Here is a 115,343-nt window from a genome sequence, read left to right as displayed (position 1 = left end):
CTCGATTCAACTTATCCGTAAATCAAAACTCGGCGACAAAAAGGGGAATGCAGCCCTATATGAATTACCTTGGTACATGGTGATTGGTAACCCAGCAGCGGGTAAAAGTTCAGCGATTTATAATTCTGGTCTTAGATTTCCATTTGAAGAAACTCATCAGAAAATGGTGTCGGCAGGTCTAAGTGGTACTCGTAACTGCGATTGGTTTTTCTCTACAGATGGTGTGTTACTCGATACCGCAGGTCGATATTCAGTTTATGCCGAAGACCATTCAGAATGGTTAGGCTTTTTAAATATTCTAAAGAAAAACCGTTCTAAAGCACCAATTAACGGTTTAATCGTGATTGTTTCTGTGGCGGAGCTTGTTAGTCAAAGTCCTGAAAAATCAATCAAATTAGCCAAAAACTTACGCGCACGTATACAGGATTTGACGGAACGTTTAGAAATTTTTGCGCCAGTGTATATCGTTTTTTCAAAAATGGATTTGATTGCTGGCTTTACAGAATTTTTTGATTGTTATGATAAGGATGAATTTGATCAAGTTTGGGGTGCAACGCTACCTTATGATCCAGACTCATCCGAACATGCTGTTGAGATGTTCGAAAAGCATTATTCAATTTTATACGATGGTTTGAAGAGCGTCAGTACTACGCACTTGAGTCGTCGTCATTCGCAAAATATTTCTCCAAGTGTAATGACATTTCCACTTGAGTTTAAAAGTTTAAAGCCAGTGTTAAAAACTTTTATTGGTACGTTGTTTCAAGACAACCCTTATCAGTTTAAACCAGTTTTCCGTGGGTTCTATTTCACCAGTGCGTTACAAGAAGGTGTGATTGAAAGTCCAATGACCGAGCAAATCGCTGAAGACTTTCATTTGGTGAAAAGTACGGATAGTGAGTTTGGCATTCCTACGAATTCTGTTTCGCAAGACCATGGTTATTTCTTAAAAGGACTCTTTTCAACCGTCATTTTAAAAGATAAAAATCTAGTTAAACAACATATCAATCCTGCACGTAAACGTCAGCGCTTTATGGCATTTATTGGTGCATTGTTATTGGTTGCTGTGGTGCTTGGGTTATGGGTTTGGTCGTATCGTAATAACCAACAACTCGTGGCGGAAGTTCAAGCTGACTTAGACAAAGTTGTGCAAATGGAAAGCCGTAGCGGAAGTGAGCTTTCGACTCAATTGGATGCATTGCTGATATTACAAGGGCATTTACAGCAGCTCGATCACTTTGATGAAGATCGTCCTTTGAAATATAGCTTTGGTTTATACCAAGGGAATAAAATTCGTGAAAAACTCAAAGTTGAGTATTTACGTGGTATTCAACAAATTGTATTAGCACCATCTCAGCAAAATATGGCGCAGTACTTACAACGCGTTAAAGCCAATGAAGCGACGTTGAAAGAAAATCACGTCAATGTGCAAATCACTCAAGCTGTGAAATCAAATCAGCCCTATTTAGAACCATCGGATACTAACCCTCAGGATGCATACAATGCACTGAAGGCGTATTTGATGATGAGCAATCATAAATATATGGAATCGAGCCATTTGAGTGACCAAGTTACTCGTTTCTGGCGTTCATGGTTAGATTCAAATCGTGGTCAAATGCCACGTGGTGAAATGATTCAAAAAGCCGAACAAGTTTTATCTTATGCGATGACTTTAGCTGCTGATCCTGCGTTCCCGCAAATGGAATCTGATCCTTTATTGGTTGATCAAACACGTCAATTATTGACGGCTGTTACTATGGGTATTCCTGCACGTGACCGCGTTTATAATGAAATTAAAATGCGTGGTTCGGTACGTTTCCCTGCAGTAACTGTGAAGCAAATTTTAGGTGAAACAGGCCAAAATAGCATGTTGGGTAGTTATGCCTTGCCGGGTATCTTTACTTACCAAGCATGGAATGATTATGTAAAAGATGCGATTAACCAAGCAGCGAATAATCCGACGGATACTCAAGATTGGGTACTCAATACCAATCGTTCTGATGACCTGACATTTAGTGGCAGTCCAGATCAGATCAGTAAACAGTTAACCGAACTTTATAAGCAGGAATATATCGCTGAATGGCGTAAATTCTTAAATGCTGTGCATTATGGCAAAGGCGCAGATGTCGCTCAGCAGTCACGTTTTATCGATATTTTAGGTGAACCTGAAAATTCGCCAATTCGTAAAGTGGTTGACCGTATTGCGAAAGAAACCAGTTGGGATAATCCAATTGTTCAAGCAGAACTGGCTGCACCTCAGAAAGGCTTTATTGCGTGGTTTAAACGTAAAGTCCTTAGCCGTGATGATGCGCAGCAGGCACAGCAAGTGGCTTCAAAAGCCGGTCAAGGTGTTATTGCAAAAGAATTTGATGTGTTCTATCAATTGGTTCGTAAGCGTGATGATCAGCAAAACAAATCTATTTTAGATGAATACATGCTGTCTTTGAGTCAAGTACGTAGTAAGTTCAATGACTTAAAGAGTGGTGGTGATATGGGCCCTGCAAGCATGACATTGGTGAAACAAACCATCAATGATCAAAGCTCTGTCTTTAATAGCACGCAAAAATTTGTGGATGAAAAAATGTCTGTGGGTCTAAATGAATTAGATCAACAGTTGATTCAAAAACTCTTTATGCAGCCGGTGACTCAGTCATTTGAAGTTCTTTTGATCCCAGCTCAAAACGAAATTAATAAGTTGTGGGCAATGCAGGCGTATCAACCATTTACAACTAATCTTGCGCCTAAATATCCATTTAATAGCAATGCAACTTTACAAGCAACCAGTAATGAAATTAGCCAAATTTTTGGTGAAAACGGAAGTATCGCTCGCTTTGTAAAAGAATATTTAGATCCATTGGTGATTCGTCGTGGCTATACCTTAACCACGAAAACATGGAAAGATTTGGGCATTGGTTTAAATCCACAATTTGTAGCGAACTTCCAACGCTATGTTGCGCCAAGTAATGGCGTTGCTACAGGGGAATTGAGTCAAGCAGCACCTGCGGCAACCAATCAATCGAACTTCCAGTTCTTCCCATTAGAAAATACACAGTTGCTTTCATATACCATTGATATTGATGGTCAGCGTATGGTGTATGAAAACGGTGTTCAGCAATGGGTGAACTTTGTTTGGCCAAATAAAGGGGCAATTCCGGGTGCACGTATTACTGCAATTGACTTGGAAGGTCAAACGCATACGATTTTTGATGAGCCGGGTGAATATGGTATTAACCGATTGGTTGAAGGCGCTCAGCGTACACAAAATGGTAATTCATTTGAAATGGTGTGGCGTAGCAAACAAAATCCAAAAGTGTTTGTAAAAGTGAACTTCCGTTTAATTAGTGGTAACGCATCTGGCCCAACTACAGGTTCAGGCTATTCAGGTATGACTCTTGTTGATCAAGTGGTGACGAATAAAGGTGTTCGTGTCGTCGCAGCGCAAACGATGCCTGCAGGACAAGCGCCTGTAGCGCCAGCGACTTCACCGATGAGTGTTGTACAAGGAACAGCAACACCATGATGATGAATTTAAAAATGAGAGCGGTGGCATTCGTGCAAAAGAACAAGGAGTGTGACGATGTATGAAGTGAGAACGACACCGCTGTATTATGGAAAATGTCCAGCTCGTGGTGACTTCTTAAAGAGCCGTGAACAATATTCACTGATTCAGTTAATTGATCAGTGGATCACGGAGGCGCTTGAGTTCGCTATGCGTTCAGACAATTTTAATGCAGCGTATAACTCACTGCCTTCATTAGATTTCTTTATTGCCAGTCCAAAAGATAAGCGTTTTTTGGTTGCCAATTTGATTAGCAGTGAAGACAGTTCAAAGCGTCAATTTCCAATGGTGCTCGCTCATCTGCTAGAAATCGATGATCCTTTCGATAATATTTTGTATGCACCTTATCGTTATAAACAAACCTTAATTGACTTATATCAGCGTAACCGAGTGATGCGTTCTATTCGCGATCCCGATATTTTGCTCGATAAATTAGGCAAACTGAATAACGAAATTCAAGTGTTCGGGACAGAAGAAACCTCTTCTTTTTATGAGCATCATACGTTGCATTCATTTGCACGTTTATTGAATTTTACGCCTTATCAGTTGGCGCAAAGCATGATTGGTCTCGGTTTGCTGTTACAACCGATTATTCATCAGGGCACGTCTCGGTTGAATAAAGTGTTGATTTTACCAATTAATAATATTAGTTACTGCTATGAAATCGCGGCTTTTTGGGTCAATTTAATTAGTCGTTTTGTCGAAAACCAAGATGCTGAGTTACTCATTGGCATCCTACACAGTGATTCACCTGTTTTACTATTTGGTTTTCAAGGTGCTGATATTACTGCACTCAATGATGTTTTTACCCAAAATATGCAAAGTGATCATTGGGTTTCCTTGATTGATGCCAGTTGGATTGATCCTTATCTTGAACAAAATGCAGGCTTAGCCGTATTGGAACAGTCTTTGAGTGAGCGTCAGATCAGCCTTATTCATGGCATTAAACTTTTTAGACAGACTTTTATAGAAGAATAATGATGCAAAGAATCTTACCAATGTTGCCCAAATTTCTTGCGAGTGTGTGCATTTTAGGTTGTTCGACTTTGCTTTGGGCAGAGCCTATTGTGATTGAAGGCGCTGTACCGAATGAAGCAACCAAGCAAGAAATATTAAATAAAGCCTATTTGACCTATGGCCAGGCAAATGTGGTTGATAAAATTCAGGTTCGAGCGGTTACTGCACCCAATGGTTGGGGCAATAGCGTAAGCCAAATGATTAATGATGACTTAAAAAAAGTAAAACAGGGAAAACTCTCTGTTCGCGGAACGCAAGTCGATTTAAGTGGCAAGATGTCGAATCAAAACGATATCCAACCCACGACCACCAAGTTTCAGTCTTTGGTCACAGCACCTTTTCGTTTCAATGCACAGCTTTCTGTCAATCAGGCTGAACAGGCAATTATTAATGCGGCTTTACGTAATCGTATTATTGAATTTGAATCGGGCAGTGCTATTTTAGCGCCATCTGGGGTACAGATCTTAGATGAAATGGTTGTCGCACTGAACCGCGTCGGTGGGAAAAAAGTACGAATTATTGGTCACACAGACAGCTCGGGGAATCCTGAGAAAAACATAAGTTTAAGCCAAGATCGTGCTAATGCAGTTAAAAACTACCTGATTTCAAAAAATATTGCAGCGGCGAACTTAAGTACTGAAGGGATGGGCTCAAATAAGCCTGTAGCAGACAATGCTACGCCTGAAGGTCGTAAGAAAAACCGTCGTATTGAGTTTGAAGTACTATAAATATTGTAACTACAAAGGCAAATGCGACGAATGAACCCAGTGTATCTAGACTGGGTTTTTTTATACCAATTGACTCAGTCGATTATTTGATAACTGAAAACGATATTTTTAAAGCAGCAGAGTGAAAATAAAATAAGAACATATTTTGAATTGGACTCAAGCATTAATTTTTTGCATTTTATACCACTAAAGCATTCATATTTTGAGCAATAAAACAGTGGATTCTAAAATCAATTAAGGTTAAAACATAAGAATCAGTTTTGGATATGCGTTTCATATCTACTGCTTTAACCTTGTCGATGAAGAATAATCACTTTTGACATGGTGCAAAGTTTTAAAAAATCTGCAGGACAGTGCGGAAAAACAACAACTCAATATGGATGAATGTGGGAGCAAAGAATGCTTGGTAATATGATGTTTAAACCGCTTTTGATTAGTAGCATGATTGAACATGCGGGTCGCTATCATGCGGATAGTTTAGTCATTTCAAAAAATACAGACTCGACGATTACGAAAACCACTTGGGGTGAAGTCCATAAAAATTCAAAACGATTTGCCAATGTTCTTGCATCACTCGGTTTAAATTTAGGGGATCGTGTTGCGACCATCGCTTGGAATAACCACCGTCATTTAGAGTCTTGGTACGCTATTTCAGGTAGCGGCTATGTTTGTCACACCATTAATCCGCGTTTATTTCCAGAACAATTAATTTTTATCATCAATGATGCCGCAGACCGCGTCATGTTATTTGATAAAACCTTTTTGCCTTTAATCAAAGCAGTAAAACCACTATTAAAATCTGTTGAACATTTTATTTGTTTAGATGCACCGGATGCAGCAATTGTCGAAGCGGTGCCAGATGTTAAATTTTATGATGAACTTATCGCGGGACAATCTGCAGACTATACATGGCCAGAATTAGATGAATTATCGGCTAGTTCTTTATGTTATACCTCGGGTACCACAGGCAATCCAAAAGGCGTGTTGTATAGCCATCGTTCAACAGTCTTACACAGTTATGCGATTTGTATGCCGGATTCATTAAATATCTCAGCGCGAGATATTATGATGCCTGTTGTGCCGATGTTCCATGTCAATGCATGGGGTACGCCATACGCTGCGGCAATGGTGGGATGTACTTTAGTGCTGCCAGGCCCAGGTTTAGATGGTGCGAGCCTAACGCAAATGATTGATGACTATAAAGTATCTGTTGCATTGGGCGTTCCAACGATTTGGCAAGGTTTAATTAATGCTGCGCAGCAAGCGGGTAGTCAGCTCCAGAGTTTAGTGCGTAATGTAGTTGGTGGATCTGCTTGCCCGCCTGCGATGTTAAAAGTATTTAAAGAACAATTTAACTGTGAAACGATTCATGCTTGGGGAATGACCGAAACCAGTCCATTAGGTTCTTCAAACCAATTTAAAGCCAAACATTTGTTATTATCTGAAGAAGAACAATTACAAGTACGATTATCACAAGGTCGTCCGCCATTTGGAGTTGATTTACGTATTACCGATGAAGAAAACGGTACACACGAAGTTGCACGTGATGGAAAAACGACGGGTAATTTACAGATCCAAGGGCATTGGATTATTGGCAATTACTTTGGCAAAACAGAGTCTGCATTAACCTCAGATGGTTGGTTTGATACCGGGGATATTGCAACCCTGAATGAAGATGGTTTCTTAAAAATTAGTGACCGTTCAAAAGATTTGATCAAATCGGGTGGTGAATGGATTTCTTCTGTTGATTTAGAAAACTTGGCTATGGGCCATCCTAAAATTGCAATGGCAGCAGTGATTGCAGCGACCCATCCGAAATGGGATGAGCGTCCTGTATTGATTGCGATTAAAAAGCCAGATGTCGATTTATCTGATACAGAAATTTTGGATTACTATGCAGATAAAGTCGCTAAATGGCAGGTGCCAGATAAAGTGATTTTCGTGGATGCTATTCCTTTGAGTGGAACAGGTAAAATGCTGAAAAAAGATCTACGTGAGCAATTTGGTGCTGTACTACTTGAAAGCTAACTTAACGTAAGTCGCTAACTAAATGTTGGTAAAGTGCAAAATGCAAAGGTGATATGCCTTTGCATTTTTTTATAAAAACTTACCTTTCGATACATACCAAGTTCTTAATATCAGGTTTTTAAATAAATTTTTTTCAACGAATCTATAACCAAGTTCAATGAATAATCTAGCCGTGTTGGGTCGCATTCAATTCAATAAAAGCGTAAATTGATGAGGCATCCACCGTTAAACCACCTTTCTTATGTTTCCAGTTTGGATCTTATTCACTTTAATGGCTGCTTTTATGCAGTCATGGCGCAATGCATTTCAAAAGCAACTCAGTACCACTGTTGATGTGTATGGTGTCACCCTTGCACGGTTTATTTTTGGGCTCCCATTTGCCTGTATTTATTTGTTCGTGTTGTACCAGCAACAGCCTGTGACTCAGGTGACCACATTTACACCTATGTTTTGGGTTTATGTGGTGATTGCAGGGCTAAGTCAAATTTTAGCGACGATTTTAATGGTGTTGCTTTTTAAACAAAAGAATTATGCCATCGGCGTCGGTTTAGCGAAAAGTGAAGCCATCTTTGCGGCCATAGTGGGGGTGATTTTCTTAAGTGAACATTTAACTTTATTTGGTTGGATTGGTGTTTTGGTTGGTGGCATAGCCGTTTTTCTTTTAAGCAAAGGTTCTCAACGACAAAAATTATCTCTGCCAACGTTATGCATCGGTGTAGGAAGTGGATTAAGTTTTGCTATTACCTCTTTATTGGTTCGTGAAGCCAGTTTAGAGCTAAGTGATTTACCGACTTTGCATCGTGCGGCGTGGGTACTGTTGAGTGTAATTGGCTTTCAATGTGTGATTATGCTGCTGTACCTCAGTTTATTTAGCCGCAAAACGCTCATTGCCATGTGGGAGAGAGTCGGTCTGACCTTTCGTGTTAGTGTCTGTAGCTTTCTAGCGTCCTTGGGTTGGTTTACTGCCATGAGCATGCAAACGGTTGCGATTGTCAAAACCTTAGGTCAAATCGAAATATTATTTAGCCTCTTAATCTCTGCCTATTTCTTTAAGGAAAAACTCGCAAGAACTGATCATTGGGGCTTAGCCTTAGTGGTGATTGCGGCCATTATGGTGATTTGGGCTTAATGTGTGCTTTAAACAGACATGAAGGTAAAAAAAGTCCGAATTTAAGTCAGATTTTCGAATATTTTTTTAATTAAAAGATGAGAAATATTTGATGTCCACTAGGATATTTATCATGGAATTGTTTATGATTTAAAGGATGACTAAACTTGGAACATGATTGAAAATGCTCAAGTTGTTCAATCTATATATTTATTTTTCAAATTTTAGCGTTAAATTTTTTTATTATTTTTTATTTATATTGCCAAAATAAACAATGTATTGATGGGAGGGCTTAAATTTGGAAATACTCATACAAACATTATCCTTCCCAGCATTGTTAACGATTTTAGCTTCGGCTTTAGGCTGTGGATTGCTCATCGGTTTGGAGCGTCAACGTAACAACAATTTGGACAGTGAACAGAGCTTTGCCGGTTTACGCTCATTTACCATTTGTGCGCTGTTTGGAGCATTGTGTTTTTTAATCCATTTAGCTGTTGGTGTGATCGGTGCAATTGTCGTCAGTATGTTTAGCTATTATGGATTAAGTCAACAAAAACAAGATATTGGAACAACCACAGAACTTGCTTTTGTCATGACTTATTTGATCGGTGCCGCTTGTGTATTTAATATTCCATTGGCTGCGTGTTTGGCTGTGGTGTTGACCCTCATATTAGTTGGAAAAAAAGGCTTACATCATTTTGCAGCACATTGGATCAAAGACTATGAGTTAAGAGATGGTGTATTTTTACTGGCATTGATCCTAATTGCCTTACCTTTAACGCCGAATCAGGCCTATTGGGGTTCTGTATTAAATCCCTATGTGATTTTAAAATTACTGATATTGATCTTGGTGGTGCAGTCATTAGCACACATTACCAAGCGGCTATTATCCTCTGATAAAGCCATTATTTTATCGGCCTTGGCATCAGGTTTTGTGTCGAGCACAGCAACAATCGCAAGCTTAGGTATGGAAGTACGAGCAGGAAAAGCCAGTGCCAAAAGTAATGCAGGGGCAGGACTTTTTTCATGTGTTGCGACATTGGTTCAACTTTTGATCATTGTCCTTGGGGTGAGTTTTGCTTGGTTTAAAATATTAGTTATACCAAGTATCGTCGGCATCTTGATATTGGTCCTTGCTGCGCTATATCTGATTTATGGCTCATCCCAAGTTCAGCATAATAAAGAGTCAGAACCCGAAATGCTTCGTGTAGAGGCGAATGAAACAGTGCCGTTAGAAAATACTGATAGTCGAATGTTTAGCTTAAAACAGGCGGCAATCATTGCCATCACGCTAACTTTGATCCAAGCACTTGTTTATGGATTAAATCTCGCTTTAGGTGATAAAGGTTTAATTTTAGGGACATTATTAGCATCACTATTTGAAGTCCATGCCGCTATGGCAACCGTGGTGATGCAAGGTAATATCGACAATTTAACATTGGTTTATGCTGTGGTGATTGGATTATCAGCCCATGCGATTTCAAAATGTGTGAATGCATTTCTCACAGGTGGCTGGAAATATTTTCTATATTTTGCACCAACACAGTTACTTCATATGCTGTGCCTAATCGCGGTTTTGTTATTCAGTTTAAGATAAATGAGCCAAGTGACTGCTTCATATTATTCATGGCGCAATTGCATTAATTTGGCTTTTATTTGTGGCCAACTGGTTGAAATCCAACATACCAGCGAACCGAATGTCACTAAAATGGCACCATGCCAAAAACTTAAACTCAGTGGTGTCTGTAAAATAAACATTGAAATTAATGAAGAAAAAATCGGACTAAAATAAGATAAGGTCACCAATATCGTAATATTGCCTTTTATAATACCTACATTCCACGCTGCATAACCCAAAGCGGTCACGATGGACACGATTAACATATACTTACCGGTATGTAAGTCTACGGCAGGCATTCGCGGGATACCGTGAAATATCAACATTTTTAGCCATAGCACAATGGTGATCACGACGAAAAAGAATGAAATAGGGTTATGCCCATGACTGTATTTACGTGTAATCACACAATAGAGTGACCATAAACTCGCGCCCATAAAAGCAAGAAAATAGCTAAAGGGATTGGACTGAATGTTGGTAAAGACTGTAGACCAGTTAAAACTTCCGTTACCAGTTTGGATTAAAATAATGCCGCCCAAACTAATGGCTAAACCAATGATTACGAAAAAGTTAAATTTTAATTCTTTAAATAATATTAACGCGGCAATTGTCAGACTCGGCCATAAATAATTGACCAAACTGATTTCAATCGCTTGTTGAGCTGTTTGAGCCAAAGCAATGGCATACGAAAAACACAACTCATAAATCACAAATAAAAGGGTGGCGTATATCAAAAATTGGCGCGGAACCAGTTTAAGGTTTGGAATTTTAAATAAGAGCAATAGAATAATTGCGCTCAAGGTATACATAAAGAGCACAGCAAGATCAGGGCCAATACTGAAACTAATTTTCTTAAGTAAACCAACAATAGAAGACCATTGTAAGATTGCACTGAATCCAATCAGCGTTGCAAGATTTTTGGACATGATTGCTCGAAGATTTCGCAAATGGCGAATGAATTTTTAATTTTTATTATAGTCTTTATTCAGTCGTTTAGTATAAGCGTGAAATTATCAAACTCTATTTAATTAAAAAGATTTAGAGCTCGTCGTACGTCAAGAGCAGCATGGCGATGAACTAGGTTTAGATTCTGGCTTATTAACGCACGATTTAAAACTTGGACAATGTATTCATGCCTATATTCGTGCGAATCCAAATTTTCACTTAGCAGAGGGCGTTAAGTCGGCAATTATGATTGGCAATGGCTCAGGAATGGCGGGTTTGCTTTCACATCTTAAGCAACGTGTCGCAAAAGAGCACTGTCAAAACTGGTTAATTTATGGTGAGCGTCAACAAGCTTTCGATGCAATTTTTGCTGATGAACTGCATGAATTACAAAACCAAGGTAAAATTGCAGAAATCGATCGGGTATTTTCTCGTGATGGATTTGCTGAAAAGTATGTGCAAGATGTCCTAGTTGTAAAAAAAGCTGAATTGATTGATTGGCTAGAGCAAGGGGCTTGTCTCTATATCTGCGGCAGTTTGAATATGGCCAAAGCGGTAGATGCCACTTTGCAAGAGATACTGGGCATTGAACAACTGCATACACTGCGTAAAGCAGGTCATTACCGCCGCAATGTGTATTAAATAATTGATGTCTACTGAAGAAGTAAATAATGATGCAGTTCGTAATGAGATGGATCGATAGTTTAAAAAGGAACAATAATGGATAAATTTGTAATTAGAGTTTATCACGATTGTAAAAGGCTAATTATAGCTATTTTTTTTATTATTGAGTTTTTGATTTTTTTAATAAAGTATTACTTTTTTGGGATAGGTTTCTGGAGTTTTATTGGTGCAGTAGTTTTTTTTATTATCTTTGTTGATCTAATTTATAATGGGAGTTATTTGTTGATCGGAAAGATAAAAAAAGAAACTGAAGTTTATGAATATTATATTAGGTTTATCTATATTTTTGTAATTTATTTATTTTCAATATATTGCATTGTTGAGTGAAGAGTAAAATTTAAAAATTATGAGTAAATATTTTTTTTAATATTTTGTAGAGTTTTGCTCGTTTATGGCTCTATTGCATAAAGATTCTTAAGGCAGACCACCATAAGTCACTAAAAATTAAGTAACTTACTTGGATATGAGGTGGGCCTAATCAAAATCTTTTGTTTTCTCCAAAGCATGGATTAATCAATTGCTAGCCAATCTTATTGTTTGAATCTTTTATTTGGAACTGAGTAAAAGTGACTTATGAATATAAATTAATTTTCAGAGTTAGGTGTGTTGATTTTACAAAGAATATTTGATCATGACGCTTTAAATTTATCAATAATTAAGTATAGTTATACCATTAAAAAATTACTAGATTAAACAAACAATGAGAATGCATATTTTTTTAAATTCCTTACTTACGATGTATTGTTCAATTTCAATATTTATGGTCATTTTTATATATTTTTTATCTAATTGGCAAATATGGGAAAAACATTTTACATTCATTAGTTTAATGTCATTCTTAATACTGGCAATTTGTTTTTACTTTAAATATAACGAAAAATTGAATGATGGTAATATTTTATTCAAGCAGTTGCCAATGAAAGTACAACTACCAATAAGAACTTCAACTATATTATTTTTAAACCTAAATTTGGGTTTTATCTTATTTATATTGGCAGTGCTTACGATAGTAATTACAGCTAATATATGGTTTTTTACACTTTGTATTTTTATTATTTGGAATGCAATAATTTGTCATCCTCATATTTGGTTTGTAGATTCAATTGATTTAAAACAAGATATAAAAAATAAAACAAACGAATTTGAAATTCTAAGACAGGATAAAGGTGATTTTGAATATTTTAATGATGGTTTCACATACACTATAACTGGGCCTGAAATAAGCACTAAAACTATATTATGGAAAGATATTCAAAGTATAGATGTCGTACGCCAAGATCTTGGAACCATTGATGAGATTCAGCTCTATATATTGTGTTCAAATACAATCATTTATATTGCCGAAAATACACCGGGTTATTACTATTTCATTGATCAACTGCATCAGAATTTTCCAGAAATAGATGAAATTTGGCAAATTTCAATCATTGCAGATGATTCAGGGCAACCATTCAATATTTTAAAAAAAGGCAATGGTCATTGATATGAAAAGCTATTTAGCCATCTATGACATTGGCGCATAATTTGCTTGCTTCTACCTAATTTTTTTACTGTTTGATATAACAAATTAGGAAGTTGAAGTGACTACAGGCTACTTACGTGGACAAGACTTGATTGACCAGATCCAACAACAGGATTATTCCAGAGACCTAATTGGATATCATGGCGATGTACCTCAAGTCGTATGGCCTAATCAGGCACGTATCGCAGTGCAGTTTGTGTTGAACTATGAAGAGGGTGGAGAAAACCATATCGAACATGGGGATGCAGGATCAGAACAATTCTTATCCGATATTATTGGAGCGGCCAGTTTTCCTGCCAAACATATGTCGATGGACTCGATGTATGAATATGGCTCCAGAGCCGGTTTTTGGCGGATTCATGAAGAATTTAAAAAACGTGATTTACCCATGACGGTCTTTGGCGTTGGTATGGCTTTAGCGCGCAATCCTTATATTGTCGAAGCGATCAAACAAGCCAACTATGATGTCGTTTCACATGGTCAACGCTGGTTACATTATCAAGATATGCCGATAGAGCTAGAACGTCAGCACATGGATCAAGCTTTTAGTGTGCTTGAAGCTTTATTTGGAAAGACGCCTATTGGCTGGTACACAGGGCGTGACAGTCCCAATACACGTCAGCTATTGGCTGAATTTCCGCAAATCAAATATGACTGCGATCACTATGGTGATGATTTACCTTTTTGGAGTCATTTGAAGAATGAAAGTGGTCAAACCCGTCCACATTTAATTATTCCTTATACACTCGAAAGCAATGATATGAAGTTTTGTTCACCGGGTGGTTTTAACAGTGGTGAACAGTTTTATCAATATCTTAAAGATGCTTTTGATGTGCTATATGAAGAAGGTGAAAGCGCGCCAAAAATGTTATCGATTGGGATGCATTGTCGTATTTTAGGGCGACCAGGCCGTTTTAAAGCACTACAACGATTCTTAGATTATGTGCAATCACATGAAAAAGTGTGGATCTGTCGCCGTGGTGATATCGCGGAACATTGGTATACACATCATGCAGTCTAATAAAAAAATATTCGGATAAAGAGGAGCTTAGCTCCTCTTTTTTTAGGCCTGTACTTAGGTAACTGACATCATAGACCTAGGTTGGCACTGATATTGCAAAACTAAATTTGAACAATCATTCAATAATTTTAGGCGATTTTATAGTGCAACTTGTTGAATTTAATAAAGCATCCGAAGCAGATGTAAAAACTTTTTTAAAGCACTGTGTGCAAATTGAAGGCTGGGCAGAACACATTGTAGCGCAGCGTCCTTATACCTCTATCACGCAAATCACAGAGCAAGCAGTAAAAGCTGCAAATGCTTGGACTTGGGATGAAATCAAAAATGCTCTAGATAACCATCCACGGATTGGTGAAAAAAAGGCACAGGCTGAATTAAGTAGTTTGGAACAACAATTTTCTAATCGAGAACAGTCTGAAATTTCAGCAGATGAAGAAACTCAATTTGCATTGCTGAAAGGCAATATCGCGTATGAGAAAAAGTACGGTTATCTCTTTTTAATCAAAGCTTCTGGCCTTAGTAGTGAAGATGTACTACAGGCGCTGCAATATCGATTATTGAATGATCCTGAAACCGAAAAACGAATTGTTCATCATCAACTGGCTGAAATTGCCTTATTAAGATTAAAACAGGAGCTTAGCGCATGATTAGCTCACATATTTTAGATACGAATCTGGGTAAACCCGCAGCAAACGTCAGCATTCAATTATTTAATGCACACGGAGAGTTACTAGGTTCAGCCCTAACCAATGCTGATGGTCGCGTTAACGATTTTGCGCTGAAGGACTTTACAGCAGGAGCTTATAGCCTTGAATTTGCGACCGCTGAATATTTTCAGACTTTAAATACCGAAACCTTTTTTCCAAAAGCTGTGATTCATTTTTATGTAAAAGATGCCTCGCAGCATTTTCATATTCCTTTACTCATCAGCCCATTTGCATATTCAACGTATCGCGGCAGCTAAGAGCAAAGTTTAAAAATTGGGGATATAAAAATGACAGAACTAGATAAAACAGTTTCACCAGAACATGAATATTTAGGCGCAGGGAAAAGCCTTGCCTATGGTCTACAGCATGTATTAACCATGTATGGCGGTATTATCGCTCCGCCATTGATTATTGGTACAGCCGCGGGACTTGAACCTGCGCAAATCGGTTTATTGATTGCGGCAGCGCTTTTTGTGGGTGGCTTGGCGACCATACTACAAACCGTAGGTGTGAAATATATCGGTGCAAAATTACCCTTAGTACAAGGGGTTTCATTTGCAGGTGTGGCGACGATGATTGCCATTGTAACCGCAGGCGGGGGGCTTTCTGCTGTTTATGGTGCGGTGATTGTTGCATCCCTAATTGGCTTTTTCCTAGCACCTTATTTTTCAAAAATTATTCGTTTTTTCCCACCGATTGTGACTGGTTGTGTGATCACAGTGATTGGTCTTTCATTGCTGCCTGTAGCGGTACGCTGGATGATGGGGGGGAACAATAAAGCACCAGACTGGGGAAGTGCTGAGAACATCAGTTTGGCATTTTTAACTTTGGGTATCGTGATTGCGTTGAATTTAACCCGTAATGCAACCATCCGACGTTTATCTATTTTGTTAGCCATCGTCTTCGGTACAGTGCTTGCTTATGCCTTTGGCTTTGGAGATTTTTCTAAAGTTGCAAATGGTAACTGGATTCAATTTCCAAGCTTCTTTGCTTTCGGTATGCCAACTTTTGAGTTAAGTGCCATTATTGCCATGCTGATCGTAACGTTAGTGATTATGACTGAAACGACGGCAGACATTATTGCCGTTGGGGAAATTGTTGGTACTAAAGTAGATGCTGAGCGTATTACCAATGGCTTACGTGCAGATATGCTATCTAGTGCAGCAGCGCCAATTTTCGGTTCATTCATGCAAAGTGCTTTTGCACAAAATGTCGGTTTAGTCGCGATTACAGGCGTGAAAAGTCGCTTTGTTGTCGTTGCGGGTGGAATGATTTTAGTCGTATTAGGCGTTCTACCAATTATGGGGCGACTGATTGCAGCGATTCCAGTCCCTGTATTAGGTGGTGCTGGTTTAGTTTTGTTTGGAACGGTTGCGGCAAGTGGTATTCGTACCTTGGCGAAAATTGACTATAACGAGCAAAAGAACCTCATCATTGTTGCGACTGCGATTGCAGCAGGGATGATTCCAATTATCGATCATTCTTTCTATGCAAACTTCCCGAAATGGGTGCAAACACTCTTTCATTCAGGCATTAGTTCAACTTGTTTGATGGCGATTATTTTAAATATTGTGTTCAATCATCTGAATTTATTTAAAAATAAAGAAGTGACTATGAGCAAAGATCAGGTGAAAAAACCAAGCATGGCAATAGATGTGCAACATTAATCATTGGCAATCTTGAGTCTTGAACCTCACGATAATTCATAAAATAAAAACTTTATAGTTTAAAAAAGCCCTCGAAGTAGAGGGCTTTTATATTGCGATATTTTTTAATTAAACTATATCAAGAGGTGAAATAAAGAATGTATTAACAATTGGTTAAGTGATTTTAGTCTATTTAACTCTAAGTTTTTAAGCTAAAAATACATTAATTTGAAATGTGAATAGGCGTAGGGAACTGGAACACATCACAATTATGTCCAGTCCCAATACGATCGATGACGGCAAAGCTACTGGGTGCTTCGAGTGTCAGTAGTGGATGATGCCATGTTCCTGCACGATAGTTGACTCCTTGGCTACCATCAGTGATGAAAGCACGAAGCTGTGTAAGATCAGGGCTGAGATCATCTAACGCAGGTGCAACTACCACTAAAAAAGCCTGCGCTTGCATTGGAATAAAAGCTTGTGAGCCGTTGGGATGACGCTCCAACATTGAAATCGTAAATGGCAATTCAGTGGTTTTGATATTTCTAAAGAGGCTAATTCCAGCAACCGCATCACCTGAAATTTCTGTTTCTACGAGGGCATGATATCGCTCTGTATGTGCATCATTGATGTGGAAAAAATCATGTCCAGTTGTGCAAATGACCTCTCCAAAAGGCGCAAAGCCTTCAATACTGAGAGCTTGTATTTTTATGCTGTGTGTCATGTTTAGATATCTTATAGGGCATTTAATTAAAAAAATTGAAACCAAACACATAGGAAGCACGAAGGCTTCCTATGTGATTAACACTGCAATTAAGGATGTATTTTTCCCCATAACCGTATGCGACTAATCCCCCCGTCAGGAATCATATTGATGCGGATATGCGATATTTTTTCATGCTTTAAAATCTCACTGACGAAGCTATGAATGTGATCCATCTGCATGTCTTGTGAATCTAGCAAAAACGGCCAGAACATACTTTGCGGAATCAGTTGAGGGTCAGTGGCATCTTCCACATAAATAGCTTGTATGGACACTTGCGCAGGGAAGTTGCCTTTAAAATGGGCAGTATCAATATCAATTTTCTCTATTGCACCAGATTGACCCAAAGCCAAAATACACCAGTCAAAACCTGGTGCACGGCGACGTTTCGTTTCCCAACCATCTCCCATATTGATGCCGCGACCAGGGTTAATTAAGTTTCGTGGATGTCCAAAATGAGCATCACTATAAGCAATAACACGTCCACCATTTTCTAGTGCAACGAGGTCTAATGTGCTCGTACTGTCTTGAATTTGCACCTGAACTTCACCATAGACTTTAAATCGCGCAATACCGCCGTCTGGATATATATTTAAACGTACATGGGTAAAAACCTGATCATTTGAGACGTCCAATATATGGTGTTGGCTCGGGCCCAATAGGGTATTGCCTAAGATATTGACCCATGCTGCCTGTGCTAGTTCACCACTCGGTGCAAAACAGGCTTCAACTGATGCGGAAGCTGGATAATTCCCTGTAAAGAATGTTGTATCAATATCTAAGGCTTGAATTCGACCAGCAACACCGAGTTGGATGATTGCCCAATCATAACCTGCATGGCGTTTACGACGCGTTTCCCAACCATCCATCCATTTGCCATGATCATCAAATTTATCTTCGACAAAGATTGGTGCATTAAATTGCAGCATGCGTTTTGCTTCTGCAAAAAAATCATCTGAACAATCAAGTATTTTTGCACCAATACGGTCATCAGCTAAATTTGTAAGTGCCTGTAATTGTGCAGGAATATCAAAACTTGGTGCGAGTAAAGTCGCCATATATAAAATCCATTCACTATTTTCATTTAAAACATATGCATTTAGTTTTCAGTGTTAAAAATTTAACATTTGATAAAAACAAGCATTTACACGTGTTTAGAAGCACAGCGTGTGCCAACTTTAGAATTTTTTATTGCTTGTTTGAAAAAATGGCATGCTTTTCGCTTTTTAGGAGAAAGATATTTAAAAAAACACAGGGGAGTTATAGATGGACATTACAATTATTGGTGCAGGTATGGCGGGCCTAACGACTGGGATCGCTTTGAAAAAATTTGGACACCAAGTAACCATCTATGAACAGGCAGAACAAATTTTACCTGTTGGAGCCGCTATTTCTTTATGGTCTAACGGTGTCAAATGTTTGAACTATTTGGGGCTAACCGAACAAGTCGAAAAGCTCGGTGGCAAGATGGATCACTTAGCCTATATCGATGGTTTAACGGGCGATGTTATGACACAGTTTAGTCTGTTTCCTTTAATCGAAGAAGTTGGTCAGCGACCTTATCCAGTTTCACGCGCAGACTTACAAAATATGCTCATGGATGAATTTGGTCGTGAGAATATTCATCTAGGCAAAAAAATGGTGAGCTTCTCAGAACAAGATGATCAAGTGATCACCCGTTTTGCTGACGGAAGTGAGGTTCTGGCTGATTTATTGGTTGGCGCCGATGGTACACATTCATTGACACGGGCGTATGTATTGGGGGAACAAGTTGAGCGCCGCTATGCAGGTTATGTCAATTGGAACGGTTTAGTCGATATTTCAGAAGAATTTGCTGCGGCAGATCAATGGACGACATTTGTAGGAGAAGGTAAGCGCGTTTCGCTGATGCCCGTTGCCGACAACCGATTCTATTTCTTCTTTGATGTACCTTTGGCAGCAGGCTTAGAAAATGACCGCACACAATATAAGGCCTTATTTAAAGAATACTTTAAAGGTTGGTGTGAACCGGTTCAAAAGCTAATTGATGCTGTAGATGCCAAAAAAACCAATCGGGTAGAAATTCATGATATTGAACCTTTTGCAGATTTCTACAAAGGTCGTGTGGTGATCGTGGGTGATGCAGCACACAGCACAACGCCTGATATTGGACAAGGTGGTTGCCAAGCAATGGAAGATGCAATTTATCTAGCTCGTGCTTTGCAAATCAATACTTTGGGCTTGCATGATTCATTGCGACGTTATCAAAATAAACGTAATGAACGTGCCAATGAATTGGTTTTGCGTGCGCGTAAGCGTTGTGATGTGACCCATATGAAGGATGAAAGTGTGACGCGCGAATGGTATGCAGAACTGCGTAAAGAACAAGGCAATCATATTATGAAAGGCATCATTAGTAATATTGTAGGCAATCCATTGGATTAAAAAAATAAACTAATAAAACTTTAGCTTTCAGCAGCCAGTACGGGTTATTCGCACTGGCTTTTTTTTAAATAATTATTTGCTATTACAACGCCAAAATATTGGTTTTAGGGGGTCATGGATTTTAAATTGATTTTAATTTCTTCCATTTTTTCCACCAAATGATTAATCATGATCTGAGAAATTCGAGAAGTTTGGCGCTTCGATGCGACACATAAAGCAATGGTCAAACTGTGCAAACCTTTTTCACGGATCGGTTTAAAAATAATCTTATTATTCTCAAGCAATGGCAAAGCATCCATATATGACATCAAACTGATGCCTAATTGTTGTTGAATCAATGACAGTATCATTCTAATGTCATTACATTCGATCTTTTGAATAGGACTAAACTTATGATGTTTATATAAAGTCTGTACATATTCACTAATAATGAGTGGATCACTCGGCAAAATATGCCGTTCATTTAACGTATCTGAAAGATAAATTTTATCCATTCCACCCAGGGTATGATGCGGCGACATCACAAAGCCCAACGGAATTTCTATAAAGGATAAAACCTCTAATTGGCTATGGCTTTTAGGATTTAAAATAATGCCAAAATCTAATTCTGCATCAACGATTTTTCTGGAAATATCTTCACTGCTATTCATGCTGATGTTGAGGTTGATCCACGGATAAGTTTCAGCCATCTTTTGAATACAGTCGACGACAAAGCTATCATTCAAAGCCGCAATAAAGCCCATTTCAATGTTTCCACGGTTTAAGCCTTGGATTTCATCAAATCGAGTTCGCGTCAGTTGATACTCTTTTTGCCATTTTAATAAATCGGCATACAGTAATTCACCTGCAAGCGTCAGTTTTAAGCCCTGAGGTAGTCGTTCAAATAGGGCAACCCCGAGTTCTTCCTCTGCCAAAACGATTTGTCGATGTACTGCCGAGACTGAAATAAAGAGTTGTTCAGCAGCTTTGCGCAGACTCCCAGTCCGTGCAACCGCCATAAAATATTCAGAAAATCTAGAAAAGGTAATCGACATACAGGCTTCAATCTCTATCGCGTGATCAGCGAATCATAATGTTATGCATTTTAAGCGATATTCATGCCAGCTTTATCAAATCAAGCAGTAATCAACGCTTAATGTTCTAAAAAACAGAACAATCTATGCAAATCATTCTAATAGACAGAAATGTGTTTAGATTTTAATTTCGACTTAGAAAATAAGGATTTAGCAAAATTTAAATAGCGCTAAATGCTGAAGAAATATTGAAAATGTCGAGATGAACTATGAATGCCATTCCAGTACTCAATTTATTTACCCAACCTCAGTGCAGTACATTTGATGCTAACGACTGGAATATTTTGGCGCAGCATTGGTATCCCGTTGCACGTGTAGAAGATGTTTCGACTGAACCGCAACAAGTGCAATTACTCGATGTAAAAATGGCGTTATATCAAACTGAAAGTGGAAAAATTCATTTGGTTCGTGACATTTGTCCACATAGAGGGGTGCCATTAACTAAAGGCTGGGTCAAGGGTGAAGACATTATTTGTCCATATCATGGTTTACATTATAACGGCGCAGGAAGGTGTGTAAAAATTCCCGCACAGCCAGAGCTGACTCAAATTTCAGAGCGTTTTTCATTAACTAAATTTCCAGTTGTATTGAAATATGGATTGGTGTGGACCAGTTTATTTAATCGCGATGAATCTACGGCCAATTTTCCAGATTTAGACACGTGGGATAACGAGCAGCACCAATCTATATTGCCACCTTATGTAGATATTGGTGGTTCAAGTGGACGTCAGCTCGAAGGCTTTATTGATGTTGCACATTTCGCATGGGTGCATCATGAGAGCTTTGCAGACCGTGAAAACCCCAAAGTGAAAAAATATTCGACAGTGCGTACAGACTATGGACTACATACAGAATATCTTAGTGATGTGAGTAATTATCCGCATGGCTTACAACATTTAGCGCCAGAAGATTTTTTATGGAAAAGAACGTTTGATGTCTATCCGCCATTTTCTGCAATTTTAACCATCGATTTTCCTGAAAATGGAGTGTTAAAAATATTAAATGCCTGTTGTCCTGTATCGCATAATAAAACCCGTTTATTTGTGCCTTTAACTCGTAATTTTGATACCACAGGCGATTTACAAGCGGTCTATGATTTTAATGCACAAATTTTTGCTGAAGATCAGGACATGGTGGAAAGTCAAAAACCTGAGGAATTGCCACTGGATATCAGTATGGAGGCGCATTTCGAAGCAGATCGCTCATCGACAACCTATCGTCGAATATTAGCCGAATGGGGGCTAAGCAAACGTTATACCGTTTAATTTTTATTTTCGAATAATTTCATTCTTGGTTTTCATACAAAAAAAGCGACTCAATCGAGCCGCTTTTGACTTTGTACATAAAGGATTAGTTTACACGTATCCATGTTTGGCTGCGTCCAAGCGCAGATACACCAATATAGCCACGACCATTCAAGGTCTTGCCGTCATTCGACATTTTGGCATTGAAACTATAGGTTTTACCATTTTTCGGGTCAGTAATTTTACCGCCGTCATAGGTATTTTTACCGGTATTTTTCAAACCATTCACGATTTGCACACCGAGTAGTGGTTTATTGTGGAATTTACCTACACATTTTTGGCAGTTTTCTGCTTCACCCGGGGTGAGTACATCAACGATTTTTGCAGATAAAACGCCCTTTGATGTTTCATTAAATTGAACTACAGATAAAGGTTTTTTGGTTTGGTCATCGATGGTTTTCCATTTAGTACCATGCAATGGATCAGCAGCCAAAGCTAAGCTAGACACCAGTGACAAACCGATTAGGCTAAGAGTTGTTTTTATCATTTTAGAACCTCTATTGAACATAGTAAGAGATGTGCATCCCTGATCTTCCAAAGGGTGGATACACAAGACTTGGAAAATTACAAAGCATCAGCCTTGTTGTCTTCAAGGGCTATATTCACAAAAAAATAAGTATATATTGTGGATTTTATATACTGATTTTGAATATGTAGAATCTGGATCGTGTAGAAAAATAGAATAAATGTTGAGCTTTGTTTATAACATTTGGGATTTGTATCACTTTTATAAATATCAAACGCTGTTTGAGCTGAAAAATTTAGAGCTACAATCCCAAAAAAAGCCGGAGCTAAAAGGCTCATTTAAGTTTTCAATTTTTGCTCTAATCATGTTGAATTACATTAATTTGATTTGAAGCAATAACGCTAAAGAGCTATGTATAGCATTCATATTTTACAATTAAATAAAATCATTTCATTCATAGATCAGTTCTCGTTAAGCTTGTGTTATGAATAATATGAAAATGCAGCTTGTTCACTGAACGAGATTAAGTGTGTATAGGAATAACGATGAAAAATTTTAACAACAAAGTCGCAGCCATTACTGGAGCAGGTTCAGGTATTGGGCAGCAGTTAGCCATTCAACTGGCTCAATCAGGTGCGCATCTAGCATTAAGTGATCGCAACCTTGACGGTCTTGCACAAACGGCTGAAATGATTAAGCACACCGGTGTGAAAATAATTCAGACCCAATTAGATGTGTCTGATCGTGCCGCTGTAGAGCAATGGGCGGCTGCAACCCAAGCTGAATTTGGCCAGGTCAATTTGATCTTTAATAATGCAGGTGTCGCGTTAGCCAGTACTGTAGAAGGTATGCATTATGATGAAATTGAGTGGATTATGAATATTAATTTCTGGGGCGTGGTATATGGGACAAAAGCATTTTTACCGTATTTAAAACAAAGTGGCGATGGACATATAGTTAATATTTCCAGCTTATTTGGTTTGACGGCTCAACCGACTCAAAGTGCCTATAATGCAACGAAGTTTGCGGTACGAGGTTTTACTGAATCTTTACGCCAAGAATTAGACTTGGAAAATGCTGGAGTCAGCGCAACTTGCGTGCATCCGGGTGGGATTCGAACCAATATTGCAAATAGCGCGCGTATGAGTGACAGTATTCGTGCGTTAGGGATGAACCCAGATAGGGCAACCAAAGCATTTAATAAAGTGCTAAAAACACCGCCTGAAGTCGCAGCAAAAGTCATTTTAGATGCGGTAAAGCAGAATAAACGTCGAGTTTTAATTGGTAATGATGCCAAAATTATTGATTTAATTCAGCGAATTGCACCTACACGTTATGCCCAAGCCATAGATCTACTTAGTGGTAAGAAAAAACGTAAATAATTCAAAGATAAGTAAAAAAGGGATGATGCAACATGATCCCTTTTTTATCCTATAGAGCTCTTAATTTCGAATATTGAATTTTTAAGTTTAAATGACAAGAAAATCAAAAAATTGAGTTTTCGATTAAACAAAGAAGATGTAGTGTTCCATCTTCTTTGTATTGGCAATGCGTTTGGACATTATGAACTTTTAGAATCTTGAGTCGTTGTTATCGGTGCTTGTGTGGCTACTCGTTTGGTCAAAATGACATGTGCAGCGACACCGATACAAATCCCCCAAAATACTGAGCTTAGCCCTAAAAAATGCATACCTGAGGCTGTCGCTAAAAAAGTGATTAGCGCCGCATCACGGTTGGCCTCATTTTTCATCGCAACGGACATGTTTGTTCCAATCGCACCTAATAACGCTAAACCTGCAAGTGCGGCGACTAACTCTTTAGGTAATAGGCTAAATAACATGACAATACTGCCTGCAAATAAGCCGCCTAAAATATAAAAAATACCATTGGCAATACCGGCTATATAACGTTTTTCTTTTAGTTCATGTGCATCTTTGCCCATACACATGGCTGCGGTAATAGACGCTAAAACAATGGTAATGCCTCCGACACATGCTACAGCGAGCGAGGCAATACTGGTCGCAGTGATAATGGGCTTAGCTGGCGTGTCATATCCACTTAGTTTCATGATCGCCATCCCCGGAAGGAATTGACCACTCAGACTGACTAAAATTAAGGGAATCGCCAAATTTAAAGTCGAGTTCCAAGTCCAAACTGGAGCAATAAACTGCGGTATAGCGAGTTGAAAATTCACATCAACAGGATTAATTTTTCCTAATGTAAAACTCAGGATGACACCAGTCAGTAAGACCCAAATCATCGCGTAGCGTGGCGAAAGTCTTTTCGATATGAGAAAGACCAATAACATGCCAAAGACAATGATCGGCATACTATCTGTCGCAGTGAACAGTCCAAGTCCAAACTGAAATAAAATACCTGCCATCATTCCCGCAGCGACATCTTGAGGAATCCATTTTAAGAGTTTGTCAAAATAGCCAGTGATGCCAATCAAGAAAATAACAATAGCGGACGTGATATAAGCTGCTATGGCTTCATTCAGTGAAATATTCGGAAATAGGGTGACTAAAAGGGCTGTACCGGGCGCTGACCACGCGGTAATCACCGGGGTTTTATATTTAATAGAGAGATAAATACCCGCCAGCGCAGCACCAATAGAAATCCCCCAAATCCATGAAATCATCATGGCTGGGGAAACTTGAGCTTTTTGTGCGGCTTGGAAAAAAATAATCAGTGGGCCTGAATATGAAATCAGCACGGCTAAAAATCCTGCAACCGTCGCTGAGATCGACCAATCTTCTTTTAATGTTTTTAACAGGGGTGCCATCGCTTTTGCCTCCATGCGACTATGTCAATGAGCCTGTTGAATAAAACCAATGACGGTATAGCGTTTAACCTTGATCTCCACCACCAACAGGGACGACTGTTCCTGTCATATAAGATGAATCATCGGATGCCAAAAATAAGATGGCATTCACTTGTTCCTGAATTGTGCCATAGCGTCCTAAGAATGTACGGTCAATGGTTTGATCGACCACGTCTTGCATCCATTGTTTTTCATGATCTGACAATGGATTGGTATTTCTTGGTACTTTTCGTGGTGGGGCTTCTGTGCCACCTGTGGCTACGGCATTGACTCGAATACCATCTTTGGCATGTTCAAAAGCGAGAGCAGCGGTTAAGCCATTAACCCCACCTTTTGACGCTGAATATGGCACTCGGTGAATTCCTCGGGTTGCAATAGAAGATACATTTACAATTGTCCCTTGCTGATTTTGAATCATTTCAGGTAACACGGCTCGGCAGCACCAGAGGGTTGGAAATAATGAACGATTAACTTCCTTAATGATTTCTTCTTCTGAAAATTCTTGGAAGGGCTTCATCCAAATCGCACCGCCAACGTTATTGATTAAAATATCAATTCGGCCATATTTTTCAATGGCTTGAGCAGCAACTGATTGAGCGCCTGCAAATGTTTCAAGATTGGCTTTAACAATAATGGCATCGCCATTGTGGGCTTGAATATCGTTCAGCGTCTCTTCAACAAAATCTGAGAGATCTGCCAATACCACTTGAGCGCCTTCTCGAGCCACTTGTAGTGCTACTCCACGACCAATACCTTGAGCGGCACCGGTAACGATGACAACTTTATTGTTAAATCTGGCTTGTTCTGACATTAAACTATTCTCCCTTAATTCGCTGAGAATTTTTCAAACAAAAAGTTTGCAGGTTTAACGCCTTCGGTATCTAACCAGCCACGTACCGCTTCGACCATCGGTACAGGACCACAGAGGTAAATATCCACATCGCCATTGTTTAACCAATCTTTTTCAACATGACTGGTCACATAGCCTTTACGTTCATGCTGTGACTCAGGGTGAGCGACCACAGTACGGTATTCGAACCACGGGAGTTTGCTTTGTAATTCATCGAGCTTGTCTTTTGCTACGATGTCAAAGTCATTGGTTACGCCAAATACAAGACGAACAGGTTGTTCAGAACCTTTTTCTTCAAGCACTTGTAACATGGACATAAACGGCGCAATACCTGTACCACCTGCAAGCATGACCACAGGGCGGACAACATTACGCAGATAAAAACTACCAAAAGGTCCTTTGAAGGTCATTTTGTCGCCGGCTTTCGCATCGGCACTCAGGAAAGTACTCATTTTGCCTTCAGGGACATTACGAACCACGAAGCCTGTTAAACGATTGCCCGGCTTTGAACTAAACGAATACGAACGAGTTTCTTCAGTCCCCGGAATGCCGACATTGACGTATTGACCTGCCAAGAAGTTAATGTCAGGTTGACCTTCATCCAGTTGAATATCAAAGGTAATCGTAGAATCCGACATATTTTCAACACGAGACAATGTGCCTTGAAACTCATGAATTTCAGTTTTACACACGTCAGATGATGCACTGATTTGGAAAACCGCATCTGAACTAGGACGACATTGGCAAGCTAAAATATAACCTTGCTCTGCTTCTTCGGGGGTTAAAGCGTCTTCGATATAAGATTCTTCAGGCATGTCGTAAGTACCCGACTCACAAAATGCACGGCATGTCCCGCATGCGCCATCACGGCAATCTAGAGGGATATTGATTTTTTGACGATAGGCTGCGTCGGATAGGGTTTCACCTTGAGCAACACTAATAAAACGAGTAACGCCATCTTCAAATTGAAGTGCAACATTATGGTTTGACATGGCTGAATATCCTTTTGAAAATCTGGTATAACGTGTCCTTTCAGCCAAATATCCTTCTGGCTGAAAGTTAAACCTTGCTTAGTGAAATAAGCTTTTATAGGTAATAAATATCAATAACTTGGTTGATATAATCGTTTTTAAGAACAACATATTTACTGAGGATTTTTGGCTGCTCGCCTGAAAAATCAATTTCATAACGTGACATGCCAAAGTAGCTATAGTTGGTTTTGTAGCGGAAACTTAAGGTGTTCCAGTTAAAACGCACCGTGACTTTGTCGCCATCACGTTCAACAATCTCTACGTTATTAATGTTGTGGCTAGTTCGTGTATCCGGCATCGTGGCAGATGAACGCTCAGTTTTAATGCGGAAGACACGGTCTTCTAAACCTTGACGGTCTGGATAATAAATCAAAGAAATCTCAGACTGTGGATCTTCCGTTAGGCGGTCGTCGTCATCCCAAGCTGGCATCCAAAATGATGCAGTTGGGGCATAGCACGCTAGCCATTCATCCCACTGTTCATCATCTAAAAAACGCGCTTCACGGTAGAGGAACTGAGATACAGCTTCAATGCTTACGCTGTCTAAATATGCAGTTGCATTCATGCGACATCTCCTTGTTCATTTGCGACTTGTTCAGCTAGTTCTTTTTCTTCAGCGATGGCATGTTTCATGGTTTTTAACCAATATTGATGCTGAGCAAGGTAAAGACCTTCATCTTCGGTTTTGATGCCACTTAATAGTGGTTTTAATCCAATTTCATTGGCTGCATCATCCGGTCCATGAATCCAGTGTTTTGAACCACGGCACATGTCGTTCCATTCCAGCTCAATCCCTGCATATCCAGCTTGGCAGGCACGGAATTCTTCTAAATCATCAGGTGTTGCCATACCTGAAGCATTAAAGAAGTCTTCATATTGACGAATACGACGTGTACGTGCTTCTGGCTCTTCACCAACAGGGGCGATACAGTAAATGGTGACTTCAGTTTTATTGACAGAAATCGGGCGTAAAACTCGAATTTGTGAACCGAATTGATCCATCAAATAGACGTTTGGATAAAGACAAAGGTTGCGTGAACGCTCGATCATCCATTTCGACATCGGTGCGCCGAATTTTTCGGTATATTCATCGGCTTTGCTAAAGTTTGGACGGTCTTCTGGGTTAGCCCATTGCGTCCATAACAACATGTGACCACTGTCAAAACCATAAGAACCACCGCCTTGCTTGCCCCAAGAACCCGCACTCATAGCACGAATATTATCCGCTGCTTGTGCTTCTTTACGGTGCTGTGTGGTGGCTGCATAGTTCCAATGCACGGCTGAAACGTGATAGCCATCTGCGCCATTTTCAGCTGTCAGTTTCCAGTTACCTTCATAGGTATAGGTAGATGAACCACGTAAAACTTCTAAACCATTTTCCGACTGACCTTCGATCATGTCGATAATTTTGGTGGTTTCACCTAAGAATTTTTCAAGGCTTGGCACATCAGGATTTAAGCTACCAAATAAAAAGCCTTTATAACTTTCAAAGCGCGCGACTTTTTTCAAGTCATGTGAACCATCTTGGTTAAAGCAATCTGAATAACCCGCTTCGGCAGGGTCTTTAACTTTGAGTAATTTACCTGAGTTATTAAAGGTCCAACCATGGAATGGACAGGTATAGGTCGCTTTGTTGCCTTTTTTATAACGACATAACTGTGCACCACGGTGTGAGCAGGCATTGATCATGGCATTCAGTTCACCATTACGGTTACGTGCAATGATGATCGGCTGGCGACCAATATGAGTCGTGTAATAATCATTGTTATTTGGAATTTGGCTTTCATGTGCCAAATACACCCAGTTACCTTCAAAAATGTATTTCATTTCAAGATCAAATAACGCTTGATCGGTAAATACTGAGCGGTGCAGTTTAAATTCACCAGTGTCAAAATTATCGACAAGAAGTTCATCAATACGATCTAGATGGCTGGTGTTAATTACAGGAATACGTGGCATGTCCATTCTCCGACTGTCCAATGAGGGGATAGTCGCCGAGTTGTCAAACTTGGATGAGACAGCTCGGCTTCCTTAGATTGAGTAATTAAGCGCTAGCGCGTCGACGATCAACTTCAGTATTTGGTGCTGCAGCTTGTTCTTTAACTAACTCAACATTAAAGCTAATGTGTTTAAACGGCTGGTTTAGACCACGACGTGCAATTTCAGCTTCGTCTGTGATATCAACAGCAGTTGCCACCAGACCATCACGAGTTGCAAAGGCAAAGTCGTCCCAAAGGTATTTATCACCTTCGATGTTGAATTGAGTGGTTAACTTGCGGTAACCCGGTGCAGAGATAAAATAATGTACATGTGATGGACGGTTACCATGACGGCCTAATTTGTCTAAAACAAATTGGGTTGTGCCTTCTGGAGGACAGCCATAACCAACGGGCATCGTAGTTTGTGCAACATATTTACCGTCTTGGTCAGAAAGAATGGTACGGCGAAGGTTGAAGTCAGATTGAGACTTATCAAAGAAAGAATAGTTACCTAGGCTGTTGGCATGCCAAATTTCAACTTTAGCGCCTTCAATGATGTTGCCTTCGGTATCTGTTACTGTACCTTCAATAAACAGAGTTGGAATTTTATCGGTTTCCGTACCATCATCCATACGAGCAAAGCCCACTGATTCAGGTGCGCCAGCCACATATAAAGGGCCTTCAATGGTACGTGGTGTACCACCTGTAATACCTGCTTTCGCATCAGCTTCATCGGCACGTAAATCTAGATAGTGCTCTAAACCTAAACCAGCGGCTAAAAGACCTAATTCGTTCGCTTGACCCGCATCTGTAAAATACTCTAGACCTTTCCATAGTTCAGTTTGAGTAATATCTAGATCTTCAATCGCTTGGAATAAATCACCCAATAAACGTACCACAACTTGTTGTACACGTTGGTCAACAGGCCCTGTTGCTGTATCTACGTTCATTTGTTTAACCAGAACATCAATCTCTTGACGGTTCATACTATATCTCCTTAAGTATGCATTTAAGTATGGGTGGCTATCACTCGATAAAAGAGGTCTTTGGCTGCCACGTTCCTTGTTTGGTTGTCTAACAATACTTTTTAAGTTGTTTCGTGTAGCAGCTGAAGTTTCTTTCAGGTATGGGCTGCACGATGTTTTTGATCTGTTGGATGGGATTAAATTTGCTTAATCCTGTCTATGTGATATACCTTAAAAGAATAAAATCTTCACGTCGAAGATCAAATTTGCATTTTATTATACTTAATAGGTATCGATAACCATGGAACTAAGACACTTAAGATACTTTGTCGCAGTGGTTGAAGAGCAGAGTTTTACCAAAGCGGCAGAAAAACTATATATAGCTCAACCACCTTTGAGTCGGCAGATTCAAAATTTGGAACATGAGCTTGGAATTCAGTTATTTGAACGCGGTAGCCGACCGCTTAAGACCACAGAAGCAGGCCAATTTTTTTATCATCATGCTTTAAAACTTTTGTCTAATGCAGAAGAAATTAAATCGATGACGAAACGAATCGGTTTGACCGAAAGAACAGTGACAATCGGTTTTGTGAGCTCTTTATTGTTTGGTTTACTCTCGAATATTTTGTATTTATTCAAACAACAACATCCACATTTAAAAATAGAAATGGAGGAAATGGCCACCACTGAACAAATCAAAGCATTAAAAGAAGGCCGTATAGATGTCGGCTTTGGGCGTTTACGTATTTCAGACCCTGCAATTAAACGGGTTTTACTGCGTGAAGAACGCTTAGTAGTTGCCTTACACGCTAGTCATCCTTTGGCACAAAAAAAGGAAGGAGTCTATCTTGCAGATCTGATCGATCAACAATTGATTTTTTACCCAAATCACAACAAACCAAACTTTTCGACCCAAGTGCGTGGCATATTTTCAGAGTATGGTTTGGAACCTAAAAAAGTACGCGAAGTACGTGAATTACAACTGGCTCTAGGCTTTGTTGCAGCTAATGAAGGGGTTTGTATCACTCCAATGAGTGCCCAAAGTGTGCAATTAACACATTTAACCTTTGTTCCTATCTTAGATGAAGCCGCGATTAGCCCAGTATTTATGGCTGTACGTAATATGGATGAAAGCGAAGATATTCGTGGTTTATTTGATAGTGTTTATCAAGTATATGATTTAGAAGCGATTCCTTATGATCGTGCTGTGTTTTGAGTATGCTGTCGCTAGACGTTCAGATGAACTGCACATATGAAATGATCTATTTAAATAAAGCGGAATCAAGGGATTAATTTGTATTCAACTTTTTAGGTATACAAACATGCCTAATCGGTTTTGGACATTAAGCACCGACTTATTCATTGTGAAAAGCGAATTTTACAAGCTTCACAATTAGGAGGTGGGCTATGCAAAACCAGAAAATTAATATTAATACCTTGGTTGATGAAGCCAAATTTACGCCATTTCATTGGGGTGTTTTGATTTGGTGTCTTTTGATTATTATTTTTGACGGTTATGACTTGGTGATCTATGGTGTTGCCTTACCGTTGTTGATGCAAGAATGGTCATTATCTGCGGTACAAGCCGGCTTACTGGCAAGTACGGCTTTATTTGGCATGATGTTCGGTGCCATGTGTTTTGGCACACTGTCCGATAAAATTGGTCGTAAAAAAACCATTATGATCTGCGTCGGTATTTTTAGTGGTTTTACCTTCTGCGGTGCTTTTGCAAGTACTCCAGTTGAGTTTGGTATTTTACGCTTTCTTGCCGGTCTAGGCATCGGTGGCGTTATGCCGAACGTTGTCGCATTAATGACAGAATACGCGCCAAAACGTATACGCAGTACCTTAGTTGCACTAATGTTTAGTGGTTATGCCATAGGTGGTATGGCTTCAGCGTTATTGGGTGCTTGGTTAGTGCCTGTATATGGCTGGAAAATCATGTTTTATATTGCGATTATTCCATGTCTTGCACTGCCTTTAATTTGGAAATTCCTCCCTGAATCATTGATGTATTTAACCTCAAAGCATCAAACAGATACGACTCGAACAATTGTCTCTAAAATTGCTCCTGAACAAGTCCTCACAACGGATACTCAATTTGTACTCAATGAAGTTTCTGAAGAAGACAAAGCACCGTTAAAAGCATTATTTCAACAAGGGCGTAGTTTCAGTACGTTTATGTTCTGGATTGCATTTTTCATGTGCTTATTGATGGTTTATGCACTTGGAAGTTGGTTACCAAAATTGATGATCCAAGCTGGCTATTCGCTTGGTGCAAGTATGATTTTCCTCTTTGCACTGAATATTGGTGGAATGGTAGGTGCTATTGGTGGTGGTGCTTTGGCAGACCGATTCCATATCAAAAAAGTACTGAGCATCATGTTCATGTGTGGCGCATTGGCTTTAATCTTACTGGGCTTTAACAGTCCGCAAATGGTTCTGTATACCTTAATTGCTGTAGCAGGTGCAGCTACCATCGGTTCGCAAATCCTACTTTATACCTTTGTCGCACAATACTATCCAACCACGGTACGTTCTACAGGTATGGGCTGGGCATCAGGCATTGGACGAATTGGTGCAATCGTTGGACCGGTACTTACTGGTGCGCTGTTAACCATGCATTTGCCACATCAAATGAACTTCTTGGTGATTGCCATTCCGGGTGTCATAGCTGCATTAGCAATCTTTATGGTGAATTTGCAAGCGTCTGTAGAGGCGTCTACTCAAGGTCAATCGCCAAAGCTCAATACGCAAGCCATCAAAAATCCAGCGAATTAAGCCGATATTTAAAGATTTAACATTACCCCAAAATTTAAGTTTCCAGGCCCTGATGCACAGCATGAGGGCTAGTGGGAAATTGTGACAAAAAATAAGGAAAGGGCATCGCCCAAATCGAGGTCAGGATGAAAGCTCAAAAGCTAAATTTAGTCAAAAAAACCTTTAAAATTAAACCGATGCTACTGGCTTGTGCAGCTGTGTTCCCCATGTGGACACATGCGGCTGTCAGCGAAGCTGAAGTTGAACAGTTGCGTGAAGAAGTCAAAGCATTAAAAGCCATGATGCAGCAATATGTTCAACAGCAAAACACCTTGTCGAGTGAAATCAAAGACGTAAAACAAGGGCCTGTAGTTGCTGTGCAGAATCAAAAACCGACTCAAACACCGAGCCTGAGTTTAAATACCAAATCGGGCGCTGAGTTTAGCTTGTATGGCAATGTGCGTGCAGATGCATCTTATCAGGCAGAAGGTGGCAGCTTATCTCGCCTGTATAACCAAATGAATAGTGTTCCGCTAGAAGGGAATGCTGAAAGTTCAGATCGTTTAAAAGCAACACTTGCTGCCACACGTTTAGGACTAGACTTTAAAACGCCGACTCAAGTGGGAAATGTAGGCGGTAAAATTGAAGTCGACTTTTTGGGCGCAAATGATGGACTACGTATTCGTCATGCCTATTTAACCTATAGCAATTGGTTGGTGGGGCAAACATGGTCTAACTTTGCTGTACCTGATTATATGCCTGAAACCATTGATGCATTGGGCTATGTCGGTGGTGCTGTTAAACGTACACCGCAAGTTCGCTATAGTCACAAATTTAGTCCTGAGACAAATCTAGTACTTGCCGCAGAAGATTCTAAGGATGACAGCTCAAATATGCGTTTGCCTGCATTAACAGCGCGTTTAAACCATAAAATGACAGATACACTCATGTTGAGCGCACGTGCGATGGGTGCTGAAAAGAAAACGTATACGGATACAGAAACCGCATGGGGGCTTGGTCTGGGCGCAAAACTAGATTTGACGGATAAAACAGTGCTCAAGGCGGATTATTACCATGTCAAAGGCGACAGTAGTTTTGTGTCATGGACCAACCAAGGCTTTGTCACTAATGCGGATAAAGACATCATCGCAACCAATGAATTTGACTCGATTACAGTAGGTTTAACTCAACAAATTTCAACACAATGGCGCGGAACATTGGGCTATGGTTATATGAAAGCAGATAATAATGCAGATTATGTCAATTCATTAGTCGATAAAACCAAGGCCAATAAAAACTTGTGGCAAGCATGGGCAAATGTATTTTACAGCCCTGTTAAGCCGATTAGTTTAGGTCTGGAATATGTCTATGGTGAACGTGAAGCTTTTGGTGCTGCGCCAAATGGCAGTACTAAGGGTGAAGATAACCGAATCAATGCGGTCGCGATGTACAACTTCTAATGCCGTTACAGAGAATTGTTTAATTTAAATTGCCTTAGAAATTTCAATATCAATTTAACGAGAGCGTGATTGAAAGTATGTTCAGGTTTTGACATCTGACTTTCCGACAATCTTTCAATGCGTGCTCTCAATTCATACTAGCTAGCCCTTGATCTTCACTGATTGAGGGCTTTTATCTTATTTAGAAACTTTTATTTTTGACTAAAAAATATAATTATCTGTTTTATTTCATTTAACAAATCATTTGAATATAAAAATACGAAGAAGGATATTGATAAAAATCATGAATTTTGAAATATTTTGATACATACATGATGATAAAACACACTATAATCCTTGCCGTCAATTTCGTTTCACTTAGAAGACGCAATCATGGATGTCCCTCAATTTTCCAAATATAACAACACGTCACTTAAGCTTTTAAGCCTGATGATGCTCACCGCGATGGCACCATATAGTGTTGCAGATAGCAATGTATTACCTGAAATCACCATTAACGTTGAACAAAGTTCAATGGATGATCAAATAAAAAAAGCACTGACTAAAGTAAATGCTGCAACCAATGCGATCGTTGCAGCAGACATTCAAGATATACCGAAGCGAACAAATGCTGATTTATTTAAAAATCAACCGGGGATTTACGCGGCATCTTCAGGGAATGAAGGGGTGAAACTGTCGATACGTGGCTCGGGGATCAATCGTGCACCGGGGGCGCATGCTTCAGGTTTGTATGTGACCTTAGATGATTTGCCATTTACAGGGCCGGGTGGAACACCTTATGAACTGCTTGAGCCGCTGTGGGTAGACCATATAGAGGTTTTACGGGGGGCTAATGGTTTAACACGTGGTGCATTAAGCTTGGGTGGTCTAATTAACTATGATAGCCCAACTGGAAAAAATGCAGCAAAACTGTCAGTGCATCATGAAATGGGTAGCCACGGTTATCAGAAAAGTGAAATCAGCTCAGGACAACAAATCGGTGACTTAGACTATTATGTTTCATTAACGCAAAGTGATGATGATGGTTTTCAAGATCATGCTTCAAGCCAGAGTAAAGGTATATCGGCCAATGTGGGATATCAAATAAATCCAAACCTAGATACACGTTTTTATCTGCGTTACCGAGAGACTGAACACCAAACGCCGGGACGTCTAACCCAACAACAGATTGAACAAAATCCAAAACAAGCAGTAGCCCAAAATATCTCGCTGAATAATAATCGTCCGCAGCCGGGAAGTCTTTGGTTGGCGAATAAAACCAATATGACTTTGGACTCGGGCGATCGTTTACAGTTGGGTCTGGCCTATCATCATTATCCGATGGATTTGCAAGAAGGTTTGTATAGTACCGATGTTGACTATGACGATATCATTACCTTATTTAACTACCAATTTGACCGAACGCTATGGGGGCATGAAAGCCAAAATACTTTAGGTTTTCGTAGTACCACGCATTTGCCAGATGGTCAGGTCGTTGAACGCTTGCGTGTAGCGCAAGGCGCCTATGCTGCGGGTACAGAAACGCGGCATTATACCTACCAAGGTGGTGACTATGTTTTACATTATGCCAATGCCTTGGCACTACACCCACAGTTTTGGCTCGATAGTCGAGTTGCATTGGCGTACACCCATCGTGAAAGTGAAGTGACATGGCCTGTGCAAAGTCATAAAGAAAATATTCGTGAATGGAATGTCCTGCCATCGCTAGGTTTTCGATATCAAATCCAACCTGAAACACAGCTCTTTGCCAATGTCAGTCGAAGCTTAGAAGCACCACATCCTTGGGCTTTAATTTGGGGTTCGGATCAAAAGTTCCCCGATGAAAGTGGCGCAGCGACGGGACGCCAAAATGCTCCGATTCATTTGAATAGTCAGACAGCGAATACTCTTGAACTAGGTGGGCGTGGTCAACATGCACTGGGTGAGTGGAATATTGCATATTACTATTCACAGGTTAAAAATGAACTGTTGGCTGTTGAAATCCAACCAGAGCCTAATCCGATAATTTACGAATCGAATGCTTCAGACACCATCCATCAAGGGATTGAAGTCGGTTTAAACAGTTCACTTTGGCAAAATGATACATATGGACAGGTTCAACTAAAACAAGCCTATACCTTGAATGATTTTCACTATAAAAATGATGCGGTATTTGGAAAAAATGAGCTGGCAGGTATACCAAAACACATCTATCAGGCTGAACTGAAATACGAACATCCTTTAGGCTTTTATGCTGCGGTGAATACACTTTATGCCGCAAAGGTCGCAACCGACTATGCCAATAGTTTCTACGCAAAAGATTGGCAAATTTGGGGAGCATCGTTCGGCTATATGCAACCACAAAAACAGTATTTGGCTTGGTTGGATTTCAGAAATATGGCCAATAAAAAATATGCATCTACCGTGACACCGGGCTATAACGATGCCGGCAAAGATCCTGCTCGTTTAACACCGGGTGAAGGTCGGGCGGTATATGCAGGACTAACGTATCATTTTAATTAAGTATCTTGTATTCAAATACAGTTATCCCTTGCAAAGCCTTATGCTGCGGATTTGAAAATAAAAAGGGAGCCAATCAGCTCCCTTTTTTAAACCTTTGATTGGGCTGTTAAGCAGTTCGAGGCATATCCTGAATACGTCGCCATGGCTGAGCTTCTTCAATTTCATACGCCAGTTCGATCAAGGTTTTTTCATCACCGACATCGGCTGATATTTGCATACTGATCGGTAGTCCGTCGTTTTGGGTTTCTCCCATAGGAATCGACATACCTGGCGCACCAACAACATTTTGGATGGGGGTAAAAGTCACATAGTTCTGTATACGTTCAAATAACTGGTCAAACGGTAATTGAGGTGATAAATAGCCGATTTTCGGTGTGGTATGTGCAAGTACAGGCGATAGCAAAACGTCATAATGCTTAAAGATTTCACGATATTGTTGCTGCATTTTCTTTAATCGATACAGAAACAGCGGGGTTTTATAAAAGTTCTTTTTATACAACTTCGATAAACCAACGGTTAAGTGATCTAACTCTTTGGGATTAAAGTCAGCGCCAAAGATTTTCTTGCCAAAGGTACTCAGTAAAAAGGATAACATCCCCCAATATTCACTAAAATCTTCAACAAAGCTTAAGGAAAAAGGTAATTGAAGTTCTTCAACATGATGGCCTAATTTTTCTAAGAGTGCTGCACTATGCATTAAGGTTGCAGTTGTTTCGCTATCTATTTGCCCTGTAATCGATTGCGGGACTAAACCGATGCGTAATCGACGTTTAGAAGGCCCATGAATCATGTCTATGCGTGGCAGCTTTTTATTGTAATAACTTGATTCCATTCCTGCATAGAAATGAGCAGTATCTCGTATGCTACGGGTTAGGACACCTTCACTGATGATATTAATCGGAAGAGAGCCTGCTGCTTCACTGTCATAAGTACGGCCACGGCTAGGCTTTAATCCAATCAAACCGCAGCATGCAGCAGGGATACGAATCGAACCACCGCCATCATTGGCATGGGCAATCGGCACTACACCGGCTGCAACGAGAGCTGCGGAACCCCCTGAAGATGCACCGCAGGAATAACTTAAATGCCAAGGGTTATAGGTGGCTGATCCATCTTTATATTCGGTGCTGGCATTTAGACCAAATTCAGGGAGCTTGGATTTTCCTAATACGACAAACCCTTGATCTAAGATTTGTTGGCTAATTTGAGGATTACGATCGGCTGGTTTTGAACCGATGGCCTTTGAACCATGGCGTGAGGGCAATCCTTGATAATCTAGATTATCTTTAAAGAAAAAAGGGACACCCGCAAAAAGACCATGTTCAACATATTGATTTTGCTCTAAAGCACGCTGAAAACAGTCCAGTTCAATGGCATTTAGATGCGGGTTCACTTGTTCCGCACGTGCAATGGCCGCTTGTGTTATTTCTTGCACGGAGGCTTCTTTAGATTTGATGAGCTGTGCAATCCCCACAGCATCCAGATCTGTGAGTACATCCGAACTAAAGGCATGTATGCGTTGACTGTGTTTTTGATCTTCCATGAACTAACCTATTTGTTTTTTGAATTTTGGTAAATATTGAATGAATTCATTGTTATCTCAACAACAAATATATGTATTTGAACTGTATTGCTTTGAGCATAATAATGACAATAAAAATTGTCAAATATTCATCTGATCTGAGGAAAGTGCAGAGATTGTACTAAGGAGGGCATCTAAAGCCTGTTGAATCTCATCCTTCCATGCAAAGGAACAATTTAAACGGATATATTGAGTTTTGGCTTCTGATACGTTAAATAAACGGCCTGGAGCAACACCGATCTGCTGTTGAATTAAGGCTTCATAGACTGCCATGCTTTCAACGTTTTCTGGTAATTTTAACCAAAGAAAATAACCACTTGGATGATATTGTAATTTACATCCAGTCGGCAGGCGGCTTTCCAAATAACGGTAAAACTGTAATTTGTGTTGCTGTAGACTTTTTCTTAGGACCCGTAAATGTTTTTCATAATGATAATTTGAAATAAATTCCACTAAGGCATTTTGCAATAAGGTATTAACGGAAATCGTGCTCATAAGCTGTAAGTGTTGAATCGCTTGAGAGTATTTACCTGCATGCACCCAACCGACCCGAAATGCAGCGCCCAACGTTTTAGAAAAAGAAGAGCAATGTAAGACCATATTATTTTGGTCAAAATATTTCATTGAAACGGGCTTCTTGGACGCATAATGCATTTCCTCATACACATCGTCCTCAATTAAATGCACATGATATTGGTGTAATAACACGGCAATTTTTTGCTTGATTTCATCACTCACTGTGAAGCCCACAGGATTATGCGAATTCAGCATCAGCCAACAAATTTTGACGGGATAAGTTTTTAAAATATGTTCAAATGCGGTTAAATCAAAACCGTCTTGTGGATGTTCAGGTAAGGTCACCACTTTAAGGCCTAAGCGCTCTGCAGCTTGCAAGGCGCCATAGAAAATATTTTGCTGTAACACAATATAGTCACCCGGTGAGGCTATGGCCTGTAAGGAAAGATTCAGTGCATCCATACAGCCTGAGGTAATCACAATATCCTCTGGATCTGTGGCAATGCCTTGCATGCAATAACGCTGTGCAATCAACTTACGAAGGGCTAAATTTCCAGGTGGAAGATTATCAATGGCATCGTAACTTTTGGGATTTCGGGAAATTTGCCCCATGATTTGGGTTAACTTTTTAGAAAAAACGATGTCTTGAGCTGGAAAGGCTGAACCCAATGGAACGATTTTTTCATCTTGTATCGATTTTAAATACTTAAAGACCAGAGAGTTAATTTCAACGGGAGTGTTTAAGGACACGATTTGAGCGTGTTCAGCTTCTATTTCGAGCAAGCCTTGCGCTATATAGTAGCCTGATTTTTCACGTGCATAGATTAAGCCACGTGATTCCAACTCCTGATAAGCATTCATGACCGTGATTAAACTAAAGCCGGACAACTGCACTTGTTCACGTAAAGAAGGGAGTTTTTCGTGCGCTTTTAAAGTGCCATTTTCAATCAGTTGACGTAGGTGCTGTGCGAGCTGTTCCGATTTATACATAGTCATCAACAAGACAAAATTCTGTTATAAATATATCAGTAAAATTAATTGTGCATTCTATTTTTATAACAGATGTGTCTGTACTGTTATATGTTTTTTCAAAATCACTGTATCTAGTTTTAAGCTTGAATTTTTTATAAGGTGCATTGACCACAACACTTGTGGCATCAAATGGTATGGAAGGTAGGGAGTTGAATATGTTTAAAGCCAGTGAATTAGAACTGTTACAACATTTACTGGTGGATGTTCCATTGACAGATTCAACGCTGCATCTGTTGCAACAGCAGCATACTAATTTAGAAGCTGTACTTTTGCGCAGTCGAATTTTGCGCCAAGTACAGCAAGTGGGCTATGTCAGTATTTGTCAGGAGCATATGCACGCCAAGGCTGAAAATGCGGCTTTTTTATTTGCACCTTTTATCTTAGCGAATTTGAATCAGAAGGTGATCTACGCTACACCGCAAAGTCCTGAAAATGTTGCGATATTAAATCGTTATTATCAAGCGGAGGCTAAACTTAGCGCATTTAAAGTTGATGATGTTTTATCGGGACTAAATGTCTACATTGAGCTACATAATGAACAACTATCGCCAGCAGAATACTTCTATTTTAGTTTGATCAATAGCTTATGTAATCCGAAAGTTTCCAAAATCATTTGTATTACACATCTACATATCGACTTAGAAAAATTAAATCAGCTTGCTGAATATTTAGATGTTGAAATCCATGTCTTGGCGGATAAAGCTGAACCGATTGACTTTGATCTAAGTAAAATCAATATGTTAAAGCTGCTATTTAAAGACAAAGATCAGCAATATATCGATTTATGCCAAAAGTTTTCGTTTATCAATGCGAAAATTTTACAACGATTAGGTTTATATGAATTTGACCGTGCGCAAGTCTTGGTAGAAGACATGTTTTATTCAGAGCATATTTTTGAAAAAATGTCGGTCTATGGTGAATATATCCAAACGCATCTTCAGCACCAAGTGAAAAAGCAAAGTCCTGCATAAGTGATTCAGATGAGATATTAAGTTTATAACTGTGAATTGATCATTTTAAAATGCAAAAAGCTTGTAAATCTAGACTTACAAGCTTTTTTTAAATTCAAATTTAAACCAAATTATTTGGTCTGATGATCAATTCATTATGAACTGATCATGAGCAAACATGAAATGTAAGATATACATGCAATAGCGAGTTGCAATAAGCGAATAGATTATCGTTTAAGGTAGATAGGAATTATCTGCACCAACGACAAACGCTACACCAATACAGAATAAAAGCACATAGATCGAGAACCAAATAATGGCACGCTTAAAGGCCTTATCTGAAATTTCACTGTCTGCATATTTTTGCGGTTTTTTAGGCTCTTGATTGCTCATAAGATGTACTCTAAATCCCTAGTGGTTATAGGTGATTATTGGGGTATATCGCTTGAAAGCATAGATACAACATTCATCTAAATTTCTATAACAGTTATAGTTTGGAGTTGAATGACAGTTGATTTGAGATTATTGACACATGATTCGGGATTGTTAAAGTGTAGAGTAGTCTTGAATAAACCTCTCAATACATTGAAAATTAGATCATAAAATAATTTGGGGTTACAAGCAGAATACAATGGAAATAATTACGCTCATAACAATATTAGGAACTGTCATTTTATTGATTTATCTCAAACTTAGCGCCAAAAACCGTCAATGGCATTTGGATGAAAAAGGCGTGATGAAACATGAACGGATTGAGTACACACCATTCAATAAAATTGATGAAAATGACTTTCAATGGATACCTGACGTTATAAAAAAATATTTTCCTGACGGTCATGCCACCGTGCGGAAATATGGCAGCGGGGCGAAAAACATTCTGATCGTGAACAGCTCAATCTACTATCACCAATACTTAATTCGTGAAGAAGGCACAGGTGATATGATGCTGAATGGGTGGGATGCCATTATGGACAGCGTATTGTATGTAGAGAAGCGCAATGACGATAGTTACTGCATGTATCTATTCAGACCTTGCGAGATTAACTTGCAAAATCATAATTTGTTTTTTAAAGGTAGATTTTTGGAGGGTACAATTGATGACTTGAAGCAAGGTTTTGATACATGGCAGGCCGCGCAAAAGGATTTTGTGAAAATACATCAAGATAAGGTGGATATACTCAAAAACAATATCATCGCTAAACAAAAAAAATATGACACTGAGGTTTATAAGCATCCTGAATTCAATTAACCCGCAAATTAAAGTGAAATAAAATCTTAGCTTGTGTGTCAGAGAATTTCAGAAAATCTTAACTTATATGACAACGCAAGCTGAGATTAAATATCAAGAAAACAAAAAAATTATGATTTAACTAAGAAAATGAATCTCAGATTATTTGTCATTTACCTTTTGGAAGGTAGCTTCATTTCTTAATCCATTAATAAACTATGATATTGGTCAGTTCTTTTTCTCAAAAAGTCCCAGACTAGCTTAATGCGTGGCTCATGTTGTAAATCGACTAAGGTTAGCATCCAAAAGGTATGTACAAAACGAACATCTTGCGCCAAGACCTGTTCTAATTCGGGTTTTTCCTCGGCCAAAAACTTGGGCAATATTGCCAATCCTGCACCCGCACTCACGGCAATTTGTTGTGCCAAAATACTACTACTTCTAAAGTTGGCATTGAGCTGAATAGGTAAACGTTCTAAACAATACAGTTCAGGGCTATAGACCAAATCATCTATATAGTTCACAAAGGTGTGTGATTTTAAATCTTCTAATGTATGAATGGGTTGCGTGTTTTTTAAGTATTCCTTACTGCCATAAATCTTTAAACAATAGTCGGCTAGTCGGGTAATAATATATGGGCCTGATTTTGGTCGATCGATGGAAATAACAATATCTGCTTCACGATGTGAAAGCTTGATCATCTTCGGCACTGGAATAAGGTCGATTGTTAGCAAGGGGTATTTTTTTGACAATTCTGCCAAGAGCTGTGTCAAAAATGCCGTTCCAAACCCTTCGGGTGTGCCAATTCGCACACGACCTTGCATAGGTTGGTTGGGTTTTTCGATTTGTAAAAAAGCCTGTTCCATTTGTTCAACCCGAGGAACCAGTGCCAAACCTTCTAAGGTAAGCTCATAACCTGTGGCTTCACGTTTAAATAATGACGTGCCTAAAGCCAGTTCTAGCGCATGTATACGTCGAGAAACCGTACTGTGCTCCACACCAATAATTCGTGCAGTATTGGTTAAGGTTTTCGCACGAGCCAAAACCAAAAAATACTGTAAATGATCCCAGTCTACTTTCATTGTTATTGTCATCCCTGTGCATATTTGCACATCAATCGTGCGTGAATCTCTATTGGTAGTCAAAATTTTCTTTGCTAGTTTGAAGTGAATTGGAAAATATAAATATAAGGCTTTTGGATATTTTCTAAGTCAGTACAAAACAATAAGTGCCTATGGAGAGGTCATGAACACAATGTCAAATATTCAGTCATCGACGGCTAAATTATTAATTAACGGTAAATTTGTAGAGTCAAACACTACAGAGTGGCAAGACATTTTAAATCCTGCAACTCAAGAGGTTTTGGGTCGTGTACCAATGGCGACTATGGAAGAAGTGGATGCAGCGATTGCTTCAGCGCAAGAGGCGTTTAAAACTTGGCGCTTAACACCCGTACAAGCACGTATGCGTATTATGCTGAAACTACAAGATCTGATCCGTAGCAATATGAAAGACATTGCCCGTGTACTGACTGCTGAGCAAGGAAAGACGCTTGCAGATGCTGAAGGTGATATTCAACGTGGTTTAGAAGTCGTTGAGCATGCGTGTTCGGTTGGCACACTTCAAATGGGCGAATATATAGAAGGTGTGGCACGTGGTGTGGATACCTATACCTTGCAGCAACCTTTGGGTGTATGTGCAGGAATTACGCCATTTAACTTTCCTGCGATGATTCCACTGTGGATGTTCCCAATGGCGATTGTCAGTGGAAATACCTTTGTTTTAAAGCCATCTGAACAAGATCCATTATCTACCATGATGCTTGTCGAACTTGCGATTGAAGCCGGTATTCCAGCAGGCGTATTGAACGTAGTGCATGGTGGTAAGGACGTTGTTGATCGTTTATGCACACATCAAGCTATTAAGGCAATTTCATTTGTAGGCTCTACAGCTGTTGGTACACATGTATATAACCTTGCAGGACAGCATGGAAAACGTGTGCAGTCGATGATGGGGGCTAAAAACCATGTGGTGGTGATGCCAGATGCCAATAAAGAACAAACCTTAAATGCTCTCGTTGGTGCAGCATTTGGTGCGGCAGGTCAGCGTTGTATGGCTTTGTCTGTTGCTGTCATGGTTGGTGAAAGTAAAGAATGGGTCAATGAACTGGTTGAAAAAGCCAAAACGCTGAAGGTCAATGCAGGGCATGAACCGAATACCGATATTGGCCCAGTCATTTCACCTCGCGCAAAAGCACGTGTACTGGATTTAATTCAAAGCGGTGTAGAGCAAGGCGCAGAACTGTTACTGGATGGTCGTGATGTTCAAGTCATTGGCTATGAGCAAGGAAACTTTGTCGGAGCAACGATTTTTAATCAAGTTTCAACCGATATGCGCATCTATACCGAAGAGATCTTTGGACCCGTATTAGCCATTATTCATGTCGATACTCTGGAGCAGGCGATTGAATTGATTAATGCCAATCCATTCGGCAACGGTGTTGGACTGTTTACACAAAGTGGTGCAGTTGCTCGTACATTCCAAAGTGATATCGATATTGGTCAAGTGGGTATCAATATTCCAATTCCTGTACCTGTACCTTTCTTTAGTTTTACAGGATCCCGTGGTTCAAAACTGGGTGACTTAGGTCCATATGGTAAGCAAGCAGTTCAGTTCTATACACAAACTAAAACCATCACCAGTCGTTGGTTCGAAGATACACAAGAAAAAGGTGAAGTGAATACCACCATTAACCTACGTTAATTTAGGAGTTCAAGGATGAATATTGCCTTTATCGGTTTAGGAAACATGGGCGGAAAAATGGCCCAAAACCTACTCAAAGCAGGTTTTACGGTTTACGGTTTCGACTTAAGTGAAATTGCGATTCAGCATTTTACTGAAGCAGGTGGCATCGTTTGCCACAGCCCACAAGATGCCGCGAAACAAGCAGATGTCTTGATTAGCATGTTGCCTGCTGCCAAGCATGTCAAAGAGGTGTACTTGGGAGAAAATGGTGTATTGGCGGTAATGAAAGCAGGAAGCTTATGTATCGATAGCAGTACCATTGATCCGCAAACCATTAAGGATATAGCTGAGGTGGGTGCTGCACATCAGATAAAAATCTGTGATGCCCCTGTTTCAGGCGGAACTATTGGTGCTCAGGCAGGTACATTAACCTTTATGGTCGGTTCAGATGATCAAACCTTTGAAAAAACCAAAGCGGTATTGGGCCACATGGGTAAAAACATTGTGCATTGTGGTGATGTGGGTGCAGGTCAAATTGCGAAAATTTGCAATAACTTGATTCTTGGTATTTCCATGGCAGCCGTTGCTGAAGGTATGGCGCTCGGTGCGCGTCTGGGGATTGATCCTCAAGCTTTAGCAGGTGTGGTGAATAGTTCGAGCGGACGTTGCTGGAGTTCGGATGTATGTAATCCATGGCCGGGTATTTCAGCAAATGCACCTGCAGGACGTGGCTATACCGATGGTTTTGCAACGCAGTTGATGTTGAAAGATTTAGGATTGGCTGTAGAAGCCGCAGGACAAGTCAAACAGCCGATTATTTTAGGTGGACTGGTTCAGCAGATGTATCAACAGCTGTGTTTACAAGGTAATGCACACTTAGATTTTTCAAGCATTGTGCAGCAATACTTACCTAAGGATGCTTAATCGCTTTGAACACCAATCTAGCCTAGGGATGGCTAACAATATAAACACTCGTGTCGGAATAACAATAAATTGAGACTGAGGTAGAGAAGATGTCGAATTATCAAGATGTTGCAAAGGCATTTGACTTAAATCATGCTGCCAAAGAAATGTTATCAGGCTCTTTAGAGCAATTAAATGCATGTTATGAATGCTGCGACCGTCATGCGATTGATAAAGATAAGGTTGCACTGTATTGGCAAGGTAAAGATGGGCGGAAAGAACAATTTACCTTTGCAGAGCTGCAACAGTGGTCGAGCCAATTTGCCAATTTTTTAAAGTCACAGGGTGTGCAAAAAGGTGATCGTGTATCGGGTTTATTACCCCGTACAGTTGAATTACTTGTGGTGATTTTAGGGGCTTGGCGAATAGGTGCTGTATATCAACCGCTATTTACCGCTTTTGGCCCCAAAGCCATTGAACATCGTTTACACCTTGCACAAAGTAAATTGGTGATTAGCGATGTTGGTAATCGCAGTAAATTAGATGAAGTTGCACATTGTCCCCAAATCGTTACTGTTGCAGATCGAGCGGGTCAAGGGATTCAACAGGGGGATTTAAACTTTTGGGATGAAGTAAACGCACAGTCTACAGATTGTGAATTTGTCCTACAGAGCATCAATGATCCATTTCTTTTGATGTTTACTTCAGGTACTACAGGTCCTGCAAAACCTTTAGAAGTCCCGCTTAAAGCCTTAATCGCTTTTGGTCAATATATGAAAAATGCGGTAGGACTGCGTGAAGATGATTCGTTTTGGAATATTGCCGATCCGGGTTGGGCTTATGGTTTGTATTACGGAATTACTGGGCCACTTTTACTTGGACATGCAACACTCTTTTACGAAGGTGGTTTTAGCATTGATAGTTTGTGTCAGATCGTAGATGACTACAAAGTAACAAACCTTGCAGGCGCACCGACAGCGTATCGGATGATGATGGCAGCTGATCCTGAACAAATGGCAAAACTCAAAGGGAAATTTCGAGTCGTCAGTAGCGCTGGTGAGCCGCTTAACCCTGAAGTGTTCCGCTGGTTTAAACAAGTCCTCGATGCACCGATCTTTGACCATTATGGTCAGACTGAAGTTGGTATGGTGATGTGTAATCACCATGGTTTACAACATGATATTCGCGCAGGTGTCGCAGGTTATGCCAGTCCGGGATATCGCGTGGCGGTTGTTGATGAACAAGGGCAAGAGCTAGCTGCAGGAACGCCAGGAGTACTGGCTGTCGATATCAGTCAATCACCGATGATGTGGTTTGGTGGCTATAAAGAAAGTCGTAAGTCACCCTTTGTAAAGCATTTTTACCTCACGGGTGATACCGCAGAATTACACGCAGATGGCAGTATGAGCTTCGTTGGTCGTAATGATGATGTGATTACAACATCAGGTTATCGTATCGGGCCATTCGATGTAGAAAGCGCTTTACTTGAGCATGATGCAGTGATTGAAGCTGCGGTCATTGGTGTACCTGATCCAGATCGGACAGAAATCGTAAAAGCTTTTGTAATTTTAGCTGAGCATGTCACAGCGTCCGAAGAATTAGCAGAGCAGCTGGGGCAATTTGTGAAAAAGCGCTTATCCGCACATGCTTATCCACGATTGGTGGAGTTTGTTCAAGAACTGCCGAAGACTCCAAGTGGAAAAATTCAGCGTTTCTTATTAAGAAATCAAGAGATTGCGAAACAATCCACGCAGCATGCAAGTTAAATGACGTAACGATTAACCCTAAATGAATGCCGAACAATCAGGATCAAAATCAAGCTTTCATTCAGTTCTAATCATTTTCAAACTGGATGGAAGCATTTGATTGATGTACAGGAAGATAAGATGCAATTTACCGAAGAACAATTATTAATTCAGGACATGGCACGCAGTTTCGCGCAGGAACAAATTAAACCTCAAGCGGGCGAATGGGATAAACACGGTACCTTTCCCAAAGCGGCTTTAGCGCAGATGGGGGAACTGGGTTTATTGGGTATGTTGGTATCAGATGAATGGGGTGGTTCAGATACAGGTAATCTTGCTTATGTTATGGCTTTAGAAGAGATTGCCGCGGCCGATGGGGCAACCTCAACCATTATGAGTGTACATAACTCGGTAGGCTGTGTTCCTATTGCTAAATTTGGCACAGAAGAACAAAAGCAGAAATATTTAGTGCCTTTAGCACAAGGCAAAATGATCGGTGCATTTGCATTAACTGAGCCGCATACGGGTTCAGATGCTGCTGCCATTAAAACCCGTGCAGTCAAAGATGGCAATGAATGGGTGATTAATGGTGCTAAGCAGTTTATTACCTCGGGACATAATGCAGGGGTCATTATTGTCTTTGCTGTGACTGATCCGAGTGCAGGGAAAAAAGGCCTGAGTGCTTTTATTGTCCCTCGTGAGACAGCCGGTTATGAAGTGATTCGTACTGAAGAAAAGCTTGGATTACATGCCTCAGATACCTGCCAAATCGCACTCACAGACGTGCGAGTGCATGAAAGCCTAATGTTAGGAAAAGAAGGTGAAGGTTTGAAAATTGCCTTATCAAATCTAGAAGGCGGTCGTATTGGTATAGCGGCTCAAGCGGTTGGTCTTGCACGAGCAGCATTAGAAGAAGCAACCCGATATGCCAAAGAGCGTATTACCTTTGGAAAGCCGATCTTTGAACATCAGGCAGTTGCGTTCCGATTGGCAAGTATGGCGACAGAAATAGAGGCAGCACGCCAATTGGTCTATCACGCGGCACGTTTAAAAGAAGCAGGACAGCCTTGTTTAAATGAAGCGTCTATGGCCAAGCTTTTTTCATCTGAAATGGCTGAGCGTGTTTGCTCTGCAGCATTACAAGTCTTTGGTGGTTATGGCTATCTCAAAGATTTCCCGATAGAGCGTATATATCGTGATGCACGTATTTGCCAAATCTATGAAGGTACGAGTGATATCCAACGTTTAGTAATTGCCCGTAGCTTATAACGTCTTTAAGACATTTAAAACGACAAGGCTTCAGATATGAAGCCTACTCATAAATATTGAACATATATAGGGATCTCACATGCAATTTGAAACGATTCTGCTCGAAAAGAACAATGGTGTTGGACTCATTATTTTAAATCGTCCTCAGGCCTTAAATGCGTTGAATAGCACATTAATTCAAGACCTTAATACTGCCTTGGATGATCTAGATCGAGATCCCACCATTGGTTGTATGGTTATTACAGGTTCAGAAAAAGCCTTTGCCGCTGGCGCAGATATTAAAGAAATGGCTGAACTGAGTTTCCCAAATATTTATTTGGATGATTTTTTTCATCTGGCAGATCGAATTGCTCAGCGCCGTAAACCTTTAATTGCAGCTGTCAGTGGTTATGCGTTAGGTGGAGGCTGTGAGTTAGCACTCATGTGCGACTTTATTTACTGTGCCGACAATGCAAAATTCGGTTTACCAGAAGTGACTTTGGGAGTAATCCCAGGGATAGGTGGGACACAGCGCTTAACGCTTGCTATAGGTAAGGCCAAAGCCATGGAAATGTGTCTGACTGCGAGACAAATGGGCGCAGCAGAAGCAGAGCAGAGTGGTTTAGTTGCTCAGGTCTTTCCTAAAGAGGAGTTGGTCGAAAAGACCTTAAAAGCTGCTGAAAAAATAGCGGAAAAATCTGTGGTGGTAACCATGATGATCAAAGAGTCAATTAACCGTGCATTTGAAGTCAGTTTGCAAGAAGGTTTGCGTTTTGAACGCAGAACATTCCATTCGATTTTTGCAACTCAAGACCAAAAAGAAGGTATGCAAGCATTTGTTGAAAAGCGCCAAGCCAATTTTAAAAACAATTAAAAATAAAAAAGGATAATACGGATATGAGTACAAATAACTTAATGATTGAAGAACATGGACATTTAGGCCAAATCAGTTTAGATCGCGTGGCAAGTTTAAATGCCTTGTCTTTGGAAATGATTCAAGGGATTCAACAGCAATTAGCACTATGGGCTGATCAAACTAATATTCATGCTGTACTTATTCGCTCAAATAGTCCTAAAGCATTTTGTGCAGGTGGCGATATTCGTTATCTCTATGATAGTTATATGAATGGTAAAGAAGATCATCAAGCTTATTTTCAAGCTGAGTATGAAATGCTGAATACCATTCGTGCGTATGAAAAACCCATTATTGTCATACTTGATGGCTATGTACTTGGCGGTGGATTTGGCTTGGCCCAAGCATGTCATGTGCTTATCAGCAGCGAAAAATCTAGATTTGCCATGCCTGAAACTGCCATTGGATTTTTCCCAGATGTGGCTGCGACACACTTTTTATCACGTTTAGATGATATTGGTGTGTACATGGCAACTACAGGCGATCAAATCAGTGCCAGCGATGCGTTGTATCTAGATTTGATTGACTACCATGTTCCGAGTGAGCAACTTGTTCAATTAGAAGAAGAATTAAGAAATTCCAAGCAACTAAGCAAGGAAAATATTGAACAATTGATTGCGAAATATATTACTCGACCAGCGGAAAGTGAACTTAGTCAAAATGCAGATTTAATTCGTAAGCATTTTGGTTTTGAGAGCATTGATGCCATTGAAAATAGTCTTGAAAATGAACAGCATAATGATGCTCAAGCGTGGGCGTTAAAAATACGCAATACCTTGGAACAACGATCTCCAATCGCGAAAAGGATCAGTTTGCAACTCCAACATTTAGGTCGAAGTCTTTCACTAAAGCAATGCATGCAAATTGAACGACATTTGCAAGATGTTTGGTTTCAACATGGCGATATTGTCGAAGGTGTTCGCGCATTAATTGTGGATAAAGACAAGCAGCCAAAGTGGCAACAGTCTAGTCCGACCTTAGATAAAATAATGGAGGAAATATCTATTTAATCAGTAATTTAAAAACATTCACGGTTCAAACACTTGGGTAATATTCATATTCAATTTCTTATTCAATATGAACAAGTGACTCAGCGTAAATTAAACATATATAAGATCTAAAAATATTGATTTTCATGAAGAAAATCATCACACAAATCAAGCATCGTGAAAATGCAACATAGAAATATCTTGCAGAATAAGGAAGATAACAATGCAAAATGTACAGGGAAATACAGCTCGACCAGCCAAGTCTTCGCATCGTTTAGCAGGTATTTCCAGCATGGTGGGTACAACCATCGAATGGTATGACTTTTTTATCTATGGTGCTGCCGCAGCACTCATTTTCAATCGACTTTTCTTTCCAAATCTTGATCCATTAACTGGCGTATTGGCAGCATTTGCCACTTATGCTGTTGGCTTTATTGGTCGACCACTTGGTGGAATTGTTTTTGGTCATTTCGGCGATAAAATCGGTCGTAAATCAATGTTATTGGTCACATTAATGTTGATGGGTATTCCAACGGTGATGATTGGGTTGTTACCGACATTTGAAACCATTGGTTATTGGGCAACGGTCTGTTTAATTATTTTAAGATTTATACAGGGCATGGCCATGGGTGGAGAATGGGGCGGAGCAGTCCTCATGGCGGTAGAACATGCGCCAGCGGGTAAAAAAGGCTTTTGGGGAAGTCTACCGCAAGCCAGTACAGGTGGTGGTTTATTGCTCGCTTCGGTAGCTTTAGGTCTAGTCTCAATGTTACCTGAAGAAGCGCTATTTAGCTGGGGTTGGCGTCTACCATTTTTAGCCAGCATTATTTTACTGGCTGTAGGTTGGTATATTCGTGTAAAAGTACCGGAGTCACCAGACTTTGAAAAAGTTAAAGCTCAAACTGAAACAATTAAAGTTCCAGCAAAACAAGTGTTTAAAAATCATCCTAAGCAGTTGATTACGATTATTTTATCTCGAGCTGCTGAAAATGCTTGGTTCTATTTGGCATCGACATTTGCTTTAGCCTATACTACCACACAGCTGAATATTCCTAGACAAGACATTTTGTTTGCAACGATTTGTGGTGCTGCAGTCATCATGGTCATTACGCCAATTTTTGGACATTTGTCTGATAAAGTTGGGCAAAAAAACATGTTTAGATTTGGTTTATGCGTACTGGCTTTATACAGCTATCCATTTTTTGCGATGTTAAATACTAAAGATCCAGTATTGGTTTGGACGGCCATTGTGATTGGTATTGGTGTGGTTTTTCCTTTGATGTATGCGCCGCAGTCACAGTTATTTTCGCGCCAATTTCCAGCAGAAATACGTTATAGCGGTATTTCAATCTCAGTTCAATTTGCAGGCGTGCTAGGTGGTGGTTTAGCTCCATTAATCGCGACAAAATTGCTAAGTATTGGTGATGGAAGCCCAAATTTAATTATTGCGTATATTTCAGGCTTTGCAGTGATTGCGATTATTGCATCATCATTCTTAAAGCCGGATCAAATAGAGCGAAAGGAAAATGCATTTAGCAGTGAGGAAATCAAATCTTCCTAAATCAACAATTAGTAAAACAATTGATTGATTTAAATATAGAAATTAATGTGAATTAGCCATAGCAATCGTTGTTATGGCTTTTTTCTTGTCTGAGGATTGTAGCAGGACAAATAATATTGTCAGTATTGCGTAGGATCTTGGCGGCACAAAATATGTTTGATGTGTAAGAGCAACAAATCAAGTTTGTTACACAGATGAAAGATTTAAGCACCAATAAATTAAAAAATATTAAATATCAAAGTCTTAATTATACTATTTCGTATAATATATATTATGTTAAATAGCATATCCAAGACTGTGGCCTACACAACGCATCCGTTGCCACAGCTCGACATCGTGAATCTGTAAAATTATCATTCACGATGCCGAGTACGCTAATGAACATAATATACGTTATGCCGAAATCAGAATCTTATCAATTGGCGAATCTGACGTTCCTGATGTTTAAATTCAAACCCTCTCATTTTTTCAACTCGCTCAGGTTATAATAATGGTCTCCCAAAATATGATTGATCTAATATGAGCACCTCCAATGACCCTTTACACGGCAAAAAACTTGCTGACATCTTGGATGAATTATTGGATTACTACGGTGGTTTTGAAAGCTTAAGCCGCAAAATTGAAATTAGATGTTTTTGCATAGATCCAAGCGTTAAATCATCACTACGATTCTTACGTACTACACCTTGGGCACGTGAAAAAGTAGAAAGCTTATATTTGTATGTCTTACGCCAAAAAGCCAAACAGAAAGCGTAACGATGAATGCCTATGCTCGAATAATTTTGTATAGCAGTTTATGGTTTAAGATAGAATAAAACTGCTTAATCCTTCTAGCACTTCCTTGTACGCAGTATCTTCGCCTCAGATTTAAATTGATCCCTATTATGAGCAATACTTTTTCCCAGCATCCTCAAATTGGTGTAGTCACTACATTTTCTGAATTGATTCATAGTCATTTCGAAGGTCAAATGAATGCGCTTTGCTGGCAACGCAGCATACAAGGCGACTTTAAAGAAATAGTCGAAAAACTCGAACTGATTGAAAATATAACCGAAATTTCTATAGATGATCTGATGAAGTTAACACTTTCATCGCAAGGCCATTTAGCCAGAGAAGTTATTTTAAATGATCTGCAACAATTAACAGAATTTGGTGCATCACCTTCGTTGAACTTGCTCAAATGTTATGAACGAGATGATGAATTCGATTTCATCTCAACCGATGTTTATTCCTTTCATGTCGATCGATCACCTATCGCTACCGATACCTTTTTATGTACATATTATGGTGCTTCCAGTGATATTGTGCCAAATGATCAAGTGACACAAAGAATCTTAATTCCTAAAATACGAGAACAACTTAAAGATTTGTACGATGGCCCTACCTCAGAATTTGATGATTTTTTAGCGGAATATTTTTTTGATTTACATTATCAGCTCAAAGAAAATGCTGTGCCTGTAAATCTAGGCAATGGTCATCTTTGGCGTTTAGCGGTGGATCATCCTACACAGCAAGTTTTGCCTTGTGTACACCGCGCACCTGTAGAAAATGTAGGTGAATATCGGCTTATACTGATTTGCTGATTTTAGCTGTGTTTAAATATTGATAAATCGTAAGTCCATACGATCCATTCTGTCTAATGAATGAACCGTATGGGTTAATGCAATATCGTTTTAATCAAAATTGCTTAGTCTAGATTATTGAGATCGAGCTGTATTAAGCCAGCGGTAAAGCACTGGCAATAGCACCAAGGTCAGCAAGGTGGAAGAAAGAATACCGCCGATCACAACCGTGGCTAAAGGCCGTTGCACTTCCGCACCTGTACCTGTTGCCAAAGCCATTGGTACAAAACCTAAAGAGGCAACACAGGCAGTCATGAGTACTGGGCGTAATCGAAGTACAGCGCCCTGCCATACGGCTTCATGCAATGGATACTTGTCCCCCAGTTCTTTAATGAAGGTCAGCATGACCAGGCCATTCAGCACAGCAACACCTGAGAGTGCAATAAATCCAATCCCTGCAGACATCGAAAGCGGAATATCTCTTAACCAAAGAAACAATACACCGCCCGTTAAGGCAAAGGGTACGCCAGTAAAGACCAGCAGACTTTCTTTCACATTATGAAATACTGCCATTAATAAAATAAAGATGGTCAGTAGTGCTAAAGGAATGACAATTTGCATTCTTGCTTTGGCAGATGCAAGGTTTTCAAATTGACCGCCATATTCAATCCAATAACCGCTTGGTAATGCATATTGTTTCAGCTGAGTCTGCATACCCGCCACAAAAGAACCTAAATCACGGCCCTCAACATTGGCAGTCACTACAATACGGCGTTTACCATTCTCACGGCTGACTTGATTGATCCCATCTACATTAGACACTGTGGCAACATTTGAGAGTACAATACTGCCACCATTTGGCAACTTTAACGGTAGTTGTGAAATTGTACTTACATTACGATCTTGATCATTTAAACGAATAACAAAATCAAAACGGCGATCACCTTCTAAAATCTCCCCTACACTTTGTCCACCGACACTGGCTGCCACAGTATCCTGTATAGATTTAACGTTTAAACCATATTGCGCAGCCAAAGCCTTATCTATTTCAATATTTAATAAAGGTAAACCTGAAGTTTGTTCAACTTTTACGGCGCTGCTCCCCGCAACTTGCTGCATAATTTTGGCGATCTTAGTGGCTTCTGTGTTGAGCACTTGCATATCATCGCCAAATATTTTGACGCCCACATCACTACGCACACCTGAGATCAACTCATTAAAGCGCAGTTCAATAGGTTGGGAAAACTCACTGTTATTACCTGGAATTGTAGCCACATAAGCCACCATACGGCCACGCAGTTCATCCACACTTTCTTTAGGGTTTGGCCATTCATTACGTGGTTTGAGCATGATATAACCATCGGAAATGTTCGGAGGCATTACATCGGTTGCTACTTCTGCCGTACCTGTACGAGCAAATACAGCCTGAATCTCTGGGAATTTTTTCAACAGCAGTTTCTCAGCGTTTTCCTGCATTCTTAATGATTCTTCTAAACCAGTGCTAGGAGAGCGCATCAGTTGAACTGCAAAATCACCTTCACTCAGCTGTGGTGCAAACTCACTGCCAATTTTGGTGCTTAAAAGCCCAGTAATGAGCAGTAAACACAGTGCAAAAGTCATCACTACAGCCTTGTAATGAAAGGCTTTATTTAAAATTTGAAGATACTGCTTTTTCAGCCAATTCATCCAACGGCTTTCTGTTTCTTTAATTTCACCTTTCACCCAAAGCGCTACAGCAGCAGGTACAAATGTAATAGACAGAATGATCGCCGCCACAAGTGCCAATACCACAGTTAATGCCATCGGATGGAACATTTTTGCTTCTACACCACTTAAAGCAAAAATTGGCAAATAAACCACTAAAATAATTAACTGACCGAATATCAGCGGACGGCGCGCCTGACGTGCAGCCAAAAAGACTTCTTTAAAGCGTTCATTTTGCGTTAATGGACGTTTCAAAATTTGCTGTGCATGGGCTAAACGTCGTATACAGTTTTCAACAATCACCACTGCACCATCAACAATAATACCGAAATCCAATGCGCCTAAGCTCATTAGGTTCGCGCTGATATTCTTTTGTGCCATGCCGGTTAAGGTAAACAGCATTGACAGCGGAATAACACAGGCCGTAATGAGTGCTGCACGGATATTGCCTAAAAAGATAAATAAAATGATGATGACTAGAATTGCGCCTTCAACCAAGTTCTTTTGAACGGTTTTAATCGCTTTCTCCACCAATGTGGTACGGTCATACACTGTTTCAATTTTTACCCCTTTGGGTAAGCTGGCTTGAATGTCTTTAATTTTGGAATCTACAGCTTTCGAGACAGTTCGGCTATTTTGTCCCATAGCCATCATGGCAATACCTAAAACCGTTTCTTCTCCGTTATAGGTTGCACCACCTGTGCGCAAATCATGCCCAATGGAGACTTGCGCAATATCACCCACCCGAATTGGACTGCCATTTGGGCTGTCAATCATGGTGTTTTCAATATCTGAAATGGTGTTTAAGGTTCCCGGCACTCGAACTGTTAACTGCTGACCATTTTCCTCAATAAATCCTGCACCACGGTTTTCATTATTTTCTGTAAGCGCTTGCTGTAATTGTTCTAATGACAGGTTCAGCTGTTGCATGCGGTTTAAATCAGGTGAAACCACGTAGGTTTTATTAAAACCACCAATACTGTTGACCTCGGCAACACCTTGTACACGCTGTAATTGCGGACGCACAATCCAGTCCTGAATTTCACGCAAATCCATCGCGCTATATGCCGTACCATCTGCTTTTTTTGCATTGGGTTCTGCTTTCAGCACCCATTGATAAATCTCGCCCAAACCTGTCGAAACTGGCGACATCGTCGGAGAAACCTGAGCTGGCAATGACGACTGAACTTCCTGTACCCGCTGATTAATTTGCTGACGTGCCCAGTAAATATCCGTACCGTCTTTAAAGACAATCGTGACTTGTGACAGGCCATAACGGGAAATAGAACGGGTCAACTCCAAATCTGGAATACCTGCCATCGCATTTTCAATCGGATAAGTAATCCGCTGTTCAACTTCTAACGCTGTAAAGCCATTGGCCTGCGTATTAATTTGCACTTGGGTGTTGGTAATATCAGGTACTGCATCAATCGGCAGTTTTTGATAACTGTAAATCCCGACGGCAATCCATGTGCAGACAAACAGCATCACCCAAATTGCATTTTGAATTGAAAACTGAATAATGCGTTCGAATAGACCTTCTGGCTTTGGTAAATCTGTGTTCGGGTTCTCTGAATTAGTGTTCATGGCCAGCCTCGTCTTTTTCCAGTTCAGATTTCAGTAAAAAACTGCCTTGGGAAATATACTTTTGCCCTGCCTCAAGACCCGAAATCACTTCTAGCCATTGCCCATCACTGGATGCTTGTCCAAGTTTTAGCGCTTGTGCTTTTAAATGCACTTGGCCTTTTAGCTCAGATTCAACAATAAAAATACTGTCTTGACCCTCAATACTTTGCACGGCGGACTTTTGCACCCGTAATGCTTTTTTAGTACCTGAATCAGCCAATAGCACGTTGACCATCACATTCGGGCGAAGCTCAGCAGATTGTTGTTTTAATTTGGCACGTACCACCAAGCGTCCCGTTTGCACATCTGCCTTTGACGTCAGGCTTTGTACCTCTGCGCTATAGAGCTGATCTGAGCCATTGATTTTGAAAGAGACGTTTTGACCCGTTTGTAATTGTGCGGAATATTGATGAGTTAAGTTAAATTCTAGCCACAAATCTTTTAGCTGTTCAATGGTGAACAATTGATCTGCCAATTGCACATTTTCACCCACCACAATATCTTTTTGACTAATCACGCCAGCGATTGGCGCACGAATAATAAATCGTCCGTTTTGACCGCTATTCGCGCCCAAAGCTTGTAAGCGCGATTGTGCTGACTGTACGCTAATTTGAGCCTGACGATAGGCATTTTCAGCACGCTGGAAGTCCTGTTTGGCAGAAATTCCTTGAGACCATAGCTTTTGCTCACGCTGATAATCTTGACGGGCTAAATCTAAATTGGCTTCTGCCATACGTAAATTGGCTTGCTGATCAATCAATTCAGGTACTGACAGCACAGCTAAAGTTTGACCTTTTTGTACAGTTTGACCGAGTGCTACACTGACTTGTTCGACATGACCGCTGAAGTTTGGGGAAATATGTGCCTGCTGATCTGTATTGACCGCCAATTTACCCGGCAATTGAATAATATTTTCGACCAGACCATTTTCTACAGTCGCAATTTTAATTCCTTGTTCCACCATTTGTTGAGTGGTGAGTTGCAGTTCACCTTCTTCCGCATGTTCTGCTTCAGTATCACTCTTTTTGGCTTCGCTATTTTCACCTTCCGACTCAGTTTTATCCGCATCGGATTTATTTGTACTTAACCAAATAGCAGTACACAGCATCAGCGTTAGGCCAACCAAAACTGCAATCATCAAAGGCTGTGAAATTTTTCCATCTTGTTTAATTTTCATGTGATTAACTGCCTTATTGTGCTGATGCGCTGTTGATGAGATTTTGGGATGCCTCAATGGCTTTCTTATTGAGTTGGCTATAAGCATCTGAACGGCTGATTTCTTCATAACTGGTTCCAATACTTAAGGCTTCAGCACTGAGTGCGCTTTGCCAAGCCTGCGCCAAAATTTGCATTTGGCTAAGTCGAAGGTCTTGGAGTTGTTTTGTGGTTTGCTGTACGTCTGTAATAGCAAATTTACCTGCCTGAAAACCTTGCAAAGTTCGGTTTTGAACCTTTTCAGCCAAACCAATCTGATTGCCTGTGGCATCAAACTGCATACGCAGACCTTTAAGCTGGTGAATGCTATTGGCAATGTCCAAAACTTGCTGTTTTAACTCGCGCTGTTGCTGATGATTTAATAAAATTTGCTGTTTTTGCGCCATTGGAATGGCATATTGCTGGCGGTTAAAAATATTGAGCGGAATATCCACACCAAGTACCAAGGCCGTATCATTGGCGTCAGTTGGAGATTTGGTACGTGACATGCCCATATTTAGGGTTGGGTTTGGGCGTGCCTGTACTTTTAAATGTTCAATTTGCTGATTTGCCTGCTGAATATTCAAGGCATACAATTTTTGTAACCAACCTTCCGATAAATTACATTCAACTAAACTTTGGCTCTGTTCAGGCCAAGGCGTAACGCTGTTATTCAACGCGATTTGCGACGTGGATTCACCCCATAAATTAGAAAGCTGACGTGCCACAGTTTGCTGTTTTAAAACTGCCTGTTGGTATAAACGCTGTATTTCCAATGCTTCAATTTGAGCGCGCTCCACATCCACCAAAGCGATACTGCCTGCTTGATAGCGTTTTTGCGCACTGTCCAAATTAGATTTACTGAGTTTGAGCTGTGTAGCGTAAATCGATTGCTCATTTTGAGCGATGGCTAGCTGTGACCATGCAAACTTCACAATCAGCTGACTTTGCGCATTCCAAATCTGCTGTTGCAACTGAATTTGCTGTGCAGAGGTACTCGCGAGTGCTTGATTGATTTTACGCTGACCGAATACATCCAATGGCTGGCTAATTCCGATACTGAGCTCTTGATCTTGATTTTTACCAAAACCATTTTGTTCAATCGATAGACTTGGGTTCTGCCAGAGCTTGCTTTGACGCACATTAAAATCAGAGATTTGCTGTTGTTGTTGCCAAATATCAGTTTGGGCTTGGTAGTTTTGTACTTTGGCAAATGCAGATTCAAAACTACTGACATTTTCGGCAAACGTACTTTGTAAGGCCGTCGAAATACCGACAGCTAAGCCTAGACGTATAAACGCCGTAAAATATAAAGACATGATTTTTCCCACTCATTTATTAAAAAAAGTGGCAGGAATGTTTTAGGCTACCCCGCCATTAGCGGGGCATAAACAGGAGGAGGTGTTTGCAGTAATAAATCAGGGGCTTGATAAAGATTCTTCCAAACAAATTTTGGCGAATATTCAAAGCTCTGATGTGCAATAAAAAGAATCGATTGTTGGTTTTGTACAATCAAATGCGTCATAGACGGTAAATGGTCTTGATGATCTTCACCAAGTTGCAGATCGTTAGCGATATTTTTGACTGGTTTACTACTGGATTCATCAGATGCTTGATGCAACGAATGCTGTGGATTCGTTTCATTGCTAACGCATAAGGTATTTTGATGATGACCAAAATGATAGCTTTGAACAACTTGAGTTTGCTCTTCATGCACACAGAAAGCGGCTGCCACGTTCCAAAGGCTTTGGAACATGAACAATCCAACTAAGACTGTTATCCATGTCGCAGAACGCATATTGCATCAATCAAGAAAATTTTAACGATTATAAAGCTTGGAGTCGGTCGAAGGTCAAGTGAATCTTTGAATTTGTCTTAAAAATGGATTGCCATAGAGATATAACGTAAGGCATTCGCTTTAATCCCCTGACACGGCACATGCTAAAGACAATCCATTGGTTCATGATTACGATTTTTATCGGCGAAACCTTTATTTTTAATTCAGTTCGGAATCATTCTTCAACTTAGCTTTTCTTGTCACAACTAAGCCGCAGAGAACCACCAATGTCGTAACACCTAAAGATAATGAAGTTTCATAACTGTAGGCTGGAGATAAAAACATATAGATCAGCACACTTAAGATCACCAAAATGACTGCCCATGTCAGCCATGGAAATAGCCACATTTTAAACGCAACCTCAGTTCCATTTTTTTCGATTTGTGTTCTCAATTTAAGCTGTGAAAATGCAATCACTAAATAAACCAATAAGGCAATTGAACCTGTTGTAGACAGTAAAAATCCAAATACTTGGCCTGGAAATAAATAATTGACTGCACAGCAAATTAAGCCCACTACAGACGATGCAAATACAGCAATAGCAGGTACACCAGAGGCATTAATAGATGTGACCCATTGAGGTGCTTCTTTGCGTGTCCCCAATGAAAATAGCATCCTTGATGAACTATAAAGTGCTGCATTCATACAACTTGCAACTGCAATAAATACCACACTATCAATAATCAATTTTGATTGAGGGACATTTAAACTGACCAAGACATATTGGAAGGTGCCTAATTGTTGTAATTGCGGTGAACGCCAATCTACCAGTGCAACCGTTATAAAAATTGAAACCACAAAAAATAAGATGACCCGATACAATACTAAATTGGTTGCACGTTTAATTTTTTGTTCAGGATCTTTTGATTCTGCTGCAGCGATCGATAGTATTTCTACACCAAAGAATGAAAATGCTGAAATCAATATTGCTGAAAGTACACCACCCAGGCCATTTGGCATAAATCCATCATTTTTGAACAGATTTTCTACACCACTAACGTCAGGTGCTAAGGGCCAAAATCCAAATATTGCGGTGAGTCCAATGGCGATAAAAATCACAATAGCCAAGACTTTTATCAGAGAAAACCAAAATTCAAACTCACCAAAACTTCGAGTACTAAAAAAGTTGGCTAAACTGAGAAGCACAATGAAGAATGTTGCAAATACAGCACTGGATATTGATGGAAACCATGCATGCAAAATTTCTGCACCGGCAATTGCTTCAATAGGAATAACTAAAACCCAAAACCACCAATATAACCATCCGATAGTAAAGCCAGCCCATGGCCCTATGGCTTTTCTTGCATAGGTTGAAAATGAGCCTGTGTCAGGTTGAGCGACTGCCATCTCCCCCAACATTCGCATGACTAAAAAAACCAATATACTAGTAATTATATAAGCAAGAACGGCGGCAGGCCCTGCTTTTGCAATAGCAGCAGATGACCCAACAAACAGTCCAGCACCAATTACACCACCGATACTGATCATCGTGATATGCCGATTAGATAGCCCTGCACCCAGTTTTGCAGTTGAATTATGTGTGGCTAAGCTATCATCATGCATCGATTAGATTCCCTGTCTGCACGTTCAGTCGTACAAATCATTATTTCCAAGATCATTAGGAATAAAAAAGGGAAAACGCTGTGTTCTCCCTTGTTTTATAACAATTTAATCTAGAAAATGAGTTTTTCATAGTTCTAATCAAAACTTTAAGATGCAGCTTAATGCCATTTTTTCATCTAATTTACTGTTATTACTTATATAATTTATATTTATTTAAAAACTTATTTGACCATTTTCTAGATGCAAAATATGGGCTTTTAAATAATCTAACTCATCACTATGATGCGTGACATATATCATCGGCAGCGCCGACTGTTCTTTCACCGTGTTTAAAAATGGCAATATTTGATCTTTCAGCCTGCGGTCAAGTCCTGTCAGCGGTTCATCTAACAGCAGCAGATCAGGCTGTGACAGCAATGCCCGGCCTATGGAAACACGCTGCGCCTCTCCGCCAGATAGTTCATGTGCCCGCCGTTTGAGCAGTGGCTTCAACTCAAGCAGATGCGCTACTTGCTGAAACTGAAATTGTGCATTTTCCTGAGCAGCTAAGTTCTCTGCATATTGCAAATTTTGCTGCACATCCATATGCGGAAAAAGCCATGCTTTTTGGAAAATTAACGCAATACGGCGTTTATGCATCGGCACATTAATCTTCTGCGCTATGTTGAACACTTCACGCTGATTCAGCGATATATAACCTTGCTGGGGCTGCAGCAGACCGGCCAAACTTTTCAGCAGCGTAGATTTGCCGCTGCCTGATGGCCCCATAATGCCCAGCAGCTGATCCTGCATCTGCAGCCGAGCCTGCAATTGAAAATCTGCATATTGAAACTGAAAATCACACTGAAGCATGGCCGGCTCCGAGTTTTCGCTGATAGCGCTGTAAAATATAATAATTGGCAATCAATGCGCCAAAAGCCGCCAGCAATGAAAGGATCACTAAACGCATTGCGGCCTCTTCACCATTTGGCTGCTGTATCAGCGAATAAATGGCGATAGGAATGGTTCGGGTTTCATCTGGAATATTGCCGACAAAGGTAATGGTTGCGCCAAACTCACCTAGACTTCGGCTAAAGCCTAAAATGCTGCCAATTAAAATCCCTGGTAAAGCCAGCGGCAGGCTGATTGAGACAAATACCCGTAAAGGATGTGCGCCTAGTGAGCCTGCAACCTGCTCAAGCTGTTGATTGATCATTTGAAAAGACAAACGGATCGGCTGCACAATCAGCGGAAATGACACAATCATCGATGCTAAAACGGCGCCTTTCCAATTAAAAACCAGCTGAATTCCCCATTCAATTAGCATCTTGCCGATCCAGCCATTTGAACCAAACAGCACCAATAGCAAATATCCTAGAACCACCGGCGGCAGCACCATTGGCATTTGTAAAAGTGCTTCGACCAAAAATTTTAAATGAAACTCATAGCGCGCCAAAACCCATGCCAGCCCTATAGCAAATGGTAAGCAAAATACAGTGGCGCAAATGGCAACCTTAGCCGACAGATACAAGGCGCTCCACTCTTCAGGGCTTAGCATGCTTTAGCCCTTCACACCAAAGCCATAATGCTTAAACAGCATTTTGCTTTGCGCATGGTCTTTAAGATAACGGTAAAACTTCACGGCCTCAGGTTTAGCTGCGCCTTGCTGTGTTAAAGCCAATGGGTAAATGATGGGTTGATGGGTATGGTTTGGAAAAATCCCGGCTATTTTAACTTTAGAACTGATCATCGCATCGGTACGGTAAACAATCCCCGCTTGGCACTCACCGCGTTCGACAAAAGCCAGTGCTGAACGTACATCATCTGTCCCGACAATCCTTCCATTCAAACTTGATAGCCAGCCCAACTTGGTTAGGCTTTGTTTTGCATATTTTCCAGCAGGTACAGACTCCATTTGCCCTGTACATAAGTGACCTTGAAATGCCTTGGAAAAATTAAACTGCGGCACGGCCCTAAATTGCATATTCACCGCTTTAGGCGTAATCAGCACCAAATCATTGCTCAGCATATTGAACACTTGCTTTGCAGGTACTTTCTGCTTCTGCACCAAATAATTCATCCAGTCTACATCTGCTGAAAAATACAGATCACTTGGTGCACCGGCTTCAATTTGCTTGGCTAAAGCAGAAGATGCACCAAATACCGGTACAATTTTGATGTCTGGATTCTGTGCCTGATATTGCTTTGCAATATCGGCAATAGCATTGCTTAAACTGGCTGCAGCATAAATTTTGACTGTTTCCGCCTGAGATGCGCCAGCAATGAAGCTCAGTCCTGCTGCTAAAATAAATTTGAATCGCATAGCAAACTCCTATTCCTGAATAAATACGCCTTGAAGAATTTGTCCTGCTTGCACAGGCTGCCCTGCAGGAATCCGAACAATGCAATTGGCTTGCATTAAATTGCTCAGCATATGTGACTGCTGTTTAGACAGGCTAGTTAGTTGCAGTTTGCCTTGCTTATCAAAGTGCGCCGACATTCTTAAAAACCGCTCACGTGCATCAGCTTTTAGGTCATGTGTCATGACTGCGCTGAACCAGACCAGCGGGGGTGTTTGACCTTGCAAAGCTTTCAATAATGTATCTGTATAAATTTGCATGCCGACATAAACAGCAGCGGGATTGCCCGGCAGTCCGAGTAAATAACAGGAGGTGCTGTCTGGACGTAAGTATTGTGAAAACAGCATCGGTTTGCCGGGTTTTTGTTTTACTTTCCAAAAAATTTGCTGAAAACCGATGTCCAAGGCTGCGGGACGAACAAAATCATAATCACCTACAGATACGCCGCCAGTCGTTAAAATTACATCAAAGCTGTCTTTTAAACGGTTGAATAAATCCAAGACCGCCTGCTTTTCATCTGCAATATGAATCAATTCAACTTGGACGTGCTGCGACTGAAACCATGCTGAAATCAGCGGCGCATTGGCATCAAATATTTTACCTGCACGATAATCTTCTATATTTTGTGCAACTTCATCACCTGTAATGACCACAGCAACTTTAGGGTAAGCGTAGACCTCACAATGCGAAATACCAGCCATGCTCAGTGCTGCAATTGCCCCAACCGTTAGCTTTTGACCACGGACAGCCAAACATTGTCCGACTGAGAATTCCTCACCTGCATCACGAATATCCGCATGCTTATTTAAAACTGAAGTCAATTCAATTTGCTGTGCATCCGCTTTCACAATTTCTTGCCGCGCTACTGTAGTCGTGCCTTCAGGAATCGGCGCGCCAGTAAATATACGGACAGCTTGGCCTGCTTTTAAAATAGTTTCAGCCGTTTGCCCTGCGCGGATTTCTCCAATGAGCTCAAATTGCGCGCCGGGTTTAATTTCACCCGCCGCGCAAATGGCATAGCCGTCTACAGCGCTTTGAGCAAATAAGGGCAGCTGAATTTGTGAATGCACATCTGCCGCCAAATAACGGCCTAAAGCGTGTTGAAGTTCCAAAGTTTCATGTGCCAAACTTTGCGTATGTGTCTGAATCAGCGCAAGAGCCTCGTCAACTGAAATCAGTCCAGCCTCAGCACCGCAGCCTGTATGCAATACAGCTTGGTTCATTGATAGCCTCCTACATGCGGAATATTCTTCTGCACATCAAATAGATGTACCAAGGCAGGTAAAATGGCAATAAGTGATTCTTTTGCGCCTTGTCTGCTGCCCGGCAATGTAATGACAAGGCTGTTATCTATATAGCCCGCAACACCACGGCTAAGCGCAGCATAAGGCGTGCGTTTTTGACCAAAACTGCGTGAAGCCTCCATCAAACCCGGAATTTCACGTTTTAACAGCGGCTGTATCGTTTCTACAGTTAAATCTTTTGGCCCTAAACCCGTACCGCCAACCGTCAATATCAGCGGGTATTGATTTTTCTGTTGCTCAATCAAGGTAAGAAGCTGTTCAGGACTGTCTGGTATCACTTGATAGCTGATGTTGCTGAAGTTTGCTTCTTCTAAAATTTCGAGGACATTTTGCCCCGCAGTATCTGGTTTTTTACCGACAGCAACTGTATCTGAAAGCACAATAATCGACGCCGATAAGCTTTCTTTCAATACACGGGTAAAATGTGATTTACCACCTTTTTTCTTTTGCAGTTTTACCTGATCTAAGCACAAATCCTCTGGTTCACAGTGCGGTTTAAGCATGTCATACAGCGTTAAACCCGCAAGACTGACAGCAGTTAAAGCTTCCATTTCCACACCCGTTGGGCCAATGGTTTCAACCACTGCGCTAATTTCAACATGCGCCTCAAACAATTCATATTCAACATCTGCACGGTAGATCGGCAGCGGATGACACAGCGGAATGAGTTCATCCGTGCGTTTTGCGCCCAATATACCTGCAATCCGTGCGGTTTTCAGCGCATCGCCTTTTTCTGTATTGCCATTACGCAGCAGTTCAATGCAATGTGGCGGTGCATGCAGTATTCCAGTTGCAATGGCTGTACGGTAACTTTCCGCTTTCATGCCCACATTTTTCATTGCTTTATCCTTATTTTGTTCATTTTCAGCTGTAATATTGAAAATATTGAATTTTGGGTTTTATAAATGCCATTGGTAAATATTGGCGTTCAAATGCATGGTCTGGCTATTTTGATGTGAATGTTCGCATGACTCGCTATGAACATGAGCGTGCTTCGTTTCGTGATCTGCCACTTCAGGCGCGTGATCCTTACGAATACAGCAGCCCTCTACATATTGACTGCTGCCATCCATATAAAACTCTTCTTTCCAAACCGGAACTTCATGCTTTACACGTTCAACCGCTTCTTCGCAGGCTGCAAAAGCTTCACGGCGGTGCGGTGCATAAGCCATAGCAATAATTGCAGTATCACCAATATCTAAACTGCCAATACGATGCACAACCCGTACATATGACACGTCGTATTTGGCTTGAATTTCCTGTTCAATTTGTCGGATCATTTTCTCAGCCACAGGCGCATAAGCTGTATATTTCAGGGCTTTTACCGCTTTGCCTTCATGGTGATTACGAACCGCGCCAATAAATACACCTATACCGCCGCATTCAGGAAATGCCTCAATGCTGTCAAAATCAGCTTGGCTGAATACTGTATCTTGTATGCGTGAAATATGCTTGAGCTCCATATTCAGCCTCCCGCCACAGGTGACAGCAGCACAACGGTACTGTCCTGCATCAATGCGGTTTGTCTTGGCACAATGTCTTCCCCAATGGCACAGGCGCAGCGCTCAAGCATGCTGAATGATTCTGGAAATTGATTTGCAACTTGCTGCAAAACCTCTGCAATTGACTGCTGTGCCAAGCAAGTCAGACTCAAATGCGCTGGCAATAGACGCTCAATAGCGCCAAAAGATTCAATTTTGATGGTGATTTGAGTCATAATTAACCTCCAATCATATGCATGCTGATTTTTCTGGTATTGCTAGTACTAGACGCTGTAATCGTGTGAAAGCCCTGTTCTTTTTGCCAAATATAGCTGCCAAGTTTGTTTTGCATGTTCAACGTATCCAGCGGATTTTCATTTTCAGCCAGTGTGCTTTTAAGTGAGCGTATGTCCTTGCTCAGGTCTAAGCCTTTTTTTGCAAATAAACAGTTAAAAAACTCGCCTTGCGCATTCAGTCTTAGACGGTCGCAGCTGCCGCAAAAAGAATTGCTGATGGTTGAAATAATACCTATAGGAAAGCCGTTGATTAAGTAAGATCTGGCTGGTGACGCACCTTGACCGTGCAATGTTTGCACGTCAAAAACAGTCTTGAGTTTATCCAGTATGTCTTGTTCGGTAACGACCGCAGCTTTAGACCAGTTTTGATCACCATCCAGCGGCATAAACTCGATAAACCGCAGTTCGAAACCTTGTTGCAGCGCCCATTTTGTTAATGCAATGATTTGCTGATCATTCAGACCTCTAATCAAAACTGTATTAATCTTAATGTCAAAGCCCGCTTGCTTAGCCGCTTCAATCCCTTCTAATACTGGCTGTAATTGTTTTTGCGTCAGCTGAAAAAATTGCGCTTCATCCAAACTGTCTAAACTGATATTTATGCCATCTAAGCCAGCTTGTTTTAGGGCCTGTGCATATTGTTTCAGATAATGTCCATTGGTGGTCATGGATATACGTTTAAGGCCTAGCTTTCTCAGCTGTTGCAGCTGTTCAATAAAATGCACAACGCCTTGACGTATGAGAGGTTCGCCGCCCGTGATCCGGATCTGATCAATCCCGCGCAGCACCATAAACTCACAAAAATTGTAAAGTGATTCAAAACTGAGAAGATTATGCTTTTTCATCCATTCAGGGTGTTCAGGCATACAATAGACACATTTAAAATTACAGCGGTCTGTCACTGAAATGCGCAACTTGCGTTTTTCACGGCCAAACTGATCTTTAAAAATGGTCACTGGCTGTAATTGTGTCATGCTGTTCATGTTTTTCTTCCATGACGCTGTCATTTGCCCTGTCTTAGCTCAGTACAAATTTTGCGCCTTCTTTTCTTGCAGTAAAAATTGCAATAAGTGTTCCAACTTTGCGCTTTTTTAAATATTTATTTCAGAGGATTTGGTTTATTTTTTTGACATACAAAATCAACAACTTACAAACAACCAATAGCAATTAAAAATATAAATTGCCGTTAAGCCCATTATCAAAGGTATAAAAGCAGTCTGTTTTATCGCTATATATCATGCTCAAAAGCTTCATATTGGCTGTAAATTTTCTCTCTGGGTTCAAAAACAGCACATTAGGCTCATCATTTAAAATGAAAGCTCCGCAAAAGGTACAGCTTTCAGAGAAAATTCAGCTGACGGTGCTGCTGCAGCTCATCTAAAGAGTTAATACTGTGAAAAAAGAGTGCATTATTTTGAAAACGTGCAACCTGCATGTGCATTTGACTGAAACACCCCTTCAAACTGCGCTGTTTTTGATCAAGATGGGCTTGCAGCATTGTGAGACTGCTTCGTTTCAGCAAACAAAATGGATACAGCGCTTTGCCATTAATTTCCACAACTGCCACTTCACACAATGGATCCCGCTGCATGGCCTGATGCAGTCTCGAAAGCACTTTCTTCGGGATATAGGTCACATCGCACGGGACAAACAAAACATAATCCGACTGTACATGTGACCACGCGCTTTTCATGCCCATCAACGGCCCTAAAAACCCCGCTTCATCATCTTTATACAGCTTTATTGAAGGAATCATGCATTCATAGATTGAATGGTCACGATGGCTGTTAATCCAGACATTTGCAGCCCGTGATTTTAAACACTGATGAATCTTAATAAGCTGAATTTCATCATCAAATTTTTGTAAAACTTTATTTATACCGTTCATTCTGCGGGCTTGACCGCCCGCCAAAATGACCAAGTCTGTTTCTGGATAGCCTACTGATTTGGTGATTTTCTTCATCATTCTGCGTACTCCGTCTGACAGGCTTTAATTAAGCCTCGAATTTCTGATAAGCACGAACCGCAATTGCCGCCGGCCTTTAAACATGCAGTAACTTGTTTTTCATGGGTAATATTCTTTTCTTTAATGGTTTCGATAATGGTATTTTTACCGACTTTAAAGCAGCTGCACACCAGCGGACCTGCACTGTTGGTCATGTTCATCGGCTGACCTGCAAGCAGCGCTTTGCGGTGCATTGCGCTGAGTCGTTCACGCTTAAACATGCCAGCAATCCAATCACGGTCTGGCAGCATAGAGCGTTGCGCAATATATAGACTGGCAATTAAATGCCCATCTTGCAGCACCACGGTATGACTCAAATCGGCAGTTTGATCTTCCAAATTCAGCCATTCAAAGCTTTCATCGGTAAATGGCAGCAAAGACTTCAGTTGCTGGACGGTGTTTCTGAATTTTTTACGATCCGCCAACTCAAAACGTGTCGCTTTCGCTGTTTTAATTTTGGTCCACCACACCGTGTTTTGAATGGTGTTTTGCACCATTTGCTCAAAGCCGTCACGTACATACAGTACACCTTGCCACTGTGTATAAAACGGCTGTACAAATACAGGTGTATGTTTAAATTCAGGCTCACCAGATAGTGCATCGACCACAGGATTCACCACTTTGCCTATACGCGCATCCGATGCGACTTGGTCATTCCAATGAATTGGCGCAAAGATTTGACCGCGTCGAATTTGACTGCTGACCTGTGCACGTAAAATACATAAGCCCCAGTTAGATTTCACCTCAACCAGTTCACCATCTTTAACACCAAACTTCAGTGCATCTTGCGGGTGTATTTCACAAAATGGTTCGGCGATATGTGTACTCAAATTTGCAGATAAACCCGTACGGCTCATGGTGTGCCATTGGTCACGGATACGGCCAGTATTTAAAACCAGCGGATATTCGCCGCAAATCTTGTTCAAAGGGTCAATAGCGGTTGTTGCGACAAACTTAGCTTTGGCATCGGCATGGCTGAATTGGCCTGCTGCAAACAAACGGCTGACTGCATCAGCGCTCTGATCTAACTGCCAAACTGGCCATTGCACGGGCTTTAATTCAGCATAATCTTGTGCAGATAACTTACTTAAACCCTGCAAGTTAAAGTAGCGAAAAGACTCTGTTGTATCGCGTTGATCTAAAGGTGCATTTTGATAAGCAGATAATTTGGTATGCTCAATAAATATGTCATAGCTGCTGCTGTAGTCAAAACCGCTATAACCCATCTTTTTCGCAACTTGTGCAATAGACCACCAGTCTGCTCTGGCTTCACCCGGCGCATCTAAAAAAGCAGTTTGACGTGAAATACGGCGTTCAGAATTGGTAACGGTTCCGTCTTTTTCACCCCAGCCCAATGCAGGTAAAAGCACATCTGCATATATTGCTGTGTCTGTGTCTTTGCAAATATCCGACACCACTACAAACTCGCATTGTTCTAAAGCACGTTTGACTTGATCTGCATCTGGCAAGCTAACTACAGGATTAGTAGCCATAATCCAAATGGCTTTGATTTTCCCGCTTTCGACCGCCTGAAACAGATCAACCGCTTTTAATCCCGCTTTATTGGCAATAAATGGACTTTGCCAAAACGCTTGTACTAATGCCTGATGCGCCGTGTTATCGACATCTAAGTGCGCAGCCAGCATATTGGCTAAACCGCCAACCTCGCGGCCGCCCATCGCGTTTGGTTGACCTGTCATAGAAAATGGCGCTGCGCCTAATTTTCCGATTTTGCCAGTCAGCAGATGGCAGTTAATAATACTGTTGGCTTTGTCTACACCGCGCGAAGACTGATTAACCCCCATCGAAAATAGCGTCATAACTTTGTCAGTTTGCGCAAATTTTTCAAAAAATAGCTGTAATTTTTCTAAAGAAATACCTGTACGCTCAGCAACTGCTGTCATAGAAGCTTCTGTTGTACTTTGCTCCAGCGCTTGCGCCAAACCTTGAGTATGTTTGGTGATAAAATCTACATCACTATGATTATTTTGTACTAAATACTGCAGCAAACCGTTGAACAGTGCGACATCTTGCCCCGGTAAAATTGGCAAATGCAAATCTGCAGCCTCACAGGTACTGGTAAAGCGCGGATCAATGACCACCACGAACAAATCACGTTCTTCTTTGGCTTTCATAATGCGCTGATACAGCACGGGATGGCACCATGCTGTATTGGATCCGACCAGCACCACCATATCTGTATGCTCAAAGTCTTCATAGCTTGCTGGTACAAGATCTTCACCAAATACACGCTTATGTGCCGCCACAGCCGATGACATGCAAAGCCGTGAATTGGTGTCAATATTTGCAGTACCTAAATAGCCTTTGACAAATTTGTTAACGGCATAGTAATCCTCCGTCAGCAGTTGGCCCGACACATAAAAAGCGATGCTTTCACGTCCGTAAAGATCTATACATTGCTGAAATTTTTCGGCAATCAGTGCTGTTGCTGTGTTCCAATCTGTAGCCTGACGAGTATGAAATGGTGATGTTTGACGCCCAAGCATCGGCCGTAATATACGTGTTTCTAATCCAATGGTATCGGCTAAGTTACTGCCTTTAATGCACAGCTTGCCATAGTTTGATGGATGGTTCGCATCGCCAGTTACGCTCACTTTTTGCCCTAAAGCTGTCTGTTCAACTGTTGCGCTCACGCCGCAGCCGACACCGCAATATGGACAAGTGGTTTGAGTTGTTTTAATTTTATTTTCTGTGGAGCTATGCAGTTCCACGATCGGGATGCTATTCACTTCTGCCGGCTCCTTTTTCCAAACTCAATTAATTGAGTGTTACGACCAATTTCAAAAGATGACTAAATTATTTAAATTTAAGTTAAAACTAACTATCGTGTGGTGGCATGGATGCCACCGTTGGGCGGGGTATAGGATGTACCCTTCGCCCAACAAAGGATTTTTGTCACTTTTGATCCTTCAAAAGTGAGGCAACACCTACGCAAATACAAATTTCTTAAAAATGAAATTGCGCGGTCGTGACTATATTCTTTGATTAATAATGAATCACCCTGCTTTCTTTAATGCAAAATCCTTACCAAACAGCAATTTGTTTCGGATGCTTGAAATTGGAGTTTGATCTGAAATCAATTCTGCATACCATGCACCGTCTTCAGTATCGCCAAACAGCACAGCGCCAATCACTCTATCTTTTTGAATAATAATGCGTTTATAAATCTGACGCTTTTCATCATTCAAAATAATATCTTCAAAATCATCCTGCGGTTCAAAGTTGCCAGCTGAAAATACATCACAGCCGCTGACTTTTAACTGCGTCGGAACCGTGGGCGCTTTGAAGGTTAAACTGCCATGTTCGGCCAGATGCGATGCACAAATGAATGCCTGTCCCCAAAGCGGTTCAACTAAACCGAAAGTTTGGCTGCGGTGTTCTATGCATTCACCCACCGCATAAATACTCGGGTCAAAGGTTTGCATGGTGTCATTCACCATCACACCGCGGCCGCAGCGCAGTCCTGCACTTTGTGCCAATGCAATATTTGGGCGAATACCGACTGCAAACACGACAAGATCTGCAGCTAATACCGTGCCATCCTGCAAACGTAATTGTGTCACATGGCCATCTTCACCCATCAACTCTTGGGTATTTGCTGCGGTCATGATTTTTATACCTTTTTGTTCAATCGCATGATTGAGCATTAAGCTGGCTTTTTCATCCAGCTGACGGTCCATAATACGGTCCATCAAATGCAGTACAGTAACATTCATGCCACGCTGTTTCAGGCCATAAGCTGCTTCTAGCCCTAATAAACCGCCGCCAATCACCACTGCATTTTTCTTCGTTTTGCAGTAGTCCAGCATTTTGTTGACATCATAAATATCACGGAAGCTTAAAACGCCTTTGAAGTCAGTTCCCGGTATTGGTGGAATAAACGGCTTAGAACCTGTTGCTAAAATCAGACGGTCATAATCGATGACCAAGCCTTTTTCTGTGTATACCTGCTTGCGCGGACGGTCTATGCGTACCGCCGCATCACTTGCTACAAAACGGATATTTTTGTCTTTATACCAAGCATGTGAATGCAGCATGATATCTTCAATGGTTTTATCACCTGAAAGCACAGGTGAAAGCATAATTCGGTTGTAATTACCCCAAGGTTCTTCACCAATGACCGTAATTTCATAACGCTCTGGCGCCATATCCAGCAGATCTTCTAAGCAACGCATACCTGCTAAGCCATTGCCGACCAAAACCAGTTTCATCAACTCAGACGATGGCGCGTTATTGGTAATATAGGTTTTTTGAGCAGTTGGACTAATCAGCACACGGCCATTTTCAATTTTGCTTGGAAAAACCAAGAGTTTTTGGTCTTTATCTTCTAAGCAGCGTCCAGTAGCAAGGCTGAAATGCTGTTTATAAATGGGTGATGCCACAACACGCTCACCCTGCAAGTCACCAATAATACCGCGGGACATAACATAGGCTTGGCTAAATGGGTCCTGATTGCTCAGCGCATAAACCCGCTTTTCTTCACCGACACGGAATATCGCAATTTGCTGATTTTCAATCAGTGCGCCCACACCTGTATTTGGCGTAATATCATCTAATGCACAAACATCAAACCAGTCTAAATCATTTATTTCTTTTAAAATTGTCATATTCTTGATCCTTTTTAAACTTCTTTTAGATCACTATCTTTTCATTTTCGCCTTAGCGAGAAACCGAATAAGGATGTAAATCAAATAAAAGAAGTTTTAAATTCGTTATTCTCTTAAGCTTCAACCACTGGAATGCGTGTCGTATCGCGTTCAGCTTCTGTTTTGGGTCTGATTTGACCGCGAACGGATGCAAACTGAATATGCGGATCATTTTGCTGTTCTGCTTTTGCATTCACGAAAGTCACAAAGCGTTTACGTACTTCAGGATCTTCTACAGCAGTACGCCATTCATCTTGATATGTACCCACAACATGGCTCATACGGCGTTCAAGTTCAGCCGCTACGCCAAGCGAATCATTCACAACGACATCTTTCAGGTAATCTAAACCGCCTTCCATGTTGTCGCGCCATACAGAAGTACGCTGCAAACGGTCTGCTGTTTGAATGTAGAACATAAAGAAACGGTCAATGTATTTGATCAATGTTTGCGTATCTAAGTCTGATGCCAAAAGCTCTGCGTGACGCGGCTTCATGCCGCCGTTGCCGCATACATAAAGGTTCCAGCCTTTTTCAGTCGCAATCACGCCAACATCTTTACTTTGCGCCTCAGCACATTCACGGGTACAGCCCGACACAGCCATTTTCAGTTTGTGCGGTGAGCGAAGGCCTTTGTAGCGGTTCTCTAAATAAATCGCCAAGCCGACTGAATCGTCCACGCCATAACGGCACCAAGTACTGCCGACACATGATTTCACTGTACGCAATGATTTACCGTATGCATGACCAGACTCAAAACCTGCAGCAATCAATTTTTCCCAAATTTCAGGCAACTGATGCACTTGTGCACCAAACATATCGACACGCTGACCACCTGTCAGTTTGGTATATAGACCATATTCTTTCGCAATTTGACCCACGGCAATTAATCCATCCGGAGTAACTTCACCGCCTGCCATACGTGGCACGACTGAATAAGAGCCGTCTTTTTGTATGTTGCCTAGGTAGTAGTCATTACTGTCTTGCAAGCCTGCATGGCTTGGTTTAAGTACAAAATCATTCCAGCAAGACGCTAAAATATTGGCAACTGTCGGTTTACAGATATCACAGCCTAAACCATGGCCATGCTGTTGAATCAGGTCATCAAAGGTTTTGATTTCGTTCACACGTACCAAGTGATAGAGCTCTTGGCGTGAATAAGCAAAGTGTTCACATAAATGGTTATTTACAGTTACACCTTGACGCTGAAGCTCCGATTTAAGTACTTGAGTGACTAATGGCGCACAGCCGCCGCAAGCTGTTGCAGCTTTAGTACATTTTTTCAATGCGCCTAAAGAAGTCGATCCGTCAGCAATGGCTGAACAAATATCTGCTTTAGAGACGTTGTTACATGAACAAATCGTTGCGCTGTCTGGCAGCAGATCGACACCGCTTCCGCCCGATTTACCTGCAGATTGTGCATAGCCAGGCATGATTAGGCTTTCTGGGCTTTCAGGAACGTCTAAGCCATTCAGCATCATTTGCAGCAGGTCATTGTATTCTTTAGCACAGCCCACCAATACTGCACCTAGCAGCTTAGTTTTCTCTGCATTCACGACAATTTTTTTATAAACCTGAGCTGCTTCATCTGCATAGAAATAGCTTAAAGAATTTGGTGTCATTGCATGCGCATCGCCTACAGATGCAACATCAACTCCCATCAGTTTCAGCTTGGTGCTCATATCTGCACCAGCGAAAAGCGTGCAGTTTTGTTCCATCACATGCTTTGCTGCAATACGTGCCATGTCATAGCCCGGCGCAACTAGGCCATAAATTTTATTTTGCCAAAGCGCACATTCACCAATGGCATAAATGTCAGGGTTTGAAGTTTGGCAATAATCGTTAATTACAATACCGCCACGCTCACCGATGGCTAAACCACTTTGGCGCGCTAATTCATCGCGTGGACGGATACCTGCAGAGAATAAGATGATGTCGGTTTCCAGTTCAGAACCATCACCAAACTTCATTACATGCTTCGCATTTGCACCGTCTTCAATGCAAGATGTTGCTTTTTGCGTATGGACTTTAACACCTAGATTTTCAATTTTCGAGCGTAAAACTTTACCGCCTAGATCATCAATCTGAACTGCCATTAAGCGTGGTGCAAATTCAACAACATGGGTTTCTAAGTTTAAATCACGCAGCGCTTTTGCTGCTTCCAGACCCAATAAACCGCCGCCGATCACCACACCTGTTTTAGCATTCAAGCTTGCGGCACGGATGGCATCCAAGTCTTCAATGGTACGGTACACAAAGCAGTTTTCACGTTCATTGCCTGGAATTGGTGGCACAAAAGCGTATGAACCTGTTGCGAGCACTAGCTTGTCAAAAGAAAGAATATCACCGTGATTGGTTGTGACCGTTTTATTGCGCTGATCAATTTCAACCGCTTTGGTGCTAAGGCGTAAATCTATACCGTATGCATCGGCAAAGTCGCTGCGGCATAGGGTTAAATCTTTAGCCGATTTACCGCTGAAATATTCAGTTAAATGCACACGGTCATAGGCTAAACGCGGCTCTTCAGCCAAAATGGTTAATTCAACATCATCACCTGCGTGTTCCAGTACAGATTCGATAAATTTATGGCCAACCATGCCATGTCCAATCATGATGATTTTCATATTCTTTCTCCGCAAGATTTTTTTATTTGCCCCTAAATCGCGATGTTTAGAGGCAACTTTTCAGTATTAGTTTTGAGCTTCAGCTAAATTTCGTTCATTTACAGCTTGTTCAAATAGGCGCTGTTCTTTTTCTTTATGCTCTACAGAGAAGCGGATCATCAGTACACAGCTTGCAGCGATAACCACTAGACCGCCCAACACCATAAGCGTGGTTTGAATATCCAGCATGCCTTTAAGCAAGAAGCCTGCAGCCACTGCACCTACGTTACCGCCTGCACCGATAATGCCTGCAACACCGCCTAAAGCATCACGGTCAATGAATGGCACCAGCGCATAGGTAGCACCGCAAGCCATATGTGTGAAGAGCGCAAAGACTGTCATTGCAAGGATTGCAAGCACTGCAGTATTCATTTGTGAGAAGACAATCAGGAATAAGCCTTCTAGCAGAATCATGGCAAATAACACTTTGGTACGGCCATCTAAGCCTTTTTTAGTCGCTACTTTGTCCGAAACAATGCCGCCAAGCGCACGAGCAAACAATGCAAGCAAACCAAAGATACCTGCTGCCATACCCGCCTCTTTTAATCCAAAGCTGAAATGGTCGACGTAGTACATTGCTACAATGTTGTGAATAAAGATTTCAATACCGAAACAAGCTGCGTAAGCGCCAAATAGAATCCATACACGGTAATTGCGTGCTGCATGCATTAGAATTGCCAAGCCGCCTTTTTTGTCACTGCCAACACTGATGCCTTGTTCGCGAAGTTCTTTAAAGTTGCCTTGCGGACAGTCTTGTGTGAACTTCCAGTAAAGCGCACCAACAATCAGCATCATCACACCGGGTACAATCAGCGCAATACGCCAGCCCATCGCTTGCTCTACACCAAACATAACGAGTGCGCCAAGCAGTAAAGGCATAAGGGCTTGAGTTGCACCGCCGCCTGCATTGCCCCAGCCTGCTGTTGTAGCATTGGCTGTACCCACAACATTAGGCGCAAACATAATGCTTGTATGGTATTGAGTGATGACGAAGCTTGCGCCAATCGCGCCGATCAGCAAGCGGAAGAAAAGAAAGGATTCATAGCTGCTCGCAGAAGCGACACCAAAGACTGGAATACTGCCGATGATTAATAAAGCTGTATAGGTTTTACGCGGGCCATATTTATCACATAAAGGACCAACGATCAGACGGACTAAAATCGTGATCGCAACAGCGGCAATATTAATATTGGCAATTTGATCTTTCGTGAGGTGAAATTCGCCAGCAATCACTGGCATCAACGGTGCACAGGCAAACCATGCAAAGAAGCAAACAAAGAATGCGAGCCAACTCATGTGGAAGGCCCGCATTGCTGCTGAAGAAAAATTAAATAGACTTATTTTTGTGGCTTTTTTGGCATTTAAATTTGAAGACATAACCTTCTCCTGACTGAACTGAACGCATGAATTACTCGGTTATGTCGCTAACACATAACAGAGTCGATCAGAACGGACGTCGTTGGCCGTCTAACAAATTTTTAGAGTCTTCTTTGACTCAATAAGTATTAAGCACGATACGTGCCAAGTTTTTATTTCAATCGTAAATTTCATCTCTATATTTAAGTATTGAGCGCCGATCTATCCGAAAATAAGCGAATTAAGGTAAATAGATAGTCAATATGCCTATAGAGATGCGGCTGAATGTTCAAACGTGGTTCAGCCCTGCACAAGATCAGTGCACGGAAATGGTTCAATTTTAAAATGTGCATATAACCAAGCTAAAATTTAGAAGCAGATTTATATTTTGTATTGTCTTAAAATTTGGCATTTAAATTGCTTAGAAAACTCAATACGTATTTGTTTGGCTCTGTCTGAGCGTTTGCATGCCAAAACTAAAAATAGCCCTAATTGATGATGATCAAGAACGCGCTGAATTTATTCAAGCCTCATTAATTCAACATGACTTTGATGTGGTCGCCAGTTTCATGATTGATCATTTAAATATGTCATATCTGCAAAATATTCAGGCAGATGTGATTTTATTGGATATGGATCATCCACATCGCGATGTCATTGAAAGCTGTGTCAGCCAATTTGACTTACCGACTGTTCTGTTCACTAAAAATTCGAGTCTTGAAATCATCCGAAGCGCGATTGATGCGGGTGTCACGGCATATATTGTCGATGGTATTGACCCTGCACGTTTGAATAGCATTTTAGAAATTTCGATTGAACAATATAAAAAGCATAAAAAACTGCTGAATGATTTGGCTGAAACCAAGTGCAAATTGGCAGATCGAAAAGATATTGAAAAAGCCAAAGTGCTTTTAATACAAATGCATGGATTAACCGAAGATCAAGCATTTAATTTGCTGAGAAAAAATGCCATGAGTCACCGTATGACAATGGGTGAAATGGCGCGCCGACTGCTTGATGCGCAAGCGCTGTTACAGTCTCAATTTAAGGAATAAACCATGCAAAAGCTTGAAAAAACTGATATTCAATTGGGCTATATTCCTTTACTTGACTGTGTTGCTTTGCTCTGGGCAGAACATCAAGGGTATTTTGCTGAACAAGGCTTGAATGTCACACTAACTCAAGAACCGTCTTGGGCAAGTTTACGTGACCGTCTAGCTTTTGGTTTTTTAGATGCAGCACACTGTTTATCGGCCATGCTGCCTGCGTCTGTGACGGGCAAAGACCATCTCGGCATCCCCTTACAAACCTCACTAACGCTCAGTACCAATTGCGCTTATATTAGTCTGAGTCAAAAGCTCTACTATGAATTAAAGATCCATGCATTAGATCTACCAAAAAATTCAGCAGAGAAAATCGTATCTGCGATAAAGCAGAATCAAACGATTCAGTTGGCGCATGTTTTTCAGCATTCGATTCATCATTATATTTTAAGAGAATGGTTGGCACTTGCCGACACAGAACTCGCTCAAACGCAGACCTTTTCAACTCTACCACCGCCTTATATGGTGGAAGCAATATCAACGCAACGAATTGATGGATTCTGTGTCGGAGAGCCGTGGAATACGCAAGCTGAAATACAAGGCTATAGTCGTATCATCGTCAATAGCCAAGATATTATTAAGCCTATACCAGATAAGGTTTTGGCTTTTACTCATGATTGGGCAGAAAAACATCCCAATACCTTAAAGGCGATCAATCTTGCCATCCAAAAAGCACAAAACGATCTACTTCAACAAACACATTTCTCAGAAATATTTTCTTTGTTAAAGCAATATCACATCATCCGTTTTGATTGTTCTGAGCAGATTCACGTCGAGGCTTTTCATCGGATCAAAAGCATCATTCAAAATTTTGGCAAGACCCAAGCGCCACAAACTTCAGACTTTGAATGGATGATTCAAAAAATGCAGCAATACGATCAATTAAATATTGAAGATGAAAAGGTTTTTGAAATAGCACAATCTTGTATTTATCAGGATGCTTTGGGCTGAAGTGATTGATATTCCATAAGACCCTATCATCTGAATAGTGGATCTTGTGTTACATCGACCATGAAACCTTGATTAGTTATGCATCTGCATCGATGGCGTGTAAGTCGATATTTTCTTCAACAAAAACTTCACGAATGCAATCCAGTATCTTTGGAATGTAATTACTATGATCCATATTTCGTACTGACAAAGAGATTGGACTATAGGCTTCCAAATCTAAGATTGGGATGTACATCAAATTTTTCATGCCAATATCACTGGCACTTTCAGGAATCAGGGAAATGCCCTCTCCCGAAGCCACCAAACCCAAAGCCATATGAATTTCACGCACTTCGGTTAAATGTTTAGGTACAAGTCCTAGTTCGGTAAAAATGGATTGGATGAGAGTGGAAAAATTCGGTTTAGGTGTCGTTGGATAGGCAAAAATTGGTTCATCTAAAATTTGAGAAAGATAAATGCCTTTGTCTTTAAATTCAGCCAAATGATGATTTTTATGAATAGCTAAACGTAACGCTTCTTTTCTTAATAAAACACGTTTAATGGACGGATCAGTTAAGCGAAGTCGTCCAAAACCAATATCAATTCGACCGGTTTTTAAGGCTTCAATCTGGTCGCGTGTACCACATTCTATGAGTTCAACATGAATATCTGGGTTGCGTTGTCGAAATAGATAAATAATTTGCGGCAATAATGCGTATAAAAGCGAACTGACATAACCAATGCGGACAGTTTTATCGACGGCATTAATTCGCTGTGCCATGGTTTTGGCCTGGGCGGTATGCGTCAATATCTGTACAGCATGCTCATAAAAGAACATACCAGCTTCTGTGGTTTTCACGGGTCTAGAACCACGCTCAAACAAGGTAATGCCCAGTTCTTCTTCAAGCTTTTGAATTTGGCGGCTCAAAGGCGGCTGAGCAATACATAATTTTTCTGCTGCCTTGGTAATACTTTGCTCTTCAACCACGGTGACAAAGTAACGTAAGTGCCTTAATTCCATTTATATACCTTTTAAGTATCTAAAAATACCAAAATCGCTCTAGTTAAAGATATTACATTAAATTAGGGTATATAAATAGTTGGATAGATAAGAAATACGCAAGATGTATAAGTCGATTGAAACCCTGCTCGTGGAAATCCCAACAATCCGTCCGCACAAGATGGCTGTTGCAACCATGCAAACGCAAACCCTTGTTTTGATTAAAATCACCACCGAAGATGGTTATATCGGTTGGGGTGAAGCGACGACGATTGGTGGTCTAGGCTATGGTGAAGAAAGCCCTGAAAGCATTCGTACCAATATTGAAACTTATTTTAGTCCTTTACTGAAAACTCTCACTGGTTTGAATGTTGCTCAAACCATGCAAGCTATTAAACGTAGTATTAACGGCAATCGCTTTGCTAAATGTGCCATTCAAACGGCGCTACTCGATATTTTGGCGCAGCGTTTAAATCTGCCCTTAAGTGAAGTATTGGGCGGCCGTTTACGTGACAGCTTGCCTGTTCTTTGGGTACTTGCATCTGGCAATACGGAAAAAGACATTGCCGAAGCACAAAAGATGATTGCGGCAAAACGACACAATATTTTCAAACTCAAAATAGGTTCACGCCCCGTTGAAGCTGATGTTGAGCATGTTTTAGCTATTAAAAAAGCGTTAGGTTCAGACATTTCTATACGTGTGGATGTTAACCGTGCATGGTCTGAATTAGATGCCATTAAAGGCATTCAGTTGTTACAAGATGGTGGTGTTGACCTGATTGAGCAGCCTTGCGCAATCGATAACATTGACGCGATGCGCCGTTTAACTCGTCGTTTTGATATTGGGATTATGGCAGATGAATCACTGATGGGGCCTCAAACGGCATATCAACTTGCTCGGCACAATTCTGCCTCTGTTTTTGCAGTCAAAGTTGCACAGTCTGGCGGTTTAATCGAAGGCTGTGAGGTTTCAAAAATCGCCAAACTTGCGGGTATCGATTTATACGGTGGAACCATGCTTGAAGGTCCTGTAGGCACTATTGCATCGGCACATGCATTTTCTACATTTGACAATTTAGCTTATGGCACTGAGCTTTTTGGTCCATTGCTGTTAACTGAAGAAATTTTAAAAACCCCACTTCAATATCAAGATTTCGAACTCAAGATTCCAACCACGGCAGGTTTAGGGATTGAAATTGATGAAAACAAAATTGATGACTTACGTCGTAAATAATATTTAGCTAGGAGTGAGAAATGCTTTTCCAAGTACGCATGGATGTCAATATTCCATTAGATATGCCAGTCGAAAAAGCCAATGAAATTAAAGCTGTAGAAAAAGCTTATTCACAAGATCTACAACGTCAAGGCAAATGGCGTCATATCTGGCGCATCACTGGTCAATATTCAAATATCAGTATTTTTGATGTTGAAAGCAATGAAGAGCTACACAACATTTTACAAGGGTTGCCCCTTTACCCGTATATGAATATTGAAGTTATGGCTTTAAATCGTCATCCCTCTTCTGTTCGTAGTGATGATAGCTGATGCGTTTGGATTCCAATTGTGTAGCACATGATTGGAGTCCATTGATCTGCATTTTTAAGTTTGTAAACATTTGAAATAAAAGATTATCTGCCATACATGACTGAAGTGGTTAGTCAGGTAAATAGTTTTATCGTTCTTGATGAAGGATCGTAGCATGATTGATAAAAGTACCGCTTCCTTAACAGAAGCACTTTCTCAAATTAAGGATGGATCTACCATTATGATTGGCGGCTTCGGTACGGCTGGTCAGCCTGCTGAACTGATTGATGGACTGATTGAACTTGGCATCAAAGATCTCATCATCGTCAACAACAATGCAGGTAATGGTGACTATGGACTTGCTAAATTACTCAAAGCTGGTGCTGTCCGTAAGATGATCTGTTCTTTCCCTCGCCAATCGGACTCTTGGGTGTTCGATGAGCTATACCGTGCAGGAAAAATAGAACTTGAGCTTGTACCACAAGGTAATTTGGCTTGCCGTATTCAAGCGGCAGGCATGGGTTTAGGTCCAATTTATACACCAACAGGTTTTGGTACGTTGTTGGCAGAAGGCAAACCTACACTCAATTATGAAGGCAAAGATTTCGTCCTCGAAAATCCAATTAAAGCTGATTTTGCTTTAATCAAAGCACATCAGGGCGACCGCTGGGGCAACTTGGTTTACAACAAATCAGCGCGTAACTTTGGCCCCATTATGGCTATGGCAGCAGATGTGACAATTGCTCAGGTTTCTGAAGTTGTTGAACTTGGTGCATTAGACCCAGAGCACATTATTACCCCTGGCATTTTTGTACAACATGTTGTGGCTGTTCAACCTGCACAGCTTGAGCAATCTGCATAAATCACGTGAGGAAAGAACCATGAGCTATACCAAATTAACCCGTGATCAAATTGCAGAACGTGTTGCACAAGATATTCCAGATGGTGCTTATGTCAATTTAGGCATTGGCTTGCCCACTAAAATTTCAAATTATTTACCAACAGATAAAGATGTTTTTCTACATTCAGAAAATGGACTTTTGGCTTTTGGTCCTCCTCCAGCTAAAGGCGAAGAAGACCCTGAGTTAATTAATGCAGGAAAAGAGTTTGTCACTATGCAAACGGGCGGCTGCTTTTTTCACCATGGTGACTCTTTTGCCATGATGCGTGGCGGGCATTTAGATATTGCAGTATTAGGCGCTTTTCAGGTTGCCCGAAATGGTGACTTAGCAAATTGGCATACTGGTGCGCCAGATGCAATTCCTGCTGTAGGTGGTGCAATGGATTTGGCTGTTGGGGCGAAAAAAGTCTTTATTACTACAGACCATGTGACCAAAAAAGGTGAACCGAAAATTGTTGCTGAATTGTCATACCCTGCGACAGGCCTGCAATGTGTCGATCGTATTTACACAGATTTGTGCGTCATTGATGTAACAGTTGAAGGCATGAAAGTGATTGAAAAAGTTGAGGGTCTGAGCTTTGACGAATTACAGTCAATGACCGGTGCAAAGCTGATAGATACGACAGCATAAAGCAAAAAGTCCCTCCTTGATTAAAGGAGGGATTTAGGGAGGATTAATATTCAAAAATTAACTTCCTGTAAATCCCTCCCAACCTCCCTTTAAAAAGGGAGGAGCTGAGTTTTTAGGATTTATAAAATGAAAAATGCCTATATTATTGATGCAATCCGCACCCCTTTCGGTCGCTATGCGGGCGGTTTGGCAGCAGTGCGTACCGACGACCTCGGTGCCTTACCTATCAAGGCACTGATGCAGCGAAATCCAAGTATTGCTTGGGAGTCAGTTGATGACGTGATTTATGGCTGCGCGAACCAAGCCGGTGAAGATAACCGTAATATTGCACGAATGTCGTCGCTACTTGCAGGTGTCCCTTTTCAAGTTCCTGCTACAACTGTAAACCGACTTTGTGGTTCATCACTTGATGCAATTGCGATGGCAGCCCGTGCAATTAAAGCAAATGAAGCAGACTTAATTATTGCCGGCGGTGTTGAGAGTATGTCCCGTGCGCCCTTTGTTATGGGTAAATCGGAAAGTGCTTATGGACGCAGCCAAAAGATTGAAGACACCACTATGGGTTGGCGTTTTATCAATCCAATCCTTAAGCAAATGTATGGCGTAGAAACCATGCCTCAAACTGCTGAAAATGTGGCAGAACAATTCAACATTAACCGTGCTGATCAAGATGCTTTTGCCTTAGAAAGTCAGCGCCGTACAGCCGCTGCACAGACCAATGGTTTTTTTGAGAAAGAAATCATCCCTGTCGTCATTCCACAGCGTAAAGGCGACCCACTGATAGTTGATACAGATGAGCATCCACGTGCATCGACGACAGCAGAAGGTTTGGCAAAACTCAAACCTGTGGTGAAAGCAGATGGGACGGTAACAGCGGGCAATGCTTCAGGGATCAATGATGGTGCGGCTGCACTACTGATTGCTTCAGATGATGCTGTTAACAGATTTAAGTTAAAGCCACGAGCCAAAATTATTGCAGCAACGGTGGTGGGTGTTGAACCCAAAATCATGGGTTTTGGTCCTGCGCCTGCCATCAAAAAGCTGTTAGCTCAAACAGGTCTAAGCCTTGAACAAATGGATGTGATCGAGCTGAATGAAGCTTTTGCGGCTCAAGCCTTAGCGGTTACCCGTGAACTAGGTTTGGAAGATGGTGCTAAACATGTCAATCCAAACGGTGGCGCTATTGCTTTGGGGCATCCTTTAGGTGCATCTGGAGCCCGTTTAGTGATGACTGCGTTAAATCAACTTGAGGCAATTTCAGGTCAATATGCCCTCTGTTCGATGTGCATTGGTGTCGGTCAAGGCATCGCTTTGATTATTGAACGTGTTTAATCCTCAATAAAAGTCCTCCTTCTTATAGGGGGATTTAGGGGATTTATAAAATTAAGGATTCAAAATATGCCTACATTCATATCCAATGATGCAACGATTAATTACGCAACTTTTGGTGACCACACACAACCTGCGATTGTCTTTTCTAATTCTTTAGGCACAAAGTTCAGCATGTGGAAGCCTCAGATAGAGGCGCTGCAGCAGGATTATTTTGTCATTTGTTATGATACACGTGGTCATGGTGCATCTTCTGCCCCTCAAGGGCCTTATAGCCTTGATCAATTGGGTACAGATGTCATCCATTTATTGGATCATTTAAATATTCAACAGGCCACATTTTGTGGAATATCGATGGGTGGTTTAACAGGCCAATGGCTTGCAATACATCATCCTAAACGCTTTAACCATGTCATTATATGCAATACCGCTGCAAAAATTGGGCAAGAATCAGCTTGGAATGAACGTGCGCAGTTAGTCCGTCAACAAGGTTTGAAACCAATTGCAGTAACGGCAGCATCACGATGGTTTACAGAACCCTTTATCCAAAGTAACACGGCAACTGTACAATCTTTGAGTAACGACCTCGGAGCTGGCAGCCCAGAAGGTTATGCAAGTTGTTGTGAAGCTTTGGCTAAAGCGGATTTACGCAATGAAATCTCGTCTATTCACGTACCTGTATTAATTATTGCAGGTCAACAAGACCTTGTAACTACAGTTGCAGATGGTCAATTTATGCAAGAACACATTGCAAATAGCCAATTATTTGAAATTAATGCATCGCATATTTCAAACATTGAACAGCCAGATGCATTTAACCAAGCACTCATCTCTTTTATCAGTGCTTAAACCCTGCATGCTGTTCACAGTTTTCATTAAAATCGTTTTTTAAAATAAAGCCCAAATTGATTTGGGCTTTATTTTTATCTGCTGAAAGTTTTAAGTCCTTTGCAACTCATTGACAGCTGTGCCGCGTAAACTGAGCCAGTCAGAACGACGTTTAAATAACGCAGGTGCGGCAAAATTAATTTGGTCAATAAATTGTTGTAAGTCTGCATTAAGCAGTTGACCATTTTTGACCAAAACTTTTCCTGCAACCATCGTCATCACGACATCTTGCCCCTGAACCGCGTGTACCAAGTTTGTATGTAAATTAAACAAACCACCTTGGTTTATTAAAGGTGTCATGCGTGGTGTAGCGGTATTTACCACGATTAAATCTGCCTGCTTGCCGAATTCGATTGAGCCTATTTGCTGTTCAAGTCCTAATGCACGAGCACCATCTCGAGTTGCCATTTGACAAACTGACCATGAATCTAAAGCGGCTGCATCTAGATTTGAAAACTTAGCTAATAACGAAGCTGTTTTCATTTCCTCGAATAAATCTAAATTGTTATTTTCCTTTTCACCATCTGTACCTAAACCTACTGCAACGCCTTGTTTGAGCAATTGAGTCACAGGTGCGGCGCCTGATGCTAGTTTCATATTTGAAATGGGGTTATGTGCAACCCCAACGTGATAATGTTTTAGCAGCTGAATTTCGTCATCATCTAACCATACACAATGTGCCAGCAAGCATTTTGGCACATCGAGCATCCCTAATTTTTCTAGAGTTTGAACAGGCCGCATGCCGTAACGTTTCAGATTTTCAACGACATCAAACTTACTTTCATTACTATGGGTATGAAATCCAGTTTGATAGTCCTGACACATTTTTTGGATACGACCTAAGGCCTGATCTTCTGCATAAAATAAGTGTTCTAGTCCCACCCAGACCTGAATACGCCCTTCTGCTCGCATGTGCCATCGTTGAATCAGCGCTTCATTACTATCTAGTGTTTCAAAATAATTATGGTCTGGATGTTCTGCGACATACGGAACCAATACAGCTCGAATCCCTAAGTCTTCGACTGCTTCTGCACTGCCATCCATATAGCGCCACATATCGACAATCGTAGTCGTTCCTGACAGCAGCGCTTCGGCATAACATAAATAGGAAGCCAATTTTGCATCTTCGGGTAATAACACTCGGTGCATGGGATCAATAAATTGTTGTAACCAGTCCCAAACAGGTAAGCCCTCCGCGGTGCCGCGAAGTAAGCCCGAATGACAATGTGTATTGATTAAACCTGGCATCAACAATCCATTGGGAAAATGCTCATGTATCGCATCTGGGAACTGCTTTAAAAGCTCTTCTCTCTTGCCAATTGCTTGTATCACTTGGCCTTTGACTAATACTGCCCCATCTTGAATATAGTCTAAGGACGAATTCATAGTTAATACATGGCCTGCACTCAGTAATTTCATTCATTTGCTCCTTTGAACATTGTGTTATTGGCCAAAATTAAGGGCTGAAGGTTTTCCCAAGTGAAGCTGGTAAATTCAGTTTTAGATGTTTTTTATTACGAGAAATCAGCACTAAAACCACAATCGTTGCCACATATGGAAGTGCAGAAAGCAATTCATTCGGCACATTTAAACCTAATGCTTGGGCATGGAACTGAAGGATCGTAACGCCACCAAATAGATAAGCTCCGAGCATTAAACGGGTAGGTTTCCATGTTGCAAAGACCACCAATGCAATCGCAATCCAACCCCGACCTGCCACCATGTTCTCAATCCACATCGGCGTATAGACTGTTGATAAAAATGCGCCACCTACTCCAGCCATAGCACCACCAAAAAGAACCGCACAGTAGCGAATCGCTAAGACGTTATAGCCCATAGCATGCGCACTTTCTGGTGACTCGCCCACTGCTTTTAGTAGCAGACCAAGGCGAGTTTTTGTGAGTACCCACCAAATAATCACAAAAGCCAACATGGACAAATACACAACATAGTTATGCTGAAATAAAATAGGCCCTAAGACAGGTATTTCACTTAAAAGTGGGATGTCTAAACCCTGCAAGCCGGGCAATGCCATACTCACGTAGTTTTGTCCTATAAATGCTGAAATTCCGATACCGAAAATTGTGAGTGCTAACCCGCAAGCGGATTGGTTGGTACTTAAGGAGAGGGTAAAAAATGCAAAAATCAGTGCCATCATTGTGCCTGCAAGGCCACCGACCATTAAGGCACTTGCCACACTCGCATCATATTGTGCAGCGAAGGCAAAGCCAGCAATGGCACCAACCAACATCATGCCTTCTACACCGAGGTTAATGACCCCTGTCCGTTCTGCGACTAATTCACCAAGACCTGCAAAAATGAGTGGCGTTGCTGCGGCGATCGTGCCAGCTAAAATGGCTGTAATTTCAATGCTCATACATTTCTCCTCAATCTAAGCCGTAGTCGCTTGACGATCTGTCAGCGTTTTATTTTTTTTCGGTGCAAAACGATAGCGGTTTTCAATCAAGGCATCTGAAGCTAAAAGGAAAAATAACAATAAGCCTTGGAAGATACCTGTAATCGCAACCGGAAGTTGCAGCTGCATTTGTGCCATTTCCCCACCCAAATAAATCAGTGCCATCAATAAACCTGAAAGAACGATTCCAATTGGGTTTAAACGACCTAAATACGCCACAATAATGGCTGCATAACCATAGCCCGGAGAAATGTTTGGATTTAACTGTCCAATAGGCCCTGCAACTTCACAGATGCCTGCAATCCCCGCCATCAATCCTGATAAACCTAAGCTGAGCCAAATGGCCTTTTTAGATGAAAATCCTGCATATTTCGCGGCCAATGGTGCTTGCCCACTTACTTCAAGTTTGTAAGCAGTTAAACTTTTACGAATAAAAATCCAAAATATCACCACAGCAATGATCGTGATGAAAATAGATGCGTTGACTCGAGTCCCTTCCCAAATTAAGGGCAATGTCGCTGACTCACTAAACATGACCGATTGAGGAAAATTCATGCCATCAGGATCACGCCACGGCCCATTGACCAGATATAAAAGAACAAATAAGGCCACATAATTCATCATGAGCGTCGTCAGGGTTTCTTCAGCATTAAAGTGCGTTTTGAGTAATGCAGGAATAAGCCCCCACAATGCGCCACCAATTGCCCCCATCAGCACAATGAGCGGCAATATCCACCACCCCATTTGTTCGTGAAATAAAATTGCGATTCCGCCACCAAAAATAGCGCCCATGGTCAGCTGACCTTCGGCCCCGATGTTGAATAATTTGGCACGAAAACCAATGGCTAAACCCAACGCAATTAAAATCAGGGGTGAAGCTTTAATCGCAAGTTCACTTAAACTATAGATCGAGGTTAAAGGCTCGATAAAAAAGATATACAGCGCATTGAGCGGATCAACACCCAAAGCTAAAAACAATAGGCTGCCCACCACCAACATTGCCAAAAGCGCAATAATCGGAGACAGCCATTTCATCATTTGAGAGGGATGCTCTCTAGGTTCTAATAAATGCATGGATTTATCCTTTCATTGCTAGGCATGTGCCTGATTCAGAGATATTTCTGTAGAGTTTGAAGTATTGGAAATACCCGACATCAATAGACCGATTTGCTCGGCATTGGTATCCGTGGTTTTCATCGGTTTTGACAGTTGCCCTGCGGCAAGTACGCAAATTCTGTCGCTAATCTCAAACAGTTCTTCTAATTCTTCAGAGATCACCAATATCGCGACCCCTTGGCGTGATAGATCGATCAGGGTTTGTCGAATAAACATTGCTGCGCCTACATCAACGCCCCATGTTGGTTGCGATACAATCAGCACTTTGGGGTTTTGTAGAATTTCACGTCCGACAATGAATTTCTGTAAATTCCCGCCCGAAAGTGATCGAGCTTCAGCATCAGCACCTGAGGCTTTGACGCCAAACTTTTCAATACACTGCTCTGCAAAGGCGCGCATTTTTGTAAAATTGATTAGCCCCCAATCGCTTAATTCTTTACGAAAAGCGGTTAATAAACCGTTTTGTGACAGCGTCATATTTGGAACAGCACCTCGTCCCAAACGCTCTTCAGGTACAAAGCCCAACCCTTGATCACGGCGCAGTCCTGCACTTTGCAGTGAAATATCGACACCTTGAAAAACAATGCTGCCTTTTACTGAAACTTGCTCACCTGAAAGTAAAGACAGCAGTTCCGCTTGGCCATTGCCCGAAATACCTGCAATTCCTAAAATTTCACCACCATACAAATCCAGTTGGATATGTTTGAGCGACACCCCAAATGGATCTTCAGATTCGTAATTCAAATCATCAACAGAGAAAAGCTGTTGTTTTTGACCAGAAAAATCCACATGTTGGTAAGTTAGCAAATCTCGACCAATCATTAAACGCGCTAAGTCACTGGTTGACTGATCTTTTGGATAGACATGTCCTGTCACCAGACCGTTTCTTAAGATCGTCGCTTCATCACAAAGTTCTTTAATTTCATGTAATTTATGACTGATATATAAAATAGATACGCCCTGAGAAGCCAGTAATTTCAAGGTTTTAAATAATTGCTTGACCGCCTGAGGTGTAAGTACCGATGTCGGCTCATCTAAAATGATTAAGGATGGATTTTGTAATAAACAGCGAATAATTTCGACGCGTTGACGCTCACCCACTGACAAAGAAAAGACTTCACGACGTGGGTCTACACGTAATCCATATTGTTCAGACATGGCAACGATACGTTCATGCAATTGTTTTAAATCTACTTTTTCATCGAGTCCCAACAGAATATTTTCAGCAACGGTTAAGGTTTCAAATAGTGAAAAATGTTGATAAACCATACCAATACCTAGCTTTCTTGCGGCTGATGGGCTATCAATATTGACCTCTTTGCCATTCCAAATGACTTGGCCTTCATCTGCACGTGTTGCCCCATAAATGATCTTCATCAGGGTACTTTTACCCGCACCGTTTTCTCCCAAAATGGCGTGGATGGCACCGGGCTGAACCGTTAAATGAATTTGATGATTGGCTTTGAGTGAGTTATAGCTCTTGCAAATATTAATGAGCTCAAGACGAGGAATGACATTTTTATGCTCAGCTCGATCGAATGGGGTCGCAGGTTCTTGTTGAAATGCATTCATAACTTAAGCTCTCTTCAACGTAAATTTATAGGACCAAAAGTGAGATGCACTTTTGGTCACAGCTTGTATGTTTCAAAATTATTTAGGTAAAACCCCTTCTACGCCTTTCACGTAATAATTCATTTTGTTGAGATCAGCATCAGTCATGTTTTTACCTTGAGCGAGCGCTAAACTGCCATCTTGTTTATATACAGGGCCTGCAAATGGATGTAATTTTCCAGTTTGAATTGCGGTTTGTACGCTTAAGGCTTTTTGCTTAACAGCAGGTGCTAAAAATGGTGCAAAGGCTTCAATTTTGACCGCATCTTGTTTCACGCCATACCAAATTGCACTTGGTTTCCATGTTTTATTTGCGACTTGCTGCATGACTGGGGTATAGATTTTTTCCCAGTGCAACACTGAAGCCGCCAATTGTGCTTTAGGTCCAAACTTGCTCATATCTGAGTCCCAACCAAAGGCATATACGCCTTTTTGTTGTGCTGCTTGCACCACGGCTGGAGAATCCGTGTTTTGCATCAACACATCTGCTTTTTGAGAAATCAGTGCTAAAGCTGCATCACGTTCTTTGCCTGGGTTAAACCATGAATTGACCCAAATCACTTTGGTTTTAATTTTAGGATTGACGCTTTGTGCACCACGTGTGTAAGCATTGATATTACGTATAACTTCTGGAATTGGAAATGAACCAACGACACCTAAGATGTTGCTTTTCGTTTGCTGTCCTGCGACAACACCGAGCATGTATGCACCTTCATAAGTACGTACGTCATAAACCCCAAGATTTTTGCCTTGTTTATAACCTGTCGCATGCATAAAGACGGTATTTGGAAATTGTTTTGCCACTTTTTCCATTTGGTTCATATAACCAAAAGACGTCCCAAAAATAACTTTATTGCCCTGTTGCGCTAAATTTCGGATTACACGTTCGGCATCGGCGGTTTCAGGGACATTTTCAATATGTGTGGTTGTATATTTTCCAGCTAAGGCCTTTTGAGCTTTAATGCGCCCCTGATCATGTGAATAGGTCCATCCATGATCACTAGTTGGGCCAATGTATACAAAGGCTGCTTTATCTGCGGCGTGTAGCTGAGTTATCAAGCCTGCACCACAGAGACCTGCTGCGCTAAATATCAGTGCCATTTTTTTTAAACGGCTTACAAAGCTTTTCTGTTGCATCATTTCGTTCCACCTAAAACATTAAAAACTTGATCTAATTTATAAAAAGCTAAAATTATTCTGCATAAATGCGATTTTCTATTTATAGTTAGCAAATATCGTTCCAATATTTATTTTAAAATAAAAATATATTTTAAATAAAATTGAATAATTAAAATAAAGGTGAATTTATATATATAAATCGAATCCATGAATTTTATTTAAAAGATTATTATTTAATAACAAATCGATTTTATGTTGATCATAAAAAAAGCCCTATCGGGCTGAACGAAGGGCTATAAAAGGAAAACATGAAATTAGAATGAGAGATTAAATGATTTTTTCCAATACTGATTGTTCTTCTAGACTTAAATCATAAGCTTGCTGATACATTTGTTCCATGTGTTCACCAGCCGTACAGGGTGCATAACGGTAAATTTCACCATCTTTCACCGTTCCTGGTAAGGCATTGATTGGCGTCATGTAATTCGGCCCATAAAAAAATGGAATCGAATAGCGAGACTGACCTTTTGAAAATAAATTTCTAACACGATGTGGATTTGATTTGTACAGGTCATTACTCCAACGTGGGATCAGATCGCCTAAATTGACAATAAACGTATCTTTGATCGGTGGCGCTGCAACCCATGTGCAATCTGGTAAACAAACCTCAAGTCCACCACATTCATCTTGCGCTAAAATCGTGATGGAGCCCCAATCAGTATGTGCTCCAACGCCAAAGCTATATTCATCTGCACCGACAGGATGCGGTGGATAACAGAGCATTTTTAGGGTAATCATGGGGTCGATACAACAGTCATCAAAATAGCCTTCATCTAAAGATAAAGACAGTGCTAAGAGTTGCATAATGCGCTGTGCTAGGCCATTTAGCTGAGCTATATACTCCTGACAAAACTGTTCCATTTCAGGTACTTCAGCACTCGGCCATTGATTAATGCCATAACCCTGATATTTGGCTAAAACATAGGGATGATCTGTCGGATAATTTTTTGCACAATAGAAACCTTCCTTAATATCTGGCTTTGCGCTGTAGTCTGACTTTTGCGCTGCAAGCTGTTCAAAGCCCAAATGGCTATCATTCAAACTCTGATCATATTTAAGTTTTGTTGCCAATGGCAATGCAAAAATTTTAGCTGCCAACTCAAACTGACGTTGAATCAGCGTTGATGATATTCCATGATTTTTTACATAGAAAAAACCTGAACTGGTTGCTGCCGCTCTTAACTTTTCTACCACATCCGAGATATTGGCTGAGGAAGGCGTCAATGCCTGCGCTAAATCAATTACGGGAATACTCATAATCACTCGACCTATGTAGAGCAAGTTGCCTCTCTTGCAACTTGCAATATTTTAAAATGTATTGTTTATCAAATTCTTATTTAGGTAGTGACCCATCTACACCTTTGACATAGTAGTTCATTTTAGACAAATCGATATCCGTCAATGTTTTGCCTTTTGCGACCAGTAGACTGCCATCTTGTTTATAAATCGGTCCTGTAAATGGATGTAATGCCCCAGTACGTAATGAATCACGTACTGCAATGGCTTTGGTTTTCATCGCAGCCGTCGTTTCTGGACCAAAGTTTTCAATATTTACAGCACTTTGTTTTACGCCATACTTGATCGCCGAAGGCTTCCATGTATTTGCCGCGACTTGTTTCATCACAGGTTCATAGATTTTTTCCCAATGTAACACTGCTGCTGCAAGGTGTGCTTTCGCTCCAAATTTACTCATATCTGAGTTCCAGCCAAATGCATACACCCCTTTTTGTTGTGCGGCTTGTACTACAGCAGGCGAATCGGTATTTTGCATCAACACATCTGCTTTTTGAGCGATTAATGCCAATGCTGCTTCACGCTCTTTACCGGGGTTGAACCATGTATTGGCCCAAATTACTTTGGTTTTGACCTTCGGGTTTACACTCTGCGCACCTAAAGTATAGGCATTGATGTTTCGAACGACTTCGGGAATTGGAAATGACGCGACGACACCAATGGTATTGGTTTTGGTCTTTTGCCCCGCAACCACACCAAGCATATACGCCCCTTCATAAGTGCGAAGTTCGTACACACCTAAATTTTTTCCTTGTTTATAACCCGTTGCGTGCATAAAGACTGTTTTAGGAAATTGTTTCGCAACTTTTTCCATCGAGTTCATATAACCAAATGATGTACCGAAAATGACTTTGTTACCTTGTTGTGCCAAGTTACGGATAACACGCTCTGCATCGGCAGTTTCAGGTACATTTTCGATATACTTAGTTTTATATTTTCCAGCTAAAGCTTTGTCTGCCTTGATGCGTCCTTGTTCATGTGAATATGACCACCCATGGTCACTGGTTGGACCCAAATATACAAAAGCGGCCTTATCCGCTGCATATGATTGACTCAAACCCAGCATACCAACTGTCGAGAAGACTAAAATCGTTTTGACCAATGTTTTTAATTTAAAACTCATTCTATTTCCCCACAGTGTTTAAAATATATTTGATGCGATACATTTTAAAATGAAGGATATATTTTAAAAAAATTATCTTGGATAAAATTAAACCCAATCAAATTTAAAATATTTTTTTTGATTATAAATAGCATTATTTTTTTAAATAAATAATTACTTATTTATAATGCAAAGATCCTCATCACTTATTGATGTTCGCCATGCAATAAATAAGTTGCTTTAACTGTTTGGTCTATTGCTAAGTTTTTGAAGATTCTTTCTAAAAATTAGAACAGAAAAATCATTCTTATGTAAACACATGTTTTTTATAATTAATTTATAGGCATATAGCCTAAATATTGCTGAAATCAGCTTTAAGTTGCATTTTTTAAAATTTCAGTGGTATGGAAATTGCTCAAAATCCATTGTTTTCTTTGATCAGGATTTTGTTATGACTATAGTTTGGATAAAAAATCCGCTTGCGGTATTTACTGCCAATGATCAGGACGCTCGTGGTGGTGTACTGATTTCTCAAGGAAAAATTATTGAGCTGGTTGGGTTAAATGCGCTGCCCCGTCAAGCTTATGACGAAATATTTTATGCAAAAGATTTGGTCATGCTCCCAGGCCTGATCAATAGCCATCATCATTTTTACCAAACACTGACACGTGCGTGGGCACCCGTGGTCAATGCACCATTATTTCCATGGCTAAAAACTTTGTACCCAATTTGGGCCAAATTAAACCCAGAGCAATTACACTTGGCGACTCAAGTGGCTTTAGCAGAATTATTACTGTCGGGATGTACCTTCGCTGCGGATCATCATTATTTATTTCCAAATCAACTGAACCGTGCCATCGATGTACAAGTCAATGCAGCACAAGACTTAGGTATACGAGTGATGCTTACTCGTGGTTCGATGAGTTTAGGTGAAGATGCCGGCGGTCTTCCTCCGCAGCATACCGTTCAGGACATGGACATCATCTTAAAAGACTCTGAACGTTTGGTATCGAAGTATCATCAACGGCAGGAAGACGCCATGGTGAATATTGCCCTTGCACCTTGCTCGCCTTTTTCAGTGACGCAAGACATTATGCGTGAAAGTGCCAAACTTGCAGCAGCACTCGATGTGCGTCTACACACGCATTTGGCAGAAACCATAGATGAAGAAAATTTCTGTCTACAGATGTTTGGCATGCGCACCGTTGATTATTTGGAAAGTGTAGGATGGCTGAATGAGCGTACTTGGTTAGCGCATGGCATTCATTTTAATGCAGATGAAATTCGACGTTTAGGACAAGCCAAAGTAGGAATTTGCCATTGCCCACATTCCAATATGCGCCTTGCCTCTGGCATTTGTCCAACACTCGATTTAACCCAAGCAGGAAGCAAAATTGGTTTAGGCGTAGATGGCTCAGCGTCGGGTGATGCATCAAACTTACTACTTGAAGCGCGTCAAGCCATGTACTTACAGCGCTTAAAATATGGTGCAGAAAAGATCACACCTGAGCTTGCATTGAGCTGGGCAACACATGGCTCAGCACAGCTGTTGGGGCGTGAGCAACACTTGGGGCATATCGCTGAAGGCTTCCAAGCTGATTTTGCATTTTACCGTTTAGATGACATTCGTTTTTCAGGCTCACATGATCCGATCGCTGCTTTGCTACTCTGTGGTGCAGACCGTGCTGAACATGTCATGGTCAAAGGTGATTGGGTCGTCAAAAATCAAAGCTTGGTCAATGTTGATGTCGATGAACTTCAGGCCAAACACCGTGTAGCAGCAAAAGCCTTACTTGCGGCATGATCAAAAAGACCGAAGTATTGGAGTCCTTCGGTCTAAACTTTTAATTTTGACGATACTTTTAATGCCCAAATATTAGTGCTTTTTCAAAAAGCAAAAAATAATCATTAATCGGTACTTAAATTGTCAATAAAAGCCCCATCTCCGTTTGGGATGAGGAGCATGCTCTGTAAGATTGAGCATAAAACAACCTCTCCCTAACCCTCTCCTGAAAGGAGAGGGAATTTAAAACATGAATTTTAAAAGTTCAAAAAATGATTTATGCACGAGGTCTATTCCAAAATTTAATTAGGAAATTTTAAGCTGCAGGATGACTGAGTTGATCAATAATACCTTGTGCAGCCAATTCATTTAATTCAGCTTCAGTTCTATATTGGGACAAAATTTCTGTCGTGTGCTGTCCTAACTGTGGTGGTGCATGACGGTATTCCACAGGTGTATCAGATAACTTCATCGGTGAACCAATCACTTTAAAATCATGATTTAAAGCATGTGGAATATTCACTACCATGTTACGGTGTTGAATTTGTGGTTCATTTAATGCGTCGTCTACAGAGTTGATTACACCGACTGGCACTTTTACCGCATGAATCGCATCGACCCAAACTTGAGCATCTTGAGTCAGAAAAAAGGCACTCAATAATGGAATCAATTCATCACGGTGTTTTACCCGATCTTGATTACGTAAATAGTTCGGCTGATCTAACAGTTCTGTATAGCCAATCGCAATACACAAGTCTTTAAATTGCTTGTCGTTACCACAGGCAATAATAAATTCCTTATCTTTGGCTTTAAAAGTTTGATACGGCACAATATTCGGGTGATTATTTCCCATACGCTTGGGTGCTTTACCTGAGGTCAAATAGTTCATACCTTGATTGGCTAAAGCTGCCACCTGTACATCGAGTAAAGACATATCAATATATTGACCGCGTCCAGTATGCTGCCGCGCCAACAATGCCGCCTGAATGGCAATCGTTGAGTACAGTCCGGTCTGAATGTCGACTACAGCGACCCCCACCTTTTGTGCTCCGCCACCGATTACATCATCAGATTCACCAGTAATACTCATTAAGCCGGACATACCTTGAATAATAAAGTCATAGCCCGGTTCTTCCGCGCGAGGCCCATCCTGACCAAAACCTGTAATTGAGCAATATACGATATTTGGATTTAGCGCACTGAGCGATGCATAATCCAAACCATATTTGGCAAGTGAACCTGCTTTGTAGTTTTCAATCACGACATCTGCAGTTTGGGCAATTTCACGGACTAGGGTTTGCCCTTCTTCACTGGCAATATCAATGGCTACAGAATATTTATTACGGTTCGCACATTGGTAATAGCCTGATTCTTTCGTCGCTTGACCTTGCTGATTTTGCATCCAAGGTGGTCCCCACATACGGGTATCATCTCCGACTTTAGGACGCTCAATTTTGATTACCTCTGCACCTAAATCAGCCAATATTTGACCGCACCAAGGACCTGCCAAAACACGGCTTAAGTCCAATACTCGAATTCCTTTTAATGCACCCATAGTTCACTCCAGATGTGCCATAGTATTGAGCTATGGCACAGATCTTTTTATTTATTTTGCTGTTGCAGTTTTTGCATTAGTTTTTTGCGCTGCATCAGCAGCATGTGTATCTAAACTTAAACTGGTCAGTTTTTCTTTTTCCGCATCTGAAGAAAACGATGCTTGTTGCGGGTCATATTGACGTTCACGAATGAACAAGCCAGGAATAACACCTGCAATAAAGTACGCAGCTCCCATTACAATAAAGGCCATGGTGAACGATCCGCCAGCGGCAATCATACCAATGGTTGCAGGTGCAATGGCTGCGCCTAAGCGTCCCATATTGTAAGCACCGCCAATGGCTGTTCCGCACACATCCGTAGAGAAACTTTCTGCCATATAAGTTGCATTTACACCGTATGGAATACCGTATAAGAAACCAAAAGTTACGAGTAAATAGGCAATGTTGCTTGGTGTGTTATAGAAAATGATGATCGGTAAAAATGCTGCCGTAGCTACCGTACCAAACACAAAGGTAATACGACGTCCGAACTTGTCAGCGGCATAGCCGGCTAAAATTTTACCCAGAATCATGGCGGTATATGCACCTACCATATAGCCTGTCATGGCTTTAAAGTTCATGCTGAGTTCAGTTTCTAGATACGTTGGCATCCAGTTGTTAACACCGTAATAACCGAATTGTAGAAATGCAGCGGTCGACATCCAAAAGAAGAACATTTTGCGATGATTAGTGTGTCCAAAAATACGTTTATAAATACTTTCAGAAGGTGCATTTTGATTGACTGCAGCTTGCTGCTGTACAGGTTCAAGTTTTAATTCACGGCGTTTTAGCTGCTCAATTTTTGCTTCCTGCCAAGATTTTGGTTCAGGAACAAAACGCATAAAGATCAGGGCAAAAGCAGCAGGAATAATCGTGACATAAAATAGCATGCGCCAGCCGTGATCTGGAATAATGGCACCCGCCATCAGCGTTGCAACGATATACCCCACGGTTTGACCCGTTTGCAAAGTCCCAAGTACCGTTGTGCGGTATTTGGTTGGTACATATTCTGCCATGAGCGTATTACACGCCATATAAAGTGAACCCAAACCAAAAGCGCCAATAAAACGTAAAATTAAAAATTGTTCATAGCTTTGGGTAAAGCCTAAAATACATGTCATGATTGAGAAAAATACTACTGACCAAGCAATAGTTTTCACACGACCAAATTTATCGCACGCCCATCCACCAGAAATACCTCCCAGCGCCATCCCTGCTAAAGAAGAGCTGCCAAGCATTCCTGCTTGAAATGTACTTAAACCAAATTCAGCCTTTAAACTGGTGAGACTGAATGACAGCAACATGATGTCTACACCATCAATCACCAAGGAAATAAAGGCAAAAATAAAGGCCATTTTCCAAGTGTTGCTGGTAATACGATGCATCGTGCCCACGTTAGAAGGCAATTTGAGCGTTCCTGCTCCGTTTTGCATTTCGTTATTCATTTCTTGTTCCTCATTTTCCCAAATGAGTCATCGGCATTCCTATGTCTGCACATTTGCCTTTTTTATTCTTTTTATTTCATCACTGCTCAGGCTATTGCACAGAGTTACAAGAGTGTTTCACGATGAATCCTTTATTGATTAAGTTTATTTTTGCATAAAAAGTCTCTAAGGCACTCTATGTAGAGCACCTTATTGATATTGAATTCAATTAGTTACCAAAAGCCGCGATGCCTGTTTGCGCACGACCTAGAATCAGTGCATGTACATCATGTGTGCCTTCATAAGTGTTGACGACTTCGAGGTTAACCAAATGGCGGGCAACACCAAACTCATCAGAAATGCCGTTACCACCCATCATGTCACGCGCAACACGGGCAATATCTAAAGCCTTGCCACAGTTGTTACGTTTAATGAGTGATGTGCCTTCTACTGCAGCTAAACCTTCATCTTTCATACGTCCAAAGCGAAGCGCAGCTTGTAGCCCCAAGGCAATCTCAGTTTGCATATCCGCCAATTTCTTTTGAATCAGCTGATTCGCCGCCAATGGTCGACCGAACTGTTTGCGGTCCATGGTGTATTGGTGCGCTGTGTGCCAGCAGAACTCAGCAGCACCCATTACGCCCCAAGCGATACCATAACGTGCACTGTTTAGACAGGTAAATGGACCTTTTAAACCACGTACTTCTGGAAAAGCGTTCTCTTCAGGGACAAAAACATTGTCCATGACAATTTCACCAGTAATCGAGGCACGTAAGCCAACTTTACCGTGAATCGCTGGTGCTGATAGCCCTTCCCAGCCTTTTTCCAAAATAAAACCACGAATGTCTCCTACATGACCTTCAGGCGATACTTCTTTCGCCCAAACCACAAACACATCGGCAATTGGGCTGTTGGTAATCCACATTTTTGCGCCAGTTAGACGGTAACCACCATCCACTTTTTTTGCACGAGTAATCATGCTACCCGGGTCAGAGCCATGATCAGGCTCAGTCAGGCCGAAACAGCCAATGTACTCGCCTGTTGCCAACTTTGGCAGGTATTTCTGTTTTTGCTCTTCAGAGCCAAATTCATTAATTGGCACCATCACCAAAGAACTTTGCACGCTGGCCATAGAGCGGTAGCCAGAATCTACATATTCAATTTCACGTGCAACTAATCCATAGCTAACATAGTTTAGACCTGCGCCGCCGTATTGCTCTGGAATCGTTGGGCCAAGTAAGCCAAGCTCACCCATTTCTCGGAAAATTGATGCATCAGTTTTTTCATGTCGAAATTGTTCGAGTACACGTGGCTGTAAACGCTCTTGGCAGTAAGCATGTGCAGTATCACGGATCATGCGTTCTTCTTCAGTTAATTGCTGTTCCAAAAGAAACGGGTCTTGCCAGTTAAATTGTACTTTTGCTTTTTTTACATTGACCATTTGATTCATCGCATCCTCTGCTTTTTCAGGTTTTCGTTGTTTTATTTGATGCTATGTGTGAAAAGTGATTCATTCAAACGATTAATTTGCATGTAGATATGCGCCTTTCGCATACCTAAGCTTGGCTCACAGCGTGTTAAGCACTTTAGCCACTGATTTGAACTGCGGATTGCTTTATTTATAGACTATAGTGGTATATGAAAATCATTCTTATATGCCATTTTGTGATACCTATCGATAAAAAGGACTTTATCTATGCGGCGTAATATTCCGTCTTTGCAAAGCTTAATTTGCTTTGAATCTGCTGCAAAACACGCAAGTTATACGCATGCTTCTCAAGAGTTATTTATTACGCAAAGTGCCGTGTCACGCCAAATTCAGCAGCTTGAAGAGTACTTAGGTGTCATGCTATTTAGCCGAACACGTCACGGTGTCGATCTCACAGAAGCAGGCAAGCAATATGCAAAAAGTATTAAACCCTTTTTGCAAGGCATCGAAAAAAGCACCTCAGATATCATGACGCACAAAGGCTTAGGCGGTACTTTAAAGCTCGGTGTTGTCCCAACCTTTGCCACACGTTGGCTGTTGCCAAAATTACATAAATTAAATGCACAGCATCCTGAAATTACCGTGCATTTGGAAACCAGTACCAAACCTTTTTTGTTTAATGAAAATGTCTTTGACGCGGCGATTTTTGCAGGAACGCAACAGCAAATTGAGCATTGGCCTGGCATTCAAGCGCATTATTTAATGGATGAAGAAGTGGTTCCCGTTTGTTCCCCCAAATTGATTGAAAACAACTTTCCACTTGCGGAAATGACAGATGATCACAGTTTTAATTTAAGCGATGAAGAGTTACTTCAATTGCCCTTATTACAGCAAACCACCCGTCCAAGTATTTGGCAAGAATGGTTTCAAGCCCATCAGCTTCAGCATCCCAAACCATTTGATGGTCAGCGACATGAATTATTTTCTATGCTTTCTGTGGCCGCCAGTCATGGCATGGGAATGGCACTGATTCCACAAATGCTGATCGAAGCAGAACTGAGAAAAAAAGAATTGGTGATTGCATCAAATAAAAAACTGCACGGTAGCAGAAAGTATTATTTGGTCCACTCGAGTCAAGACAGTTCACCGCAAATACAAAAATTTGTCGATTGGGTGCTACAAGAATTGCATCAGCTGAGTTGAAGTAATCGCTATATTTTGAGTACAGTAAATTCGCTGAATCATCCATTCAATACATGCAACCGTACGCATTGGACTCATCAATTAAAATATAAGGCTAAATATCTATGCAAAAAATTGTGGTGTTTTCAGGTGCTGGTATGAGCGCAGAAAGCGGCATCAATACTTTCCGTGACAGCGATGGTCTTTGGGAACAGCATCGTATTGAAGATGTTGCTACACCAGAAGCTTGGGCACGTGACCCTGCTTTAGTACAGCGTTTTTATAATGAACGCCGTAAACATATTTTAGCCGCAGAGCCAAATACAGCTCATAGATTGATTGCTGAACTCGATGATTTTTTTGATGTTCAAGTTATTACACAGAATATTGATGATCTGCATGAACGTGCAGGCAGTCGAAATGTACTGCACCTGCATGGCAATATTCGTTACGCAAAAAGCTCTTGCCCTCAGGCTCCACACCCAGAAGAACTATTTAAAGTAGAAGGTTCAGATTTAAATTTAGATACAGACAAATGCCCAGCTGGTTATCCACTCAGGCCCCATGTGGTGTGGTTTGGCGAAGCAGTTCCAGCTTATGACGATGCCAGCATAAGCGTACAAAGCGCGGATATTTTTATTGCGATTGGTACGAGTTTAGCGGTCTACCCTGTGGCTGGATTGATTCACCAAATTCGACCGAGCTGCCGTGCATTTTATATTGACCCGAAAGCAGATTATCAGCGTGTACCTGAGCAATATGAACTGATTAAAGCAGGTGCCAGCGAAGGCATGAAAAAGCTATTTGAGCAATTAGTTGCGCCATAAAAGTACATTTTGGCATTGTTCTAGATCCAAAAAATCATTTTGCCTGCTACCTTGGCAGGCTTTTTCAGATATTTAGTCCATTCAACTTTATCAATTGCAGTTAAATCACGGCATACAGGCCTTTGGCATTCTAATTGCTTAACAGTATTACGTTTTATTAAAAAAGTAATATTGGGGCTTGGTCAGTATGGGTTATGTCGCAAGAGAGCTCAGTCCGAAAAGCAAGCTATTGCTCGGCTTCGGATCATTTTTAATTCCTGTGCTTATTTGGTGTGCAGTGAGTTATTTGCCATTTTTATGGCATCCACAGGTGCAAATTACTCAGTCTGGCAGTGTGTCGTATTTGCAAGTCGATAGCCGTGTAGACAAAGCGGTGTTTTATGCCGAAGCGCAATCTGCGGTCAATGCAGGTGCAGAACCACCGCAAGGTAAACTGGTCAATCCAATCTATCTACCTGCACCGCATGAAGTGGCAAAAGCGCTGGTCACAGCCTTTATTACCCCGCCAGCCCAACCAGATGCCCCATGGTTTCATCAAAGCTTATGGCACAGTATTAAAATTGTGTTCAGCGCTTTTTTTATCGCCTCTCTCATCGGTATTCCGCTGGGTATTCTTTGCGGTTTTTCTCAAAAAATATCTCAACTGACAGAACCCTTTGTTGAGTTTTTCCGCTACTTGCCCGCTCCTGCTTTTGGTGCCTTAGCCGTTGCGATTTTAGGCATTAATGATGCACCTAAAATCGCCATTATTGTGATTGGTACGCTATTTCAGCAAATTCTAATTATTGCGAATACCACACGGATGGTAGACCGTGGCCTGATTGAAGCAGGTTTTACGCTAGGTACCAATAAATTAAAAAGCTTATTTCATGTGGTGATTCCAGCGGCGCTTCCCGACATTTACCGCGATTTACGTGTATTGTTGGGCTGGGCTTGGACTTATCTGATCGTATCTGAACTGATTGGCACAACCTCTGGGATTACGTGGTTTATTACTCAACAAGCGCGTTACCAAAACTTTGACAATGTCTATGCCGCGATCCTCATCATTGGAGTGATTGGTTTGGTGTGCGATGTGGTGCTAATGAAACTCGGTCAACGTCTATTTAAATGGAAAGCAGGAGCAAAATAATGAACAGCACAGAGTTTAATGCCACCACTTATTTCGATGCAATTTATGCACGCCCTGTCATTTTAGAAGCAAAAAAACTTACACAAAGTTTTAAACACGGCAAGACTGAGCGCACTATTTTAAATCAGTTGGATTTAAAGATTCATAAACGTGAATTTATCTGCGTGATTGGCCCATCGGGTTGCGGTAAATCGACCTTTAGCCGAATTGTGGCTGGACTTGACCCTTACAGTAGCGGTGAATTGCTGATCGATGGCCAAGTCATTGAAGGACCAAGCCCTGAGCGTGGCATGGTGTTTCAAGGCTACACGCTTTTTCCATGGAAAACGGTCAAAGAAAATGTGATGTTTGGCCCTTTAATGAAAGGTGCCAGCAATGCCTCGGCTGAATCCAACGCCCGCGAATGGATTGATATTATTGGTCTAGAAAAATACCAAGATCAGTACCCGCATCAGCTGTCTGGCGGAATGAAACAGCGCGTTGCTATTGCCCGCGCATTGGTCAATGAACCAAAAATATTATTGATGGATGAACCGTTTGGCGCGCTTGACCCGCATACCCGTCAAAAAATGCAAAAACATTTAATGGATCTTTGGCAAAACATTGATATCACCATCATTTTTGTGACCCACGATATGGATGAAGCCATTTTATTAGCGGATCGTATTGTGGCGCTCAAAGCCAATCCTGGTGAAATTAAAGAAATAATTGAGGTCGATTTACCCCGTCCTCGTAATCCTGAACTCATGCTGAGTCCTGAATTTAAACAACTGCGCGAACGGGTGGATTTCTTGGTGCATGCGCAGGAAGACGAGCTCGACCCAGCGATGGAAAACCTACCGAAAATTCCGCGTATGACCCAAGTCAGTACGCAAAAATAACTGGATTAATCCCTCTTCATCTTTAGGACGGCCTAAATGATGTACTACAGCGTTGGACGGCCAACATTATAGGAATTGAAGATGAATGAATCTTATGTTTTGCCACTTGTTGATATTTCAAAAATGCAAAGCACGGAATTGTCAGAACGTTTAGAAGTAGCCAAGGCACTAGATCAAGCCTGTAAAGATGTTGGTTTTCTATATTTAAAAGGTGATCAGTTCAATTTTGATTTTGCTACATCACTGATTCAGGTGGCAAAGCGCTATTTCCAACAAGATACCGCCAGTAAAATGCAACACTATATTGGACTGTCGAAAAATCACAGTGGCTATGTGCCGATTGGTGAAGAACAATTTGCAGGCAACAGCTACGACTTAAAAGAAGCCTATGACGTCAATTATGATTATCACGGCGAAACGACAGCATTTCCTTTGCTTGGCCCTACTTTATGGCCAGATGATGCCACATTTAAAAGTACCGTCAGTGATTATTACCGCCATTTACGCAGTATTAGCGAACAAATTTTTCAGGCCTTTGCTTTAGCATTGAATGTCGATGAGCATTTTTTTGAGCGCAAAATTACCCATCCGACCAGCCAACTGCGTCTAATCCATTATCCCTATAACCCTGAAGTGAAAGATGCTGAAGGTATTGGCGCACATACAGACTATGAGTGTTTTACACTGCTCTTGCCGACTGCACCGGGTTTGCAGGTATTAAATAAACAAGGTGAATGGATGGATATTCCTTTGATTGAAAATACTTTGGTGATGAATATTGGCGACATGATGGAAATTTTGTCGAATGGCAAATATTTGGCCACCAAGCACCGTGTTAAAAAAGTCTCTGAAGAGCGTTACTCTTTCCCTCTGTTCTGTGCCTGTAATTACGACACAATTATTGAGCCTGTACATTCTACTGAAGCGCCCAAATATCAGCCCTTAATTGGTGGCGAACATTTATTTAATCAAACCGCGCAAACCTTTAGTTATCTCAAAAAACGTATCGCTTCAGGAGAGCTGAGTCTAAGAAATGCTGTGCCGTTGTCATCGTTTGGTATGGATGAAAATACAGAAGTACAAGGAGCAAGCGCATGAATCTATTTCAAGCTTTAAAACAGCTTCCAGCCAGCCAAGAGTTTTCAGGCCCTATTCCAGACTATTTGTATGGTGCTTTTCGCCGTAAAAGCATTAGTTTTTCGAATGGATTAACGGATGAAAAAACCATTGTGTATTGGTTTCAGTCACGTAGTTTTACCATCGATCTACGTTTAAAAAGCCGTGAAAATACGCCAGTGAATGAGCGTCAAGGATGGATTGGAAATACCCTTTGGAATGCTGAAAAGCAATTATTGTCTTGGGATGTTAAAGCACACTCAAATTATCAAAATCATGTGCAATGGCCAGAACCTGCAAAACTACATGCGATTGGCAACTGTATTTTAGAATTCTCTCCAAGCAATGCCTATGTCGAAGACTGGCGTCAACAAGTGCATGAAGGGCTATTCTTAGGCCTGCGGTTGAAGTCAGCCCTCGATGTAGAAAGTCATCAACCCTTGCAGATGGATGGCGGTTTAATTATTTGTGATAAGCATGTGGCCTTTGCACTGAGTCGTTTACCTGCAGATCAGCAAACAGTTGCCAGCGTCAACATATCATCTGCACCTACTATGTATGAAAAAGTGATTGAAAGCTTTGAAGTATCCATCGCTGTAGATGGTCTGCATAAGTACTATACAACGACTTTCTCTCAGCAAGATCAATCACTTAATTTTGATCATTTTGAATTTATTGATGAAACACATTTAAAGCAAAACCTAATTATTAACGGTCAAGCAATGCAGCTGATATTTGAGGTGGATATTTATGTTCCACATTATGCATTTCAGCATCGCACTGATACCACGACAGAAAGTACAGATTGGTTACGAAATGAAAAACAGCACCTCTTGCACCATGCAATAGAATGTCTATAGGAAATCAATGTCGTTTATATATTTGCTCATTGCAATCATTGCCGAAGTGATTGCTACATCCGCCTTAAAAGCCAGTAATGGCTTTACTGAACTTGTGCCGATTATTTTTACCGTATTGGGATATGCCATTGCGCTCTTTTTTTTAGGTTTGACCTTTAAATCGATTCCTATGGGATTGGCCTACGCCATGTGGTCCGCTGCAGGCATTGTACTGATTTCTTGTGTGGGCTGGATTGTGTTTAAACAAAATTTAGACCTGCCTGCCATGATTGGTTTGGCCTTTATTTTATTGGGTATTGTGATTATTAATGTTTTTTCTAAAAGCACAGAGCTTTGAAATGTCAGTTTTAAAATGAAGTTTTTAAATAATGTCTCTGAAATTTTAAAGACTTAAATTGCTTTAGATAAAAATGCTCTAGCTTGCTGTTGCACACTAGAGCATACGTTTCGAATGAATTAACTGTGATCAGTCGGCTTCTATAAAATGCCTTTCACTAGAAAAAAGCATCCAACAATACATAACAGCACAGCAAAACATTTTTTCAGTACTGCTGGTGAAAGCGCATGCGCAGTTTTCGCGCCATATTTAGCCGTAAAGAAACTCATCACACTAATGCCCAAAAAGGCATAGATATGAATAAAGCCAATGGTATTTGGAACTTCAACTTGCTGTTGCATACCAAAAAACATAAAGCCTAATGCACCAGCAATGGCAATGGGTAAACCGCAAGCCGCAGACGTCCCGACCGCTTTTTGCATCACCACGCCATTTGCCGTTAAATACGGTACCGTAATACTGCCGCCGCCAATCCCGAAGATGGCCGATGCAACGCCGATACCCGAACCTGCTGCAATTTGCTTAGCTGTAGATGGCAGTGTTTTGTTTGGATCGAATGGCTTTTTTGCTCCCATAAACATGGTATAAGCCACCCAAAGTAAAAACACACCGACAATCATTTGCAAATGTAAGCCTGACAGCCAGCCTGCAATCCCAGCACCAGCAAAACAACCAATCGCCATATACGGAGCTAAATTTTTAAATACAGGCCAAATCACAGCACCATTTTTATTGTGCGCCATCAAGGAGCTGATCGATGTCACAACAATCGTAGCCAAAGATGTGCCGAGCGCCAAATGCATAATCACATCGGGACTATAGCCCATTTGGCTAAAAACAATATAGAGCAAAGGCACAATGATAGTACCGCCGCCAACGCCAAACAGCCCCGCAGCAAAACCTGCAAATGCGCCAATAATTAAGAAAGTAATGAGTTCCACGAAATAGATACTTTTAAAGTGATGTATTGAAGAAGTCTGACTGGTTTAAGCCAACTCCACTTGACCCACAGCATGATAAGCGCGGTTGAAATATACCAAGCTTTCCTCCTGCTGACTTTGCTTGATTGCAACCACACGGCACATAAACACACTGTGCGTACCCACTTCTTGAATCTGTTCAATCTGACAGTCAAAACTGACCAAAGCATCTTTTAATATCGGTGAACCTGTTTCTAATACAGTCCAAGAACCCAATTTAAAACGCTCTTCCGAATTGAATTTGCTTGAAGCAAAAGCATTGGAAATTTGCTCATGCTGTACGCCTAAAACATTGACAGAAAGAACTTTATTTTCAAGAAAATGCGCATGAGAACGAGATGATTGATTCATACAAACCAGCAAAGTTGGCGGTGTATCTGTCACACTGCATACTGCTGATGCTGTAAATCCATGCATGCCTGCTTCACCCTCAGTCGTAATCACGTTGACTGCAGTCGTCAATAAAGACATTGCATTTCTAAAATCAGTTGCTTCAATCATCTCTTCAATCTCAATGGTCTATATGGCTTATCTCTTTCTCAGGTTTGGGCAATAACAAATTTAATTTCCTTATCGCCCTTACATGAAATTGAGTCAGCTCGAATTTATGCGGTCAATTCTTGGCGAATAATGGCAGCGCCTGCGCTTAGCGCATTTAGTTTGCCTTGCGCCACTTGGCGAGGTAAAGGTGCCATACCGCAGTTCGTTGAAGGATATAGCTTATCGGCATCTACAAACTGAAGCGCTTTGCGTAATGTATTGGCTACTTCTTCTGCTGTTTCAACCTGATTGGTTGCTACATCAATTGCGCCAACCATCACTTTTTTACCGCGGATGAGTTCAATTAAATCCATGGGTACACGAGAGTTTTGGCATTCAAGTGAGATAATATCCAGCTTCGATTGCTGCAATTTCGGGAATGATTCTTCGTATTGGCGCCATTCATTACCCAAAGTCTGTTTCCAATCGGTATTGGCTTTAATGCCATAACCATAACAAATATGTACAGCAGTTTCGCATTTTAAACCTTCAAGCGCGCGCTCTAAGGTCGCAATACCCCAGTCATTGACTTCATCAAAAAACACGTTAAACGCAGGCTCATCAAATTGAATAATGTCCACGCCTGCCGCTTCAAGCTCTAGCGCTTCTTGATTGAGGATTTTAGCAAATTCCCAAGCTAATTTTTCACGGCTTTTGTAGTGACCATCATACAAAGTATCAATCATCGTCATTGGGCCAGGCAAAGCCCATTTGATCGGCTGATTGGTTTGGCTGCGTAAGAATTTTGCATCATCAACAAACACTGCTTTCTTACGCGATACTTCGCCCACCACAGACGGTACACTTGCATCGTAACGATTACGAATACGCATCGTTTCACGCTTTTCGAAATCCACACCTTCAAGATGTTCAATAAATGTGGTCACAAAATGCTGACGGGTTTGTTCACCATCACTGACAATATCAATGCCTGCATGGATTTGTTCGTGCAAAGATAATTTCAACGCATCACGTTTTGCATCTAATAATTCTTCGCCTTCAAGTTTCCATGCTGACCACAATTTTTCAGGTTCAGCCAGCCAAGATGGTTTAGGTAAGCTGCCAGCAGTTGAAGTTGGGAGTAAAATAGCCATATTCGATCTTCTATCTCTATATTCTAAATTTTGCAAAAGTTAAAAAATCATCAAATACTTATTAAATTCATATTGAAAGTCCCTTCTCCCTATGGGATGAGGAGCATGCTCCGCAAGAGGATGAGGGAGTATTTCATATAAATCCTCTCCCTAACCCTCTCCTTAAAAGGAGAGGGAAATTTCTTTACGAAATAAATATTGATCACAAATTAACTGATGCATGAAACATATTCTTTAAAACAGCTGCTTTAAATCACAAGTGATTTAAAATTAAGCTGCGGCTGCATTTTCAATACTAAAATTAGCCGCCCACTCATTCAGAATGTCTTTATATGGCTGGATAAAGTTCTCTTCTGTCCATTTGCCCTGTTTAACCGCCAACTGACCACGTTCAACACGGTCATACACAATACGAGTTAATGAGTAATCGCCAAAGCTTAAGCTTGGTTGATACACTAAACCTGCTGTCGCATTGGTATTGTAAATTTCAGGACGGTAGATTTTTTGGAAGCTTTCCATGGTGCTGATCGCGCTGATCAGTTCGAAATCTGTATAGTCGCTCAGCAAGTTATTTGCTGAATAGAATGCCAATGGTGCAGTCGCATTTTCAGGTTTGAAGTAACGAACGCTTAAGCCCATTTTTGCGAAATAATCATCGGTACGTGAATAGTCATCATTGGTGTATTCCACACCTAAGATCGGATGCACATTTGCAGTACGGTAATAGGTTTTTGTAGTTGAAACACTTAAGCAAATAACAGGCTGTTTTTTGAATTCAGCTTTGAATACATCTGAATTGATCAAGTGTTGATATAGCTTGCCATGTAAATCACCAAAATCTTCAGGCTTTTCATTGAACTTACAACCTAGTGCAGGCAATACCACGCTGAAGTCATAGTCACGCACATACGATGAAAAACTGTTTCCGATCATGCCTTCAATGCGTTCATTGGTTTTATGGTCAATAATGGTGCTTTTTAATGTTTCAATAAACGGGAAAGTTTGCCCATTGCCTTTAACATCGAGCTCTGCAGAAATGATGTCAATTTCAAGTGAATAACGATCCGCATTTGGGTTGTCACAGCTGGCCAAAGTATTGAAGCGGTTATTAATCATTGCCAATGTACGGCGTAAGTTTTCTTCACGGTGCTCACCGCGCGCCAAATTGGCAAAGTTCGTTGTTAGACGTGTATTGTCTGCTGGTTTATAGTTTTCATCAAAGCGGATACGTTTGATTGAACATGCAAATTTATTACTCATGGAGATTCACTACCCTAAAATTAAAATAATCAAAATTTCTGTATGGAGTAATTTATACGTGAATCTTAAGATGAATAAAAATGATTTAACCTCAATACAAAGTGAGTGAAATTCATGTTTGGTAATTTTATAAGATGAATTTATTTCAATTTAGCTCAATGAGCGCACTTTAAAACTGATCACCCCAAAGAATAATATTCAATTAATTATTGTATAAACAATATCTTATGATTTTATTGTTTGCGTATTCATATCAGAATTTTGCTGATTTTTTGATGTAAAAATGAAACTCATCAATTAGAATGTCTACTTTTAGAATATGATTATTTATTAACCTAAGTGAATTAAACTCAGCTTAAACTGAAAAAAGATCAAATGATTAACTGATTTTGTGATTTCTTATATGTAGATACAAATATCTAAATTTCTCATTTAGATACTTGCCCTATCTTTGTTAGCAGCTATGCAATCACTTTAAAAAATGAAAGATTTATGCGCCACAATTCCTGTCATCGCACCATCACCTACAGATAATGCAACTGAACCGCCAGAACGGGTCACATCACCGCAAGCATAGATCCCTTTAACATTTGTTTCCTTGGCTGGCGAAGTTTTAATGGCCTCGCCATATTCATTGCAGTCAATCTCTAAACCTAAATGATGAATCCAATCTGCTTGCAAACGAGTCACAGTTGAAACAAACAAACCGTCAAGCACTGTTTTTTCACCATCATTAAAAATTACCTCACAAAGCCCTTCGATACGTGAAATTTTGCGCGTTTCAATCTGAATTTGACGTTTTGAAAGCTTCGCTAATAGCTCATCATCCAATTGATCTGCACTAATGGCATCATTTAAAAACAGCGTTGTATTACCCCAATCTGGTAGCATCAATGCCATATGTAACGAATGCATACCCGATACCAGCATGCCGACTTCACCTAAATTTAGTTCATAACCATCACAATATGGACAGTGATAAACAGATTTCCCCCAACGTTCGGCCAAACCATCAACTTGAGGCAATTCGTCACGTACGCCAGTCGCAATAATCATTTTTTCAGCTTGAATGTGCTGATCACCTGCGATAACTGAATATTTTCCATCAACCGCTTTTACATCTGTAACAGTTTCAGCAAGCCATGAAATCGTTGAATACTTTTCTAATTGTGCTTTAGCGTCTTCTGCAATAGCACTTGGGGAACGGCCATCTTGGGTTAAAAAATTATGTGAATGTTCGGCAAAACGATTACTGCGTTGCCCTGCATCAATAATTAAAATACGGCGACGTGCACGTGCTAAAGGTAAAGCCGCAGAAAGCCCTGCATGACTACCGCCAATAATCACAACTTCATAATTCATGTTCATAACGCCCTATATGTAACTTTTAAAGTTACTATATCATTTAATATGCGTATAAGAAACTTTTAATGTTACAATCTATAAATTCCCCCAATAATCTATTTCCTCATGCGTAAAGACAGTAAACTTTCACGAATGCTACATGTCCTGTTGCATATGGCACGTGAAAATAAACCTTTCACTTCAGATCAGATTGCCGAAATGCTGGAAACAAACCCTGTTGTGGTGCGTAGAACCATGTCTGGCTTAAAAAAACATGGATTTGTTGATTCTGAGAAAGGCCCTGGTGGCGGTTGGAGTTTGATTAAACCTCTGCATGACATTTCGCTGTATGACATTTACCTTGCTGTCGGTGAACCTTCAATTTTTGCGATAGGCAATGAACATTCAGCACCAGATTGCTTGGTAGAACTGGTGGTCAATCGGGCGCTTGATCATGCCTTTTTTGAAGCGCAAGAAGTGCTGATTAAAAACCTGAAAGCAACTCAATTAGACCAATTGGCACATGATTTTCAAATTGAATGGAATCAGCAAATGAACGTGAAATAAAATAAATAGATCTACAAATTTGTTTCAATTTTAAGTCACTGTACTGAATCTGACTCAGCTCAAACTTAGAAAAAATCAGCATATTCGAGCTTTGACATGTCCATGAATCGCTAAAATATAAAGTTTATATTTATAGCTTATGATTATGTCTAACAAACTTGACCGTCAGAAACTGACGCTCCCAACAGGTCATGACAAGCTTTTATTGCATTCTTGCTGTGCGCCCTGTTCTGGCGAAGTCATGGAAACTTTAATTGAATCTGGTATTGATTTTTCGATCTTTTTTTACAATCCAAATATTCATCCAGTCAAAGAATATGAAATCCGTAAAGAGGAAAATATCCGCTTTGCAGAAAAACACAATATTCCGTTTATCGACTGTGATTACGACACAGACAACTGGTTTGAACGTGCCAAAGTCATGGAAAATGAGCCTGAAAAGGGTATCCGCTGTACCATGTGTTTTGATATGCGCTTTGAACGTACAGCATTATATGCGGCAGAACATGGCTTTAGCTTAATCAGCAGTTCACTGGGAATTTCACGCTGGAAAAATATGCAGCAGATTAATGACTGCGGGCATCGTTCGGCTTCACATTATGACGGAATTACCTATTGGGACTATAACTGGCGTAAAAATGGCGGCGCTGTGCGTATGCTGGAAATCAGTAAAAAAGAAGAATTTTATCAGCAGGAATACTGCGGCTGTGTCTATTCACTGCGCGATACCAACCGCTGGCGCATGAGCCAAGGCCGTGACCGAATCAAATTAGGGGTGAAGTTTTATTCCAATGCGATGGATGAAGAAGCTTAAGTTCTACTCTTCGTTATTTTTCACTGATATTAATTTGATGTTGTTAAGCCCTGAAGTATTTACACCATTCAGGGCTTTTTTTTAGCTATATTTCAACTTATTTCAGTTCTTCAACCAAAGCTGGATATATTGATCCATCCACATCCATTTCAGTTTTATAAATGCCATTGCCAACATTAAATTTATTCACGTGGTAACTAGAACCATAAATCGAGTCAAAACCAGTTCCTTTTTTAAAGACTTGTTTATTGGTAGCTAAATCCAGTAAATGTGTCCCTCCAATAAACTGTTCATATTGTGCAGGATCAACGCCAACACGGGTCGACATGATTTTCACTGCATCGGCATGCGTTGCAGGGTCGTTGATGTATTTAACCGTTTTATCCCAAACTTGAATGATTTTTTTCCATTCTTCTTTGTTGGCAGATAAATGCGTCATGTTGACGGTTAATGTGTCGTAAATCAGACCGGGTTTATCTTTCGATGTATAAATGATTTTAGAACCTGCTACCGCTTTCAAAGCTTGATTTGCGACCGGTTGCCACACGGCAATCGCTGCAATATCAGGACTTGCAAATACTTGTGGCAGCTCATTGGTCATGGTGTTGACCAACTTCACTTCAGAAGCTTGAATTTTTGCATCATCCAAAGCCGTCGCTAAAAGCAAATGATCAACCAAGCCTTTTTCAGTTGCGACACTTTTTCCTTTTAAATCGGCAAGGCTATTGACGCCATCTTTCGCGATGATGACATCATTACCCGCAGAATAGTCCGTCGCCATAATCATGACGCCTTTTGTGCCTCCAGAACCCGTAACTAAGTTGTCGCCGTTGGTGACCAAAACAGCATCCAACTGATTTGCTGCAAATGCAGATAGTGAGGCTGAATAATCAAACCATTTAAAGTCTACATTGACACCGGCTTCTTTCAACCAGCCTTTTTCAATAGCAACTTGCCAAGCGACAAAACCAGGCCAGTCGCTATATCCGATCGTGATGGCTTTTGTATTGACTGTGCCTTCTGCTTGCGCGTTTGGTTCAGGTGTTTTGGCCGTATTGTCACAGCCACCTAGTAAGATAGCGGTCACAACGGATGCAGATAAGCAGGCTTTTTTGATCATAGTGCGATTTCTCCGATGGCATTACAGTTAAATTTGGTATTGGTGTTC

Annotated in this window: 99 protein-coding genes (2 of these 99 running past the window's edge); 48 read left to right on the top strand and 51 right to left on the bottom strand. The window is 40.9% G+C overall.

Annotation, left to right across the window (positions count from 1 at the left end):
• The 6 genes from tssM to FTU06_RS02255 all read left to right on the top strand — a co-directional run.
• Positions 1-3,517: the 3' portion of a type VI secretion system membrane subunit TssM gene (gene tssM, locus FTU06_RS02280; protein ID WP_180144704.1), read on the top strand. It extends 314 nt beyond the left edge of the window; the window shows 3,517 of its 3,831 coding nt (coding positions 315-3,831); its start codon lies off the left edge, out of view; its stop codon occupies positions 3,515-3,517.
• Positions 3,518-3,574: 57 nt separating this feature from the next.
• The gene (gene tagF / locus FTU06_RS02275) at positions 3,575-4,534 is read left to right on the top strand and encodes a type VI secretion system-associated protein TagF (protein WP_168379476.1); all 960 of its coding nucleotides are present in this window, start codon (positions 3,575-3,577) and stop codon (positions 4,532-4,534) included.
• Positions 4,535-4,554: 20 nt separating this feature from the next.
• Positions 4,555-5,301, top strand: coding sequence for an OmpA family protein (locus FTU06_RS02270; RefSeq protein ID WP_257234224.1), 747 nt, complete (start codon positions 4,555-4,557; stop codon positions 5,299-5,301).
• A gap of 399 nt (positions 5,302-5,700) precedes the next feature.
• Positions 5,701-7,329, top strand: a complete 1,629-nt coding sequence (locus tag FTU06_RS02265; RefSeq protein WP_180144698.1) for a long-chain-fatty-acid--CoA ligase — start codon at positions 5,701-5,703, stop codon at positions 7,327-7,329.
• Positions 7,330-7,570: 241 nt separating this feature from the next.
• A complete protein-coding gene (locus FTU06_RS02260) occupies positions 7,571-8,458 on the top strand; it encodes a DMT family transporter (RefSeq protein WP_180144695.1) in 888 nt (295 codons plus the stop codon).
• Positions 8,459-8,735: 277 nt separating this feature from the next.
• Positions 8,736-10,034 carry an MgtC/SapB family protein gene (locus tag FTU06_RS02255; protein WP_180144693.1) on the top strand — a complete coding sequence of 433 codons (1,299 nt, stop codon included), beginning with the start codon at positions 8,736-8,738 and terminating at the stop codon, positions 10,032-10,034.
• Between the two features lie 23 nt (positions 10,035-10,057).
• Here FTU06_RS02255 and yddG read toward each other — a convergent pair whose 3' ends face one another.
• On the bottom strand, positions 10,058-10,981 hold the full coding sequence (gene yddG / locus FTU06_RS02250) for an aromatic amino acid DMT transporter YddG (RefSeq protein ID WP_180144690.1): 924 nt from the start codon (positions 10,979-10,981) through the stop codon (positions 10,058-10,060).
• Between the two features lie 265 nt (positions 10,982-11,246).
• Between yddG and FTU06_RS02245 the strand changes: the two genes are divergently transcribed.
• From FTU06_RS02245 to FTU06_RS02220, 6 genes are all read left to right on the top strand, one after another.
• Complete coding sequence (locus FTU06_RS02245; protein ID WP_180008126.1) at positions 11,247-11,642, top strand: hypothetical protein; 396 nt, start codon at positions 11,247-11,249, stop codon at positions 11,640-11,642.
• Between the two features lie 958 nt (positions 11,643-12,600).
• Positions 12,601-13,167, top strand: a complete 567-nt coding sequence (locus tag FTU06_RS02240; protein WP_180008127.1) for a hypothetical protein — start codon at positions 12,601-12,603, stop codon at positions 13,165-13,167.
• A gap of 97 nt (positions 13,168-13,264) precedes the next feature.
• Positions 13,265-14,227 (top strand): allantoinase PuuE, encoded by a 963-nt coding sequence (gene puuE, locus FTU06_RS02235; protein WP_180144687.1) that lies wholly within the window; start codon positions 13,265-13,267, stop codon positions 14,225-14,227.
• A gap of 143 nt (positions 14,228-14,370) precedes the next feature.
• Positions 14,371-14,874, top strand: a complete 504-nt coding sequence (gene uraD / locus FTU06_RS02230; protein ID WP_180115657.1) for a 2-oxo-4-hydroxy-4-carboxy-5-ureidoimidazoline decarboxylase — start codon at positions 14,371-14,373, stop codon at positions 14,872-14,874.
• Positions 14,871-15,191, top strand: coding sequence for a hydroxyisourate hydrolase (gene uraH / locus FTU06_RS02225; RefSeq protein WP_180144684.1), 321 nt, complete (start codon positions 14,871-14,873; stop codon positions 15,189-15,191). Before uraD ends, uraH begins: the two co-directional genes overlap by 4 nt.
• 30 nt (positions 15,192-15,221) lie before the next feature.
• On the top strand, positions 15,222-16,601 hold the full coding sequence (locus FTU06_RS02220) for a nucleobase:cation symporter-2 family protein (RefSeq protein ID WP_180144680.1): 1,380 nt from the start codon (positions 15,222-15,224) through the stop codon (positions 16,599-16,601).
• Positions 16,602-16,803: 202 nt separating this feature from the next.
• On the opposite strand, the gene FTU06_RS02215 is transcribed toward FTU06_RS02220, so the two are convergent.
• Together FTU06_RS02215 and alc are read right to left on the bottom strand one after the other, a co-directional pair.
• Positions 16,804-17,304 carry an ureidoglycolate lyase gene (locus FTU06_RS02215; RefSeq protein WP_180144677.1) on the bottom strand — a complete coding sequence of 167 codons (501 nt, stop codon included), beginning with the start codon at positions 17,302-17,304 and terminating at the stop codon, positions 16,804-16,806.
• Positions 17,305-17,393: 89 nt separating this feature from the next.
• Positions 17,394-18,401: an allantoicase gene (alc, locus tag FTU06_RS02210; protein WP_180144674.1), complete on the bottom strand. Its 1,008-nt coding sequence runs from the start codon at positions 18,399-18,401 to the stop codon at positions 17,394-17,396.
• Between the two features lie 208 nt (positions 18,402-18,609).
• Here alc and hpxO point away from each other — a divergent pair, with 208 nt between their 5' ends.
• Positions 18,610-19,767, top strand: a complete 1,158-nt coding sequence (gene hpxO / locus FTU06_RS02205; RefSeq protein WP_180144671.1) for an FAD-dependent urate hydroxylase HpxO — start codon at positions 18,610-18,612, stop codon at positions 19,765-19,767.
• 104 nt (positions 19,768-19,871) lie between these two features.
• Here the strand turns inward: hpxO and FTU06_RS02200 are convergent, their stop codons facing one another.
• Entirely contained in the window at positions 19,872-20,801 is a 930-nt protein-coding gene (locus FTU06_RS02200) for a LysR family transcriptional regulator (protein WP_180144668.1), read from the bottom strand.
• A gap of 248 nt (positions 20,802-21,049) precedes the next feature.
• Between FTU06_RS02200 and FTU06_RS02195 the strand changes: the two genes are divergently transcribed.
• Positions 21,050-22,105, top strand: a complete 1,056-nt coding sequence (locus FTU06_RS02195; RefSeq protein WP_180050827.1) for an aromatic ring-hydroxylating dioxygenase subunit alpha — start codon at positions 21,050-21,052, stop codon at positions 22,103-22,105.
• Positions 22,106-22,190: 85 nt separating this feature from the next.
• Here the strand turns inward: FTU06_RS02195 and FTU06_RS02190 are convergent, their stop codons facing one another.
• Positions 22,191-22,631 carry a DUF2147 domain-containing protein gene (locus tag FTU06_RS02190; RefSeq protein WP_168379617.1) on the bottom strand — a complete coding sequence of 147 codons (441 nt, stop codon included), beginning with the start codon at positions 22,629-22,631 and terminating at the stop codon, positions 22,191-22,193.
• 524 nt (positions 22,632-23,155) lie between these two features.
• Here FTU06_RS02190 and FTU06_RS02185 point away from each other — a divergent pair.
• Entirely contained in the window at positions 23,156-23,992 is an 837-nt protein-coding gene (locus FTU06_RS02185; RefSeq protein ID WP_180035226.1) for an SDR family oxidoreductase, read from the top strand.
• A gap of 179 nt (positions 23,993-24,171) precedes the next feature.
• Here the strand turns inward: FTU06_RS02185 and benE are convergent, their stop codons facing one another.
• The 6 genes from benE to catA all read right to left on the bottom strand — a co-directional run bounded on the left by benE (position 24,172) and on the right by catA (position 30,280).
• Entirely contained in the window at positions 24,172-25,395 is a 1,224-nt protein-coding gene (gene benE / locus FTU06_RS02180; protein WP_180144665.1) for a benzoate/H(+) symporter BenE, read from the bottom strand.
• Positions 25,396-25,459: 64 nt separating this feature from the next.
• Positions 25,460-26,245: a benzoate diol dehydrogenase BenD gene (gene benD, locus FTU06_RS02175; RefSeq protein ID WP_168379614.1), complete on the bottom strand. Its 786-nt coding sequence runs from the start codon at positions 26,243-26,245 to the stop codon at positions 25,460-25,462.
• Between the two features lie 14 nt (positions 26,246-26,259).
• Entirely contained in the window at positions 26,260-27,276 is a 1,017-nt protein-coding gene (benC, locus tag FTU06_RS02170) for a benzoate 1,2-dioxygenase electron transfer component BenC (RefSeq protein WP_078190731.1), read from the bottom strand.
• Positions 27,277-27,370: 94 nt separating this feature from the next.
• A complete protein-coding gene (gene benB / locus FTU06_RS02165) occupies positions 27,371-27,880 on the bottom strand; it encodes a benzoate 1,2-dioxygenase small subunit (RefSeq protein WP_180144661.1) in 510 nt (169 codons plus the stop codon).
• On the bottom strand, positions 27,877-29,274 hold the full coding sequence (gene benA / locus FTU06_RS02160) for a benzoate 1,2-dioxygenase large subunit (RefSeq protein WP_180144658.1): 1,398 nt from the start codon (positions 29,272-29,274) through the stop codon (positions 27,877-27,879). Before benA ends, benB begins: the two co-directional genes overlap by 4 nt.
• 85 nt (positions 29,275-29,359) lie before the next feature.
• Entirely contained in the window at positions 29,360-30,280 is a 921-nt protein-coding gene (catA, locus tag FTU06_RS02155; protein WP_078193335.1) for a catechol 1,2-dioxygenase, read from the bottom strand.
• Between the two features lie 280 nt (positions 30,281-30,560).
• Here catA and FTU06_RS02150 point away from each other — a divergent pair, with 280 nt between their 5' ends.
• The 4 genes from FTU06_RS02150 (at position 30,561) to FTU06_RS02135 (ending at position 36,981) form a co-directional block, all read left to right on the top strand.
• On the top strand, positions 30,561-31,475 hold the full coding sequence (locus FTU06_RS02150) for a LysR family transcriptional regulator (protein ID WP_180022865.1): 915 nt from the start codon (positions 30,561-30,563) through the stop codon (positions 31,473-31,475).
• Between the two features lie 191 nt (positions 31,476-31,666).
• Complete coding sequence (locus tag FTU06_RS02145; RefSeq protein WP_180144654.1) at positions 31,667-33,040, top strand: MFS transporter; 1,374 nt, start codon at positions 31,667-31,669, stop codon at positions 33,038-33,040.
• Between the two features lie 125 nt (positions 33,041-33,165).
• Positions 33,166-34,479: a DcaP family trimeric outer membrane transporter gene (locus tag FTU06_RS02140; RefSeq protein WP_180144651.1), complete on the top strand. Its 1,314-nt coding sequence runs from the start codon at positions 33,166-33,168 to the stop codon at positions 34,477-34,479.
• Between the two features lie 372 nt (positions 34,480-34,851).
• A complete protein-coding gene (locus tag FTU06_RS02135) occupies positions 34,852-36,981 on the top strand; it encodes a TonB-dependent receptor domain-containing protein (protein ID WP_180144648.1) in 2,130 nt (709 codons plus the stop codon).
• A 106-nt stretch (positions 36,982-37,087) separates the two neighbouring features.
• Here the strand turns inward: FTU06_RS02135 and FTU06_RS02130 are convergent, their stop codons facing one another.
• The gene (locus FTU06_RS02130; RefSeq protein ID WP_180144645.1) at positions 37,088-38,524 is read right to left on the bottom strand and encodes an amidase; all 1,437 of its coding nucleotides are present in this window, start codon (positions 38,522-38,524) and stop codon (positions 37,088-37,090) included.
• Positions 38,525-38,644: 120 nt separating this feature from the next.
• Positions 38,645-40,069, bottom strand: a complete 1,425-nt coding sequence (locus tag FTU06_RS02125; protein WP_180144743.1) for a PLP-dependent aminotransferase family protein — start codon at positions 40,067-40,069, stop codon at positions 38,645-38,647.
• Between the two features lie 197 nt (positions 40,070-40,266).
• On the opposite strand from FTU06_RS02125, the gene FTU06_RS02120 reads away from it, so the two are divergent.
• Positions 40,267-41,082, top strand: coding sequence for a hypothetical protein (locus tag FTU06_RS02120; RefSeq protein WP_180004489.1), 816 nt, complete (start codon positions 40,267-40,269; stop codon positions 41,080-41,082).
• A 213-nt stretch (positions 41,083-41,295) separates the two neighbouring features.
• Here the strand turns inward: FTU06_RS02120 and FTU06_RS02115 are convergent, their stop codons facing one another.
• Entirely contained in the window at positions 41,296-41,454 is a 159-nt protein-coding gene (locus FTU06_RS02115; RefSeq protein ID WP_168379604.1) for a hypothetical protein, read from the bottom strand.
• A gap of 238 nt (positions 41,455-41,692) precedes the next feature.
• On the opposite strand from FTU06_RS02115, the gene FTU06_RS02110 reads away from it, so the two are divergent.
• Positions 41,693-42,310: a hypothetical protein gene (locus FTU06_RS02110; RefSeq protein ID WP_180004487.1), complete on the top strand. Its 618-nt coding sequence runs from the start codon at positions 41,693-41,695 to the stop codon at positions 42,308-42,310.
• A gap of 179 nt (positions 42,311-42,489) precedes the next feature.
• On the opposite strand, the gene FTU06_RS02105 is transcribed toward FTU06_RS02110, so the two are convergent.
• Positions 42,490-43,371: a LysR family transcriptional regulator gene (locus tag FTU06_RS02105; RefSeq protein ID WP_218949725.1), complete on the bottom strand. Its 882-nt coding sequence runs from the start codon at positions 43,369-43,371 to the stop codon at positions 42,490-42,492.
• Between the two features lie 163 nt (positions 43,372-43,534).
• On the opposite strand from FTU06_RS02105, the gene FTU06_RS02100 reads away from it, so the two are divergent.
• From FTU06_RS02100 to FTU06_RS02060, 9 genes are all read left to right on the top strand, one after another.
• Complete coding sequence (locus tag FTU06_RS02100) at positions 43,535-45,052, top strand: CoA-acylating methylmalonate-semialdehyde dehydrogenase (protein WP_180004483.1); 1,518 nt, start codon at positions 43,535-43,537, stop codon at positions 45,050-45,052.
• A 15-nt stretch (positions 45,053-45,067) separates the two neighbouring features.
• A complete protein-coding gene (gene mmsB / locus FTU06_RS02095) occupies positions 45,068-45,958 on the top strand; it encodes a 3-hydroxyisobutyrate dehydrogenase (RefSeq protein WP_180144641.1) in 891 nt (296 codons plus the stop codon).
• 89 nt (positions 45,959-46,047) lie between these two features.
• Positions 46,048-47,703 (top strand): AMP-binding protein, encoded by a 1,656-nt coding sequence (locus tag FTU06_RS02090; RefSeq protein ID WP_180144637.1) that lies wholly within the window; start codon positions 46,048-46,050, stop codon positions 47,701-47,703.
• A gap of 120 nt (positions 47,704-47,823) precedes the next feature.
• Positions 47,824-48,951, top strand: a complete 1,128-nt coding sequence (locus FTU06_RS02085; protein ID WP_180111517.1) for an acyl-CoA dehydrogenase family protein — start codon at positions 47,824-47,826, stop codon at positions 48,949-48,951.
• 79 nt (positions 48,952-49,030) lie between these two features.
• Complete coding sequence (locus tag FTU06_RS02080; RefSeq protein ID WP_180144634.1) at positions 49,031-49,804, top strand: enoyl-CoA hydratase; 774 nt, start codon at positions 49,031-49,033, stop codon at positions 49,802-49,804.
• 23 nt (positions 49,805-49,827) lie between these two features.
• Positions 49,828-50,853, top strand: coding sequence for an enoyl-CoA hydratase/isomerase family protein (locus FTU06_RS02075; RefSeq protein WP_180144631.1), 1,026 nt, complete (start codon positions 49,828-49,830; stop codon positions 50,851-50,853).
• Positions 50,854-51,055: 202 nt separating this feature from the next.
• Entirely contained in the window at positions 51,056-52,393 is a 1,338-nt protein-coding gene (locus FTU06_RS02070; RefSeq protein WP_180144628.1) for an MFS transporter, read from the top strand.
• Between the two features lie 519 nt (positions 52,394-52,912).
• The gene (locus FTU06_RS02065; protein ID WP_180004441.1) at positions 52,913-53,149 is read left to right on the top strand and encodes a VF530 family DNA-binding protein; all 237 of its coding nucleotides are present in this window, start codon (positions 52,913-52,915) and stop codon (positions 53,147-53,149) included.
• A gap of 128 nt (positions 53,150-53,277) precedes the next feature.
• Positions 53,278-53,976 carry a DUF1826 domain-containing protein gene (locus FTU06_RS02060; RefSeq protein WP_180004439.1) on the top strand — a complete coding sequence of 233 codons (699 nt, stop codon included), beginning with the start codon at positions 53,278-53,280 and terminating at the stop codon, positions 53,974-53,976.
• Between the two features lie 114 nt (positions 53,977-54,090).
• Here FTU06_RS02060 and FTU06_RS02055 read toward each other — a convergent pair whose 3' ends face one another.
• From FTU06_RS02055 to FTU06_RS01970, 18 genes are all read right to left on the bottom strand, one after another.
• Positions 54,091-57,246 (bottom strand): efflux RND transporter permease subunit, encoded by a 3,156-nt coding sequence (locus tag FTU06_RS02055; RefSeq protein WP_180144625.1) that lies wholly within the window; start codon positions 57,244-57,246, stop codon positions 54,091-54,093.
• Positions 57,236-58,462: an efflux RND transporter periplasmic adaptor subunit gene (locus FTU06_RS02050; protein WP_180054725.1), complete on the bottom strand. Its 1,227-nt coding sequence runs from the start codon at positions 58,460-58,462 to the stop codon at positions 57,236-57,238. The genes FTU06_RS02055 and FTU06_RS02050 overlap by 11 nt, the downstream gene beginning before the upstream one ends.
• A gap of 13 nt (positions 58,463-58,475) precedes the next feature.
• Positions 58,476-59,798: a TolC family protein gene (locus FTU06_RS02045; protein WP_180144622.1), complete on the bottom strand. Its 1,323-nt coding sequence runs from the start codon at positions 59,796-59,798 to the stop codon at positions 58,476-58,478.
• 47 nt (positions 59,799-59,845) lie between these two features.
• Positions 59,846-60,277, bottom strand: coding sequence for a cation efflux protein, CzcI-like (locus tag FTU06_RS02040; protein ID WP_218954032.1), 432 nt, complete (start codon positions 60,275-60,277; stop codon positions 59,846-59,848).
• A 198-nt stretch (positions 60,278-60,475) separates the two neighbouring features.
• Positions 60,476-61,879 (bottom strand): amino acid permease, encoded by a 1,404-nt coding sequence (locus FTU06_RS02035; protein WP_078190870.1) that lies wholly within the window; start codon positions 61,877-61,879, stop codon positions 60,476-60,478.
• A 213-nt stretch (positions 61,880-62,092) separates the two neighbouring features.
• Complete coding sequence (locus FTU06_RS02030) at positions 62,093-62,731, bottom strand: ATP-binding cassette domain-containing protein (RefSeq protein WP_180021861.1); 639 nt, start codon at positions 62,729-62,731, stop codon at positions 62,093-62,095.
• Entirely contained in the window at positions 62,718-63,416 is a 699-nt protein-coding gene (modB, locus tag FTU06_RS02025) for a molybdate ABC transporter permease subunit (protein ID WP_180027004.1), read from the bottom strand. Before modB ends, FTU06_RS02030 begins: the two co-directional genes overlap by 14 nt.
• Before the next feature lie 3 nt (positions 63,417-63,419).
• A complete protein-coding gene (gene modA / locus FTU06_RS02020; protein ID WP_180144619.1) occupies positions 63,420-64,181 on the bottom strand; it encodes a molybdate ABC transporter substrate-binding protein in 762 nt (253 codons plus the stop codon).
• A 9-nt stretch (positions 64,182-64,190) separates the two neighbouring features.
• Entirely contained in the window at positions 64,191-65,441 is a 1,251-nt protein-coding gene (locus FTU06_RS02015; protein ID WP_180144616.1) for a molybdopterin molybdotransferase MoeA, read from the bottom strand.
• The gene (gene moaCB / locus FTU06_RS02010) at positions 65,438-66,361 is read right to left on the bottom strand and encodes a bifunctional molybdenum cofactor biosynthesis protein MoaC/MoaB (protein WP_168377472.1); all 924 of its coding nucleotides are present in this window, start codon (positions 66,359-66,361) and stop codon (positions 65,438-65,440) included. Before moaCB ends, FTU06_RS02015 begins: the two co-directional genes overlap by 4 nt.
• A gap of 60 nt (positions 66,362-66,421) precedes the next feature.
• On the bottom strand, positions 66,422-66,985 hold the full coding sequence (locus FTU06_RS02005) for a molybdenum cofactor biosynthesis protein MoaE (RefSeq protein WP_180004420.1): 564 nt from the start codon (positions 66,983-66,985) through the stop codon (positions 66,422-66,424).
• Positions 66,986-66,987: 2 nt separating this feature from the next.
• Positions 66,988-67,239, bottom strand: coding sequence for a MoaD/ThiS family protein (locus tag FTU06_RS02000; protein ID WP_180004419.1), 252 nt, complete (start codon positions 67,237-67,239; stop codon positions 66,988-66,990).
• 2 nt (positions 67,240-67,241) lie between these two features.
• A complete protein-coding gene (gene moaA, locus FTU06_RS01995) occupies positions 67,242-68,282 on the bottom strand; it encodes a GTP 3',8-cyclase MoaA (protein ID WP_180004418.1) in 1,041 nt (346 codons plus the stop codon).
• 356 nt (positions 68,283-68,638) lie between these two features.
• Entirely contained in the window at positions 68,639-69,262 is a 624-nt protein-coding gene (locus tag FTU06_RS01990) for a molybdenum cofactor guanylyltransferase (protein WP_373683052.1), read from the bottom strand.
• Positions 69,262-72,054 (bottom strand): nitrate reductase, encoded by a 2,793-nt coding sequence (locus FTU06_RS01985; RefSeq protein WP_180144613.1) that lies wholly within the window; start codon positions 72,052-72,054, stop codon positions 69,262-69,264. Before FTU06_RS01985 ends, FTU06_RS01990 begins: the two co-directional genes overlap by 1 nt.
• A 267-nt stretch (positions 72,055-72,321) precedes the next feature.
• Positions 72,322-73,932, bottom strand: a complete 1,611-nt coding sequence (gene nirD / locus FTU06_RS01980; RefSeq protein WP_180144610.1) for a nitrite reductase small subunit NirD — start codon at positions 73,930-73,932, stop codon at positions 72,322-72,324.
• 113 nt (positions 73,933-74,045) lie between these two features.
• Complete coding sequence (nirB, locus tag FTU06_RS01975; RefSeq protein ID WP_218954031.1) at positions 74,046-76,592, bottom strand: nitrite reductase large subunit NirB; 2,547 nt, start codon at positions 76,590-76,592, stop codon at positions 74,046-74,048.
• A gap of 66 nt (positions 76,593-76,658) precedes the next feature.
• A complete protein-coding gene (locus tag FTU06_RS01970; protein WP_180144607.1) occupies positions 76,659-78,008 on the bottom strand; it encodes an MFS transporter in 1,350 nt (449 codons plus the stop codon).
• A 446-nt stretch (positions 78,009-78,454) separates the two neighbouring features.
• On the opposite strand from FTU06_RS01970, the gene FTU06_RS01965 reads away from it, so the two are divergent.
• A complete protein-coding gene (locus tag FTU06_RS01965; RefSeq protein WP_078190882.1) occupies positions 78,455-79,042 on the top strand; it encodes an ANTAR domain-containing response regulator in 588 nt (195 codons plus the stop codon).
• Positions 79,043-79,045: 3 nt separating this feature from the next.
• Entirely contained in the window at positions 79,046-80,041 is a 996-nt protein-coding gene (locus FTU06_RS01960; protein ID WP_180144605.1) for an ABC transporter substrate-binding protein, read from the top strand.
• 76 nt (positions 80,042-80,117) lie between these two features.
• On the opposite strand, the gene catM is transcribed toward FTU06_RS01960, so the two are convergent.
• Positions 80,118-81,041: a cis,cis-muconate-binding transcription regulator CatM gene (gene catM / locus FTU06_RS01955; protein WP_180144601.1), complete on the bottom strand. Its 924-nt coding sequence runs from the start codon at positions 81,039-81,041 to the stop codon at positions 80,118-80,120.
• Between the two features lie 103 nt (positions 81,042-81,144).
• On the opposite strand from catM, the gene FTU06_RS01950 reads away from it, so the two are divergent.
• The 6 genes from FTU06_RS01950 to pcaD all read left to right on the top strand — a co-directional run bounded on the left by FTU06_RS01950 (position 81,145) and on the right by pcaD (position 86,254).
• Positions 81,145-82,254 carry a muconate/chloromuconate family cycloisomerase gene (locus FTU06_RS01950; RefSeq protein ID WP_180026996.1) on the top strand — a complete coding sequence of 370 codons (1,110 nt, stop codon included), beginning with the start codon at positions 81,145-81,147 and terminating at the stop codon, positions 82,252-82,254.
• Between the two features lie 20 nt (positions 82,255-82,274).
• On the top strand, positions 82,275-82,565 hold the full coding sequence (gene catC, locus FTU06_RS01945) for a muconolactone Delta-isomerase (protein WP_078190886.1): 291 nt from the start codon (positions 82,275-82,277) through the stop codon (positions 82,563-82,565).
• Between the two features lie 154 nt (positions 82,566-82,719).
• Entirely contained in the window at positions 82,720-83,406 is a 687-nt protein-coding gene (locus FTU06_RS01940) for a 3-oxoacid CoA-transferase subunit A (RefSeq protein WP_078193765.1), read from the top strand.
• A gap of 19 nt (positions 83,407-83,425) precedes the next feature.
• Complete coding sequence (locus FTU06_RS01935) at positions 83,426-84,076, top strand: 3-oxoacid CoA-transferase subunit B (RefSeq protein WP_180026995.1); 651 nt, start codon at positions 83,426-83,428, stop codon at positions 84,074-84,076.
• 126 nt (positions 84,077-84,202) lie between these two features.
• The gene (gene pcaF, locus FTU06_RS01930) at positions 84,203-85,408 is read left to right on the top strand and encodes a 3-oxoadipyl-CoA thiolase (RefSeq protein WP_180144598.1); all 1,206 of its coding nucleotides are present in this window, start codon (positions 84,203-84,205) and stop codon (positions 85,406-85,408) included.
• 66 nt (positions 85,409-85,474) lie between these two features.
• Entirely contained in the window at positions 85,475-86,254 is a 780-nt protein-coding gene (pcaD, locus tag FTU06_RS01925; RefSeq protein ID WP_180144595.1) for a 3-oxoadipate enol-lactonase, read from the top strand.
• 90 nt (positions 86,255-86,344) lie between these two features.
• Here the strand turns inward: pcaD and FTU06_RS01920 are convergent, their stop codons facing one another.
• From FTU06_RS01920 to FTU06_RS01890, 7 genes are all read right to left on the bottom strand, one after another.
• Positions 86,345-87,712 (bottom strand): amidohydrolase family protein, encoded by a 1,368-nt coding sequence (locus FTU06_RS01920; RefSeq protein WP_180144592.1) that lies wholly within the window; start codon positions 87,710-87,712, stop codon positions 86,345-86,347.
• Between the two features lie 37 nt (positions 87,713-87,749).
• Positions 87,750-88,670 carry an ABC transporter permease gene (locus tag FTU06_RS01915; protein ID WP_180144589.1) on the bottom strand — a complete coding sequence of 307 codons (921 nt, stop codon included), beginning with the start codon at positions 88,668-88,670 and terminating at the stop codon, positions 87,750-87,752.
• Positions 88,671-88,685: 15 nt separating this feature from the next.
• Positions 88,686-89,783 carry an ABC transporter permease gene (locus FTU06_RS01910; RefSeq protein WP_180144586.1) on the bottom strand — a complete coding sequence of 366 codons (1,098 nt, stop codon included), beginning with the start codon at positions 89,781-89,783 and terminating at the stop codon, positions 88,686-88,688.
• An 18-nt stretch (positions 89,784-89,801) separates the two neighbouring features.
• Positions 89,802-91,397, bottom strand: coding sequence for an ABC transporter ATP-binding protein (locus FTU06_RS01905; protein ID WP_180144581.1), 1,596 nt, complete (start codon positions 91,395-91,397; stop codon positions 89,802-89,804).
• A 78-nt stretch (positions 91,398-91,475) separates the two neighbouring features.
• The gene (locus FTU06_RS01900) at positions 91,476-92,537 is read right to left on the bottom strand and encodes a BMP family ABC transporter substrate-binding protein (RefSeq protein ID WP_373684684.1); all 1,062 of its coding nucleotides are present in this window, start codon (positions 92,535-92,537) and stop codon (positions 91,476-91,478) included.
• A 345-nt stretch (positions 92,538-92,882) separates the two neighbouring features.
• On the bottom strand, positions 92,883-93,872 hold the full coding sequence (locus FTU06_RS01895) for an isopenicillin N synthase family oxygenase (RefSeq protein WP_180144578.1): 990 nt from the start codon (positions 93,870-93,872) through the stop codon (positions 92,883-92,885).
• 76 nt (positions 93,873-93,948) lie between these two features.
• Entirely contained in the window at positions 93,949-94,974 is a 1,026-nt protein-coding gene (locus FTU06_RS01890; RefSeq protein ID WP_373684683.1) for a BMP family ABC transporter substrate-binding protein, read from the bottom strand.
• A gap of 487 nt (positions 94,975-95,461) precedes the next feature.
• Here FTU06_RS01890 and FTU06_RS01885 point away from each other — a divergent pair, with 487 nt between their 5' ends.
• Complete coding sequence (locus FTU06_RS01885) at positions 95,462-96,814, top strand: 8-oxoguanine deaminase (RefSeq protein ID WP_180144575.1); 1,353 nt, start codon at positions 95,462-95,464, stop codon at positions 96,812-96,814.
• 295 nt (positions 96,815-97,109) lie between these two features.
• Here the strand turns inward: FTU06_RS01885 and FTU06_RS01880 are convergent, their stop codons facing one another.
• The 3 genes from FTU06_RS01880 to FTU06_RS01870 form a co-directional block, all read right to left on the bottom strand.
• The gene (locus FTU06_RS01880; RefSeq protein ID WP_180144572.1) at positions 97,110-98,348 is read right to left on the bottom strand and encodes a CaiB/BaiF CoA-transferase family protein; all 1,239 of its coding nucleotides are present in this window, start codon (positions 98,346-98,348) and stop codon (positions 97,110-97,112) included.
• 51 nt (positions 98,349-98,399) lie between these two features.
• Positions 98,400-99,833, bottom strand: coding sequence for an MFS transporter (locus FTU06_RS01875; RefSeq protein ID WP_180144569.1), 1,434 nt, complete (start codon positions 99,831-99,833; stop codon positions 98,400-98,402).
• A 208-nt stretch (positions 99,834-100,041) separates the two neighbouring features.
• On the bottom strand, positions 100,042-101,262 hold the full coding sequence (locus FTU06_RS01870) for an acyl-CoA dehydrogenase (RefSeq protein ID WP_180144566.1): 1,221 nt from the start codon (positions 101,260-101,262) through the stop codon (positions 100,042-100,044).
• A gap of 246 nt (positions 101,263-101,508) precedes the next feature.
• Between FTU06_RS01870 and FTU06_RS01865 the strand changes: the two genes are divergently transcribed.
• The 7 genes from FTU06_RS01865 (at position 101,509) to FTU06_RS01835 (ending at position 107,576) form a co-directional block, all read left to right on the top strand.
• Positions 101,509-102,444 (top strand): LysR substrate-binding domain-containing protein, encoded by a 936-nt coding sequence (locus tag FTU06_RS01865; protein WP_180144563.1) that lies wholly within the window; start codon positions 101,509-101,511, stop codon positions 102,442-102,444.
• Positions 102,445-102,548: 104 nt separating this feature from the next.
• The gene (locus FTU06_RS01860) at positions 102,549-103,250 is read left to right on the top strand and encodes a Sir2 family NAD-dependent protein deacetylase (RefSeq protein ID WP_180144560.1); all 702 of its coding nucleotides are present in this window, start codon (positions 102,549-102,551) and stop codon (positions 103,248-103,250) included.
• A gap of 187 nt (positions 103,251-103,437) precedes the next feature.
• The gene (locus FTU06_RS01855) at positions 103,438-104,382 is read left to right on the top strand and encodes an ABC transporter permease (RefSeq protein ID WP_106984397.1); all 945 of its coding nucleotides are present in this window, start codon (positions 103,438-103,440) and stop codon (positions 104,380-104,382) included.
• Positions 104,382-105,263 carry an ABC transporter ATP-binding protein gene (locus tag FTU06_RS01850; protein ID WP_106984398.1) on the top strand — a complete coding sequence of 294 codons (882 nt, stop codon included), beginning with the start codon at positions 104,382-104,384 and terminating at the stop codon, positions 105,261-105,263. Before FTU06_RS01855 ends, FTU06_RS01850 begins: the two co-directional genes overlap by 1 nt.
• Before the next feature lie 81 nt (positions 105,264-105,344).
• Entirely contained in the window at positions 105,345-106,361 is a 1,017-nt protein-coding gene (locus tag FTU06_RS01845) for an isopenicillin N synthase family oxygenase (protein ID WP_180144557.1), read from the top strand.
• Positions 106,358-107,239 (top strand): hypothetical protein, encoded by an 882-nt coding sequence (locus tag FTU06_RS01840; protein ID WP_180144554.1) that lies wholly within the window; start codon positions 106,358-106,360, stop codon positions 107,237-107,239. Before FTU06_RS01845 ends, FTU06_RS01840 begins: the two co-directional genes overlap by 4 nt.
• Before the next feature lie 7 nt (positions 107,240-107,246).
• A complete protein-coding gene (locus FTU06_RS01835) occupies positions 107,247-107,576 on the top strand; it encodes a multidrug efflux SMR transporter (RefSeq protein WP_168377505.1) in 330 nt (109 codons plus the stop codon).
• 140 nt (positions 107,577-107,716) lie between these two features.
• Here FTU06_RS01835 and FTU06_RS01830 read toward each other — a convergent pair whose 3' ends face one another.
• The 5 genes from FTU06_RS01830 to FTU06_RS01810 form a co-directional block, all read right to left on the bottom strand.
• Positions 107,717-108,517 (bottom strand): sulfite exporter TauE/SafE family protein, encoded by an 801-nt coding sequence (locus tag FTU06_RS01830; protein WP_180144551.1) that lies wholly within the window; start codon positions 108,515-108,517, stop codon positions 107,717-107,719.
• Between the two features lie 45 nt (positions 108,518-108,562).
• Positions 108,563-109,057 (bottom strand): flavin reductase, encoded by a 495-nt coding sequence (locus tag FTU06_RS01825; RefSeq protein WP_180144548.1) that lies wholly within the window; start codon positions 109,055-109,057, stop codon positions 108,563-108,565.
• 104 nt (positions 109,058-109,161) lie between these two features.
• Complete coding sequence (locus tag FTU06_RS01820) at positions 109,162-110,190, bottom strand: methionine synthase (RefSeq protein WP_078193780.1); 1,029 nt, start codon at positions 110,188-110,190, stop codon at positions 109,162-109,164.
• A 270-nt stretch (positions 110,191-110,460) separates the two neighbouring features.
• Positions 110,461-111,450: a putative oxygenase MesX gene (locus tag FTU06_RS01815; protein ID WP_180144545.1), complete on the bottom strand. Its 990-nt coding sequence runs from the start codon at positions 111,448-111,450 to the stop codon at positions 110,461-110,463.
• Between the two features lie 474 nt (positions 111,451-111,924).
• Positions 111,925-112,812 (bottom strand): NAD(P)/FAD-dependent oxidoreductase, encoded by an 888-nt coding sequence (locus FTU06_RS01810; RefSeq protein ID WP_180144541.1) that lies wholly within the window; start codon positions 112,810-112,812, stop codon positions 111,925-111,927.
• A 108-nt stretch (positions 112,813-112,920) separates the two neighbouring features.
• On the opposite strand from FTU06_RS01810, the gene FTU06_RS01805 reads away from it, so the two are divergent.
• Positions 112,921-113,361 (top strand): Rrf2 family transcriptional regulator, encoded by a 441-nt coding sequence (locus tag FTU06_RS01805; RefSeq protein ID WP_180041507.1) that lies wholly within the window; start codon positions 112,921-112,923, stop codon positions 113,359-113,361.
• A gap of 145 nt (positions 113,362-113,506) precedes the next feature.
• The gene (locus FTU06_RS01800; protein ID WP_180144538.1) at positions 113,507-114,175 is read left to right on the top strand and encodes an epoxyqueuosine reductase QueH; all 669 of its coding nucleotides are present in this window, start codon (positions 113,507-113,509) and stop codon (positions 114,173-114,175) included.
• Between the two features lie 97 nt (positions 114,176-114,272).
• Here the strand turns inward: FTU06_RS01800 and FTU06_RS01795 are convergent, their stop codons facing one another.
• Entirely contained in the window at positions 114,273-115,295 is a 1,023-nt protein-coding gene (locus FTU06_RS01795; RefSeq protein WP_180144535.1) for an ABC transporter substrate-binding protein, read from the bottom strand.
• Positions 115,292-115,343: the final stretch of a hypothetical protein gene (locus FTU06_RS01790; protein WP_180144532.1), read on the bottom strand. It continues 146 nt past the right edge of the window; 52 of the gene's 198 nt are visible here — the last part of the coding sequence; its start codon lies beyond the right edge, outside the window; its stop codon occupies positions 115,292-115,294. The genes FTU06_RS01795 and FTU06_RS01790 overlap by 4 nt, the downstream gene beginning before the upstream one ends.

Source organism: Acinetobacter sp. YH12052, assembly GCF_013419835.1.
In the GTDB taxonomy this organism is placed as follows: Bacteria; Pseudomonadota; Gammaproteobacteria; order Pseudomonadales; family Moraxellaceae; genus Acinetobacter; species Acinetobacter amyesii.
Note: the sequence above shows the minus strand (reverse complement) of the source record. Positions and strands in the feature narration are given on the sequence as shown.

Excerpts from the sequence above, each read along its gene's own strand:
- FTU06_RS01870 (WP_180144566.1), bottom strand. The coding sequence starts at position 101,262 with ATGAATCAAATGGTCAATGTAAAAAAAGCAAAAGTACAATTTAACTGG.
- FTU06_RS02050 (WP_180054725.1), bottom strand. The coding sequence starts at position 58,462 with ATGAAAATTAAACAAGATGGAAAAATTTCACAGCCTTTGATGATTGCA.
- FTU06_RS02260 (WP_180144695.1), top strand. The coding sequence starts at position 7,571 with ATGTTTCCAGTTTGGATCTTATTCACTTTAATGGCTGCTTTTATGCAG.
- FTU06_RS02060 (WP_180004439.1), top strand. The coding sequence starts at position 53,278 with ATGAGCAATACTTTTTCCCAGCATCCTCAAATTGGTGTAGTCACTACA.
- FTU06_RS01850 (WP_106984398.1), top strand. The coding sequence starts at position 104,382 with ATGAACAGCACAGAGTTTAATGCCACCACTTATTTCGATGCAATTTAT.
- FTU06_RS02070 (WP_180144628.1), top strand. The coding sequence starts at position 51,056 with ATGCAAAATGTACAGGGAAATACAGCTCGACCAGCCAAGTCTTCGCAT.
- FTU06_RS01860 (WP_180144560.1), top strand. The coding sequence starts at position 102,549 with ATGCAAAAAATTGTGGTGTTTTCAGGTGCTGGTATGAGCGCAGAAAGC.
- FTU06_RS02145 (WP_180144654.1), top strand. The coding sequence starts at position 31,667 with ATGCAAAACCAGAAAATTAATATTAATACCTTGGTTGATGAAGCCAAA.
- pcaF (WP_180144598.1), top strand. The coding sequence starts at position 84,203 with ATGAAAAATGCCTATATTATTGATGCAATCCGCACCCCTTTCGGTCGC.
- nirB (WP_218954031.1), bottom strand. The coding sequence starts at position 76,592 with ATGAAAATCATCATGATTGGACATGGCATGGTTGGCCATAAATTTATC.
- FTU06_RS01960 (WP_180144605.1), top strand. The coding sequence starts at position 79,046 with ATGCAAAAGCTTGAAAAAACTGATATTCAATTGGGCTATATTCCTTTA.
- FTU06_RS01875 (WP_180144569.1), bottom strand. The coding sequence starts at position 99,833 with ATGAATAACGAAATGCAAAACGGAGCAGGAACGCTCAAATTGCCTTCT.
- modA (WP_180144619.1), bottom strand. The coding sequence starts at position 64,181 with ATGCGATTCAAATTTATTTTAGCAGCAGGACTGAGCTTCATTGCTGGC.
- FTU06_RS02045 (WP_180144622.1), bottom strand. The coding sequence starts at position 59,798 with ATGTCTTTATATTTTACGGCGTTTATACGTCTAGGCTTAGCTGTCGGT.
- FTU06_RS02100 (WP_180004483.1), top strand. The coding sequence starts at position 43,535 with ATGAACACAATGTCAAATATTCAGTCATCGACGGCTAAATTATTAATT.
- FTU06_RS01935 (WP_180026995.1), top strand. The coding sequence starts at position 83,426 with ATGAGCTATACCAAATTAACCCGTGATCAAATTGCAGAACGTGTTGCA.
- FTU06_RS01820 (WP_078193780.1), bottom strand. The coding sequence starts at position 110,190 with ATGGCTATTTTACTCCCAACTTCAACTGCTGGCAGCTTACCTAAACCA.
- FTU06_RS01990 (WP_373683052.1), bottom strand. The coding sequence starts at position 69,262 with ATGAAGAAAATCACCAAATCAGTAGGCTATCCAGAAACAGACTTGGTC.
- FTU06_RS01880 (WP_180144572.1), bottom strand. The coding sequence starts at position 98,348 with ATGGGTGCATTAAAAGGAATTCGAGTATTGGACTTAAGCCGTGTTTTG.
- FTU06_RS02265 (WP_180144698.1), top strand. The coding sequence starts at position 5,701 with ATGCTTGGTAATATGATGTTTAAACCGCTTTTGATTAGTAGCATGATT.
- FTU06_RS01845 (WP_180144557.1), top strand. The coding sequence starts at position 105,345 with ATGAATGAATCTTATGTTTTGCCACTTGTTGATATTTCAAAAATGCAA.
- FTU06_RS01795 (WP_180144535.1), bottom strand. The coding sequence starts at position 115,295 with ATGATCAAAAAAGCCTGCTTATCTGCATCCGTTGTGACCGCTATCTTA.
- FTU06_RS01905 (WP_180144581.1), bottom strand. The coding sequence starts at position 91,397 with ATGAATGCATTTCAACAAGAACCTGCGACCCCATTCGATCGAGCTGAG.
- FTU06_RS02135 (WP_180144648.1), top strand. The coding sequence starts at position 34,852 with ATGGATGTCCCTCAATTTTCCAAATATAACAACACGTCACTTAAGCTT.
- FTU06_RS01890 (WP_373684683.1), bottom strand. The coding sequence starts at position 94,974 with ATGCTGGGTTTGAGTCAATCATATGCAGCGGATAAGGCCGCTTTTGTA.
- FTU06_RS01840 (WP_180144554.1), top strand. The coding sequence starts at position 106,358 with ATGAATCTATTTCAAGCTTTAAAACAGCTTCCAGCCAGCCAAGAGTTT.
- FTU06_RS01810 (WP_180144541.1), bottom strand. The coding sequence starts at position 112,812 with ATGAATTATGAAGTTGTGATTATTGGCGGTAGTCATGCAGGGCTTTCT.
- FTU06_RS01815 (WP_180144545.1), bottom strand. The coding sequence starts at position 111,450 with ATGAGTAATAAATTTGCATGTTCAATCAAACGTATCCGCTTTGATGAA.
- benC (WP_078190731.1), bottom strand. The coding sequence starts at position 27,276 with ATGTCAAACCATAATGTTGCACTTCAATTTGAAGATGGCGTTACTCGT.
- FTU06_RS02185 (WP_180035226.1), top strand. The coding sequence starts at position 23,156 with ATGAAAAATTTTAACAACAAAGTCGCAGCCATTACTGGAGCAGGTTCA.
- FTU06_RS02000 (WP_180004419.1), bottom strand. The coding sequence starts at position 67,239 with ATGACTCAAATCACCATCAAAATTGAATCTTTTGGCGCTATTGAGCGT.
- modB (WP_180027004.1), bottom strand. The coding sequence starts at position 63,416 with ATGCTAAGCCCTGAAGAGTGGAGCGCCTTGTATCTGTCGGCTAAGGTT.
- FTU06_RS02080 (WP_180144634.1), top strand. The coding sequence starts at position 49,031 with ATGCAATTTGAAACGATTCTGCTCGAAAAGAACAATGGTGTTGGACTC.
- FTU06_RS02015 (WP_180144616.1), bottom strand. The coding sequence starts at position 65,441 with ATGAACCAAGCTGTATTGCATACAGGCTGCGGTGCTGAGGCTGGACTG.
- FTU06_RS02065 (WP_180004441.1), top strand. The coding sequence starts at position 52,913 with ATGAGCACCTCCAATGACCCTTTACACGGCAAAAAACTTGCTGACATC.
- FTU06_RS02040 (WP_218954032.1), bottom strand. The coding sequence starts at position 60,277 with ATGCGTTCTGCGACATGGATAACAGTCTTAGTTGGATTGTTCATGTTC.
- FTU06_RS02110 (WP_180004487.1), top strand. The coding sequence starts at position 41,693 with ATGGAAATAATTACGCTCATAACAATATTAGGAACTGTCATTTTATTG.
- FTU06_RS01915 (WP_180144589.1), bottom strand. The coding sequence starts at position 88,670 with ATGAGCATTGAAATTACAGCCATTTTAGCTGGCACGATCGCCGCAGCA.
- FTU06_RS01920 (WP_180144592.1), bottom strand. The coding sequence starts at position 87,712 with ATGAAATTACTGAGTGCAGGCCATGTATTAACTATGAATTCGTCCTTA.
- FTU06_RS01950 (WP_180026996.1), top strand. The coding sequence starts at position 81,145 with ATGTATAAGTCGATTGAAACCCTGCTCGTGGAAATCCCAACAATCCGT.
- FTU06_RS02085 (WP_180111517.1), top strand. The coding sequence starts at position 47,824 with ATGCAATTTACCGAAGAACAATTATTAATTCAGGACATGGCACGCAGT.
- FTU06_RS02220 (WP_180144680.1), top strand. The coding sequence starts at position 15,222 with ATGACAGAACTAGATAAAACAGTTTCACCAGAACATGAATATTTAGGC.
- FTU06_RS01865 (WP_180144563.1), top strand. The coding sequence starts at position 101,509 with ATGCGGCGTAATATTCCGTCTTTGCAAAGCTTAATTTGCTTTGAATCT.
- FTU06_RS01910 (WP_180144586.1), bottom strand. The coding sequence starts at position 89,783 with ATGCATTTATTAGAACCTAGAGAGCATCCCTCTCAAATGATGAAATGG.
- FTU06_RS01970 (WP_180144607.1), bottom strand. The coding sequence starts at position 78,008 with ATGTCTTCAAATTTAAATGCCAAAAAAGCCACAAAAATAAGTCTATTT.
- FTU06_RS02005 (WP_180004420.1), bottom strand. The coding sequence starts at position 66,985 with ATGGAGCTCAAGCATATTTCACGCATACAAGATACAGTATTCAGCCAA.
- FTU06_RS02075 (WP_180144631.1), top strand. The coding sequence starts at position 49,828 with ATGAGTACAAATAACTTAATGATTGAAGAACATGGACATTTAGGCCAA.
- FTU06_RS01965 (WP_078190882.1), top strand. The coding sequence starts at position 78,455 with ATGCCAAAACTAAAAATAGCCCTAATTGATGATGATCAAGAACGCGCT.
- FTU06_RS02200 (WP_180144668.1), bottom strand. The coding sequence starts at position 20,801 with ATGTCGATTACCTTTTCTAGATTTTCTGAATATTTTATGGCGGTTGCA.
- FTU06_RS02130 (WP_180144645.1), bottom strand. The coding sequence starts at position 38,524 with ATGGAAGATCAAAAACACAGTCAACGCATACATGCCTTTAGTTCGGAT.
- catA (WP_078193335.1), bottom strand. The coding sequence starts at position 30,280 with ATGAACCGTCAAGAGATTGATGTTCTGGTTAAACAAATGAACGTAGAT.
- FTU06_RS02140 (WP_180144651.1), top strand. The coding sequence starts at position 33,166 with ATGAAAGCTCAAAAGCTAAATTTAGTCAAAAAAACCTTTAAAATTAAA.
- FTU06_RS02090 (WP_180144637.1), top strand. The coding sequence starts at position 46,048 with ATGTCGAATTATCAAGATGTTGCAAAGGCATTTGACTTAAATCATGCT.
- nirD (WP_180144610.1), bottom strand. The coding sequence starts at position 73,932 with ATGACAATTTTAAAAGAAATAAATGATTTAGACTGGTTTGATGTTTGT.
- FTU06_RS02150 (WP_180022865.1), top strand. The coding sequence starts at position 30,561 with ATGGAACTAAGACACTTAAGATACTTTGTCGCAGTGGTTGAAGAGCAG.
- FTU06_RS01835 (WP_168377505.1), top strand. The coding sequence starts at position 107,247 with ATGTCGTTTATATATTTGCTCATTGCAATCATTGCCGAAGTGATTGCT.
- FTU06_RS01805 (WP_180041507.1), top strand. The coding sequence starts at position 112,921 with ATGCGTAAAGACAGTAAACTTTCACGAATGCTACATGTCCTGTTGCAT.
- FTU06_RS02105 (WP_218949725.1), bottom strand. The coding sequence starts at position 43,371 with ATGAAAGTAGACTGGGATCATTTACAGTATTTTTTGGTTTTGGCTCGT.
- FTU06_RS02055 (WP_180144625.1), bottom strand. The coding sequence starts at position 57,246 with ATGAACACTAATTCAGAGAACCCGAACACAGATTTACCAAAGCCAGAA.
- alc (WP_180144674.1), bottom strand. The coding sequence starts at position 18,401 with ATGGCGACTTTACTCGCACCAAGTTTTGATATTCCTGCACAATTACAG.
- yddG (WP_180144690.1), bottom strand. The coding sequence starts at position 10,981 with ATGTCCAAAAATCTTGCAACGCTGATTGGATTCAGTGCAATCTTACAA.
- benA (WP_180144658.1), bottom strand. The coding sequence starts at position 29,274 with ATGCCACGTATTCCTGTAATTAACACCAGCCATCTAGATCGTATTGAT.
- FTU06_RS01895 (WP_180144578.1), bottom strand. The coding sequence starts at position 93,872 with ATGAGTATTCCCGTAATTGATTTAGCGCAGGCATTGACGCCTTCCTCA.
- FTU06_RS02030 (WP_180021861.1), bottom strand. The coding sequence starts at position 62,731 with ATGCTTCAGTGTGATTTTCAGTTTCAATATGCAGATTTTCAATTGCAG.
- FTU06_RS02115 (WP_168379604.1), bottom strand. The coding sequence starts at position 41,454 with ATGAGCAATCAAGAGCCTAAAAAACCGCAAAAATATGCAGACAGTGAA.
- FTU06_RS01800 (WP_180144538.1), top strand. The coding sequence starts at position 113,507 with ATGTCTAACAAACTTGACCGTCAGAAACTGACGCTCCCAACAGGTCAT.
- FTU06_RS02035 (WP_078190870.1), bottom strand. The coding sequence starts at position 61,879 with ATGCATGATGATAGCTTAGCCACACATAATTCAACTGCAAAACTGGGT.
- moaCB (WP_168377472.1), bottom strand. The coding sequence starts at position 66,361 with ATGAAAAATGTGGGCATGAAAGCGGAAAGTTACCGTACAGCCATTGCA.
- mmsB (WP_180144641.1), top strand. The coding sequence starts at position 45,068 with ATGAATATTGCCTTTATCGGTTTAGGAAACATGGGCGGAAAAATGGCC.
- benD (WP_168379614.1), bottom strand. The coding sequence starts at position 26,245 with ATGTCAGAACAAGCCAGATTTAACAATAAAGTTGTCATCGTTACCGGT.
- benE (WP_180144665.1), bottom strand. The coding sequence starts at position 25,395 with ATGGCACCCCTGTTAAAAACATTAAAAGAAGATTGGTCGATCTCAGCG.
- FTU06_RS01825 (WP_180144548.1), bottom strand. The coding sequence starts at position 109,057 with ATGATTGAAGCAACTGATTTTAGAAATGCAATGTCTTTATTGACGACT.
- FTU06_RS02240 (WP_180008127.1), top strand. The coding sequence starts at position 12,601 with ATGAAAGTACAACTACCAATAAGAACTTCAACTATATTATTTTTAAAC.
- benB (WP_180144661.1), bottom strand. The coding sequence starts at position 27,880 with ATGAATGCAACTGCATATTTAGACAGCGTAAGCATTGAAGCTGTATCT.
- catM (WP_180144601.1), bottom strand. The coding sequence starts at position 81,041 with ATGGAATTAAGGCACTTACGTTACTTTGTCACCGTGGTTGAAGAGCAA.
- FTU06_RS02245 (WP_180008126.1), top strand. The coding sequence starts at position 11,247 with ATGATTGGCAATGGCTCAGGAATGGCGGGTTTGCTTTCACATCTTAAG.
- uraH (WP_180144684.1), top strand. The coding sequence starts at position 14,871 with ATGATTAGCTCACATATTTTAGATACGAATCTGGGTAAACCCGCAGCA.
- hpxO (WP_180144671.1), top strand. The coding sequence starts at position 18,610 with ATGGACATTACAATTATTGGTGCAGGTATGGCGGGCCTAACGACTGGG.
- tagF (WP_168379476.1), top strand. The coding sequence starts at position 3,575 with ATGTATGAAGTGAGAACGACACCGCTGTATTATGGAAAATGTCCAGCT.
- pcaD (WP_180144595.1), top strand. The coding sequence starts at position 85,475 with ATGCCTACATTCATATCCAATGATGCAACGATTAATTACGCAACTTTT.
- FTU06_RS02215 (WP_180144677.1), bottom strand. The coding sequence starts at position 17,304 with ATGACACACAGCATAAAAATACAAGCTCTCAGTATTGAAGGCTTTGCG.
- FTU06_RS01940 (WP_078193765.1), top strand. The coding sequence starts at position 82,720 with ATGATTGATAAAAGTACCGCTTCCTTAACAGAAGCACTTTCTCAAATT.
- FTU06_RS01900 (WP_373684684.1), bottom strand. The coding sequence starts at position 92,537 with ATGGCACTGATATTTAGCGCAGCAGGTCTCTGTGGTGCAGGCTTGATA.
- FTU06_RS02190 (WP_168379617.1), bottom strand. The coding sequence starts at position 22,631 with ATGATAAAAACAACTCTTAGCCTAATCGGTTTGTCACTGGTGTCTAGC.
- FTU06_RS02125 (WP_180144743.1), bottom strand. The coding sequence starts at position 40,069 with ATGTATAAATCGGAACAGCTCGCACAGCACCTACGTCAACTGATTGAA.
- moaA (WP_180004418.1), bottom strand. The coding sequence starts at position 68,282 with ATGAACAGCATGACACAATTACAGCCAGTGACCATTTTTAAAGATCAG.
- FTU06_RS02120 (WP_180004489.1), top strand. The coding sequence starts at position 40,267 with ATGTTTAAAGCCAGTGAATTAGAACTGTTACAACATTTACTGGTGGAT.
- catC (WP_078190886.1), top strand. The coding sequence starts at position 82,275 with ATGCTTTTCCAAGTACGCATGGATGTCAATATTCCATTAGATATGCCA.
- FTU06_RS01855 (WP_106984397.1), top strand. The coding sequence starts at position 103,438 with ATGGGTTATGTCGCAAGAGAGCTCAGTCCGAAAAGCAAGCTATTGCTC.
- FTU06_RS02270 (WP_257234224.1), top strand. The coding sequence starts at position 4,555 with ATGTTGCCCAAATTTCTTGCGAGTGTGTGCATTTTAGGTTGTTCGACT.
- FTU06_RS02195 (WP_180050827.1), top strand. The coding sequence starts at position 21,050 with ATGAATGCCATTCCAGTACTCAATTTATTTACCCAACCTCAGTGCAGT.
- FTU06_RS01885 (WP_180144575.1), top strand. The coding sequence starts at position 95,462 with ATGACTATAGTTTGGATAAAAAATCCGCTTGCGGTATTTACTGCCAAT.